93 protein-coding genes, 5 tRNA genes and 1 pseudogene (1 of these 99 only partly in view) are annotated in these 99,051 nt (G+C 72.2%); 31 read left to right on the forward strand and 68 right to left on the reverse strand.

What is annotated here, in order from left to right; all coding sequences use genetic code 11:
* A protein-coding gene (locus tag NX794_RS23925; RefSeq protein ID WP_258780884.1) for a gamma-aminobutyraldehyde dehydrogenase crosses the window boundary here: on the reverse strand, window positions 1-809 show its 5' portion. Its footprint begins 628 nt before the window's first position; 809 of the gene's 1,437 nt are visible here — the first part of the coding sequence; the start codon lies at window positions 807-809; its stop codon lies off the left edge, out of view.
* 204 nt (window positions 810-1,013) lie between these two features.
* On the opposite strand from NX794_RS23925, the gene NX794_RS23930 reads away from it, so the two are divergent.
* The 7 genes from NX794_RS23930 to NX794_RS23960 all read left to right on the forward strand — a co-directional run bounded on the left by NX794_RS23930 (window position 1,014) and on the right by NX794_RS23960 (window position 7,542).
* Entirely contained in the window at window positions 1,014-1,535 is a 522-nt protein-coding gene (locus tag NX794_RS23930; protein ID WP_258780885.1) for an Lrp/AsnC family transcriptional regulator, read from the forward strand.
* A complete protein-coding gene (locus NX794_RS23935) occupies window positions 1,520-2,902 on the forward strand; it encodes an aspartate aminotransferase family protein (protein ID WP_258780886.1) in 1,383 nt (460 codons plus the stop codon). The genes NX794_RS23930 and NX794_RS23935 overlap by 16 nt, the downstream gene beginning before the upstream one ends.
* A gap of 190 nt (window positions 2,903-3,092) precedes the next feature.
* Complete coding sequence (locus tag NX794_RS23940; RefSeq protein WP_258780887.1) at window positions 3,093-3,833, forward strand: ABC transporter ATP-binding protein; 741 nt, start codon at window positions 3,093-3,095, stop codon at window positions 3,831-3,833.
* Window positions 3,815-5,029 carry a hypothetical protein gene (locus NX794_RS23945; protein ID WP_258780888.1) on the forward strand — a complete coding sequence of 405 codons (1,215 nt, stop codon included), beginning with the start codon at window positions 3,815-3,817 and terminating at the stop codon, window positions 5,027-5,029. The genes NX794_RS23940 and NX794_RS23945 overlap by 19 nt, the downstream gene beginning before the upstream one ends.
* Window positions 5,030-5,113: 84 nt before the next feature.
* Window positions 5,114-5,521 (forward strand): VOC family protein, encoded by a 408-nt coding sequence (locus tag NX794_RS23950; protein ID WP_258780889.1) that lies wholly within the window; start codon window positions 5,114-5,116, stop codon window positions 5,519-5,521.
* Between the two features lie 36 nt (window positions 5,522-5,557).
* Window positions 5,558-6,685: an LOG family protein gene (locus NX794_RS23955; protein WP_258780891.1), complete on the forward strand. Its 1,128-nt coding sequence runs from the start codon at window positions 5,558-5,560 to the stop codon at window positions 6,683-6,685.
* A gap of 164 nt (window positions 6,686-6,849) precedes the next feature.
* The gene (locus NX794_RS23960) at window positions 6,850-7,542 is read left to right on the forward strand and encodes an LAETG motif-containing sortase-dependent surface protein (protein ID WP_258780892.1); all 693 of its coding nucleotides are present in this window, start codon (window positions 6,850-6,852) and stop codon (window positions 7,540-7,542) included.
* Between the two features lie 81 nt (window positions 7,543-7,623).
* Here the strand turns inward: NX794_RS23960 and NX794_RS23965 are convergent, their stop codons facing one another.
* From NX794_RS23965 to rpsB, 11 genes are all read right to left on the reverse strand, one after another.
* Window positions 7,624-8,643 (reverse strand): ABC transporter ATP-binding protein, encoded by a 1,020-nt coding sequence (locus NX794_RS23965; protein WP_258780893.1) that lies wholly within the window; start codon window positions 8,641-8,643, stop codon window positions 7,624-7,626.
* Complete coding sequence (locus tag NX794_RS23970; protein WP_258781005.1) at window positions 8,643-10,244, reverse strand: ABC transporter permease; 1,602 nt, start codon at window positions 10,242-10,244, stop codon at window positions 8,643-8,645. The genes NX794_RS23965 and NX794_RS23970 overlap by 1 nt, the downstream gene beginning before the upstream one ends.
* 41 nt (window positions 10,245-10,285) lie before the next feature.
* Window positions 10,286-11,368 (reverse strand): thiamine ABC transporter substrate-binding protein, encoded by a 1,083-nt coding sequence (locus NX794_RS23975; RefSeq protein ID WP_258780894.1) that lies wholly within the window; start codon window positions 11,366-11,368, stop codon window positions 10,286-10,288.
* A gap of 214 nt (window positions 11,369-11,582) precedes the next feature.
* Window positions 11,583-12,689 (reverse strand): dual-specificity RNA methyltransferase RlmN, encoded by a 1,107-nt coding sequence (gene rlmN / locus NX794_RS23980; protein ID WP_258780895.1) that lies wholly within the window; start codon window positions 12,687-12,689, stop codon window positions 11,583-11,585.
* 107 nt (window positions 12,690-12,796) lie between these two features.
* Entirely contained in the window at window positions 12,797-12,988 is a 192-nt protein-coding gene (locus tag NX794_RS23985; RefSeq protein WP_258780896.1) for a hypothetical protein, read from the reverse strand.
* A gap of 56 nt (window positions 12,989-13,044) precedes the next feature.
* Window positions 13,045-14,289 (reverse strand): cytochrome P450, encoded by a 1,245-nt coding sequence (locus NX794_RS23990; RefSeq protein WP_258780897.1) that lies wholly within the window; start codon window positions 14,287-14,289, stop codon window positions 13,045-13,047.
* A 170-nt stretch (window positions 14,290-14,459) separates the two neighbouring features.
* Window positions 14,460-15,602 carry a phosphatidate cytidylyltransferase gene (locus NX794_RS23995; RefSeq protein WP_258780899.1) on the reverse strand — a complete coding sequence of 381 codons (1,143 nt, stop codon included), beginning with the start codon at window positions 15,600-15,602 and terminating at the stop codon, window positions 14,460-14,462.
* The gene (gene frr / locus NX794_RS24000) at window positions 15,602-16,159 is read right to left on the reverse strand and encodes a ribosome recycling factor (protein WP_258780901.1); all 558 of its coding nucleotides are present in this window, start codon (window positions 16,157-16,159) and stop codon (window positions 15,602-15,604) included. The genes NX794_RS23995 and frr overlap by 1 nt, the downstream gene beginning before the upstream one ends.
* Window positions 16,160-16,337: 178 nt before the next feature.
* Window positions 16,338-17,096 carry a UMP kinase gene (gene pyrH, locus NX794_RS24005; RefSeq protein ID WP_258780903.1) on the reverse strand — a complete coding sequence of 253 codons (759 nt, stop codon included), beginning with the start codon at window positions 17,094-17,096 and terminating at the stop codon, window positions 16,338-16,340.
* 204 nt (window positions 17,097-17,300) lie between these two features.
* On the reverse strand, window positions 17,301-18,137 hold the full coding sequence (gene tsf / locus NX794_RS24010; RefSeq protein WP_258780904.1) for a translation elongation factor Ts: 837 nt from the start codon (window positions 18,135-18,137) through the stop codon (window positions 17,301-17,303).
* Between the two features lie 122 nt (window positions 18,138-18,259).
* Complete coding sequence (rpsB, locus tag NX794_RS24015) at window positions 18,260-19,195, reverse strand: 30S ribosomal protein S2 (RefSeq protein WP_258780905.1); 936 nt, start codon at window positions 19,193-19,195, stop codon at window positions 18,260-18,262.
* Between the two features lie 296 nt (window positions 19,196-19,491).
* On the opposite strand from rpsB, the gene NX794_RS24020 reads away from it, so the two are divergent.
* Window positions 19,492-20,040, forward strand: a complete 549-nt coding sequence (locus NX794_RS24020) for a M23 family metallopeptidase (RefSeq protein WP_258780906.1) — start codon at window positions 19,492-19,494, stop codon at window positions 20,038-20,040.
* A 252-nt stretch (window positions 20,041-20,292) separates the two neighbouring features.
* Here the strand turns inward: NX794_RS24020 and NX794_RS24025 are convergent, their stop codons facing one another.
* The 17 genes from NX794_RS24025 to NX794_RS24105 all read right to left on the reverse strand — a co-directional run bounded on the left by NX794_RS24025 (window position 20,293) and on the right by NX794_RS24105 (window position 33,346).
* Window positions 20,293-20,850, reverse strand: coding sequence for a TetR/AcrR family transcriptional regulator (locus NX794_RS24025; RefSeq protein WP_258780907.1), 558 nt, complete (start codon window positions 20,848-20,850; stop codon window positions 20,293-20,295).
* 63 nt (window positions 20,851-20,913) lie between these two features.
* Window positions 20,914-21,756 carry an RNA polymerase sigma factor WhiG gene (gene whiG, locus NX794_RS24030; protein WP_258780908.1) on the reverse strand — a complete coding sequence of 281 codons (843 nt, stop codon included), beginning with the start codon at window positions 21,754-21,756 and terminating at the stop codon, window positions 20,914-20,916.
* A gap of 322 nt (window positions 21,757-22,078) precedes the next feature.
* Window positions 22,079-23,239, reverse strand: a complete 1,161-nt coding sequence (dprA, locus tag NX794_RS24035; protein ID WP_258780909.1) for a DNA-processing protein DprA — start codon at window positions 23,237-23,239, stop codon at window positions 22,079-22,081.
* Window positions 23,236-24,861 (reverse strand): YifB family Mg chelatase-like AAA ATPase, encoded by a 1,626-nt coding sequence (locus NX794_RS24040; protein WP_258780911.1) that lies wholly within the window; start codon window positions 24,859-24,861, stop codon window positions 23,236-23,238. Before NX794_RS24040 ends, dprA begins: the two co-directional genes overlap by 4 nt.
* A complete protein-coding gene (locus NX794_RS24045) occupies window positions 24,862-25,227 on the reverse strand; it encodes a YraN family protein (protein ID WP_258780912.1) in 366 nt (121 codons plus the stop codon).
* Window positions 25,228-25,345: 118 nt separating this feature from the next.
* Complete coding sequence (locus NX794_RS24050) at window positions 25,346-25,654, reverse strand: DUF2469 domain-containing protein (RefSeq protein ID WP_003965949.1); 309 nt, start codon at window positions 25,652-25,654, stop codon at window positions 25,346-25,348.
* A 56-nt stretch (window positions 25,655-25,710) separates the two neighbouring features.
* Window positions 25,711-26,223 (reverse strand): NUDIX hydrolase, encoded by a 513-nt coding sequence (locus NX794_RS24055; protein ID WP_258780915.1) that lies wholly within the window; start codon window positions 26,221-26,223, stop codon window positions 25,711-25,713.
* Complete coding sequence (gene lepB / locus NX794_RS24060; RefSeq protein ID WP_258780916.1) at window positions 26,213-26,995, reverse strand: signal peptidase I; 783 nt, start codon at window positions 26,993-26,995, stop codon at window positions 26,213-26,215. The genes NX794_RS24055 and lepB (NX794_RS24060) overlap by 11 nt, the downstream gene beginning before the upstream one ends.
* A 76-nt stretch (window positions 26,996-27,071) precedes the next feature.
* Window positions 27,072-28,070, reverse strand: a complete 999-nt coding sequence (gene lepB, locus NX794_RS24065) for a signal peptidase I (RefSeq protein ID WP_258780917.1) — start codon at window positions 28,068-28,070, stop codon at window positions 27,072-27,074.
* On the reverse strand, window positions 27,958-29,049 hold the full coding sequence (gene lepB, locus NX794_RS24070) for a signal peptidase I (protein ID WP_258780918.1): 1,092 nt from the start codon (window positions 29,047-29,049) through the stop codon (window positions 27,958-27,960). The genes lepB (NX794_RS24065) and lepB (NX794_RS24070) overlap by 113 nt, the downstream gene beginning before the upstream one ends.
* Entirely contained in the window at window positions 29,042-29,743 is a 702-nt protein-coding gene (lepB, locus tag NX794_RS24075) for a signal peptidase I (RefSeq protein ID WP_258780920.1), read from the reverse strand. Before lepB (NX794_RS24075) ends, lepB (NX794_RS24070) begins: the two co-directional genes overlap by 8 nt.
* A 45-nt stretch (window positions 29,744-29,788) precedes the next feature.
* Window positions 29,789-30,139 (reverse strand): 50S ribosomal protein L19, encoded by a 351-nt coding sequence (gene rplS, locus NX794_RS24080; protein ID WP_258780921.1) that lies wholly within the window; start codon window positions 30,137-30,139, stop codon window positions 29,789-29,791.
* A 134-nt stretch (window positions 30,140-30,273) separates the two neighbouring features.
* Window positions 30,274-31,107 (reverse strand): tRNA (guanosine(37)-N1)-methyltransferase TrmD, encoded by an 834-nt coding sequence (trmD, locus tag NX794_RS24085; RefSeq protein WP_258780923.1) that lies wholly within the window; start codon window positions 31,105-31,107, stop codon window positions 30,274-30,276.
* Window positions 31,107-31,688, reverse strand: a complete 582-nt coding sequence (gene rimM / locus NX794_RS24090; protein ID WP_258780924.1) for a ribosome maturation factor RimM — start codon at window positions 31,686-31,688, stop codon at window positions 31,107-31,109. Before rimM ends, trmD begins: the two co-directional genes overlap by 1 nt.
* Window positions 31,689-31,770: 82 nt before the next feature.
* Window positions 31,771-32,010: an RNA-binding protein gene (locus tag NX794_RS24095; RefSeq protein ID WP_005479813.1), complete on the reverse strand. Its 240-nt coding sequence runs from the start codon at window positions 32,008-32,010 to the stop codon at window positions 31,771-31,773.
* Between the two features lie 5 nt (window positions 32,011-32,015).
* Window positions 32,016-32,435, reverse strand: coding sequence for a 30S ribosomal protein S16 (gene rpsP, locus NX794_RS24100; protein WP_258780929.1), 420 nt, complete (start codon window positions 32,433-32,435; stop codon window positions 32,016-32,018).
* A 314-nt stretch (window positions 32,436-32,749) separates the two neighbouring features.
* On the reverse strand, window positions 32,750-33,346 hold the full coding sequence (locus NX794_RS24105) for a hypothetical protein (RefSeq protein ID WP_258780931.1): 597 nt from the start codon (window positions 33,344-33,346) through the stop codon (window positions 32,750-32,752).
* 524 nt (window positions 33,347-33,870) lie between these two features.
* Between NX794_RS24105 and NX794_RS24110 the strand changes: the two genes are divergently transcribed.
* A complete protein-coding gene (locus NX794_RS24110) occupies window positions 33,871-34,746 on the forward strand; it encodes a class I SAM-dependent methyltransferase (RefSeq protein ID WP_258780933.1) in 876 nt (291 codons plus the stop codon).
* A gap of 76 nt (window positions 34,747-34,822) precedes the next feature.
* On the opposite strand, the gene ffh is transcribed toward NX794_RS24110, so the two are convergent.
* The 5 genes from ffh to nsdA form a co-directional block, all read right to left on the reverse strand.
* Window positions 34,823-36,373, reverse strand: coding sequence for a signal recognition particle protein (ffh, locus tag NX794_RS24115; RefSeq protein WP_258780934.1), 1,551 nt, complete (start codon window positions 36,371-36,373; stop codon window positions 34,823-34,825).
* A gap of 83 nt (window positions 36,374-36,456) precedes the next feature.
* Complete coding sequence (locus NX794_RS24120; protein ID WP_258780935.1) at window positions 36,457-38,910, reverse strand: [protein-PII] uridylyltransferase; 2,454 nt, start codon at window positions 38,908-38,910, stop codon at window positions 36,457-36,459.
* Between the two features lie 29 nt (window positions 38,911-38,939).
* Entirely contained in the window at window positions 38,940-39,278 is a 339-nt protein-coding gene (locus tag NX794_RS24125; protein WP_258780936.1) for a P-II family nitrogen regulator, read from the reverse strand.
* A complete protein-coding gene (locus NX794_RS24130; RefSeq protein WP_258780938.1) occupies window positions 39,275-40,621 on the reverse strand; it encodes an ammonium transporter in 1,347 nt (448 codons plus the stop codon). The genes NX794_RS24125 and NX794_RS24130 overlap by 4 nt, the downstream gene beginning before the upstream one ends.
* A gap of 338 nt (window positions 40,622-40,959) precedes the next feature.
* Window positions 40,960-42,438 (reverse strand): transcriptional repressor NsdA, encoded by a 1,479-nt coding sequence (gene nsdA, locus NX794_RS24135; RefSeq protein ID WP_258780939.1) that lies wholly within the window; start codon window positions 42,436-42,438, stop codon window positions 40,960-40,962.
* 456 nt (window positions 42,439-42,894) lie between these two features.
* On the opposite strand from nsdA, the gene NX794_RS24140 reads away from it, so the two are divergent.
* Complete coding sequence (locus tag NX794_RS24140) at window positions 42,895-43,572, forward strand: bifunctional DNA primase/polymerase (RefSeq protein ID WP_258780941.1); 678 nt, start codon at window positions 42,895-42,897, stop codon at window positions 43,570-43,572.
* A gap of 150 nt (window positions 43,573-43,722) precedes the next feature.
* On the opposite strand, the gene ftsY is transcribed toward NX794_RS24140, so the two are convergent.
* Window positions 43,723-44,925, reverse strand: coding sequence for a signal recognition particle-docking protein FtsY (gene ftsY, locus NX794_RS24145; protein ID WP_258780942.1), 1,203 nt, complete (start codon window positions 44,923-44,925; stop codon window positions 43,723-43,725).
* Between the two features lie 173 nt (window positions 44,926-45,098).
* Here ftsY and NX794_RS24150 point away from each other — a divergent pair, with 173 nt between their 5' ends.
* A complete protein-coding gene (locus NX794_RS24150; protein WP_258780943.1) occupies window positions 45,099-46,550 on the forward strand; it encodes a cytosine permease in 1,452 nt (483 codons plus the stop codon).
* 1,232 nt (window positions 46,551-47,782) lie between these two features.
* On the opposite strand, the gene NX794_RS24155 is transcribed toward NX794_RS24150, so the two are convergent.
* The 4 genes from NX794_RS24155 to NX794_RS24170 all read right to left on the reverse strand — a co-directional run bounded on the left by NX794_RS24155 (window position 47,783) and on the right by NX794_RS24170 (window position 54,163).
* A complete protein-coding gene (locus NX794_RS24155; RefSeq protein WP_258780944.1) occupies window positions 47,783-49,201 on the reverse strand; it encodes a sugar porter family MFS transporter in 1,419 nt (472 codons plus the stop codon).
* A gap of 226 nt (window positions 49,202-49,427) precedes the next feature.
* Window positions 49,428-53,015 carry a chromosome segregation protein SMC gene (gene smc, locus NX794_RS24160; protein WP_258780945.1) on the reverse strand — a complete coding sequence of 1,196 codons (3,588 nt, stop codon included), beginning with the start codon at window positions 53,013-53,015 and terminating at the stop codon, window positions 49,428-49,430.
* A 281-nt stretch (window positions 53,016-53,296) separates the two neighbouring features.
* Entirely contained in the window at window positions 53,297-53,500 is a 204-nt protein-coding gene (locus tag NX794_RS24165) for a hypothetical protein (protein WP_258780946.1), read from the reverse strand.
* 381 nt (window positions 53,501-53,881) lie between these two features.
* Complete coding sequence (locus NX794_RS24170) at window positions 53,882-54,163, reverse strand: acylphosphatase (RefSeq protein ID WP_258780948.1); 282 nt, start codon at window positions 54,161-54,163, stop codon at window positions 53,882-53,884.
* Window positions 54,164-54,341: 178 nt separating this feature from the next.
* Here NX794_RS24170 and NX794_RS24175 point away from each other — a divergent pair, with 178 nt between their 5' ends.
* A complete protein-coding gene (locus tag NX794_RS24175; RefSeq protein ID WP_258780949.1) occupies window positions 54,342-55,403 on the forward strand; it encodes a CAP domain-containing protein in 1,062 nt (353 codons plus the stop codon).
* Window positions 55,404-55,468: 65 nt separating this feature from the next.
* Window positions 55,469-55,870, forward strand: coding sequence for a winged helix-turn-helix transcriptional regulator (locus NX794_RS24180; protein ID WP_258780950.1), 402 nt, complete (start codon window positions 55,469-55,471; stop codon window positions 55,868-55,870).
* Here NX794_RS24180 and mutM read toward each other — a convergent pair.
* The 8 genes from mutM to recG form a co-directional block, all read right to left on the reverse strand.
* Window positions 55,843-56,703 carry a bifunctional DNA-formamidopyrimidine glycosylase/DNA-(apurinic or apyrimidinic site) lyase gene (mutM, locus tag NX794_RS24185; protein WP_258780951.1) on the reverse strand — a complete coding sequence of 287 codons (861 nt, stop codon included), beginning with the start codon at window positions 56,701-56,703 and terminating at the stop codon, window positions 55,843-55,845. The two genes, NX794_RS24180 and mutM, sit on opposite strands and share 28 nt — an antisense overlap.
* Before the next feature lie 85 nt (window positions 56,704-56,788).
* On the reverse strand, window positions 56,789-57,622 hold the full coding sequence (rnc, locus tag NX794_RS24190; RefSeq protein WP_258780953.1) for a ribonuclease III: 834 nt from the start codon (window positions 57,620-57,622) through the stop codon (window positions 56,789-56,791).
* 8 nt (window positions 57,623-57,630) lie between these two features.
* A complete protein-coding gene (gene rpmF / locus NX794_RS24195; protein ID WP_003951102.1) occupies window positions 57,631-57,804 on the reverse strand; it encodes a 50S ribosomal protein L32 in 174 nt (57 codons plus the stop codon).
* A gap of 2 nt (window positions 57,805-57,806) precedes the next feature.
* Window positions 57,807-58,460 (reverse strand): YceD family protein, encoded by a 654-nt coding sequence (locus tag NX794_RS24200; protein ID WP_258780955.1) that lies wholly within the window; start codon window positions 58,458-58,460, stop codon window positions 57,807-57,809.
* Between the two features lie 141 nt (window positions 58,461-58,601).
* The gene (locus tag NX794_RS24205; protein WP_258780956.1) at window positions 58,602-59,693 is read right to left on the reverse strand and encodes a DivIVA domain-containing protein; all 1,092 of its coding nucleotides are present in this window, start codon (window positions 59,691-59,693) and stop codon (window positions 58,602-58,604) included.
* A 57-nt stretch (window positions 59,694-59,750) separates the two neighbouring features.
* Window positions 59,751-60,230, reverse strand: coding sequence for a pantetheine-phosphate adenylyltransferase (gene coaD, locus NX794_RS24210; RefSeq protein ID WP_258781006.1), 480 nt, complete (start codon window positions 60,228-60,230; stop codon window positions 59,751-59,753).
* A gap of 26 nt (window positions 60,231-60,256) precedes the next feature.
* The gene (gene rsmD, locus NX794_RS24215; protein WP_258780957.1) at window positions 60,257-60,844 is read right to left on the reverse strand and encodes a 16S rRNA (guanine(966)-N(2))-methyltransferase RsmD; all 588 of its coding nucleotides are present in this window, start codon (window positions 60,842-60,844) and stop codon (window positions 60,257-60,259) included.
* A gap of 88 nt (window positions 60,845-60,932) precedes the next feature.
* Window positions 60,933-63,161 carry an ATP-dependent DNA helicase RecG gene (recG, locus tag NX794_RS24220; RefSeq protein ID WP_258780959.1) on the reverse strand — a complete coding sequence of 743 codons (2,229 nt, stop codon included), beginning with the start codon at window positions 63,159-63,161 and terminating at the stop codon, window positions 60,933-60,935.
* Between the two features lie 199 nt (window positions 63,162-63,360).
* Between recG and NX794_RS24225 the strand changes: the two are divergent.
* Both NX794_RS24225 and NX794_RS24230 read left to right on the forward strand, forming a co-directional pair.
* A pseudogene (locus tag NX794_RS24225) lies at window positions 63,361-65,185 on the forward strand (HSP90 family protein).
* Window positions 65,185-68,145 (forward strand): tetratricopeptide repeat protein, encoded by a 2,961-nt coding sequence (locus tag NX794_RS24230; RefSeq protein ID WP_258780961.1) that lies wholly within the window; start codon window positions 65,185-65,187, stop codon window positions 68,143-68,145. Before NX794_RS24225 ends, NX794_RS24230 begins: the two are co-directional and overlap by 1 nt.
* 13 nt (window positions 68,146-68,158) lie before the next feature.
* On the opposite strand, the gene NX794_RS24235 is transcribed toward NX794_RS24230, so the two are convergent.
* On the reverse strand, window positions 68,159-69,841 hold the full coding sequence (locus NX794_RS24235) for a DAK2 domain-containing protein (protein ID WP_258780962.1): 1,683 nt from the start codon (window positions 69,839-69,841) through the stop codon (window positions 68,159-68,161).
* A 250-nt stretch (window positions 69,842-70,091) separates the two neighbouring features.
* On the opposite strand from NX794_RS24235, the gene rpmB reads away from it, so the two are divergent.
* Window positions 70,092-70,277, forward strand: a complete 186-nt coding sequence (gene rpmB / locus NX794_RS24240) for a 50S ribosomal protein L28 (protein WP_009190838.1) — start codon at window positions 70,092-70,094, stop codon at window positions 70,275-70,277.
* 93 nt (window positions 70,278-70,370) lie between these two features.
* On the opposite strand, the gene thiD is transcribed toward rpmB, so the two are convergent.
* Window positions 70,371-71,168, reverse strand: coding sequence for a bifunctional hydroxymethylpyrimidine kinase/phosphomethylpyrimidine kinase (thiD, locus tag NX794_RS24245; protein ID WP_258780963.1), 798 nt, complete (start codon window positions 71,166-71,168; stop codon window positions 70,371-70,373).
* Complete coding sequence (locus NX794_RS24250; RefSeq protein WP_258780965.1) at window positions 71,165-72,130, reverse strand: thiamine-phosphate kinase; 966 nt, start codon at window positions 72,128-72,130, stop codon at window positions 71,165-71,167. Before NX794_RS24250 ends, thiD begins: the two co-directional genes overlap by 4 nt.
* Here NX794_RS24250 and NX794_RS24255 point away from each other — a divergent pair.
* Genes NX794_RS24255 through NX794_RS24265 form a run of 3 tightly spaced genes read left to right on the forward strand, consistent with a single transcriptional unit; the run spans window position 72,129 to window position 73,193 of the window.
* Window positions 72,129-72,395, forward strand: coding sequence for a hypothetical protein (locus tag NX794_RS24255; RefSeq protein ID WP_258780967.1), 267 nt, complete (start codon window positions 72,129-72,131; stop codon window positions 72,393-72,395). The genes NX794_RS24250 and NX794_RS24255 overlap by 2 nt on opposite strands.
* Before the next feature lie 25 nt (window positions 72,396-72,420).
* Complete coding sequence (locus NX794_RS24260) at window positions 72,421-72,654, forward strand: Lrp/AsnC family transcriptional regulator (protein ID WP_019328745.1); 234 nt, start codon at window positions 72,421-72,423, stop codon at window positions 72,652-72,654.
* Window positions 72,655-72,674: 20 nt separating this feature from the next.
* The gene (locus NX794_RS24265; protein WP_258780969.1) at window positions 72,675-73,193 is read left to right on the forward strand and encodes a DUF3515 domain-containing protein; all 519 of its coding nucleotides are present in this window, start codon (window positions 72,675-72,677) and stop codon (window positions 73,191-73,193) included.
* A 16-nt stretch (window positions 73,194-73,209) separates the two neighbouring features.
* On the opposite strand, the gene NX794_RS24270 is transcribed toward NX794_RS24265, so the two are convergent.
* From NX794_RS24270 to NX794_RS24280, 3 genes are read right to left on the reverse strand one after another with little or no spacing between them, the layout of a single operon-like run.
* A complete protein-coding gene (locus NX794_RS24270) occupies window positions 73,210-74,367 on the reverse strand; it encodes a D-alanine--D-alanine ligase family protein (protein WP_258780971.1) in 1,158 nt (385 codons plus the stop codon).
* A gap of 59 nt (window positions 74,368-74,426) precedes the next feature.
* Window positions 74,427-75,437, reverse strand: a complete 1,011-nt coding sequence (locus NX794_RS24275) for an NAD(P)H-dependent glycerol-3-phosphate dehydrogenase (protein ID WP_258780972.1) — start codon at window positions 75,435-75,437, stop codon at window positions 74,427-74,429.
* Window positions 75,434-76,198 (reverse strand): lysophospholipid acyltransferase family protein, encoded by a 765-nt coding sequence (locus tag NX794_RS24280; RefSeq protein WP_258780973.1) that lies wholly within the window; start codon window positions 76,196-76,198, stop codon window positions 75,434-75,436. Before NX794_RS24280 ends, NX794_RS24275 begins: the two co-directional genes overlap by 4 nt.
* Before the next feature lie 155 nt (window positions 76,199-76,353).
* Here NX794_RS24280 and cofC point away from each other — a divergent pair, with 155 nt between their 5' ends.
* Together cofC and NX794_RS24290 are read left to right on the forward strand one after the other, a co-directional pair.
* Complete coding sequence (cofC, locus tag NX794_RS24285; protein ID WP_258780975.1) at window positions 76,354-76,992, forward strand: 2-phospho-L-lactate guanylyltransferase; 639 nt, start codon at window positions 76,354-76,356, stop codon at window positions 76,990-76,992.
* 50 nt (window positions 76,993-77,042) lie between these two features.
* Complete coding sequence (locus tag NX794_RS24290) at window positions 77,043-77,246, forward strand: hypothetical protein (protein ID WP_258780976.1); 204 nt, start codon at window positions 77,043-77,045, stop codon at window positions 77,244-77,246.
* 104 nt (window positions 77,247-77,350) lie between these two features.
* On the opposite strand, the gene NX794_RS24295 is transcribed toward NX794_RS24290, so the two are convergent.
* From NX794_RS24295 to leuC, 4 genes are all read right to left on the reverse strand, one after another.
* On the reverse strand, window positions 77,351-77,998 hold the full coding sequence (locus NX794_RS24295) for an HU family DNA-binding protein (protein WP_258780978.1): 648 nt from the start codon (window positions 77,996-77,998) through the stop codon (window positions 77,351-77,353).
* Window positions 77,999-78,134: 136 nt separating this feature from the next.
* The gene (locus NX794_RS24300) at window positions 78,135-78,365 is read right to left on the reverse strand and encodes an SCO5555 family protein (protein ID WP_258780980.1); all 231 of its coding nucleotides are present in this window, start codon (window positions 78,363-78,365) and stop codon (window positions 78,135-78,137) included.
* 275 nt (window positions 78,366-78,640) lie between these two features.
* Complete coding sequence (gene leuD, locus NX794_RS24305; protein WP_258780982.1) at window positions 78,641-79,234, reverse strand: 3-isopropylmalate dehydratase small subunit; 594 nt, start codon at window positions 79,232-79,234, stop codon at window positions 78,641-78,643.
* A gap of 6 nt (window positions 79,235-79,240) precedes the next feature.
* Window positions 79,241-80,671, reverse strand: coding sequence for a 3-isopropylmalate dehydratase large subunit (leuC, locus tag NX794_RS24310; protein WP_258780983.1), 1,431 nt, complete (start codon window positions 80,669-80,671; stop codon window positions 79,241-79,243).
* 203 nt (window positions 80,672-80,874) lie between these two features.
* Between leuC and ndgR the strand changes: the two genes are divergently transcribed.
* A complete protein-coding gene (ndgR, locus tag NX794_RS24315; RefSeq protein WP_258780985.1) occupies window positions 80,875-81,591 on the forward strand; it encodes an IclR family transcriptional regulator NdgR in 717 nt (238 codons plus the stop codon).
* A 173-nt stretch (window positions 81,592-81,764) separates the two neighbouring features.
* On the opposite strand, the gene NX794_RS24320 is transcribed toward ndgR, so the two are convergent.
* Entirely contained in the window at window positions 81,765-82,250 is a 486-nt protein-coding gene (locus NX794_RS24320) for a DUF4188 domain-containing protein (RefSeq protein WP_258780986.1), read from the reverse strand.
* 112 nt (window positions 82,251-82,362) lie between these two features.
* Here NX794_RS24320 and NX794_RS24325 point away from each other — a divergent pair, with 112 nt between their 5' ends.
* Window positions 82,363-83,010, forward strand: coding sequence for a MerR family transcriptional regulator (locus tag NX794_RS24325; RefSeq protein WP_258780987.1), 648 nt, complete (start codon window positions 82,363-82,365; stop codon window positions 83,008-83,010).
* A gap of 61 nt (window positions 83,011-83,071) precedes the next feature.
* On the opposite strand, the gene NX794_RS24330 is transcribed toward NX794_RS24325, so the two are convergent.
* The 8 genes from NX794_RS24330 to NX794_RS24365 all read right to left on the reverse strand — a co-directional run bounded on the left by NX794_RS24330 (window position 83,072) and on the right by NX794_RS24365 (window position 86,408).
* Window positions 83,072-83,144, reverse strand: a tRNA-Glu gene (locus NX794_RS24330).
* A 28-nt stretch (window positions 83,145-83,172) separates the two neighbouring features.
* Window positions 83,173-83,244 (reverse strand) — tRNA-Gln (locus NX794_RS24335).
* 20 nt (window positions 83,245-83,264) lie between these two features.
* A tRNA-Glu gene (locus NX794_RS24340) sits at window positions 83,265-83,337 on the reverse strand.
* Between the two features lie 29 nt (window positions 83,338-83,366).
* Window positions 83,367-83,439: transfer RNA gene (locus NX794_RS24345), tRNA-Glu, on the reverse strand.
* Window positions 83,440-83,460: 21 nt separating this feature from the next.
* Window positions 83,461-83,532, reverse strand: a tRNA-Gln gene (locus NX794_RS24350).
* Window positions 83,533-83,752: 220 nt separating this feature from the next.
* Complete coding sequence (gene gltX, locus NX794_RS24355) at window positions 83,753-85,237, reverse strand: glutamate--tRNA ligase (protein ID WP_258780988.1); 1,485 nt, start codon at window positions 85,235-85,237, stop codon at window positions 83,753-83,755.
* The gene (locus NX794_RS24360; RefSeq protein WP_258780989.1) at window positions 85,230-86,015 is read right to left on the reverse strand and encodes a fumarylacetoacetate hydrolase family protein; all 786 of its coding nucleotides are present in this window, start codon (window positions 86,013-86,015) and stop codon (window positions 85,230-85,232) included. The genes gltX and NX794_RS24360 overlap by 8 nt, the downstream gene beginning before the upstream one ends.
* A gap of 198 nt (window positions 86,016-86,213) precedes the next feature.
* Window positions 86,214-86,408, reverse strand: coding sequence for a hypothetical protein (locus tag NX794_RS24365; RefSeq protein ID WP_258780990.1), 195 nt, complete (start codon window positions 86,406-86,408; stop codon window positions 86,214-86,216).
* A gap of 569 nt (window positions 86,409-86,977) precedes the next feature.
* Here NX794_RS24365 and NX794_RS24370 point away from each other — a divergent pair.
* From NX794_RS24370 to NX794_RS24405, 8 genes are all read left to right on the forward strand, one after another.
* A complete protein-coding gene (locus NX794_RS24370) occupies window positions 86,978-90,856 on the forward strand; it encodes a sensor histidine kinase (protein ID WP_258780992.1) in 3,879 nt (1,292 codons plus the stop codon).
* A gap of 9 nt (window positions 90,857-90,865) precedes the next feature.
* Complete coding sequence (locus NX794_RS24375) at window positions 90,866-91,279, forward strand: roadblock/LC7 domain-containing protein (RefSeq protein ID WP_190018698.1); 414 nt, start codon at window positions 90,866-90,868, stop codon at window positions 91,277-91,279.
* Between the two features lie 111 nt (window positions 91,280-91,390).
* Window positions 91,391-91,789 (forward strand): DUF742 domain-containing protein, encoded by a 399-nt coding sequence (locus NX794_RS24380; protein WP_009190816.1) that lies wholly within the window; start codon window positions 91,391-91,393, stop codon window positions 91,787-91,789.
* Entirely contained in the window at window positions 91,770-92,348 is a 579-nt protein-coding gene (locus NX794_RS24385) for a GTP-binding protein (RefSeq protein WP_258780996.1), read from the forward strand. Before NX794_RS24380 ends, NX794_RS24385 begins: the two co-directional genes overlap by 20 nt.
* 400 nt (window positions 92,349-92,748) lie before the next feature.
* Complete coding sequence (locus NX794_RS24390) at window positions 92,749-95,991, forward strand: nitrate- and nitrite sensing domain-containing protein (RefSeq protein ID WP_258780998.1); 3,243 nt, start codon at window positions 92,749-92,751, stop codon at window positions 95,989-95,991.
* A gap of 10 nt (window positions 95,992-96,001) precedes the next feature.
* Window positions 96,002-96,415, forward strand: a complete 414-nt coding sequence (locus tag NX794_RS24395; RefSeq protein WP_030948713.1) for a roadblock/LC7 domain-containing protein — start codon at window positions 96,002-96,004, stop codon at window positions 96,413-96,415.
* Window positions 96,416-96,509: 94 nt separating this feature from the next.
* A complete protein-coding gene (locus NX794_RS24400; protein ID WP_258781000.1) occupies window positions 96,510-97,076 on the forward strand; it encodes a DUF742 domain-containing protein in 567 nt (188 codons plus the stop codon).
* Entirely contained in the window at window positions 97,057-97,638 is a 582-nt protein-coding gene (locus NX794_RS24405) for a GTP-binding protein (RefSeq protein ID WP_029183992.1), read from the forward strand. The genes NX794_RS24400 and NX794_RS24405 overlap by 20 nt, the downstream gene beginning before the upstream one ends.
* A 155-nt stretch (window positions 97,639-97,793) precedes the next feature.
* Here NX794_RS24405 and NX794_RS24410 read toward each other — a convergent pair whose 3' ends face one another.
* On the reverse strand, window positions 97,794-97,982 hold the full coding sequence (locus tag NX794_RS24410) for an acyl-CoA carboxylase subunit epsilon (RefSeq protein WP_258781002.1): 189 nt from the start codon (window positions 97,980-97,982) through the stop codon (window positions 97,794-97,796).
* Between the two features lie 57 nt (window positions 97,983-98,039).
* On the reverse strand, window positions 98,040-99,051 hold a 1,012-nt coding region (locus NX794_RS24415), incomplete at its 5' end, for an acyl-CoA carboxylase subunit beta (RefSeq protein ID WP_309506019.1).

The raw sequence follows: 99,051 nt of genomic DNA on the forward strand, positions 1-99,051 counted from the left end.
ACGGCCTTGTCGATGTCGGTGTCGTCGAAGACGACGACCGGCGCCTTGCCGCCCAGCTCCAGGTGGACGCGCTTGACGTCCTTGGAGGCGGACTCGGCGACCGAGATGCCCGCGCGCACGGAGCCGGTGATGGAGGCCATCGCCGGGGTCGGGTGCTCGACCATCGCGCGGCCGGTGTCGCGGTCGCCGCAGACGACGTTGAAGACGCCCTTGGGCAGGATCGAGCCGAGGATCTCGGCGATCAGCACCGTGGAGGCGGGGGTGGTGTCGGACGGCTTGAGCACGACCGTGTTGCCGGCGGCGATCGCCGGGGCGAACTTCCACACGGCCATCATCATCGGGTAGTTCCAGGGGGCGACCTGGGCGCAGACGCCGACCGGCTCCCGGCGGATGATCGAGGTGAGCCCGTCCATGTACTCGCCGGCCGAGCGGCCCTCCAGCAGCCGCGCCGCGCCCGCGAAGAAGCGGATCTGGTCGACCATCGGCGGGATCTCCTCGGAGCGGGTGAGCCCGACGGGCTTGCCCGTGTTCTCCACCTCGGCCGCGATCAGGTCCTCGGCGCGCTCCTCGAACGCGTCGGCGATCTTCAGGAGGGCCTTCTGCCGCTCGGCCGGGGTGGTGTCGCGCCAGGCCGGGAAGGCGCGCGCGGCGGCCTCCATGGCGGCGTCGACGTCCGCCTGTCCGGACAGTGGCGCGGTCGCGTACGCCTCACCCGTCGCGGGGTTGACCACCTCGGTGGTCCGTCCGTCGGCGGCGTCCCGGAACTCACCGTCGATGTAGTTGCGCAGACGACGCAGCTCGGTGCTCACTGCCGGCCTCCTGATCTGGTTCGAGGGTTCGTGCTGTGCGGCCCGCCCAGCCGTTCGGCTGTCCGCGGGCTGAGACACCCCACCCTAGTCGGCGCGCCCACGTTTTCAACACCCCCGGCCCGGCCACTTCTGCGAAATCCGCAAGGTTTCGACTCCCAGACAACGAATTTCATCGATCGGGCCTTGCGAAACTGTCGAGACGTCGTGCACAGTGTCGTCGTGGCCAGTCGAAGCGCAGACCAGAGGGACTCGTCCCGCGAGCCCAGGAACGGCAACAGCCCCCAGCTGGACGCCGTCTCCCTCGCCATCATCCAGCAGCTCCAGGAGGACGGCCGCCGGCCGTACGCCGCGATCGGCAAGGCCGTCGGTCTGTCCGAGGCGGCCGTGCGCCAGCGCGTCCAGAAGCTGCTGGACCAGGGCGTGATGCAGATCGTCGCCGTCACGGACCCGCTCACCGTGGGCTTCCGCCGGCAGGCGATGGTCGGGATCAACGTCGAGGGCGACGTCGAGTCCATCGCGGACGCGCTGACTGACATGTCGGAAGTCGAGTACGTGGTGATGGCCGCGGGCTCGTTCGACATCCTCGCCGAGATCGTCTGCGAGGACGACGACCACCTGCTGGGCGTCATCAACAAACGCATCCGGGCGCTGCCCGGCGTGCGCTCCACCGAGAGCTTCGTCTATCTGAAGCTCAAGAAGCAGACCTACATGTGGGGAACCCGATAACCGTGAGTTCAAAGGACCTCAGCAAGACCGCGTACGACCACCTGTGGATGCACTTCACCCGCATGTCCTCGTACGAGCACTCCCCCGTCCCGACCATCGTCCGGGGCGAGGGCACCTACATCTACGACGACAAGGGCAAGCGCTACCTCGACGGTCTCGCGGGCCTGTTCGTGGTCCAGGCCGGTCACGGCCGCACCGAACTCGCCGAGACCGCCTTCAAGCAGGCCCAGGAGCTGGCCTTCTTCCCGGTGTGGTCCTACGCCCACCCCAAGGCCGTCGAGCTGGCCGAGCGCCTGGCCGACCACGCCCCCGGCGACCTCAACAAGGTCTTCTTCACCACCGGCGGCGGCGAGGCCGTCGAGACCGCCTGGAAGCTCGCCAAGCAGTACTTCAAGCTGCAGGGCAAGCCGACCAAGTACAAGGTCATCTCCCGCGCGGTCGCCTACCACGGCACCCCCCAGGGCGCCCTGTCCATCACCGGCCTGCCGAGCCTGAAGGCCCCCTTCGAGCCGCTGGTGCCGGGCGCGCACAAGGTGCCGAACACCAACATCTACCGCGCCCCGCTCTTCGGCGACGACCCGGAGGCCTTCGGCCGCTGGGCCGCCGACCAGATCGAGCAGCAGATCCTCTTCGAGGGCCCGGACACCGTCGCCGCCGTCTTCCTGGAGCCGGTGCAGAACGCCGGCGGCTGCTTCCCGCCGCCGCCCGGCTACTTCCAGCGGGTGCGCGAGATCTGCGACCAGTACGACGTGCTGCTCGTGTCGGACGAGGTCATCTGCGCCTTCGGCCGCCTCGGCACAATGTTCGCCTGCGACAAGTTCGGCTACGTCCCGGACATGATCACCTGCGCCAAGGGCATGACCTCGGGCTACTCCCCGATCGGCGCCTGCATCGTCTCCGACCGCCTGGCCGAGCCGTTCTACAAGGGCGACAACACCTTCCTGCACGGCTACACCTTCGGCGGCCACCCGGTCTCCGCGGCCGTCGGCCTCGCCAACCTCGACCTGTTCGAGCGCGAGAACCTCAACCAGCACGTGCTGGACAACGAGGGCGCCTTCCTCCAGACGCTGCAGAAGCTGCACGACCTGCCGATCGTCGGCGACGTCCGCGGCAACGGCTTCTTCTACGGCATCGAGCTGGTGAAGGACAAGCACACCAAGGAGTCCTTCAACGACGAGGAGACCGAGCGCGTCCTGTACGGCTTCCTCTCCAAGGCGCTTTTCGACAACGGCCTGTACTGCCGTGCCGACGACCGCGGCGACCCGGTCATCCAGCTCGCCCCGCCGCTGATCTCCAACCAGGAGACGTTCGACGAGATCGAGCAGATCCTGCGCGCCACGCTCACGGAGGCGTGGACCAAGCTGTGATCAGCTGACGGTGTGACCGACACCGGCCCCGGTGCCGTCCGTTCGAGTGAGAACGGCGGCCCGGGGCCGTGTGCTGTCCGGGCTCCCGGCGGCGGCTGCCTAGCGTGCCAGTGACCGATCGGCCCTGCCTTCGTTCGCCCATACGGGGGACGAGGCACGGGAAAACGGATCAGAACCGAGGTGTACGCCCATGGAGGCCCCGCCGGACAACGACGTGCTCTGGGCACGCTCCCTGCACTTCACCCACCCCGACGGCTCCCCCGGGCTCGCCGGGGTCTCCCTCGGGGTGCGCCAGGGCGAGATCCTCGCCGTCGCCGGCCCGCGCGGCAGCGGCAAAACGACTCTGCTGCGCTGTCTGTCCGGGCAGGTGCCGCTGCGCGAGGGCGAGGTGTGGTTCAACAGCGCGCCCGTGCACACCCTGGGTCCGATGGCCCGCGAGCGGCTGCGCCGGGACCGCTTCGGCTGGATCGACCCCGAGCCGGTCCTGATCCCCGAGCTGAACGTCTGGGAGAACGCCGCGCTGCCCCTGATGCTGCGCGGCACCGGCCGCCGCCGGGCCAAGGCCGCCGCGCGGGAGTGGCTGGACCGCCTGGACGTCGGCGACCTGGCCCGGCGCCGCCCGCGCGCGCTGCGGCACGCCGAACGCCAGCGGGTCGCCGTCGCGCGCGCCCTGGCCCCCGCGCCCACGGTCCTGTTCGCCGACGAGCCGACGGCCCCGCTGCACCGGTCCGACCGCTCCCAGGTGCTGCGCATGCTCACCGCGGCGGCCCGCTCGCACGGCATCACCGTGGTCCTCGCCACCCACGACCCGGACACCGCCGCCCTCGCCGACCGCACGGTGCACCTGCTGGACGGCCGGCGCGTGCACACCCTCCAACTGCCGGAGGTCCCGGACACGGAAGGCCGGGCCGCGTGCTCGCTCTCCGCCTGACCCGCGCCGGCCGGCCCGCCGTCCAGCTGCGCCGCCTGCTGGTGGCGGCGGCCTCGGCGGGCACCGGGTTCCTGCTGCTGGCCTGCCTCGGCTACGCCCTGCACCACCCCGAGGCGGCCGACGCCGCCGCGCTGCGGCTGGCCTGGTGCGCGGTGCCGCTGGCCGCCAGCGTCTACCTCGCGCTCGCCGTCGCCCGCACCGACCCGGGCACCCGGCCGCCGACGGGGCTGTCCGCCCTCGGCCTCGGTCCCGGGCGCCTGATGGCGGTCTCGGCGCTGACCACGGCCCTGTCCTGCACGCTCGGCTCGGCGCTGGCGCTGCTGGTCTTCCTGCACCTGCGCGGCGACCTCAGCGGCATGCCCTTCGACGGCGCCGCCGCCGACTTCCTCGCCGCCGACCAGCCGCTCCCGGTCCCGGCGGCCCTCACCCTGCTCGCCCTGCTCCCGGTCATCGCCTCCACGGCGGTGGCCCTCGCCCTGCGCCCGAGGGACCCGCGGCCGGCTCCGCAGGGCACCGAGCCAGTGGGCGAGACCGCCGCGCCGGCACCGGACGAGGCGCCCGAGACCGAGCCCCAGCCTCCCGGCGCCGACCCGATCGACCGGCCGCCGAGCAGCCTCCCCTGGGGTGTCACCCTGCTGGCCGTCGGCCTGACCGCGCAGACGTACGCCGCCCGTTCCGGCCCGACCCCCACCCTGACCACGCTGCCCGGCGCGGCCATCACGGTGCTGGCCGGCTGGCTGCTCACCACCGCCGGACTCGTCATCGCCGCCCCCGGCCTCACCGACCTGTGCGGACGCCTGTTGCAGTCGGGCCGCCCCGGCGCGCTGCGGCTGCTGGCCGGCCGGATCCTGATGACGGAGGCGCACCGGATCGGCCGCCCGCTGGGCGTGCTGTGCGCGGTGGCCGCCGCCGGCTGCGCGACGACCGCCTCGTACGACGGCACCGCGCGCGGCTTCGGTCCGCTCACCGCCCTCGGCGCGCTCCTCGTCCTCGGCTGCGCGCTCGCCACCCTGCTCACCGCGGCCGTCGAGGTCCGCCAGGTCCGCGCCGACACCAGGGCCGCCCTGCTCCGCCTCGGCGCACCGGCCACGATGCTGCGCGGTGCCGCGGCCCTGCGCGCCGCCGCCCTGCTCGCCCTGTTCGGGCCGCTCACCCTCGCGGTCGCCGCGCTGACGGCCCTGCCGCCGGCCCGCTGAACGTACGGATCCCCGGGCGACCGATGAGTTCCGCGCGGGCCCCCGGTCTACCCCTCGACCGCGACACCGACGGGAGAGGCCCCCATGTACCAGCAGATGATCTTCGTGAACCTGCCCGTGACCGACCTCGACGCCTCGAAGAAGTTCTTCACGGAGCTGGGCTACTCGATCAACCCGCAGTTCAGCGACGACAAGGCGGCCTCGGTCGTGATCAGCGAGACCATCGTGGCGATGCTGCTCACCAAGCCGTTCTACGCGACCTTCACCGACAAGGAGATCGCGGACGCCACGAAGACCAGCGAAGTGCTGGTCTGCCTGAGCGCCGAGAGCCGCGCGCAGGTGGACGAGCTGGTGGAGAAGGCGCTCGCGGCCGGCGGCACGCCGAGCGGTCACACCCAGGACCACGGGTTCATGTACGGCCGCGCCTTCGACGACCTGGACGGCCACACCTGGGAGGTCGTCTGGATGGACCCGGCCGCGGTCGAGGGCTGACGCCTCCGGGCCCGGCGTCCGTGCCAGCATGGGCGGGTGCATCCTCCGATACCCGCCCAGCCGAACCGGGCCGCCCACGACCAAGAGATCGAGTCCCTCGCCGAGTTCGACGAGGTGACCGCCGCGCACGGCTCGCTCGCCCGCTACCGCGTCCAGGCCGTCGACCTGACCGGCCGCACCGAAGCCCTGCTCGAACTCGACATCGCGGGCGCCGTGTTCCTCGGCTGCCCGATGAGCCCCGAGGCCGCCGCCCACGTCCGCTCGTCCGGCGCCCTGGTCTTCCCGCCGGTCCCCGGCCTCCCCTTCGACCCGTACCGCGGCTTCGTCTACACCCCCGACGAGCTGTTCGCGTCGCTGGCCGAGGGGTACGAGGCGACACCGGACGCCCGCGCCTACGCCTGGGCGCGCGACACCGCGGCGGACGGTGACATCTTCGCCTCGATGCTCCGCGCGGTCCACGACGACGCGGTCTCCGACGCCCTGGACGAACTCCTCACCGGCGCCCGGGTGGTGGGCGTCATGGGCGGCCACGCCATGGCCCGCGGGACCGAGGAGTACGCCGGTGCCGCCCGGCTCGGCCGGGAGCTGGCCCGCGCCGGGTACACGGTCGCCACCGGCGGCGGCCCCGGCGCGATGGAGGCGGCGAACCTCGGCGCGTACGCGGCGCCGTTCGCCGACGGCATGCTGGAGGAGGCGCTGGCGCTGCTGGCGAAGGCACCCTCGTTCCGGCCGTCGGTCACGGACTGGGCGCGCGCCGCCTTCGAGGTGCGCGAGCGCTGGCCGGACGGCGGGGCGTCGGTGGGCATCCCCACCTGGTTCTACGGCCACGAGCCGCCGAACGCCTTCGCCGCGCACATCGCCAAGTACTTCGCCAACGCCACCCGCGAGGACGGCCTGCTGGCCCGCTCCACCGCCGGCGTGGTCTTCCTGCCGGGCGCCGCCGGGACCGTACAGGAGATCTTCGACAACGCGACGCCGAACTACTACGAGTCACGCGGTGAGCCGACTCCGATGGTGCTCGTGGACGAGACGCACTGGACGCGGGACCTGCCCGCCTGGCCGTTGTTGCGGGCGTTGGCCCGGGGCCGGGCGATGGAGTCCCGTATCGCCCTCGTTGACCGGATCGAGCAGGCTCCGGACGCGATCAAACGTCTCGGCGGTTAATAACCGGGTAAAGCCGACGGCGGGCGGGGGCATACGCATTGACAGGCCGACGGGGCGCTTATAGACCTGTGAGCCTCTTGGGGGTGCTGGGGCCTCACCTCAGCTCCGGCCCCAACTCCCCCGCATCCCCCCGCAGTTATGCACAGTAAAGGACAAACGTGTCCATGACTCGCCGTAGCGCACGCCGTTCCGTGCGCATCGTGGGTGTCGCCTCCGCCTCGGCGGCGATCGTGCTGGGCCTGTCCGGCTCGGCTCTCGCGTGCGACATCCGTGACTTCAAGGCCGAAGCCGAGTGCGACGGTGACAAGGGCGTCATCGTCGTCACCGACACCGACGCCTCCGGCACCCCGGCCACCGTCACCGTCTTCCTGGCGGACAAGAGCGGCGTCGAGACGAAGGTGGGCGAGCGGACGGTCAAGGGCTCCAAGGAGGGGGCCTCGGTCACCGTCCCGGAGGACTGGAAGCCGAACGCGACCTACCGCGTCCACATCACGGCCGAGCGCAAGATCGTCGACGAGGACATCGCGCCCGACCTGGTGACCCCGTCCGTCGCCTGCACGACGGAGGAGAGCAAGTCCCCCACGCCGACCGGCTCGACGGCCCCGAAGCCGACCCCGGCCAAGTCCACCCCGGCCGAGCCGGCGACCCCGGCCCCCTCGGACTCGGCGTCCCAGGTGGCCCCGGCGACCCCCTCGGACAACGCGCCGTCCCCGGCGGCCGGGGACTCCAACCTGGCCCAGACCGGAGCCAGTTCGAACACCGGTCTGACCGCCGGCCTGGCGGCGGCCCTGGTCGTCGTCGGCGGCGGCGCGGTCTTCTTCGGCATGCGCCGACGCGGCACGCGCGGCAACGGCTGACACCCGCGCCCCGTACCGAGGCCCGCCTCCCCGGCGCCGGGGAGGCGGGCCTCGGCCGTAGGGGGCCCGGGCGGCGGTTGCTCAGTCCAGTACGACGACTTCCGCCGCGTCGAACTCCACACCGACCGCCTCCCCGACCTCCGGCGCGTCCCGCAGCGCGCAGGCCGCCTCCAGCCGGGGGCCGTCGCCGGGCCTGAGGTGGACGGCCACATGGGTGCCCCGGAAGGTGCGGGCGGTCACCGTGCAGGGCAGGCCCTCGTCGGGCGGCAGCAGCCGTACCCCGGCGGGCCGCACCAGCAGGGTCCTGGCGCCTTGCGCGCAGCCGTCGGGCACCGGCAGCTTGCCCCAGGGGCTGTCGGCGACCGTGCCGGCGACGGTCGCCGGCGCCACGTTGTCGAAGCCGAGGAAGCGGGCCACGAACGCGTCGGCGGGCCGCTGCCACACCTCAAGAGGCGTGCCGGACTGGGCGATCCGGCCGTCCCGCATCACCACCACCCGGTCGGCCAGCGCGAACGCCTCACCCTGGTCATGCGTGACGGCGAGCACGGTCGTCCCCAACCGGCCGAACAGCTCCCGCAGTTCGACCACCAGGCGTTCGCGCAGCGAACGGTCGAGCTGGCCGAGCGGCTCGTCCAGCATCAGCAGCCGGGGCCGGAGCGCGAGCGCCCGGGCGAGGGCGACGCGCTGCTGTTCGCCGCCGGACAGCGAGGCCACCGCCCGGCGGGCGGCGCCGGGCAGCCCGACGAGGTCCAGCAACCGGCCGACCTCGGCGTCCCGTTCGGCCCGCCCGGCGCCGTGCATACGCGGCCCGAAGGCCACGTTGGCGCCGACGTCGCGCTGCGGGAAGAGCTGGTGGTCCTGGAACATCAGCCCGACGCCCCGCTTGTGCGCGGGTACGCCCGCCTGGTCCCGGCCGTCGAGCAGCACCCGCCCGGCGGACAGCGGCTGAAGCCCGGCGACGGCCCGCAGCAGGGTCGACTTGCCGCTGCCGCTGGGCCCGAGCACGCACACCACCTCGTGCTCGGCGACATCAAGGCCGACCGCGTCGAGCACCGGCCGCCCGCCGAGACGGACGGTCGCGGCGTCGAGACTCAGCAGCATCAGAACTCCCCGGTCCGGTCGGTGCGCAGCCGCTCCAGGATCAGCAGCGCGGCGGCGCACACCACCATCAGAATCGTCGAAAGGGCCATCGCCTGGCCGTAGTTGAGGTCGCCGGGACGGCTGAGCAGCCGGGCCACGGCGACCGGGAGCGTCGGGTTGTCGGGCCGGGCGATGAACACGGTCGCCCCGAACTCGCCGAGCGAGACGGCGAACGCGAACCCGGCCGCGACCAGCAGCGCCCGCCGCACCAGCGGCAGGTCCACCTCACGCCACACCCGCCAGGGCGAGGCCCCGAGCACGGCGGCGGCCTCCCGCAGCCGGGAGTCCACCGCGCGCAGCACGGGCAGCATGGTCCGTACGACGAAGGGGGCGCCCACCAGCGCCTGCGCGAGCGGCACCAGGATCCAGGACTGGCGCAGATCCAGCGGCGGCTTGTCCAGGGCGATCAGGAAGCCGAAGCCGACGGTCACGGCGGACACCCCGAGGGGCAGCATGAGCAGCGCGTCGAAGCCCCGCACCAGCCGGCCGGCGTCCCGGCGGGCCAGCGCGGCGGCGGCGAGGGCGCCGATCAGCACGGCGATGGCGGTGGCCGCGAACGCGTACTCCAGCGAGGTCCACACCGCGTGCACGGGCGCCACCAGGAATGTACCGCTGTCGGAGGTGGTCAGGGCCCGGTAGTAGCCGAGGCCGGGCGCGTCCAGGGAGCGGCGCACCAGCACGGCGAGGGGCAGCACCAGGAGCAGCGCGACGGTGGCGAGGACCCCGGCGAGCAGCGCCCACTGTCCGGCGCCGCGTGGCCGGCGGGCGGTCGTGCCCGGGTCGACCAGGCGCAGGGCGCTCTCCCGCCGCCGTACGGTCCAGGCGTGCACGGCGAGGATCGCGCCGACGGCGGCGAACTGGACCAGGGTGAGGACGGCGGCCGTGGACAGGTCGAAGATCTCGGAGGTCTGCCGGTAGATCTCCACCTCCAGGGTGGAGAAGGTGGGCCCGCCGAGGATCTGGACGACGCCGAAGGAGGTGAAGGTGAACAGGAACACCATCAGCGCGGCGGCGGCCACGGCGGGGGCGAGCGCCGGCAGGGTGACCCGGCGCCAGGCGCCGAACGGCGAGGCGCCCAGCATCCGCGCGGCCTCCTCCTGCCGTGGGTCGAGCTGTGCCCACAGCCCGCCCACCGTCCGCACGACCACGGCGTAGTTGAAGAAGACGTGGGCCAGCAGGATCGCCCACACCGTGGTGTCGAGCCGTACCCCCCACAGCTCGTCCAGCAGCCCGTTGTGCCCGACCAGCGCCAGGAAGGCGCTGCCCGCGACGACGGTCGGCAGCACGAACGGCACGGTGACGACGGCCCGCAGCACCTGCTTGCCGGGGAAGTCCAGGCGGGCGAAGACGTGGGCGGCGGGCAGGGCGAGCAGCAGGGTGAGGGCGGTGGAGGCGAGCGCCTGCCAGGTGGTGAACCACAGCACGTGCCGGATGTCCGGCTGCGCGAGGACGTCCGCGATCCGTCCGAGGTGCCAGGCGCCGTCGCTCTTCAGGCCGCGCCGGACGATCGCCGCCACCGGCCAGGCGAAGAACAGCGCGAAGAACGCGACGGGCAGGGCCATCAGCCCCAGCCGCGCCGCGCTCCCGCGCGCTCGGCGCCGGGTCACTTCAGTACGAGTGACGTCCACGACTTGACCCACTGGTCGCGGTGCGCGGCGATCCGGTCCGGTGCCATGGTCTCGGGGGACTTGGCCTGCGGGCCGTACGCGGTGAAGTCCGCCGGCACCTTCGCGCCCTCGCGCACCGGGTACACGAACATGTTCATCGGCATGTCCTCCTGGAACTCCTTGGTGAGCAGGAAGTCCAGGAACGCCTTGCCGCCCTTGGTGTTGCCGGCGTTGGCGAGCAGTCCCGCGTACTCGGTCTGCCGGAAGCAGGTGCCCTCGGCGACGCCGGTCGGGGCGCTGCTCGGCCGCTTCTTGGCGTAGATGACCTCGGCGGGCGGCGAGGAGGCGTACGACACGACGAGCGGCCGGTCGCCGCCGGCCTTCTTCCCCTGGGAGGAGCCGGAGAACTCGGTGTAGTAGGCCTGGTCCCAGCCGTCGACCACCTTGACGCCGTTGGCCTTGAGCTTCTTCCAGTAGTCCGGCCAGCCGTCGTCACCGAACTTCGCGGCGCTGCCGAGCAGGAAGCCGAGGCCGGGCGAGGAGGTGGCGGCGTTCTCGGTGACGAGCAGGTTCTTGTACGCCGGCTTGGCGAGGTCGGCGAAGGAGGCGGGCGGGGTCAGCTGGTGGGCGCTGAACCAGGCCTTGTCGTAGTTGACGCAGATGTCGCCGGTGTCGATCGGCGTGACCCGGTGCCTGTCCTGGTCGACGCGGTACGCGGGCTTGACCTGGTCGGCGCCCTTGGCCCGGTACGGCTGGAAGAGGCCGTTGTCGAGGGCGCGGGAGAGCAGGGTGTTGTCGACGCCGAAGAAGACGTCGCCCTGCGGGTTGTCCTTGGTGAGGATGGCCTTGTTGACGGCCTGCCCGGCGTCGCCGTCCTTGAGGACCCTGACCCGGTACCCGGACCGCTTCTCGAAGTCCTTGAGCACGTTCTTGGACACGGCCCACGAGCTGTGGCTGACCAGGGTCACGGTCCTGGAGTCCGCTGACCCGTTGCCGCCGCCCGATCCGCAGCCGGTCAGCACGGGCAGGGCGAGGAGGCCGAGCCCCGCCGCCACGGCCGCGAAGGTCTTGTTGTGCACTGGTGGTCCTCCTGGTGTCGGCCAGGAAGAGACGCGGCCCCGCCCGGGCTCCGCGAGGAGGACCCGGGCAGGGCGCAACAGCTTGAGTGAAGACCGAACTTCCTACCCAGAATGACCTGGGCGAGGTTCAGAGGGTCTGCGGCCCGGTGCCGCACTCTCAGCGCTGTGGCGCTCCCCTGTCGGAATATGAAGATGTGATCAGGACATGGCCAGATTACCGCTCGGTGGCGGCGAGCTGGCCACAGGCTCCGTCGATCTCCTGGCCCCGGGTGTCCCGGACGGTGACGGGCACACCGTGCGCCGCGATCGCCGCCACGAACGCCTTCTCGTCCTCGGGCCGCGAGGCGGTCCACTTGGACCCGGGCGTCGGGTTCAGCGGGATGAGGTTGACGTGCACGGGCTTGCCCCGCAGCAGCCGGCCGAGCCGGTCACCGCGCCAGGCCTGGTCGTTGATGTCCCGGATGAGCGCGTACTCGATGGACAGCCGGCGCCCGGACTTCTCGGTGTACTCGAACCCGGCGTCCAGCACCTCGCGCACCTTCCACCGCGTGTTCACGGGGACCAGGGTGTCGCGCAGCTCGTCGTCGGGGGCGTGCAGGGAGATCGCGAGCCGGCACTTGAAGCCCTCGTCGGCGAACCGGTGGATGGCCGGCACCAGCCCGACGGTGGACACGGTGATCCCGCGCTGCGAGAGCCCCAGCCCGTCCGGCGCGGGGTCGGTGAGCGCCCGGACGGCACCGGTCACCCGCTTGTAGTTGGCGAGCGGCTCCCCCATGCCCATGAACACGATGTTGGACAGCCGGGCCGGCCCGCCGGGCACCTCGCCGTCGCGCAGCGCCCGCATGCCGTCCACGATCTGGTGCACGATCTCGGCGGTCGACAGGTTCCGGTCAAGGCCGGCCTGCCCGGTCGCGCAGAACGGGCAGTTCATCCCGCAGCCGGCCTGCGAGCTGATGCACATGGTGACCCGGTCCGGGTACCGCATCAGCACGGACTCGACCAGCGTCCCGTCGAACAGCCGCCACAGCGTCTTGCGGGTGGTCCCCTGGTCCGTCGACAGATGCCGCACCACGGTCATCAGCTCCGGAAGCAGCGCCTCCTGGAGCCTGCCGCGCGCGGCGGCCGGGATATCGGTCCACTCCGCCGGGTCGTGCGCGTACCGCGCGAAGTAGTGCTGCGCCAGCTGCTTGGCACGAAACGGCTTCTCACCGATCTCGGCCACGGCGTCCTTGCGCTCGGCAGGCGTGAGATCGGCAAGATGCCGCGGCGGCTTCTTGGCTCCGCGCGGCGCGACAAAGGTGAGTTCTCCGGGCTTGGGCATGGTGCATCCAGTGTCGCAGATCGACTTGGGTGCCCCGGTGCCGCACGGGTCAGCCCCAGGACCGGCGGGATGAGGCCGCCACCGGTCCTCGTCGCAGATCCTCTGTCCTAGCCGTCCCCGCTGGAGCCGCGGCTCTGCCTCCGGCGGTCGTGACGGGCGGACGCGCGGGCCAGTTCGCCCGCGCTGAGGGTGACCGCCGCCACCGCGCGGGTCCAGCGGGGGCCGCCGCGGGCCGCCCAGACCACGCAGGCGCAGCCGCCGACGGTCAGCGCCAGGACGCCGAGCAGAAGAAAGATCATGTGTGCCGCCTCTCCGGTCATCCCGGCAGACGCCACCGGCGGGGGAAAGGTTGCCGCTACCAGGTCACCGGCAGCGTGCGCGGCCCCCGGATCAGGCCCTGGCGCTGGAACTCGACCTCCTCGGGGGGTACGGCCAGGCGGAGGGCGGGGTAGCGGGTGAGGAGGGCGCTGATGATGACCTCCGCCTCCATGCGGGCCATGATCGCGGCCAGGCAGTGGTGGGGGCCGTGGCCGAAGGCCAGGTGGGGGCCGTCCTTGCGGTCGAAGTCGAGGGCGTCGGGGTCGTGGAAGACCTCGGGGTCGCGGTTGGCGGCGACGTAGGCGTTGTAGACGACCTCGCCGGCCCGGATCAGCCGGCCGCCGACCCGCACGTCCTCGGTGGCGACCCGGGGGATGCCGACGCCGTTGCGGTGCGGGACGTAGCGGAACAGCTCGTCCACGGCCTTCGGCAGCAGTTCCGGCTCGCGGCGCAGCCGTGCCAGGTGCCGCGGGTGCGTGAGCAGCGCGTACACCATCGAGCCGCTGTTGTTGCGGACCGCGTGGCCGCCGCTGACCTGGACGGCGATGGCCAGCGAGACCGCCTCGTCGTCGGTGATCTCGCCCTCGGCCGCGGCCTGGGCCAGCACTCCGGCGAGGTCGTCGCGGGGCTCCTCGCGGCGGTGCCGGAGCAGTTCGACGATCCGTTCCCGGGTGGCGCGGGCGGCCTGCGCGGCGCGCTCCTTGGACTCGGCACCGGCGGACAGCAGCGCCTCGCCGGTCGCCGCCCAGCGGTGCCAGTCCTTCTCGTCCACGCCGAGGAAGTCGCGGATCACGGCGATCGGGAACGGGCCGTGCAGATGCTCCATGAGGTCGGCCGGGGCGCCGGCCCGCTCCATGCCGTCGAGCAGTTCGGCGGCCCTGCGCTCGGCGAGCGGTCGCAGCCGCTGCATGCTCTTTCCGGTGAACGCGCGGGCCACGACCCGGCGCAGCCGGTTGTGCCGGGGCGGGTCGATGTACTGCAGGCCCGCCGTCTGCGAGGCCACCGGCTCCGGGCGCATGGACGTCACGTCGCGCCCGACGACCTCCTCCCGGGAGAAGCGCGGGTCGGAGGTGACGAAGCGGACGTCCTCGTACCGGGTGACCAGCCAGGCCTCCCCCTCGCCGTGCGGCAGCCTGATCCGGGTGACCGGCTCCTCGCGCAGCATCTCGTCCAGGAACGGGTCGGGGTCGAGCGCGGGCAGGTCGTCCACGGCCCAGAACCGGACCGGCTCAGGCGGCTGGGCGGGGGCGGAGGCGGGGCCGGGGGTCGGGTCGAGAGGCATGGGCACACTCCCTGCTGCGTCACCGGGCGGCGGAAAACGCCGTCCTCTGTGGGAGTCTGCGTCCGGTCGGCACCGCCGGGCGATTTCTGCTGCGGCATCCGGGTACGGCGGCGGGCCCCCGTCCACGGAGAGGACGGGGGCCCGTCAGGCCGTACGACGTGCGGTTCGGCTCACGCCGAGCCGACGAACAGCACCATCAGCAGCCAGACCACCGGCGCCGTCGGCAGCAGCGAGTCAAGACGGTCCATGATGCCGCCGTGCCCGGGGAGCAGGGTGCCCATGTCCTTGATGCCCAGGTCCCGCTTGATCATGGACTCGCCCAGGTCGCCCAGCGTGGCACTGACCGCGACCGCGAGGCCCAGCAGCAGCCCCTGCCACCAGGCGCCGCCGTCGATCAGGAACCGCATGCACAGCGCGCCCGCGACCATGGCGAACAGCACGGCGCCGAACAGGCCCTCGCGGGTCTTGCCGGGGCTGATGCGCGGGGCGAGCTTGTTCTTGCCGAAGCGCCAGCCGACCGCGTACGCGCCGGTGTCGCTGACGACCGTCAGCAGCAGGAAGGTGAGCACCCGCCAGGGACCGTCGTCGGCGGTGAGCATCATCGCGACGAACGTGGCCAGGAACGGCACGTAGAACGCGGCGAAGACACCGGCGGTGACGTCCCGGAGATACCCCTCCGGCGGTTCGGTCATGCGCCAGACGAGCACGGCGAGGGCGGTGAGGGCCATCGCGACCCACGCGCCCTCGGCGCCGCGCACATAACCGGCGACGACCATCGCCGCACCGCCGACCGCGAGCGGCACCAGCGGCGCCTTGATCGCCTTGCGCTCGGCGAGCCGGCTGGTCAGCTCCCACAGGCCGACGACGACGGCGACGGCGACCACACCGACGAACACGGCCTTGACGACGAACAGCGAGGCGATGATGACGACGCCGAGTCCGACGCCCACGCCTATGGCCGCGCTCAGATCGCGGCCGGCGCTCTTCTTCTGCGGCGCCGGCGGCGGCTGCGGGGCGTCGGGCATGGGCTCCGGATTCTGGGTCACGGCCGGAAGGGGCCGGTCCTGGAAGGTCTCGTCTCGGAACAGGGGGCCGCCCGGCCGAGCGGCCCCCCGGTCGTCGTCCTGATCACCGCCGTACGCGGGTACGTCGGGCACGATGGGCATGGGGCGAGTCTGAGGCGCCTCAGGCGCATCGTACGCGGGACCCGCCGGTGCGGCCCCCTGGGCGGGCTGCGTGCTCCCGCCGCCGGTGGACCCCCAGTACCCGGCCTGACCCGCCGCTGGCGGCGCCCCCCAGGAAGAGTCGCTCATCAGACTTCGAGCAGCTCCGCTTCCTTGTGCTTGAGCAGCTCGTCCACCTGGGCGACGTACTTCGCCGTCAGGTCGTCGAGCTCCTTCTCCGCGCGGCGGCCCTCGTCCTCGCCGATCTCGCCGTCCTTGATCAGCTTGTCGATGGCGTCCTTGGCCTTGCGGCGCACGGAACGGATGGACACCTTGGCGTCCTCGCCCTTGCCCTTGGCGACCTTGATGTACTCGCGGCGGCGCTCCTCGGTCAGCTCCGGGAACACCACGCGGATGATGTTGCCGTCGTTGCTCGGGTTGACGCCCAGGTCCGAGTCGCGGATCGCCTGCTCGATGTTGCGCAGCGCGCTCTTGTCGAACGGCGTGACGACCGCCATCCGCGGCTCCGGCACGGAGAACGAGGCCAGCTGGTTGATCGGCGTCGGGGCACCGTAGTAGTCGGCCACGATCTTGTTGAACATCGCCGGGTGCGCACGGCCGGTGCGGATCGCGGCGAAGTCCTCCTTGGCGACCACGACGGCCTTCTCCATCTTCTCCTCGGCTTCGAGGAGGGTCTCTTCGATCACCACTTGCTCCTGCGTGTCTTGAGTAAGGCCCGGCCCCGGTTCCGGGTCGGTCGGCGGCCGGCTGCGTCGCGTCTTCTTCCTGCACGGTTCCCGACCGGCAGGACATTGTCCATCCCCCGGCCAGGGGGCGTCCCGTCCGTCCCCCGGACAGGCGCCTAACCCGGGTGGCGGGGTGCCGTCAGTCCCGGCTGCCCTGGTCCCCCACGAGCGTGCCGATCTTCTCACCCTTGACGGCGCGGGCGATATTGCCTTCCGCGAGAAGCTCGAAGACGAGGATCGGGAGCTTGTTGTCGCGGCACAGCGTGATCGCGGTGGCGTCGGCGACCTTCAGCTCCCGGGTGATGACCTCGCCGTAGCCGAGGGCGTCGAACTTGACGGCGTCGGGGTTGGCCTTGGGGTCGGAGTCGTAGACCCCGTCCACGCCGTTCTTGCCCATGAGCAGCGCCTCGGCGTCGATCTCCAGGGCGCGCTGGGCGGCGGTGGTGTCGGTGGAGAAGTACGGCATGCCCATACCGGCGCCGAAGATGACCACGCGGCCCTTCTCCAGGTGGCGCACGGCACGCAGCGGGATGTACGGCTCGGCGACCTGGCCCATGGTGATGGCGGTCTGCACCCGGCTGTCGATGCCCTCCTTCTCCAGGAAGTCCTGGAGGGCGAGGCAGTTCATCACGGTGCCGAGCATGCCCATGTAGTCCGAGCGGGCCCGGTCCATGCCGCGCTGCTGGAGCTCGGCGCCCCGGAAGAAGTTGCCGCCGCCGATGACGACGGCGATCTCCGCGCCGTCGCGGACGACGGCCGCGATCTCACGGGCGATCTTGTGCACCACGTCCGGGTCGACGCCCAGGCCCCCGCCACCGGAGAAGGCCTCTCCGGACAGCTTCAGCAGAAACCGGCCGCGTACTTTGCCGTCGTCGCTCTTCTGGGCCTTGTCGGTCATGGGAGATCCCGCCTCTTTCACGTGTTGCACATACGAAGAAGGCCATTGCCGGTGGGGTCGCTTTTCGCTCCCATACGCGGCAATGGCCTCCTCGTCAGTTCTGCTGCCGCCCGCCCCACACCCGGGTGGGGCGGGGTGCGCGGACGACTGCTGTCGACCCTATCGGGATTTCTCCGCGGGTCGCGCGTCGATCGCGGTACGGACTCAGATGCCGACCTTGATGCGCGAGAAGCGCTTCAGGGTGACACCGGCCTCGTCCAGCACCTTCTGGACCGACTTCTTGTTGTCCAGCGCGTACGGCTGGCCGAGCAGGGTGGCGTCCTTGAAGAAGCCGTTGACGCGACCCTCGACGATCTTGGCGATCGCGGCCTCGGGCTTGCCCTCGGCGCGGGTGGTCTCCTCGGCGATACGACGCTCGGACTCGACGACGTCGGCCGGCACGTCCTCCTTGGCGAGGTACTTCGGCGCGAAGGCGGCGATGTGCTGGGCGACGCCCTTGGCGACCTCGGCGTTCGGCTTGTCCAGCTCGACCAGGACACCGATCTGCGGGGGCAGGTCGGGCATGGTGCGGTGCATGTAGGCCGTGACGTAGCCGTCGGCGTACTGCGCGAAGCGGTCCAGGACGATCTTCTCGCCGAGGTTGGCGTTGGCCTCGTCGACGTACGCCTGGACGGTCTTGCCGGGCTCGATCTCGGACGCGAGCAGGGCGTCGAGGTCCGCCGGGGAGGTCTTGGCGACGTGCTCGGCGATCGCCTGGGCGGCGGCCTGGAACTTCTCGCCCTTGGCGACGAAGTCCGTCTCGCACTTCAGCTCGACCAGGACACCGGAGGAGTTGTCGTCGGCGATGATGGAGACCACGGCGCCGTTCTCGGCGGAGCGGCCCTCGCGCTTGGCGACGCCCTTCTGGCCCTTGATGCGCAGCGCCTCGACGGCCTTGTCGACGTTGCCCTCGGCCTCGTCCAGCGCCTTCTTGCAGTCCATCATGCCGGCGCCGGTGAGCTCACGGAGCTGCTTGACGTCGGCGGCGGTGTAGTTCGCCATGAGTCTGTGAGTCTTTCTCGAAGTCTGGGAGATCTGGGTGAACGGCGGGGGCGGACCTCACCGCGCCGGGGGCGCGGTGGGAAGCGGTGCCGCCCCCGCCGTCGAACGCTGACGGTTCGGCGTCAGGCCTGCTCGCCCTCGGCGGCCTTCTCGGCCTCGGCGGGAGCCTCGGCCGGAGCGGCCTCGGCAGCCTCGGTGGCCTCGGCGGCCGGAGCCTCAGCCGGGGCGGCCTCAGCGGCCGGGGCCTCGGCGGGGGCGGCCTCGGCAGCCGGAGCCTCGTCCTTCTTCTCACCCTCGAGCAGGTCGCGCTCCCACTCGGCGAGCGGCTCGCCGGCGGCCTTCTCGCCCTTGTCACCGGTGGCGACGCGCGAGCGGGAGATGAGGCCCTCGGCGACGGCGTCGGCGATGACGCGGGTGAGCAGGGTGACGGAGCGGATCGCGTCGTCGTTGCCCGGGATCTTGTAGTCGACCTCGTCGGGGTCGCAGTTGGTGTCGAGGATCGCGACGACCGGGATGTTCAGCTTCCGGGCCTCACCGACGGCGATGTGCTCCTTCTTGGTGTCCACGATCCAGACGGCGCTGGGAACCTTGGACATCTCGCGGATACCACCGAGGGTCTTCTCCAGCTTGGCCTTCTCGCGCGAGAGCACGAGAAGCTCCTTCTTGGTCAGACCGGACGCGGCGACGTCCTCGAAGTCGATCTGCTCAAGCTCCTTGAGGCGCTGCAGACGCTTGTAGACGGTCGAGAAGTTGGTGAGCATGCCGCCCAGCCAGCGCTGGTTGACGTAGGGCATGCCGACGCGGGTGGCCTGCTCGGCGATGGCCTCCTGCGCCTGCTTCTTGGTGCCGACGAACATGACCGTGCCGCCGTGGGCGACGGTCTCCTTGACGAACTCGTAGGCGCGGTCGATGTACGACAGCGACTGGAGCAGGTCGATGATGTAGATGCCGTTGCGCTCGGTGAAGATGAAGCGCTTCATCTTCGGGTTCCAGCGACGGGTCTGGTGACCGAAGTGGACGCCGCTCTCCAGCAGCTCCCGCATCGTGACGACGGCCATGGCCATCTCCTTGTGTTTCTCGGTTGTGCCGCGCCCGCCGGACGGCGGGCGCGCCTGACGCCCGCGTGCGCCGTGCCGCGAAGGACCGAGAGGCGCTTGGTACGAACCGTTGCGGGTCCCGTACCGGGGCGTGCGAAGTCGACCCGGTGACCCGGATCGCCAGAAGAAGTGTACGGGACCGCCGGGGTACCGGGTGACGCCGCTGTCCACAACCGGGGAGTAGTCCACAGACGCCGGCCGTGACCGGCCGGGCCCGGCACGCTGCTCGCATGCGAGGTACGAGGCGATGTGCACGAATGTTCCCGGTCCTGCTGCTCGCGCTTGCGGCGCTGCTGTCTCCCGCGTTCGCCCGGGCGGACACCGGCACGGCTCCCCCGGCCCCGGCGCCGGCACCGGCGCCTCCGGTCCCGGCCGTGGGCCGCGTCTGGCCCGTCGGCGTCCGCCCTCCGGTGCTGCGCGGCTGGGAGCCGCCGGCCACGGTCTACGGCCCCGGCCACCGCGGTGTCGATCTGTCGGCCGCGCCCGGTTCGCCGGTGCGGGCGGTGGCCGCGGGCCGGGTGTCCTTCGCGGGCCGGGTGGCGGGCAGAGGCGTGCTGGCGGTGGCCCTGACCGGCACGGACCTGCGGACGACGTACGAGCCGGTGACCGCGTCGGTGCGGAAGGGCGACGAGGTGGCGGCGGGCGAGGTGGTGGGGGTGGCGGAGCGGGCGGACTCCCACTGCGAGACGGCCCCGTGCGTGCACTGGGGCCTGCTCAGCGGGGAGACCTATCTGGACCCGCTCAGCCTGCTCCCGCCCTGGCTGCTGTCGCGGGGGCCGTCCCGGCTGCTGCCGGTGCACGGGTGAGCGGGTGAGCGGGCGGGCCGGGTCCTGTCGTCAAACTCCCGCTGTCCGCCCGAAGGGGGGCTTCGCGGCGTCAGGTGCGTGCTCTGGGGGTCCCCCCGGCCGGAGGCTGGGGGAGTGCCGGGCCCTGATCCTCGTACTGGACGTACTCGGGTCAGGGCCCGGTGTGGCGAGAGTGCGTGCGTCGCAATGCTGGGGGGGCACCCCCGGCTGGAGGCTGGGGAAGGGAGTTTGACGACAGGGCCCAGGGCGGCGTCAGCCCGTGACGCCCCGCAGGGCCATCGTCACCGCCGCGTCCGTGACCGTGTCCGGGTGCTCGGCCGCGCCCAGTTCGATCCGCCGCACCGCCGCGTCCACGACACCCTGGACCAGCATCGCCGCGAGCCGGGGCTGGGCGTGTCCCAGCTCCGCCAGCGCCTCGACGATCATGGCGACCAGCCCCCCGTGCGCGGCCCGGATCTTCTCCCGGGCGCCGGCGTCCAGCTCGCTCGCCGAGATCGCGACGACCGCCCGGTGCCGCCGGTCCCCGACCAGCGCGAGCTGCCGCCGCACATACGCCTCGACCTTGCCCTGCGGGGAGCCGGCGCGCTCCATCGCGGCCTCGACCTCGGCGGCCCACACCGGGAAGTCGACCTCGCACAGCTCCTCGACCACGGCCGCGCGGGAGCGGAAGTACTCGTAGACGGACGAGCGCGCCAGGCCCGTCCGCTCCGCCAGCGCGGGGAACGTCAGCGCTTCCGTCCCGCCCTCGGACAGCAGGGACCGAGCCGCGTCCAGCAGGGCGGCTCGCTGCATCGACCGGTGCTCGGCCACAGAGGCCGCTCGAATCCTTGGCACACGTCCACTTTACGGACGTCCCTCCACGGGCGGGAGGCGTCAGCGTCCGAAGCTCGCCAGCTTGGCCCGCAGCTGGAGCACCGACTTGGTGTGGATCTGGCTGACCCGGCTCTCGGTGACACCGAGCACGTTGCCGATCTCGGCGAGGGTCAGGCCCTCGTAGTAGTACAGCGTGACCACGGTCTTCTCCCGCTCCGGGAGGGTGTTGATGGCCCGCGCCAGGAACCGCCGCAGCTCCCGGTCCTCGGCGACCTCCACCGGGTTGTCGGCGGCGGTGTCCTCCAGCGTGTCCATCAGGCTGAGCCGGTCCCCGCCCTCGCCGCCGACGTGCAGCAGCTCCTCCAGGGCGACCACGTTGGCCAGCGACAGCTGGCTGAACACGGCGTGCAGGTCGTCGACCTCCATGCCCAGCTCGCCGGCGACCTCGCCCTCGGTCGGGGTGCGCCGCAGCCGCGCCTCCAGGGTGGCGTAGGCCCGCTCGACGTTGCGCGCCTTCTGCCGGACCGAGCGCGGGATCCAGTCCAGCGCCCGCAGTTCGTCGATCATCGCCCCGCGGATCCGGGTGATGGCGTACGTCTCGAACTTGATCTCCCGGTCGATGTCGAACTTCTCGATCGCGTCGATCAGCCCGAAGACCCCGGAGGAGACGAAGTCGGCCTGCTCCACGTTGGGCGGCAGGCCCACGCTCACCCGGCCCGCCACGTATTTGACCAGCGGCGAGTAGTGCAGGATCAGCTGCTCCCGCAGCCGGTCGTCGCCCGTCGCCTTGTACGACCGCCACAGCTCGTCGAGCGTCGAGGGAGCGGGCGGCCGCACGCTGCCACCGTCGCGGGCGGCTGGGGGGACCGCCGCCCGGTCGGACCCGGAGGTGTGCTGGGGCATTCGTCGCCTTGTGCCGTTCTGCCGTGAAGTGCCGTGAAGTGCCGTGAAGTGGGATCGGGTGGGGCTCGCGGGTGGAAGTGGGCTGCCTGGGTGAGCTGTCGGACTGATGTCGAGTTGACGCGTTCTGCGCCGACCCTTTCGTGAGCGTAGCGTGACTGAGGTGTCGCGGTGTGCGAACAATCACGCTCCACCCCCGCGTGGGGCGCCCGGCGCAGTTCGGTGACGGCACCTCCGCTCTCGCTCTGCGTGATCGGCCGAAGGGGTCAACTCCGGGAAACCTCAAGGGCGTCGGGCGTTCCCCCGGACGGCCGAACCCCTTCGGTCAGCACGGTCGGTGACCGCTTCGGACCGAGATCACCGCCTGGCGTGTCAACTTCCAGCCGTCGCCGTGTCGTTCGACGTAACCAAGTGCCCGGAGTTCGTACAGTCTCGCGATCGCCTCGTCCCGGGTGGTCCCGGCGCCGAGCGCGATCTCCCGGGCGGGGGCCGCGCGGGCGCCGGGCAGCGCGGCCAGGACGGTGCGGGCGGCCGGTTCCAGCAGGTCGCGCGGGAGGACGGGCCCTCGTCCGGCAGGCGCCAGCTCCCCCATGTCGCCGACGAGTTCGACGGCCTCGGCGGCGTCGGTGACGAGGGTGGCCTCACCGCGCAGCAGTTCGTGCACACCGGCCGACAGGGCGCTGGTGGCCGGTCCGGGCACGCCCATGGTGAACCGGCCGAGGCGCTGTGCGGCCCGCGCGGTGGACAGGGAGCCGCTGCGGCAGGCGGCCTCCACGACGACGGTGCCCCGGGTGAGGGCGGCGATGACGCGGTTGCGGAGGATGAACCGGCTGGGGGTGGGGTGGTCGCCCGGCGGCAGCTCGCCCACCACCAGCCCCTGGTCCGCGATCCTGTCGATCAGCGCGGTGTGGCCGCGCGGGTAGGGGCGGTCGACGCCACAGGCGAGGACGGCGACGGTGGCTCCACGGGCGGCGAGGGCGCCCCGGTGGGCGGCGCCGTCGATGCCGTACGCACCGCCGGAGACGACGACCCAGCCGCGCTCGGTGAGGCCGGCGGCGAGGGTGGCGGCCATGTGGGTGCCGTACTCGGTGCAGGCGCGGGCGCCGACGACGGCGACGGAGCGCAGCGCCCACATCCGCAGGTTGGCCGGCCCTCGCACCCACAGCCCCAGCGGCCGGGCGTCCCCGAGGTCGTCGAGCTGCCCGGGCCACTCGGTGTCGCCGGGGCGCAGGAACCGGGCCCCGGCGGCGTCGGCCACCGCCAGGTCCCGCTCCGGCTCGGCCTGCCGCGCGCGGGCGACGAGCCCCGCCCACCGGGTCCCGCTCACCCCGGGCAGGGCCTCGCCGCCGCCCCGCAGCCGCGCGACCACCTTCCCCACCCCGGTCTCCCGCACCCACCGCCCGCCGACCTCGTCCCCGGGCTCGATCACCCGGGTCAGGAGGACACGGCCGAGCAGATCGGCGTCGGATTCGGTGCCGGCGGTCATGTCAGTGCCCCGATGGCCATCGGCACCCCTCGGGGTACTCCGGTGCGCAGTTGGAGGGCCAGGGCGACGTCGGTGGCGTCCGGGCGGTCGTGTCCCACGAGGTCGGCCACCGTCCAGGCGACGCGCAGGACCCGGTCGATGCCCCGGGCGGTGAGCACGCCCCGCTCCAGGCTGCGCTCGGCCTCGTCCATCGCGCCGGTGACGGCCTGGTACCGGCTGCGCAGCTCCCGGCCCGGCACCTCGCTGTTGGTGCGCCAAGGGGTGCCGGCGAGCCGGGCCGCCGCCCGCTCCCGTGCCTGCCGGACCCGCCCGGCCACCGTCGCCGTGGACTCGCCCCGGGCGCCGGGCTCGGTGAGCTGGGCCCGGCTGACGGGGTCGACCTCGACGCGCAGGTCCACCCGGTCGAGCAGCGGGCCGGACAGCCGGGCCTGGTAGCGGCGGATCGCCGACGGCGGGCACTCGCAGAGGGTGTCGCGGCCCGAGAAGCGCCCGCAGGGACAGGGATTGGCCGCCAGCACCATCAGGAACCGCGCCGGAAACCGGACGACACCGGCGCTGCGGGCGATCACCACATGGCCGGATTCCAGCGGCTGGCGCAGGGCGTCCAGGGTCTGGGTGTGGAACTCGGGCGCCTCGTCGAGGAAGAGCACGCCCCGGTGGGCGAGCGAGACGGCACCGGGGCGGGCGATGCCGGGGCCGCCGCCGACGAGGGACTGCATCGTCGCGGAGTGGTGCGGGGCGCAGTAGGGGGCGACGTCGATGAGCGGCTTGCCCGGCGGGAGCAGGCCGGCCACCGAGTGCACCGCCGTGACCTCCAGCGACTCCTCCCGGACGAGCCGGGGGAGCACGGCGGGCAGGCGCTCGGCCAGCATGGTCTTGCCCGCGCCCGGCGGACCCTCCAGGAACAGGTGGTGACCGCCGGCGGCGGCCACCTCCACGGCGGTGCGGGCCGAGGTCTGGCCGACGACGTCCGCGAGGTCGTGGTCCTGCTCGTGCTGGACGGCGCCGATGCTGTGCATCCCGGTGGCGGCTCCCGTGCCCGGCACCCGGAGTCCCGCCAGCAGGGGGTCCGGGCGGCCCTGGTCGTCCGGCGGCTCGTCGGGGACCGGTTCGTCGGCGAGGACGGCGATCAGCTGGCGCAGGCTGCGGACGCCGAGCACCGAGACTCCCGGGACCAGGGAGGCCTCGGCGGCGGCGCACTCGGGCACGACCACCTGTTCATAGCCCGCGTCGGCCGCGGCGAGCACCGCGGGCAGGATGCCGCGCACCGGGCGCACCCGGCCGTCCAGGCCCAGCTCGCCGATCATCACGATGTCGGCGAGGACCCGGGGATCGATCCGCTCGGCGGCACCCAGCACCGCGCAGGCCACGGCGAGGTCGAAGCCGGAGCCGGCCTTGGGCACGGACGCGGGGCTGAGTCCGACGGTGAGCTTCTTCTGCGGCCACGCGGCGCCCGAGTTCACCACCGCCGCCCGGACCCGGTCGCGGCTCTCCGTCAGGCTCTTGTCCGGGAGGCCGACCAGGGTGAAGGCCGCCACGCCCGGTTCGAGGTCGGCCTGGACCTCGACCACCACGCCCTCCACGCCGACCAGGGCCACCGCACACGTACGGGCGAACGCCATTCAGGCCACCCCCCGGACATGCTCGACCGCCGGGGCGCCGCGGCGGGGCAGCAGGACCCCGACCAGGTCGATACGGACGCCGCCCGGCGGTGCTCCGCCGTGAGCGTGGATCCAGTGTGCGGCCAGGTCGCGCAGCCGGGCCGCCTTCTCCGGGGTGATCGCGGCCATCGGATGCTCGTAGTCACCGCCCCGCCGGGTCTTCACCTCGCAGACGACCAGCGCGTCCCCGTCCCGCGCCACGATGTCGATCTCGCCGGACCGTCCACAGCGCCAGTTGCGCTCCAGGACCGCCATCCCGGCCTCGGCCAGCCGCCGCGCGGCCAGCTCCTCGCCGTACCTGCCGAGTGCACTGCGTGCCTTGTCCATGTCGGCACCACCTCCGGCGCCAACGTTCACGCATCCCGGCCACCGCTGTTGATCTTGGTGGACGGATCAGAGGGTGTGGAAAACTCCGTCACCCGATCGAGGGGCCGAGAGACCGGCGTCAGCCGCCCGGCAGCTCCAGGTCGCTCTTGTTCAGCTCCTCGATGTTCACGTCCTTGAACGTCAACACCCGGACCTGCTTGACGAACCGAGCCGGCCGGTACATGTCCCAGACCCAGGCGTCGGCCATGGACACCTCGAAGAACACCTCACCCTGGACCGAGTGCACCTGCATCTCGTAGTCGTTGGTGAGGTAGAAACGCCGCTCGGTCTCGATCACGTATTTGAACAGACCGACGACATCTCGGTACTCCCGGTAGAGCTTCAGCTCCATCTCGGTCTCGTACTTCTCGAGGTCCTCGGCGCTCATGGCATGTTCCCCTTCAGCCGTGCGATCCCCCCATTGTGCGCCAGTCCCGGTGGCCCTCAGACGATTTCCGTGTCGAGGGTCACGGGCCGGGCCGGGGGACCTTCGTCGAGCAGCCGTCGCAGCAGCTCGGCGAGTCTGGTCGGATACACCGTCTCATGCGCCCGGGCCAGTTCCCGGCACGTCCACCAACGCGCTCCGGCGACACTGCGCCGCTCCAGCTCCGTCAGGGCCGTCACCCCGGTCGCCGTCCGCGTCGTACGGGCCAGGTAGTACCACTCGTCCTGGTCCCAGCGGCGGCCCGCGAACGGGAAGGAGCACCTGCGCCGCCACAGCACGGGGCCGAGGTCGACCTCGGTGATGCCGGTCTCCTCGGCGAGTTCCCGCAGCACGGCCTGCTCACGGGTCTCCGCGCCCTCCAGACCGCCGCCCGGGGTGAACCACCAGTCGTCGGCCGGGTCGTCCGGCTCGTGGCCGTGCAGCAGCAGGACGCGGTCGTCGGGGTCGAGGAGGACCACCCGGGCCACCTTGCGCGGGCCGCCCTCGGCCTCCCCCGCCGGCTCAGCGGGCACCGGCGGGCTCCGGTCCCGCGGTGCGGGCGCGGGTGCGGCCCAGGCGCTTGGCGACCGGGCCGTACGCGCCGCCGCCGAGGACCAGGATCGCGCCGGCCACGATCATCAGCTCGATGGTGCGCAGCGGGCCGGGCTCGGAGAGGGCGCCGAGCGGTGCGAAGCCGGTGGGCTTCCGGAGCGTGCCCCGGTAGGGCCAGACGACGGCGTCCACGCGGGCGGAGACCGCGTCCCGGGAGACCGTGCCCCGTGCCGCGTCCGTGAGGTGGGCGGTGGAGTCCAGCGAGCCCGCGCGTTCGTCGCCGAGGAGGAAGAGCCGGCCCTTGGGGACGGTCACCTTCGGGATGCTGCCCGCCTCGGCCGGGCTGCCCTTGGGCAGGTACGGCTCGTCGATCTGCTTGCCGTTGACGGTCAGCTTGCCGTTCGTGCAGCAGGAGACGGTGTCCCCGCCGACCGCGACGACCCGCTTGACCACCTTGGCGTTGCTGACCCAGGACTTGTCCTCGAAGACCACCACGTCACCCCGGCGCACCTCGTCGCCGTCCACCCGCTGGGCGAGCACCCGGTCGCCGACGTCGATGGTCGGGGTCATGGAACTGGTCGGCACGGTGTACGGCCGGTAGCTCACCGCCGCCCAGGCGAAGCCGCCGAGGAACAGCACCAGGCCCAGCGCCACGGCGATCCCGGACAGCCGTTGCCCGAGCCGTCCGCCGCCCTGTCCCGTGCCGGTGCCGCCGCTGCGCGGGGCCGTACGCGTCGTGCTCTCGCCACCCATGGATCCGCACCCTACCCGGCGGTACCCGGCGGGCCCAGCCCCCGAGGCGACGGCTCCGGAGCGAGGTCCACCGGGTTCAGCGCCCCTGGGCCGCCGGCACCTGCTCGGTGGTGGTGCGGAGCCGGTCGGCGCGCCTGCGGCGCCACACAACCACCGGGAGCACCGCCGCGACGGCCATGCCCTGCGGGGCCACCGTCAGGGACGCCGCCGCCGAGGACTGCCGGTCGAGGCCGGGCTGGTCGAAGGTGTCCGGAACGGGCAGGGTGCCCCAGCGGTTGATCGGCCAGGCCTTGACGATGGCGCGGCCGACGACCTGGTCGACGGGGACCATGCCGTGGTTCTTGTCGGACTGGTTGTAGCGGGAGTCGCGGGAGTTCTGGCGGTGGTCGCCCATCACCCAGAGGAAGCCCTTGGGGACCTTCACCTTGAACTGGCCGCCCAGGTCGTCCTGGGTGCAGGGGGTGTTGCCCGGGTAGACATACGGCTCGTTGAGCGCCTTGCCGTTGACCTTCAGCGGGCCCGTGCCGCTGCACTCGACCGTGTCGCCGCCGACGCCGATGACCCGCTTGATCAGGTCCTTCTCCTCGGCGGACGGCATCAGGCCGATCCAGCTGAGCACCTTCTGCACGGCGTTGGGGTTGGGCGCGGGCTCGCCGGCCAGCCAGTTGTCCGGGTCGTGGAAGACGACGACCTCGCCGCGCTCGGGCTCGGAGCCGAACCACGGGGTGAGCTTGTCCACCAGGACGCGGTCACCCTGCTGGAGGGTGTTCTGCATCGAGTCGGACGGGATCGAGAACGCCTGCACCAGGAAGGTCTTGATCAGCAGGGCCAGGACCAGCGCGATCACGACCAGGATCGGCAGCTCCTTCCAGAAGGAGCGCGGCTTGCGGGGCGCCGACGCGTCTCCGCCGCCCGCGGCCCCCCGCCCGTCCTCCGGCGGCCCGCCGGCACCCGGCGCCGCGTCATTCCCGGGGGTCATGGCACCGTCCGGACCAGGGGCGTTCGCGTCCGCGGACTGTCCGCGGTGCTCCTCGCCGTCGTGTCCCGAACGTGCGCCAACCGCCACATCCCCCACGCCAACTCCTCACTCCGTGCCGCCGCCTGCCCCGGATCCGGTGCAGGCCCACCACTCCCATAACGACCGGGAGTTCCGCAGGGGTCGGTGGCTGGGTCGATCCGTTCCGATTCTCCGGGGCAACCCTATGCGACGGCCGGGAAGCGGCGGACGTACCGGGCCCGGAGTGGGCAACGCTTGCGAAGGTTTTAGGTTCTTCCAGGCGTGTCCAGTGACCGATCGGCCAACCGATGGCCATGGCCCGGCCCACGACGGACTTCTCCGAGACCGTGCCGCCGTAGGACGTGTTCTGGTGGGCGCGTGAGTCCGCGGAGTTGCCCCGGTGGTCGCCCATCACCCACAGCCGGCCCTGCGGGACGGTGATGTCGAAGGGGGTGGCGGAGGGCTGGTCGCCGGGGTAGATGTAGCCGCCCTCGGTGAGCGGGGTGCCGTTGACGGTGACGCGGCCCTGCGCGTCACAGCACTTGACGTGGTCGCCGCCGACGCCGATGACCCGCTTGATCAGGTCCTTCTCGTTGTCGGAGGGCAGCAGGCCGATGAAGGTCAGGCCCTCCTTGACCTGTTTGACGACGACCGGGTCGTTCTTCTTGGCGGTCGGCTCGTCGGCGAGCCAGCCACCGGGGTCGTGGAAGACGACGACGTCCCCGCGCTCGGGCTTGGCGCCGAACCAGGGGGTGAACTTGTCGACCAGGACGCGGTCGCCGATCCGGATGGTCTGCTCCATCGAGCCGGACGGGATCACGAACGCCTGGAGGAGGAAGGTCTTCAGGACGAGCGCGATGAGGACGGCGACACCCACCAGAAGGGGGATCTCCCGGACGGCTGAACGCCGGCGCTTCCGCTTGACCTTGCGCTGGAGTTTGCGGCGCTCCGCGCGCGTGCGGCCGCCGCCGGGCACCGAGGTGCGGCGGGAGCCGGTGGGCAGCAGGTCCTCGGCGGGCGTGCTGGGCGCCCCGCGCGGTCTGCCGCGGCTACCCATGGGCCCCCTCCGCCGGGGCGTCGGGCACGCGCGCGTAGGCGCGCGGCCGGCTCAGGTGCGTCCAGTGGCCGTACGGCCACACGATCCAGTCGGCCCGGCCGATGACGTCGCCGGTGGGGATCATGCCGCCGCCCGGTGAGCCGAGGTGGTCGCGGGAGTCGCTGGAGTGGCTGCGGTGGTCGCCGAGGACGAAGAGGCGGCCCGCGGGCACGACGATGTCGAAGGGCACGCCGGACGCGCTGTCCCCGGGATACAGGAACGACGTCTCGTCCACCGGCCGGCCGTTCACCTCGATCCTGTCCTCCTTGTCGCAGCAGACCACATGGTCCCCGCCCACCCCGACCACGCGCTTGACGTAGTCCGCGTCCCCGAAATACCCGGTGCCGTCGAAGACAATCACGTCGCCACGGCGCGGCTGGGCTCCGAAACGGTATGCCAACTTGTTTACGAGAACGCGGTCCCCGATCCTCAATCCCCGCTCCATGGATCCGCTCGGGATCTCGAAGGGCTGTGCCACGAAGGTGTTCGCGAGCAGCAGGAACGCCAGGCAGAGGAAGAGCGTGAGGGTGATCCGGCCGCCGGGCAGCCACTCGGCGGCCCGCGTCACCAACGCGAAACGCGACCGTTCCTCCGGCCCCGGGGATCCGGGGTGGGAGGAGCGGTCGCGTTCCGTCGGCTGTGCTTCGGTGTCCATCGGGGCCAGATGTTATCCGGCCCCGCTGTGACGCCGGGGCAGCGCTCAGTTGTCGCGCTTCTCCTTGATCTTCGCGGCCTTGCCGCGCAGCTCACGGAGGTAGTACAGCTTGGCGCGGCGCACGTCACCACGGGTGACCAGCTCGATCTTCTCGACGATCGGGGTGTGCACCGGGAAGGTGCGCTCGACGCCGACGGAGAACGAGACCTTGCGGACCGTGAAGGTCTCCCGGACGCCGGAACCCTGGCGACGGATGACAACGCCCTTGAACTGCTGCACACGGGAGCGGTTGCCCTCGATGACGCGGACGTGGACGTTGACGGTGTCACCCGGGCGGAAGGCCGGGATGTCGCTGCGCAGCGACGAGGCGTCGACGGTGTCGAGCAGGTGAGACATTTCGTCTGCTTTCTTCGCTGATGCCACAGGTCATCAACGGGAACTAGGTGTTCACAGGACTGCCGTGCGGGTCGGGACGGGCGTCGTCTCCCCCTGTGGCAGGGGCGACCGCCGGACGGACGCACAACAGCGGGCTATTCTTCCACGCCCTCGGCCCGGCGCCAAAATCGGCCGTGGCGCTCGCCCTCCGGGTCGGGTTCCCAGCCCAGGATGGAGAGCATCTCGCGGTCCTTCTTGTCGAAGGCCTTGGGGTCGCAGTGCCGGATCAGGTCGGGGCGGTGCGCCGTCGTCCGCCGCAGGGCCTCGTCGCGGCGCCAGCGGGCGATCCGGCCGTGGTGGCCGCTGAGCAGCACGTCGGGGATGTCCCGGTCGCGCCACCGGGGCGGCTTGGTGTAGACGGGGCCCTCCAGCAGGGAGGCCATGGCGCCGGGGGCGAAGGAGTCGTCGCGGTGGGACTCGGCGTTGCCGAGCACGCCGGGCAGCAGCCGGGCGACGGCCTCGGTGATGACCAGGACGGGCGCCTCGCCGCCGGCCAGCACGTAGTCGCCGATGGAGACCTCCTGGACGGGCACGCGGGTGGCGTACTCGTCCATGACCCGGCGGTCGATGCCCTCGTAGCGGGCCGGGGTGAAGATGAGCCAGGGGCGCTCGGACAGCTCGACGGCCAGTTCCTGGGTGAAGGGACGGCCGCTCGGGGTGGGGACGATGAGGGTGGGCGCGTGGGCGCCGCTCTCGTAGCCGTCGGCGAGGACCGTGTCCAGGGCGTCCCCCCAGGGCTCGGTCTTCATCACCATGCCGGGGCCGCCGCCGTACGGCGTGTCGTCCACCGTGTTGTGCCGGTCGTAGGTGAAGTCCCGCAGGTCGTGGATGTGCACGTCGAGCTGTCCGCGCGCGCGTGCCTTGCCGACCAGGGAGACGTTCAGCGGTTCGAGGTACTCGGGGAAGATCGTGACGATGTCGAGGCGCATTACGAGGCGTCCTCACCGGAGCCGTCGGCATCGTCGGAGCCTTCGGCGTCCCGGGCGGAGGCGATCTCGGCGCGGTCGTCGATCAGGCCGGGCGGCGGTGTGATGACGGCGCGCTGCTCCTCCAGGTCGATCTCGGCGACGATCTCCGCCACGAACGGGATCATCACCTCGCTGCCGTCCGGGCGCTCCACGATGAACAGGTCCTGCGAGGGCAGGTGCGAGATCTCGGTGATCCGGCCGACCTCGGTGCCGTCCGCGGTGACCACGTCCAGGTCCATGAGCTGGTGGTCGTAGAACTCGTCCTCGTCCTCGGGCAGTTCCTCGGGGTCCACCTCGGCGATCAGCAGGGTGTTGCGCAGGGCCTCGGCACCGGTGCGGTCGGTGACGCCCTCGAAGCGCAGGAGCAGACGGCCGCTGTGGACGCGGCCGGTGGCGATGGTGAGCGGTCCCGTGGCGGCGGGATCGGTGGCGAGGCGGGCGCCGGGCGCGAGCCGGAGCTCCGGTTCGTCGGTGCGCACCTCGACGGTGACCTCGCCCTTGATGCCGTGGGCGCGGCCGATGCGTGCGACTACCAGCTGCACTGTGCTTGCTCTCCTGTCATACGACTGCGGGCCGGGGACGGCCCAGTGGCCCTCCCCGGCCCGAGCCGGTTGCGATGAAGCGTCAGCGGACGTGGTCCACGTCGACGAGGTCGACACGGACACCGCGGCCGCCGATGGCGCCCACGACGGTACGCAGGGCACGCGCGGTACGGCCGTTGCGGCCGATCACCTTGCCGAGGTCGTCGGGGTGCACCCGGACCTCCAGCACGCGCCCGCGGCGCAGGTCACGCGAGGCGACCTGCACATCGTCAGGGTTGTCGACGATGCCCTTCACGAGGTGCTCAAGCGCCTCTTCGAGCATGCTGCTCAGGCCTCGGTCGACTCGGACTCAGCCGCGGCCTCGTCCTTCTTCTCAGCCTTCTTCTTCTGGGTGATCGCCTCACCCTTGCCCTCGTCGTCACCGCCGAGAGCCTCGAACGACGGACGACCGGCCTTGGGCTCGGCGACGAGCAGCGGCGCCGGGGCGGGCTCGCCCTTGAACTTCTGCCAGTCGCCGGTCTTCTTCAGGATGGCGAGCACGGGCTCGGTCGGCTGGGCGCCGACACCGAGCCAGTACGCCACGCGGTCGGCGTCGACCTCCATGACCGACGGGTTGTACGTCGGGTGGTACTTGCCGATCTCCTCGATGGCCCGGCCGTCACGGCGGGTACGGGAGTCGGCGACGACGATGCGGTAGTGAGGCGAACGGATCTTGCCCAGACGCTTCAGCTTGATCTTGACTGCCACGGGAGTGGGTTCTCCTGGTTTTGACGTGGGTGGGCACGGCGAGTTGCCGCGTGGGGTTGCGGTACCCGAGTGCCCGATGGACGCGTCAGCCGGAGGAGAGAGGGGTCCTGTGTCGACTGTCGAGTACAGCTTGCCATTGTGCCACACCCCGCGGGCCGCTCCTGGCCAGGGGTGTGAGCGCACCCGGGCAGACCGACGGGGCATCCGGCGTGCCGGTGAGGTCACGCCGGATGCCCTGCCGGCCGGCGGCGGGCGGCCGACGCCGGGCGCCTCGCGTCCCGGCACCCACGAGATGCCGGTGTTCGCGGCCCCGGTCACGCCGCGCCCAGGACCTCCGGGATGCGGAAGGGCTTGCCGCAGCCGCCGCAGACGATCGGCGCCTGGGCGAGGACGGAGGGGACCACGCGGACGTTGCGGCCGCAGTCGCAGACCGCCTTGACCCGGACGCCGCCACCGGAGGACCCGTGCCGGGCGGCCGGGCCCCGGAAGGTGCGGGAGGTGTCGGAGGAGGTGGCCGCCGTGTGGGCCTTCAGGGCGCGCTGGAGCCGCTCGATGGTCGTGCGGTAGCGCCGCTTCGCCTCGGGGTTGAGCGTGACCAGGGAGAAACCGCTGCTCGGGTGCGGCTCCTCGGGGTGGTCGAGGCCCAGCTCCTCGGCGATCGCGAGGAAACGTCGGTTGTGGTAGCGGCCGGCGCGGGAGGTGTCGCGGACCCCGCGGGCGGCGGCGATGCCGTGGACTGCCTCATGGAGCAGCCGTTCGAAGGAGAGTTCGTGTCCGCACGCGGACGACGACTCTCCGATCAGGGACTCTGGCGCGGCAAGGTCGGGCAGCTCGGGGTGGTTCCGCTGAATGTCGGCCCACGCCTGTGCCAGCTCTGCGGCGAGAACAGGTGGTGTCTGTGTCGTGCTCACGTAATGACAACGAGCGGGGGTGCCCCTGTGTTCCTATTCCGGGGCATCCCAAATAATTTGCACGTACCCGTCAGTTGCCACTGATGCGTCCTGACGAGGGCGGGTGCGTTGATCTGCGGAGAAGCCGCACAGCTCGTACCAAGCTGGTGCGTAGGCCGCGCTACGACCGGCACCCGGTGTCCGCCCGCGACAGCCGCCGGGATTGCGCAAGAGGCGTTTCGGTCGCCCTGAGGCGCGCGGCATCACCTTGGTCGGCGTCCGTGACGACCGTGACGTTACCGCGTGCGCCCGTACCCCCCGGCACCGGCCCGTCCCTCGGAGCGGACACCGTACGGCCCCGCAGATTGCCGGGACGTGAAATCTCGCCACACTCGCGACCAGACCCCAAGCGGCGCCCCACGACCCCTGGACGGCACCGCGAGCCGGGAGTTACCTGGCATACGTGGAAAGTGCGCGGGCACGGCACGGGGGCCACGCAATCGGGCAACAAGCGACGAACCGTCGGCGGATTGGGGCGCTCATCCATGACACCTACGCTCGTGCGGCGGCATCGGTCCTCGGCGGCTCCCGCACCCCGCGTGGACCGGTGCGCACGCGCGCGTGACTGGTCGGAGATCCAGGAGCGGATGCTGGTCCCGCTCCACGAAGCGGTGTACGAACGGCTCGACGTGGGCCCCGGCACCCGGCTGCTGGGCCTGCGCTGCGGCACCGGGCTGGCGCTGCTGACGGCGGCGGCCCGGGGCGCCGAGGTGACCGGCGTCGACTCCTCGCCGGAACGGCTCGCCCTCGCGCGCCGGCGCCTGCTGCCGGACGGCCCGCGCGCCGGCTACGCCGGCCGGGGCGGGCGGGCGCGTACGGCGCCGAGACTGCTGGCGGACCCACCCGGGGGCGCGGCCGGCGCGGAGACGGCCGGATACACCCTCGTGAGCGTGTTCGAACCGGTCGGCTGCCTCGCGGGCGACGCCGAGGGCCTGGGCGAGCTGCTGGCCGCCGCGCTGCCGGGTGCCGCGCGCGGGGCCGCCGTGGTGCTGGTGGGCTGGGGTCCGCCCGAACGGTGCGCCACCTCCTCGGTACTGCGGGTGGCCGCGAAACTGGCCGATCCGCTGTGCGGCGCGCGCGGCTGGCGGCCGGCGCTGCGGGACGACCTGGAGGAGGTCGCCGAGCGGGCCGGGCTGCGGCCGGACGGCTCGGGCCGGGTGTCCTGCCCGTTCGGGTACGCCGACCTGGACAGCGCCGTACGCGGGCTGCTGTCGACCGGCCTGTTCGACGCGGCGATCGCGGCGACCGACGCCAGGCAGGTCGACAAGGAGCTGACGGAGGCCCTGCATCCGTACCGGCGCGCGGACGGCACCGTGTGGATGCCCAACGTCTTCCGCTACCTCGTCGCCCGGGTGCCCTGAGCCGGTTCCCGGCAGCACACGCACAGAGGCGCCCCTTGAAGCGAAGGGGCGCCTCTGGCGTGATGTGGTGGCTCGCTCAGCCCATGAACTTCTTGAACTCGTCCGGCAGCTCGAAGTCCTCGCCAGCCTGCTGGGGCAGCCCGAGGGCACCTCCGCCCTGCGCGGCGGCCTCGCGGCGCTGGGCCTCCTCCAGCTCCTGCTGCTTGCGCTTCATCGGGTTGCCGGAGCGCTGCTTGCCCTTGGCCTTCTTCTGCTGCTTCTTCTGCCGGCCGGGGCCGCCGCCCATGCCCGGGATTCCCGGCATGCCCGGCATCCCGCCGCCCTGCGCCATGCGGGACATCATCTTGCGGGCCTCGAAGAACCGCTCGACCAGGTTCTTCACCGCGCTGACCTCGACACCGGAGCCCTTGGCGATACGGGCGCGGCGCGAGCCGTTGATGAGGGTCGGCTCCTGGCGCTCGGCCGGGGTCATCGACTTGATGATCGCGGCGGTGCGGTCGACGTCGCGCTCGTCGATGTTCTGGATCTGGTCCTTGATCTGGCCCATGCCCGGGAGCATGCCGAGCAGCTTGGAGATGGAGCCCATCTTCCTGACCTGCTCCATCTGGGCCAGGAAGTCGTCCAGGGTGAAGTCCTGGCCCTTCTTGGACGCCAGCTTCGAGGCCATCTTGGCGGCCTCTTCCTGGCTGAAGGTCTTCTCCGCCTGCTCGATCAGGGTGAGCAGGTCACCCATGTCGAGGATGCGGGAGGCCATCCGGTCCGGGTGGAAGGCGTCGAACTCGTCCAGCTTCTCGCCGTTCGACGCGAACATGATCGGCTTGCCGGTGATCTGCCGGATGGACAGCGCGGCACCGCCGCGGGCGTCGCCGTCCAGCTTGGAGAGGACCACGCCGTCGAAGCCGACGCCGTCGCGGAAGGCCTCGGCGGTGTTGACCGCGTCCTGGCCGATCATCGCGTCGACGACGAAGAGGATCTCGTCCGGGGAGACGGCGTCGCGGATGTCCGCGGCCTGCCGCATCATCTCGGCGTCGATGCCGAGCCGGCCGGCGGTGTCCACGATCACGATGTCGTGGACCTTGGACTTCGCGTGCTCGATGGAGTCCTTGGCGACCTTGACCGGATCGCCCACGCCGTTGCCCGGCTCGGGCGCGTACACGGCGACACCGGCGCGCTCGGCGACGACGCTGAGCTGGTTGACGGCGTTGGGCCGCTGGAGGTCACAGGCGACCAGCAGCGGGGAGTGGCCCTGCTCCTTCAGCCAGCGGCCGAGCTTGCCCGCGAGGGTGGTCTTACCGGCACCCTGGAGACCGGCGAGCATGATCACGGTGGGCGGCTGCTTGGCGAACCGCAGCCGCCGGGTCTCGCCGCCCAGGATCGTGACCAGCTCGTCGTTGACGATCTTCAGGACCTGCTGCGCCGGGTTCAGGGCCCTGGAGACCTCGGCACCGAGGGCGCGCTCCTTGACGTTCTTGATGAACGTCCGCACGACCGGGAGCGCGACGTCGGCTTCGAGCAGCGCGATACGGATCTCGCGCGCCGTGGCGTCGATGTCCGCCTCGGAGAGCCGTCCCTTGCCGCGCAGGTTCTTGAAAGTCGCTGACAGGCGATCGGAGAGAGTGTCGAACACGGCGCTCGCGGTCCTCGGGGTCGGTGACGTCTTCTGGGAATCGCCCTCCAGGGTATCCCGGCGCCGAAGTCACCGGGGCAGGGTCATCCGCGCAGGGTCTCCTCCAGTACTCCCGCGAGTGACCCGGCGTCCGCCACCGGCAGCGGCGCCCCGGTGCCGGTGGTGACGTAGAAGGCGTCGACCGCGTTGGCGCCGAGCGTGCTGACGTGCATGCTGCGCACGCGGACGGCGGCCTTCTCCAGGGCCATGCCGATCCGGTACAGCAGGCCCGGCGCGTCCTGGGCGCGGACCTCGATCACGGTGGCGTGGTGGGAGGCGGCCGGGGCGACCGTGACGCGCGGCGGCGGAGCGGTCCAGCCGCGGCGGCGCGGGTAGGCAGCGTCCCGTTCGGCGAGGCGCCCGGCGATGTCCAGGGAGCCGTCCAGGGCGCGGACCAGGTCGGCGCGGAGCCGGGCCGCCTGGGGCAGCGAGCCGTACTCGGCGGCCACCCGCCAGTCGAGCAGCAGGACGGCGCCGTCGTCGACATCCGCCGGGAGGGTGAGCGCCCGCAGTTCGGCGGTGCGGACGGTGAGCCGGTGCACGGCGAGCACGCCGGCGACCGCGGGCAGCACCCCGGGCTGGTCGGGTACGGCGATGAGCAGCTCGACGCCGAGCGGTTCGGGCGCGCCGGCCGGTTCCTCCTCCCCCGTGACCGGCTCCGCCCGGGCGCGCAGGGCGAGGACCGGGCCGCGGGTGCGGTGGGCCTCGACGGCGAGGCGTTCCTGTTCGGCGGTGGGCGCGGCGGGCTCGGGTTCGTCGGGGGTGCCGCCCGCGAGCAGGGCGGCGACGCGTCGTACCAGGTCGGTGACGAGGGAGCCGCGCCAGGAGGACCAGGCGGCGGGGCCGGTGGCGAGCGCGTCGGCCTCGGTCAGGGCGTGCAGCAGTTCCAGGGTGCCCGGGGTGCCGACGGCATCGGCGACGGAGCGGACGGTGGCGGGGTCGTCCAGGTCGCGCCGGGTCGCGGTCTCCACCAGCAGCAGGTGGTGGCGTACGAGGGTGGCGATGACGGTGACGTCGGCGCGGTCGAAGCCGATGCGGGCGGCCACGTCCTTGGCGATGATCTCGCCGGCCACGGAGTGGTCGCCGGGCCAGCCCTTGCCGATGTCGTGCAGCAGAGCGGCGACGAGCAGCAGGTCGGGGCGGCCGACCCGGCGGGTGAGTTCGGCGGCGCGGGCGGCGGTCTCGATCAGGTGCCGGTCGACGGTCCACAGGTGGACGGCGTTGCGCTGCGGGCGGCAGCGGACCCGCTCCCAGTCCGGCAGCAGGCGGCTGATCAGGCCCTCCGCCTCCAGGGCCTCCCAGACCTCGATGGTGGGGCGGCCGGAGCCGAGCAGGGTGACGAGCTGTTCGCGGGCCTCGGCGGGCCAGGGCGTGGGCAGGGGGCGCGCGGCCTGGGCCATGCGCCGTACGGCGTGCAGGGAGAGCGGGAGTCCGGCCTGCGCGGCGGCGGCCGCGGCGCGCAGCGGGAGCACGGGGTCGCGCTCGGGGCGCGCGGCACGGGCGAGCACCACCTCGCCCTCCTGTTCCACCACACCCTCGGCGAGCGGGGAGCGCTCGGCGACGGGTTTGCCGCCGCCCAGCATGGCGCGCAGCCGGGGACGCACGGCGCGCGAGCGCAGCACGCGCGCCACCTCACGCCAGGTGACATCGCTGGCGTAGGAGATGACGCGGGCGGCCTCGTAGACCTGGCGGAGCAGGGTGTCGGCGTCCAGGAGCCCGAGTCCGGCGGCGACCTGGTCCTGTTCCTGGAGGGCGAGCCGGTCGGTGGCGCGGCCGGTGGCCAGGTGCAGTGCGTCGCGGACGTCGAGCAGGCGCCGGCGGGCATCGGCGAGGCCTTCGCGGGGGGCGTCGGCGAGCCAGGAGGCGGCCACGGCGCGCAGGGCCGTGGCGTCGCGCAGGCCGCCGCGGGCCTCCTTCAGGTCGGGTTCCAGCAGGTACTGGAGTTCGCCCTGGCGAGCGGCGCGGTCGGCGCAGAGCTGCTGGAGTTCGGGCAGGCGCTTGGGTGCCTGGTTGCGCCAGTCGGCGAGGACGGCGGTGCGCAGCCCGGCGGTGAGGCCGAGGTCGCCGACCAGGTGGCGGGCGTCGAGCAGGCCGAGCTGGACCTTGAGGTCCTCGGCGGCGGCCTTGCGGGCCTCGGCCGGGGTGCGCACCGAGTGGTCGAGGTCCAGGCCGAGGTCCCACACCGGGTACCAGAGGCGGTCGGCGAGGGCGGCGACGGCGCCGGGGTCGGAGCCGTCGTGCAGCAGCAGGAGGTCGAGGTCGCTGCGCGGGGACAGCTCGCCGCGGCCGTAGCCGCCGACGGCGACGAGCGAGGCGCCGCGCAGGGTGCCGGCCGCGGCGGTGAACAGCCCGGCGAGCCAGTCGTCGGTCAGCCCGGACAGGGCCGCACGGCGCGGCGGCCCGGACCGCGCCCCCTCCGTGAGGAGGCGCAGCCGGGCCGCTGCGTAGCCGCCGGGTCCCGGGTCGTTCGTCTCGTTGCCTGCATCCGTACCCGTCACCCAGCGACTCCTGTTCCGTTGCCCTGCTGTCAGAGCGCGTCCGGGCCGCGCTCGCCGGTGCGGACCCGTACGGCCGTCTCGACCGGGAGGGACCAGACCTTGCCGTCGCCGATCTTGCCGGTGCGAGCCGCCTTCACGACGATCTCGATCAGCTGCTCGGCGTCGTCGTCCTCGGCCAGCACCTCGATGCGGATCTTGGGGACCAGGTCGACGGTGTACTCGGCGCCGCGGTAGACCTCGGTGTGGCCCCGCTGCCGACCGTAACCGCTGGCCTCGGTGACCGTCAGTCCGTGGACGCCGAACGCCTGAAGGGCCTCCTTGATCTCGTCCAGCCGGTGCGGCTTGACGACGGCGGTGATGAGCTTCATGCGTCCACCTTCTTGTTGTGCGAGCCGGCCGGGGCCTGGGCGTGGGCGACGGAGGAACCGAGGACACCGCCGCCGGCGCCGCTGAAGTCGTACGCCGTCTCGGCGTGCTCGGCCTGGTCGATGCCGGAGATCTCCTCGTCCTGGGATACCCGCATGCCGATCGTCCTGTCGAGCAGGAAGGCGAGGACGGCGGACGCGATCAGGGAGTAGGCGAGGACCGCGCCGACCCCGGCGAACTGCTTCCAGAGCTGGGTGAAGGTGTGGTCGCCGTAGAAGACGCCGGTCGCGGTGGACTGGCCCTTGCCGGTGGCGAAGAAGCCGATGAGCAGGGAGCCGATGATGCCGCCGACCATGTGGACGCCGACGACGTCGAGGGAGTCGTCGTAGCCGAACTTGAACTTCAGGCCGACGGCCGCGGCGCAGGCGACGCCGGCGATGGCGCCGACGGCGATCGCGCCGAGCGGGGAGACCGCGCCGCCGGACGGGGTGATCGCGACGAGGCCGGCGACCGCGCCGGAGGCGGCGCCCAGCGTGGTGAACGCGCCGTGCCGGATCTTCTCGTAGGCGAGCCAGGCGAGCATGGCGGCGGCGGTGGCGACCTGGGTGTTGACGAACATCAGCGCGCCCACGCCGTCGTCGTTGCCGAGCCAGGAGCCGGCGTTGAAGCCGAACCAGCCGAACCACAGCAGACCGGCGCCGAGCATGACCAGCGGCAGGCTGTGCGGGCGCATCGGGTCCTTCTTGAAGCCGACGCGCTTGCCGATGACGAGGATGACGCCGAGGGCGCCGGCACCGGCGTTGATGTGGACCGCCGTACCGCCCGCGAAGTCGATCACCCCGAGCTTGAAGGCCCAGCCGTCGGCGCCCCAGACCCAGTGGGCGACCGGGATGTAGACGACCGTGAGCCACAGCGCGACGAACAGCGACCAGGCCGAGAACTTCACACGGTCGGCCAGGGCACCGCTTATCAGCGCGGGCGTGATGATCGCGAACATCAGCTGGAAGACCATGAAGACGAAGATCGGGATGGTGTAGCCGTCCCACAGCTCCGTCAGCCCGATGTTGCTCAGTCCCAGCCAGTCGGCGTTCCAGCCGATGAGGGCGGAGCCGCTGCCGAAGGCGAGGGAGAAGCCGTAGAGCACCCAGAGGATGGTGACGATCCCCAGGCTGATGAAGCTCATCATCAGCATGTTGAGCGTGCTCTTGACGCGGACCATGCCTCCGTAGAAGAAGGCCAGGCCCGGGGTCATGAGCAGCACCAGGGCGGAACAGATGAGCATGAAGCCTGTGTTCGCGGCAGACAGCTTGGGTGCCTCCGCGGCAAGCGTGATGGCTGATGCCATCGGCGTCTCCTCGTCGGTTGGTACGGCCCCGTGCGGGCGGTGCCTGAGCGGTCCGGATCAGGTGGGGGGGTGGCCGGTTATGCGCCAGAGATTGGCGCAGCGCGGTTTCGACGGAGGCCCCTGGTTGTTTCGCCGGGGTGACGAAGACGCCCTGTGTGTTACGCGTCGATGAAGTGCGGGATGTCCGGCCGCGCGATCGTTATCGTGGCGCAACCTCCCCCGGCGGCTGGTGCCGGGAGACAGACCGGCCGCGGGCGGCCTCTCGATGACCTGGCATGGGGGAGCCGAGTCGGGCAGTTCGGGAGGACCGGCCGCGGCCGGGGCTTTCGGTGGTGCGATCAGACCGCCTCGGCGCTCTCGGGCAGGTCGACGGCGAGCTGGTCGGCGAGGTCGACGACGACCGCGAGGTCGCCGTGGTCGCGTACGGCCGTGTCGACGGTCTTTCGGATACGGGTGTTCACGCGCTCGGAGCGGACCTTCTTGGCGATGCCCATGGCCTGCGAGGCGAACTCCGTGCTGCGCTCGGGCTCGCGCTGGAGCAGGTGCACGGTGGCCATGCCGATCAGGTTGAGCGCGTAGGACCGCTGGTGCTCGCCGTCCTTGGCGAACAGGTCCACCGCGCGCCGCATGAGCGGCTCGGCGAGGGAGGCGTAGGTGGGGCTGCGGCCGGCGACGTAGGCGAGGTCGCGGAAGGAGTGGGAGTTCTCGCCGTACAGCTCGGCCTCGGAGAAGAAGCGGATCCAGTCGGGGTCCGGCTCGTCCCACTCGTCGGACTCGGCGAAGGTGTCCTCGGCCATCCGGACCGCGCGCTTGGTCTTGCCGGGCTGGCCCATGTTGGCGTACGCGCGGGCCTCCATCGCATACAGCATGGACTGGGTGCGCGGGCTCGCGCAGTCCCGGCTGCCGTACTGCGCGAGGTGGATCAGTTCAAGAGCGTCGTCGGGCCGGCCGAGGTGGATCATCTGGCGGCTCATGCTGGACAGGACGTACGAACCGAGCGGCTTGTCGCCGGCCTCCTTGGCCGCGTGCAGGGCGAGCACGAAGTACTTCTGCGCGGTGGGCTGGAGACCGACGTCGTACGACATCCAGCCCGCCAGCTCGGCGAGTTCGGCGGCGACCTTGAAGAGGGTGCGGGTGGTGGCCTCGGGCTGCGGCTCCTGGAGCAGGTCGGTGACCTCGTGGAGCTGGCCGACGACCGCCTTGCGGCGCAGGCCGCCGCCGCACTGCGCGTCCCACTGGCGGAACATCCGCGTGGTGGACTCCAGCAGGTCCAGCTCGGGCTTGGACAGCCGGCCCGGGCGGCGGGAGTCGAAAGCGGACTCGGGCTCGGGCGGCGCGGCCGCGGCGGGGCCGGGCACCAGCCAGCGCTGCATGGGCTCGATGAGGGAGGGCCCGGCGGACAGCGCGAGCGAGGTGCCGAGGAAGCCGCGCCGGGCGAGCATCAGGTCGCTGCGGGAGAACTCACCGAGCAGGGCGACCGTCTGGGGGCCGGTCCAGGGCAGGTCGACGCCGGACGCGGCGGGCGTCTGGCGGGCGGCGCGCAGACCGAGGTCCTCGATGGAGACCACGCAGCCGAAGCGCTCGGAGAACAGGTCGGAGAGGATGCGCGGGATCGGCTCGCGCGGGTTCTCGCCGTCCAGCCAGCGCCGGACGCGCGAGGTGTCGGTGGAGATGTGATTGGCGCCCAACTGGCGTGCCCGGCGGTTGACTTGGCGGGCCAGCTCACCCTTGGACCAGCCGCTGCGCACGAACCACGAGCCGAGCAGTTCGTTCGGGCGCTTGTCAGCGCTCGCCCCGCCACCGCTGTTGCCGCTCACTGGAACGCCCCCATTCCTGAGACCACTTGCCGCCTGGTGCGCCAAGCCCTATCAGAATGCCGGTAAATACGGCTTCCCGTCCGGCGGTTCTCACCCTTCGAACGGGGTGGCGGCTTGCCTCCGGCATACCCGCGAGTGGATGCGCCCCAGAGCCCGCACACTCACAGTAATCCCCCGATCACCGCTCCAGCCACGGCGATCCCAGAAACGCCACCATTCGCCACCCCTTCGAATGAACTCCCGGTTGCCGTCTCACGATTCACTTGACATGGGCCGCCCGGAAGCGGGCGGAGGGGTGCACACCGGAGCGCGTGCCGTCCGACACACCACCCGACGTGCTTCGATGCGCCGCCTTCACGGTGCGGCACCCAGGGCAGGCGGAGCCGTAGCGTTACGTTCCGCTTCCATCTCATTCCGTGGCGTAACCACCGGTGCGCAGGACCCGTTGGAGGGGGCATGGGCTTCACGATCGGCGGCATGCGCGAGATCCGCTCCGGCACCCGCCGGCGCGGTCGTTCGTCGGACTGCACCGCCGTCGCCGAGTTCACGGGGCTGTGGGGCTGGGACGTGGTGCCGGGCGCGCGGGCCGCGGCCGGCGCCTGCTCGTGCGGGCACGCCGACTGCCCGGCGCCGGGCGCGCATCCGCTGGACTTCGCGCCCGAGGTGCCGGCCGGGGCCACGCTGGACGAGGTGACGAAGGCCTGGTCGGAGTTCCCGGGGGCCGCGGCGCTGCTGCCGGTCGGCCGGGCGTTCGACGTCATCGAGGTCTCCGAGGCCGCCGGCCGGCGGGCCCTGGTACGCCTGGAGCGCATGGGCCTGCCGCTCGGCCCGGTGACCGCGACCCCGGACGGCCGCGCCCAGTTCTTCGTCGCGCCCGGCGCCGCCGCCGAACTCCCCCGACTGCTCTACCGCACCGGCTGGGACGACCCCCGCGCCCTGGACCTGCGCGGCCTCGGCCCGGGTGAGCACATCACCGCACCGCCCTGTGACCGGGGCGGCCTCGGCCCGGCGCGCTGGCTGCGCCCACCCGCGCTGGACTCCGCGACCCGCCCCCCGGCGGCCCGGCTGCTGCTCGGCACGCTGGCGTACGTGGCACACCGCTCGCGGGGCCGCGGGTGGGCCGACCGGGCCTGACGGCTCTCGCACGGCGACCCGACAGGGCTGCGGCCCCTCAAGGCGAAGCGCCCGTCCCCGACTGCACCTCGGGGGCGGGCGCTTCTCGTACGCGCCTGGAGCGGGTGTCCGCGTGGTCAGTCACCACGGGAGTCCGCGCGGTCGGTCACCTCAGTCACCGATGAGGGCGTCCACGAACGCCTCGGGCTCGAACGGCGCCAGGTCGTCCGGGCCTTCGCCGAGTCCGATCAGCTTCACCGGCACGCCCAGCTCGCGCTGGACCGCGATGACGATGCCGCCCTTGGCCGTGCCGTCCAGCTTGGTCAGCACGATGCCGGTGATGTCCACGACCTCGGCGAACACCCGGGCCTGCACCAGGCCGTTCTGTCCGGTGGTGGCATCCAGCACGAGCAGCACCTCGTCCAGCGGGGCGTGCTTCTCCACGACCCGCTTGACCTTGCCCAGCTCGTCCATGAGGCCGGTCTTGGTGTGCAGGCGGCCGGCGGTGTCGATGAGGACCACGTCGACCCCCATCTCCTTGCCCTCCTTCACCGAGTCGAAGGCGACGGAGGCGGGGTCGCCGCCCTCGGGCCCGCGCACGGTGTAGGCGCCGACGCGCTCGCCCCAGGTCTGGAGCTGGTCGGCGGCGGCGGCGCGGAAGGTGTCGGCGGCGCCGAGCACGACGGTGCGGCCGTCGGCCACCAGGACGCGCGCGAGCTTGCCGGTGGTGGTGGTCTTGCCGGTGCCGTTGACGCCGACGACCATCACGATGCCGGGCTTGCGGCCCTCCGGCTCGGTCCGTACGGCGCGGTCGGCGTCGGTGCCGACCAGCTTGACCAGCTCCTCGCGCAGCAGGTCGCGCAGCTCGGCGGGGGTGCGGGTGCCGAGCACCTTGACGCGCTCGCGCAACCGTTCGACCAGCTCCTGGGTGGGCTGGACGCCGACGTCGGCGGTGAGCAGCGTGTCCTCGATCTCCTCCCAGGTGTCGTCGTCGAGGTGCTCGCGGGAGAGCAGCGTGAGCAGGCCCTGACCCAGGGCGTTCTGCGAGCGGGACAGGCGGGCGCGCAGCCGGACCAGCCGGCCTGCGGTGGGCTCCGGGATCTCGATCCCGGGAGCCTCGACGGCGGGCGGCTCCTCCACGACGACCGGTGCGGGGCCGCCGGGGAGATCCACCTCCTCGATCGTCCGGCGCGGTTCGTCGCGCGGCGTCTCGGCCTCGTCGCCGACGCGCGGCTCGGCCGGGGGCGCGGTGATGTCGGGCGTCTTCGGGGGCGGTGGGGGCAGCGGCTTCCGGCGCCGGCTGCCGACGATGAGCCCGCCGAGCGCGCCGAGCACGACCACGGCGATGACTACAGCAAGGATGATGGTTTCCATAACGCGTCCAGTATCGGCCATGGGCCAGGACGGAACGGTGTTTGTCACTTCCTCCGAGAGACAAAGGCCACGTATGGCCAGGAGTGGGAGCAAAGTACGATGGTGACGGCTCTGTTGACGCGCGTAGAGTCCTGTCGTCCCCCTGTCCCCCCCCCATGACTGGCACCTCTTCCATGAGCAAAACCGTCGAGACCGAAGGCGCTCTCGAAACCCGTGGCATCGAGCAGGTCCCGGACCACGAGCGCACCGCGAAGACCCGCGAGCTGTTCCCCACCTGGGTCGGTGCGAACATCAGCGTGCTGCTGCTGACGATGGGCGCGAGCCTGGTCGTGGCGTACCACCTGAACATCTGGCAGGCGCTCGTCGTGGCGGTGGCCGCGCCGGTCGTGTCGTACGGGCTGGTCGGGCTGATCGGTATCGCGGGCAAGCGGGGTGGCGCGCCGGGCATGGCGCTGTCGCGCGCGGTCTTCGGGCAGCGGGGCAACCTGCTGCCCGGTTCGCTGATCTGGGTGGCCCGCTGGGGCTGGGAGACGATCAACGCGGTGACCGGCGCGTACGCGCTCCTCACCATCCTGGACATCCTGTTCGGCATCCACGCGAACAGCGTGCTGGACATGGTGACGCTGCTGGCGTTCGTGGTGGCGACCTTCGCGATCTCCGGGCTCGGCATCAACGCCGTGCAGAAGTGCAACAAGTACGCCACCTACGTCTTCGGCGTCTTCTCGGTACTGGTCCTCGGCTACCTGGTCGCGAACACCGACTGGTCCAAGGTGATGGACCACGGCGCCGGCTCCACGGCCTCGGTGATCACCGGCGTCGGCATGATCGCGGCGGGCGGCGTGAGCTGGATCCCGTCGGCGCCGGACTTCACGCGTTATCTGCCGCGTACGGCGTCCTCGAAGGCGATCGTGGGCACGGCGGTCGGCGGTGCCGGTGTCGTCGTGCTGCCGATGGTGCTGATGGGCGCGGTGATGGCGGTCTCCACGCCGGACCTGGCCTCGGCGGCCGACCCGGTGTCCTTCCTCGGCGAGATCCTGCCGACCTGGCTCGCGGTGCCGTACCTGCTCGTCGCGCTGATCGGCATGCTGCTGATCAACTCGATGTCCATGTACTCGGCGGGCTTCACCGCGCAGACCCTCGGTTTCAAGGTGCCGCGGCACTGGGCGGTCTCGGTGAACGCCGTGATCTCGCTGGCCTTCGGCGGGGTGCTGATGCTGGTGGCGACGAGCTTCATGGGCTCCTTCATCGCCTTCCTGTCCCTGCTGGCGGTCGCCTTCTCGGCCTGGGTCGGCGTGTTCGGCGCGGACATGCTGCGCCGCACGGAGTACGACGGCCGGGCGATGGCCGACACCACCCGCACCAGCGCCTACTGGTACAAGGGCGGCTTCTCCCCCGCCGCCGTCGCCTCCTGGGCGATCGGCCTGGTCGGCGGTCTGATGTTCACCACGTCCGACTGGTTCACCGGCCCGCTCGCGACGAACAACGTCATCGGCGAGTACGGCCTCGGCTGGGTCGCCACGATCGTGATCTCGGGCCTGCTGTACCTGGCCCTGCCGAAGCCGGCGGTCACCACCACGCAGCAGCCGGCCGAGCCGGCGACGGAGCCCGCCACGGCGACGGTCTGACCTGGCCCAGGCGCCCAGGAAGCCCGACATCGCAGGGCCCTGACAGTGAATCGGCCACAGTCCCCCTTCCGCACCGGGAGGGGGACTTTTCCGTTCCGGTGCGGTGGTCCGTCCCGACGGGGGCGAACCGGCCGCGCCGACTCTGCCGCCGCGACTTGCCGGGGAGGCGCCCGCGCGGGTCGGCCGGGAGCCGGCTCCGCGGCAAGCCACGGCGTACGCAGCGCCGGCACCGGCCGGGCACACCGGAAGCGGCACGGCCGACTCCGTGGCGAGCTGCCGGGAACTTCCCTGGCAGCGTGGTCCGGAGCCACTCTGGTCACCGGCCGGGTACGGCTGACGCCCCGGCCGTACCCCCCACCGCATCCGCCGCCGCCCGGGGCGCGCCAAACGCCGCCGCCCGCCAAGCCGTCAGGGCTCCGCTGCCGCAGCTCACCACGGAATCCCACGCGCGGCCCGGGCACACCGGGCCGACAGGAGCGGCACAGCAGACTGGCCAGCTGCCGGCGGTACGGTCCGGAGCCACTCCGGTCACCGGCCAGGTACGGCTGACGCCCCGGCCGTACCCCCCACCGCACCCACCACCCGTCGGCGCGTTGAAAGGCCGCCACCCGCCAGGCCACCAGGACCTCGGTACCGCAGCTCGCCGAGGAGCCGTCGGCGCGCCGGGGGCACCCGGGAGCAGCAGGGCGGGCTTCACGGCCAGCCGCCGGGGACCCTGTCGGCGGGCGCGCGGTCCGAAGCCACTTCGGCCACCGGCCGGGTACGGCTGACGCCCCAGCCGTACACCCCACCGCACCTGCCACCCGCCGGGGCGTTGAAAGGCCGCCAGGCCGCCAGGACCCCCGTACCGCAGCTCGCTGAGGGCCGTCGGCACTGCGGGATGCGCGCCGGGGGCACCCGGGAGCGGCAGGGTGGGCTTCATGGCCAGTCGCCGGGGGCCCTGCCGACGGCACGGTCCGAAAGCGGCTTCGGCCACCGGCCGGGAACAGCTGGCCCCCGGCCGTACACTCCACCGCATCCGCCGCCGGGCGAGGGCGCATGGAAACCGCCGCCCGCCAAGCCACCAGGCCCCCGCCGCCGCGACTCGTCAAGGAGGCACCCGCGCGGACCAGGCACGTGCGGATACGGCACCGCCGCCCCTGGTCCGGGCAGTGGCCGGGACAGGGGCGGCGGAGGTACGGGGAGAGGGGCAGCGGGGGGTTTGGCCCTTCTCCCCGAGTTCGAGGGGCCGGTCAGCCCATTTCCTCCAGGGTCTTGCCCTTCGTCTCCTTGACGAACTTCAGGACGAACGGGATGGAGAGGGCGGCGAAGATCGTGTAGATCACGTAGGTGCCGGAGAGGTTCCAGTCGGCCAGCGACGGGAAGCTCGCGGTGATGGCCCAGTTGGCGATCCACTGAGCGGAGGCGGCCACGCCGAGGGCGGCGGCGCGGATCCGGTTCGGGAACATCTCGCCGAGGAAGACCCAGACCACCACGCCCCAGGAGAGGGCGAAGAAGAGGACGAACAGGTGGGCGGCGACCAGGGCGACCCAGCCCTGGGTGGCGGGGAGCTTGCCGTCCACGAGGTCGTAGGAGAACGCCCAGGCCTCCAGCGCCAGGCCGACGACCATGCCGACCGAGCCGATCAGGGCGAGCGGCTTGCGGCCGATGCGGTCCACGAAGATCATCGCGATCACGGTGCCGACGATGTTGATGATCGACGTCGTGAAGGAGTAGAGGAACGAGTCCGTCGGGTCGACGCCGACCGACTGCCACAGCGTCGAGGAGTAGTAGAACGCGACGTTGATGCCGACGAACTGCTGGAAGACCGACAGGCCGATACCGATCCAGACGATCGGCTTGAAGAAGAAGGAGCCGCCGAGCAGGTCCTTGAAGGTGGACTTGTGCTCGCGCTTCATGGCGCGCTCGATCTCGTCGATCCGGGCGTCCAGGTCGATCTTGTCGCCCTCGACCTCCTTGAGCACCTCGCGGGCCCGCGCCGTGCGGCCGACCTCGATCAGGAAGCGCGGCGACTCGGGGATCGCGAAGGAGAGCAGGCCGTACAGCACCGCCGGGATCACCATGACGCCGAGCATGACCTGCCAGGCCTCCAGGCCCAGCAGCTTGCCGCGCTGGTCGCCGCCGGCGGCGTTCAGGATGGCCCAGTTGACGAGCTGGGAGACGGCGATGCCGACCACGATCGCGGCCTGCTGGAAGGAGCCGAGCCGGCCGCGGTAGGCCGGCGGGGCGACCTCGGCGATGTAGGCGGGGCCGATGACCGAGGCCATGCCGATGGCGAAGCCGCCGATGATGCGCCAGAAGGCGAGGTCCCACAGGGCGAACGGCAGCGCGGAGCCGACGGCGCTGATGGTGAAGAGGACCGCGGCGATCTGCATGCAGCGGATACGGCCGATCCGGTCGGCTATCCGGCCGGCGGTCGCGGCACCGATGGCACAGCCGATCAGGGCGATCGCGATGACCTGCGCGAGGGCCGCGGAGCCGATGTCGTACCGACTGCGGATGGCCTCGACGGCGCCGTTGATCACAGAGCTGTCGTAACCGAACAGGAAGCCACCCATCGCCGCCGCCGCCGCGATGAAGATGACGTGCCCGAGATGTTCGGGATGAGCCGTACTGGCTCCTGGCTGAGGTGCCTGCGCAGTGCTGGTCACGAAAAAACTCCTCGGGCCGCGGCAACGCTGCCGGGTGGGGTGATCCCTTCCTGGTATCCAGTGGCGCACAGGTTCACACCACTCACACCTGAAGGTAAAGACAACGTTGCAGAGACTATGCCTTCAAGTTTCGAAGTCAATAGGTGAACGACTGTGAGCTTTTAGATAGTGGGGGACGCTTCGCGTTCAAGAAGTGAATATAGATCGAGTTGATCTTGATGAGGGGTCAGCGGAGGCGCTGCGAGATGACCTTCGACACCCCGTCGCCTTGCATGGACACGCCGTAGAGCGCGTCGGCGACCTCCATCGTGCGCTTCTGGTGCGTGATCACGATCAGCTGGGAGGCCTCCTGCAGCTCCTGCATGATCCGGATCAGCCGCTGGAGGTTGGTGTCGTCCAGCGCCGCCTCGACCTCGTCCATCACGTAGAACGGGCTCGGCCGGGCCTTGAAGATGGAGACCAGCAGCGCCACGGCGGTCAGCGAGCGCTCGCCGCCGGAGAGCAGGGACAGCCGCTTCACCTTCTTGCCCGGTGGGCGCGCCTCGACGTCCACGCCCGTCGCGAGCATGTTGCCGGGGTCGGTGAGCACCAGCCGCCCCTCGCCGCCCGGGAACAGGCGGCTGAAGACGCCCTCGAACTCGCGGGCCGTGTCCCGGTAGGCCTCGGTGAAGACCTGCTCGACCCGCTCGTCGACCTCCTTCACCACTTGAAGAAGGTCCACGCGGGTCTTCTTCAGGTCCTCCAGCTGCTCGCTCAGGAACTTGTGCCGCTCCTCCAGCGCCGCGAACTCCTCCAGCGCAAGCGGGTTGACCTTGCCGAGCTGCTGGTACGCCCGCTCGGCCGCCCTGAGCCGCTTCTCCTGCTCGGCACGGACAAAGGGACGCGGCTGGTCGCGGGGGTCCTCCGGGTCCTCCGGCACCCGCTCGCCGTCGGCGGGGAGGGAGGGCGGTACCGGCTGGCGCGGCCCGTACTCCGCCACGAGGCCCGCCGGTTCGACGCCCAGCTCCTCCAGCGCCCTGGTCTCCAGCTGCTCGATCCGCAGCCGTTTCTCGGCGCCGAGCACCTCGCCGCGGTGCACCGAGTCCGTCAGCTTGTCCAGCTCGGCCTTCAGGTCGCGGCCGGCCGCGCGGGCGGCGGTCAACTCCTGCTCCCGGCGGGCCTTGGCGGCCTCGGCGGCGGTGCGCTCGCGGTCGGCGCGGGTCAGGGAGACCTCGACGTGCGCCAGCAGTTGCCGGGCACCGGAGGCGACCGCCTCGGCGACGGCGGCCTCGTGGCGCAGCCGGGCCCGGCGCTGCTCGGCACGCGCGCGTGCCTCGCGTTCGGCGCGGGCGGCCCGGTCCAGGGAGTCCGCGCGGCCGGCGAGGCCCTTGACCCGCTCCTCGTGCGTACGGACCTGGAGGCGGGCCTCCATCTCGGTCTGCCGGGCGTTGGCGCCGTCGGCGGCCAGCCGGTCCCGTACGGAGGTGTCCGGCTCCTCCGCCACCGGGGTCTCCTCGGCCACGGCCAGCCGCTCGGCCAGTTCCTCGGCCTCCGCCACGGCCCGCTCCAGCGCCTCCTGGGCGCGGGCGGCGGCGGCGGCCGACCGCTCGGCCTCGCCGGCCGCGCCGCGCGCCTGTCCGGCGAGGCGGCCGAGCTGCTGGGCCACGGCCGACTTCTCCCGGTCGGCGCTGCGGCGCCGCTCGCCGGCCTGCTCCACGAGGGCGGCGGCCTCGGTACGCCGCTCGGCCGCCGCGCGCTGCCGTCCGGCCAGTTCCTCGCAGCGCACCGCCAGGTCCTCCAGCTCGGCGGCGGCCTCGTCCACGGAGGCCCGCACCTCCAGCAGGCTGGGGGCACCTGCGGACCCGCCGTGCGCGAAGTGGGCGCTCAGGAGGTCGCCCTCGGCGGTGACGGCGGTCAGGTCCGGGCGGGCGTGGACCAGCTCCTCGGCGTCCTCCAGGGTGGCGACGACGACGATGCCGCGCAGGAGGCGGCGGACGGCGGGCATGAGTTCCGGGGGGCCGGTGACGAGGTGCGCGGCGGGGCGGGCGGGGACGGGGGTGTCGCCGGGGGCACGAGTGTCGTGGCCGGCCGCGCCCGTCGCGGGCGCTTCTTCCGGGGCCTGCGTCAGCAGCAGGGACGCTCGGCCTCCGTCCTGTTTGCGCAGGAGGCGGAGGGATTCCGCCGCCGAGGACGGGGTGGTCACGGCGACGGCGTCGGCGGCGGCGCCGAAGGCCGCCGCGAGGGCCGCCTCGTGGCCCGGGGCCACGGTCAGCAGCTCGGCGGCGGGGCCGAGGACTCCGCTGAGCCGGTCCCGGGCGCCCAGCAGGATGCCGGTGCCGTCCTTGCGGCGCAGGCCGAGGGCGAGGGCGTCGCGGCGGGCCTGGGTGGCGGCGCGGGAGCGCTCGGCGGCGGTGAGGGCCTCGCGGGCGGCGCTCAGTGCGGTGTCGGCCTCGGCGAGCTGTCGTCTGGCCGTCTCGTGCCGCTCGGCCAGGTCCGCGTCGTCGGCGTCGAGGCCGTCGACCTCGGCCCGCAGCGTCTCGTACTCCTCCTGGGCGCGGACGGCGCGGTCCTGGGCCTCGTCGCGGGCCGCGGCCAGCCGGTCGATCTCGGCCTGTGCGGAGGCGGCGCGCGAGCGGGCCGCGTTGACCTGGCCGTTCAGGCGGGCCAGGCCCTCGCGGCGGTCGGCGATGGCACGGGCAACGTCCTTCAGCCGGCGTTCTTCAGCGGCGAGTTCTCTTTCCAGGTCGGCGCGGTGGGCGACCGTGTCGTCCAGGGCGTGCTGGGCGGCCTCCAGGGCGGCTTCCAGCTCGGCTTCCTGCTCGCGGACGCGGGCGGCCTCGCGCTCCAGGTCCTCCGGGTCACGGCCACGCCGCTCCTCGGCGGGCGCGGAGGTGGCGCTCCTGACCCGGGCGTCGGCCAGCGAGATCGTGCCGCGCACCCGCTCGGCCAGCTGGGACAGCTCGTACCAGGTCTGCTGGGCGCGCTGGAGGCGGGGCGTGAGCTGCCGTACCTCGGCCTCCAGTTGAGCCTCGCGGTTCAGAGTCGTCTTGAGTTCCCGCTCGGCGGCCTCCCTGCGTTCCTTCAGGGCCGCCTCGTCGGCGATCTCGGCCGAGAGCGCCTCGCGCAGCCGTACCAGGTCGTCGGCGAGCAGGCGCAGCCGGGCGTCGCGCAGGTCGGCCTGGATGACGGCGGCCCGGCGCGCCACCGCCGCCTGCCGGCCGAGCGGCTTGAGCTGGCGGCGCAGTTCGTCGGTGAGGTCCTGCACGCGCGCGAGGTTGGCCTGCATCGCGTCGAGCTTGCGCAGCGCCTTCTCTTTGCGCTTGCGGTGCTTGAGGACGCCCGCGGCCTCCTCGATGAAAGCGCGGCGGCCCATCGGGTCGGCGTGCAGGACGGAGTCGAGCTGGCCCTGGCCGACGATGACGTGCATCTCGCGGCCGATGCCGGAGTCGGAGAGGAGTTCCTGGATGTCGAGCAGCCGGCAGGTGTCGCCGTTGATCTGGTACTCGCTGCCGCCGTTGCGGAACATGATCCGCGTGATGGTGACCTCGGCGTACTCGATGGGCAGCGCCCCGTCGGAGTTGTCGATGGTCAGCGACACCTCGGCCCGGCCGAGTGGCGGGCGGCCGGTGGTGCCGGCGAAGATGACGTCTTCCATCTTGCCGCCGCGCAGCGACTTGGCGCCCTGTTCGCCCATGACCCAGCTGAGCGCGTCCACGACGTTGGACTTGCCCGAGCCGTTCGGGCCGACCACACAGGTGATCCCCGGCTCGAACCGGAGCGTGGTCGCGGAGGCGAACGACTTGAACCCCCGGAGGGTCAGGGCCTTGAGGTGCACGCCGCCGGACTCTACCCGCCCCCGCTATCTCACTCCCGCTATCTCACTCCACGGACACTCGCAACCGCACGGTTTCGCCGATGAACGGGAGGGGCACATCAGACGTTGAAGAGGGTGAAAGGATGCGCGGGGGAAAGATAAGAAAGAAGGGACGCCGAAGCGTCCCTTGCAACTCTGACGGCTGGATCACAGCCGCCGGATCAACTGAGCGGTTGGATCGACTGAGCGGTTGATTCGGGCAGCCCGAACATTGCTACCGCTGTCGTGGAGCGTTGCGGTGATCAGGTGAGCGCAGGCTCCGCCTGGTGTGCGTCGATGCTCTCCATGATCCTGTCCTGAGAGGCGGCAGCCGTCAGCGCGTCGTTCTCATGCTGGATCCGGACCAGCTCGGACTCCAGGTCCTGCACGCGCTGCTGCAGCCGTCGCATCTCGGCGAGGAGTCGAGGGTCGGAGCCGCCGACGTAACCGAGAAGCGCCTTTGCCATGATGGATGGTCCTCCACACTGAGTGACCGACCGATGCGGTGTAGGTCGTGAGGGATTCGCACCCGCGTGCTTGGCACATCCGGGTGTTGCTCTGCTGTTGCCACATGCCAAACAGCTAAGGTGCGCGGGGCTTTCAGCGTCTCACCAAAAAGTTTGACGGTCAACACGATCACACCCCGTATTGGCGGGCGGACCGGGGCGCGCGGCCGGAAAGCGGCGGCGCTGCGACGGGAACCGGTGCCCTCGGGGCGTGGCGATCAGCTGTACCTGCGGAGCCTGCCACGCCCCGTCGTTCTTGGCAACCACCAGGCCGTTTCCGCCTCCGCGGGTGCCGTCGGCGGCTCCGCGCGGCGCGGCCCGCGGGTCGGTGCGGGAGCGGGGTCAGCGGATGGCGAAGCCGTCGTAGCCGCCGCGGGGTGTGTCCCAGATCTCGGTGACACCGTCCACATGTCCGGGCGTGTCGTCGCCCTGGAGCCAGTCGAGCAGCCCCTCGCAGTGCTTACGCGGTCCCTCCGCGACCACCTGGACCCGGCCGTCGGCCAGATTGAGAGCAAAACCACTCAGGCCGCCGATCTCCAGCGCCCTGGCCCGCGTGAACCAGCGGAAACCCACGCCCTGCACGCGTCCTCGCACCCAGGCGACCAGTCGAACATCCTCGCTCATGCCAGCAACCTAACCGGCCGGTGTCGCTCGGGGCACATCGCGTACCGGTGGCATGGGGTAGCGTCCGCTCCCACACATCTCAGAGGAAACTCACTCAATCGAGTGAGCCGGTCTGGCCAGGGGGAGGCACGCGCCGGTCGTTCGCGCGCAAGGAAGGCGCAGGGAAGAGGGCAGGGACATGGGACGCCACCGACGCTCCGCCGGTTCGGGCGAGGACCCCCCGCACCTGCCCCCGCGTGACCGGGCGCCGATGGGCATCGCGCCGTATCTCAACCCGGAGGCGTACGCCGAGGCCAACGCGCGGGCGCACGCCTACCTCTTCGCCGACGACAGCCATCTCTTCGCCGATGACAGCGCGACGCCCCCGGCCGCGGGCACCGGCGCCCCTCTGGGCCACGACACCGCCCACCGGCACCGGAAGAGGGGCGGGCGCCGGGTGCGCGCGGGCCTGCTCGGGGTGTCGGCCGCCGTAGCGCTCGGCACGGTCGCGGTGGCCACGGGCGTGGTGCCGGGCCTGGAGCACTACCGGCTGGGCGGCGGCAGCAGCACCACCGGGGGCGGCCAGGCCCGGTCGGCCGCCTCCCCCGGCAACACCAGCAGCGAGCAGGGCGGGACCTCGGGCAGCGCGGACACGACGACCGCACCCGCGCCGACGGCCCCGAGCACCGGGCACTCCCCCACCGCCCCCGCGGAACCGGCGTCCCCCTCCGCCGCCAGGACGCCCGCGACGAAGGCGCCCTCCCCGTCCAGAACGGCCGCACCGAAGGCGACCCCGCCCGCGCCGAAGGCGACCCCCTCCGCCCCCTCCCACACGGCGGCCAACCCACCGTCGGCGACCGCCGCGCCGACGCAGGTGTCGAAGGAGACGGTCGCCGCGGCGGAGGTGCTCCGGCTCGTCAACGTGGAGCGGGCGAAGGCCGGCCGCGCCCCGCTCGCGGCCAACTCCTCGCTGAGCGGGTTGGCGGAGGCGTTCAGCGACGACATGGCCGCGCGGGACTTCTTCGACCACACCGACCCGGACGGCGCCACCCCCTGGGACCGGGCCGCGAAGGCAGGCGTCACCGACCTCGGCGGCGAGAACATAGCCCGCGGCCAGGCCGCCGCGGCGGACGTCGTGGCGGCCTGGATGGACAGCCCCGGTCACCGCGCCAACATCCTGAACCCCGACTTCAAGACCCTCGGCGTCGGCGTCCACCTCGGCCCGGGCGGCCCCTGGTGGACCCAGGACTTCGGCTACTGACCTACCTGCTAACCACGAGTTAGTGCACGCTAGAGGGTAGCGCTGCGTGCGCGTACTCTGATGCCATGACCGCCAGCACGGACCTCGACGACCTCGACGACCTCGCCTACGACGTCTTCGCCAAGGCCTGCCCCTCGCGCGGCACCCTGGAGCACGTCACCGGCCGCTGGGGCGGGCTCACGCTCGGCGCGCTGTACGAGGGGTCGCTGCGCTTCAACGAGCTGCGCCGCCGGGTCGACGGCGTGAGCGAGAAGATGCTGTCCCAGACCCTGCACGCGCTGGAGCGCGACGGCCTGGTGCACCGCGAGGCCCAGCCGACCAACCCGCCCCGCGTGGACTACGAACTGACGCCCCTTGGCCGGCGGGTCGCCGAGCGGCTGCTCGCGCTCATCCACTGCGTGGAGGGCGCGATGGACGACGTACTCGCCGCCCGCGAGCGTTACGACGCGACGCGCGGCGCCCGCTGACACTTCGGGCAGAAGTAGCTGGAGCGGTTCATCCACGGCCGGCGCCGCATGGGGGTGCCACACCGGCGGCAGGGCTCGCCCTCCCGGCCGTAGGCGTCCAGGGACCGGTCGAAGTAGCCCGATTCGCCGTTGACGTTGACGTACAGGCTGTCGAAGCTGGTGCCGCCCACGGACAGGGCCGCGTTCATCACGTCCCGCACATGGCCGAGGAGTTCCGCGGTGACGGGACGGGTGAAGCCGGCCGTGGGGCGCTCGTAGTGGAGGCGGGCGCGCCACAGCGCCTCGTCGGCGTAGATGTTGCCGACCCCGCTGATCAGCGACTGGTCCAGCAGGGCCCGTTTGATGGTGCTGCGCTTGCGGCGCAGCGCCTGGTGGAAGGCCTCGTCGTCGAAGAGCGGGTCGAGGGGGTCGCGGGCGATGTGCGCGATGACGTCGGGCAGTCCCTCAGGGGTGTTGTCGTGCAACGACAGCCCGCCGAAGGTGCGTTGGTCCACGAAACGCAGCTCGGTGCCGAGGGAGTCGGCGAACCGCATCCGGATCCGCAGGTGCTTCTCGTCCGGCGCCTCGTGCGGCTGCACCAGCAGTTGGCCGCTCATCCCGAGGTGGGCGAGGACGGACTGGTTCGTCTCCTCCAGCGGCAGCCACAGGTACTTGCCGCGCCGGCTGGGCGTGCCGATGTGGTGGCCCCTCAGCCGGTGCGCGAAGTCGTCGGGGCCCGCGAGGTGCCGGCGGACGGCGCGCGGGTGGCGCACCTCGACCTCGGCGACCGTGCGCTGCGCGACCCAGCGCGCCAGACCGCGCCGGACGACCTCGACCTCGGGCAACTCGGGCATCAGGACCCCCGTGGGAACCAGTGGATGAACCGAGCGCCCGCCCCTCGGCGACGACGGGGCGGGCGCTCGGTACTGCTTGCTCCGGTCAGGCGGCGCCGGACGACGGGTCGCCGTCCGCGACGGCCGGCTCCTCGGCCGCCGTCCTGGCACGCTCGTCCGCAGCGGCCTTGATGGCACGCCACGCGGACTCCGCTGCCTGCTGTTCCGCCTCCTTCTTGCTGCGGCCGGTGCCGGTGCCGTACGAGACGCCTCCGACGCGGGCGGCAGCAGTGAAGGTCTTCTCGTGGTCGGGGCCGGTCTCCGTGACCAGGTACTCGGGCACGCCGAGCCCCTCGATCGCGGTCAGTTCCTGGAGACTGGTCTTCCAGTCCAGGCCAGCTCCGAGGTTGGAGGACTTCTCGATCAGCGGGTCGAAGAGCCGGTGGACCAGCTCGGACGCCGCGTCGAGGCCCCGGTCGAGATAGACCGCGCCGATCACCGCTTCGAGGGTGTCGGCGAGGATGGACGCCTTGTCCCGGCCGCCCGTGCCCTCTTCACCGCGGCCGAGCCGGATGAAGGAGCCCAGGTCGAGGCCACGGCCGACCTCCGCCAGCGCACGCGAGTTGACCACCGCGGCCCGCAACTTGGCCAGTTGGCCTTCGGGCAGGTCGGGGTGGGTGCGGTACAGCGTGTCCGTGACGACGAGGCCGAGCACGGAGTCCCCGAGGAACTCCAGCCGCTCGTTCGTCGGCAGACCGCCGTTCTCGTACGCGTAGGAACGGTGGGTCAGCGCGCGCACCAGAAGGGCGGACTCGACGTGATAGCCGAGCCGCCCTTCCAGAAGCGTGTGGGACGAGGCCTGGTGGTCCAATTTCTTCTTGGCGGGAAGATCCGCCTGGGCGTCTTCCGCCTTCTTGGGACTGGACACAGTGCCTCTCACCAGCCCGCTCAGACTTCGAGGACCTGGCGCTTGTTGTAGGTGCCGCAAGACGGGCACGCGATGTGCTGCTGCTTGGGCTCGTGGCAGCGCTCGCACGCAACCAGGGTGGGGACCGCAGCCTTCCACTGCGACCGGCGGTGGCGCGTGTTGCTGCGCGACATCTTCCGCTTCGGAACAGCCACGGCTACTTCTCCTGCTTCTCGTCGGCGCGTGCTGACTGAGGCGCGCCGCCGCTCATCTCGTCCTTCTCGCCGTCTTCGAGTGAACCGGCGAGTCCCTGCAAAGCCGCCCAACGGATGTCGGTGGCGTCGTGTTGGTGGTCCGGGTCGTCCGCGAGCCGCGCTCCGCACTCGGAGCACAGGCCCGGACAGTCTTCCTGGCACACCGGCTGCATCGGCAGTGCGAGCACCACCGCATCGCGCAGCAGAGGTTCGAGGTCGAAAAGTCCGTCCTCTAGGAAGAACCTGTCCTCGTCGTCCTCGGCGTCGTCGCCCGGTTCCGCGATCACACGGCCCCGGTCGTCGGCGTCAGGGTACGTGAACAGTTCCTGGAAGTCCGCTTCGAGCTCCAGCCCGACCGGCTCCAGACACCTTACGCACTCCCCCTCGGCCTGTGCACGGGCGGTGCCTGTGACGAGCACACCTTCCATGACCGACTCAAGACGGAGTTCGAGCTCCACCGGGGCGCCCAGCGGCACTCCGATGACCCCCTGGATGCCGAGATCGGCGGGGGCGTCGATCGTGCGGGTCAGGCGCTGGAGCGCGCCTGGCCGCCGACCCAGCTCGTGTGTGTCGAACACGAGGGGGTTGCGGTGGTCGAGGCGCGCGTTGGAGGCCATTCCTGCTTTCGATCTTCGAGCTCTGGGGACGCCGCCCTTCGGTGTTCCGGGCAGCGGTGATCGCGGGCATACGCGCGACCGAAGAGCCAGGATACTGGACCTTTCGCTCTCGGCCCAATCCGGTACGGCTCCGGCGGCCGGCTACAGCCCCCGGCCCTGTTCGTACGCCCTGAGCTGCTCGGCGCTGATCATGCCGGTGTCGAAGAGGCTGGTCTCGTCCAGGGCGTAGCCCTGCTGGGTCTGCTGCGCCTGCTGGGCCTGGTTCTGCTGCGCCTGCTGCGCCTGCTGGACGTCGTAGGCGGCCTGCTGGGCGTCGTAGGCCTGGTAGGCGTACCGGTCGGCCTGCTGGTAGCCGTACGGCTCCTGCTGCGCCGCGTAGTCGGTCTGCTGCGGGAAGGCCGCGTACGGGTCCGGCTGCTGCTGGTAGCCGTAGGCGGGCTGCGGTTCGTACGACGGCTGCGCCGGGGGCTCCGCGGGCAGCCGGGGCTGGGCGGCGGGGCGTTCGGCCGGGGTGTCGGCGAGGGCCGCGAGGTCGGCCAGGTAGTCGGCGTCGCTGGAGTGCTGGAAGGTCGTGGTGTCGTCGGCGAGGGCGCCGAGGTCGTCGGTGGCGATCCGGCCGTGCAGCTTCTGCCGGCCCCGGCCGACGGCCTCCAGGGTCTTGGCGAGGACCGCCTCGAAGGCGCCGAGCTTGACGTCCACGTACTGGTCGGCGTCGCGCCGCAGGGTCTCCGGGTCGTGGCTGCGCTCGGGGGCGTCCTCGTCCTCGTAGCCGTTCTCGTCGAGGCCGGGGCCGGTGCCGAGCAGCTTCTCCCGGCCGCGGCCGACCGAGCCGAGGGTCTTGGTGAGGACGACCTCGAAGTTGGCGAGCTTGGAGTCGACGTAGTCGTCGGCCTCGGCGCGGACCTCCTCGGCCTCCTGGCGGGCCTCGGCGAGGATCCGGTCGGCCTCGCTCTGGGAGCGGCGGGCGACCTCGGTGCCGGAGACCAGCGAGCCGCGTTCGGCGTGCGCGGTCTCGATGATCCGCTCGGCCTCCTGGCGGGCCTGCTCGACCAGCTGCTCCCGGCCGCCGATCAGCTCCTGGGCCTGCGCGAGGGAGCCGGGCAGGGCCTGGCGCACCTCCTCAAGCAACGCGAGCAGCTCGGCGCGGTTGATCACGCAGGACGCCGACATGGGCATGGCCCGGGCGCCGGTGACCGTGGAGACGATCTCGTCGAGCTTCTTCTGCACGTCCACCTGTGCTCGCCACTCTCTACAGCCGGGTTGGAGACGGACGGGACGACTGTAGCCCCATCAGTCCTTGCGCAGGCGCTTGTTCAGGGCCGTCAGCACCGGGGCCGGCACCAGGTGGGAGATGTCGCCGCCCCAGGCCGCGACCTCCTTGACCAGGGAGGAGGAGAGGAAGCTGTAGGTGGGGTTGGTGGGCACGAAGAGCGTCTCGACCCCGGTGAGGCCGATGTTCATCTGGGCCATCTGCAGTTCGTAGTCGAAGTCGCTGACGGCGCGCAGGCCCTTGACGATGGCGGGGATGTCGCGCTGCTTGCAGAAGTCGACGAGGAGACCGTGGAAGGACTCGACGCGGACGTTGCCGTACTCGGAGGTGACGTCGCGGATCAGCTCGATCCGCTCGTCGATCTCGAACAGGCCCTTCTTGGACTGGTTGATCATCACCGCGACCCAGACCTCGTCGTACAGGCGGGAGGCTCGGGCGATGATGTCGAGATGTCCGTTGGTGATCGGGTCGAACGACCCGGGACAGACGGCGCGGCGCACTTGTGATCCCTCGCTCTCCGGTCCGGTCATCGTGCGTCTTCGCACGTAGCGGCGGCGCGACCGTACCAAAACGTTCCCTCGCCGTAACGACGGGACCGGAGCGGCTCGAAGCCGTCCGGCCAGGGGAATTGGCCGCCTCTGGTGCTGCGCTCCACGGTGACGAGGGCGTCCTCGGCGAGCCAGCCCTGCGTGCGGAGTGTGAGCAGGATCTCCCGGAGATCGTCGTCCGTGACGGCGTACGGGGGGTCGAGGAAGACGAGGTCGTACGGCTCGGCGGGGGGCGCGGTGCGGATGACTTGTTCCGCTTTGCCCGCTCTGACCTCGGCGCCGGGGAGGCCGAGGCCCCGGACGTTGTCCCGCACGGTCCTGGCCGCGCGGGCGTCCGCCTCGACCAGGAGGGTGTGGCCGGCACCCCGGGAGAGGGCCTCCAGGCCGACGGCGCCCGAGCCGGCGTAGAGGTCGAGGACGCGTTCGCCGTCCAGGGGGCCGCCCAGCAGGGACTGCCAGGTGGAGAAGAGTCCCTCGCGCGCGCGGTCCGAGGTGGGCCGGGTGCCGGTGCCTGGCGGGACGGCCAGCCGGCGTCCACCGGCCACGCCGGCGATCACGCGGGTCATCTTGGGTCCTTCGTCATGGGTTCTTCTCGGGATCTTCGTGCGGCTCTACGGAGCCAGTCTGGCAGGCGGCGGTACGGGGCGCCCGGTGTCAGCCCTTCTCCAGGTACTGCTCGCGCTCGTCGTCCAGCAGGGCGTCCAGGGCCGTGCGCAGGGCGGGGAGGGCGGTGAGGTCGGGGTCGGCCGCGACGACGGCCGTCGCCTCCTGTCTCGCCTCGGCGATGACCTCCTCGTCCTCGATGACGACGAGCACGCGCAGGCTGGAGCGGGCGCCGGACTGGGCCTGGCCCAGCACGTCGCCCTCGCGGCGCTGTTCGAGGTCGATACGGGACAGCTCGAAGCCGTCGAGGGTGGCGGCGACGGCGTTCAGGCGCTGGCGGGCGGCACTGGCCTCGGGCATCTCGGTGACCAGGAGGCAGAGGCCGGCGGCCGAGCCGCGGCCGACCCGGCCGCGCAGCTGGTGGAGCTGGGAGACGCCGAAGCGGTCGGCGTCCATGATGACCATCGCGGTGGCGTTGGGGACGTTGACGCCGACCTCGATGACCGTGGTGGCGACCAGGACGTCGGCCTCGCCGGCGGCGAAGCGGCGCATGACCGCGTCCTTGTCGTCGGGGTGCATACGGCCGTGCAGCACCTCGACCCGCAGGCCCTTCAGGGGGCCCTTGGCGAGGTGGTCGGCGACGTCGAGGACGGCGAGCGGGGGCCGCTTCTCCGCCTCGTCCTCGGCGGACTTCTTCGCGCTGGGCTTGCCGGGCTTCCCGGAGCCGTCCTCCTCGTCGCCGATGCGGGGGCAGACGACGTACGCCTGGTGGCCGTTGCCGACCTCCTCGCGGACGCGTTCCCAGGCGCGGGCCAGGAAGTGGGGCTTGTCGGCGGCGGGGACGACATGGCTGGCGATCGGGGAGCGGCCGGCCGGGAGCTGGTCGAGGACGGAGGTCTCCAGGTCGCCGAAGACGGTCATGGCGACGGTGCGCGGGATGGGGGTGGCCGTCATGACGAGCAGGTGCGGGGGCTGTTTGCCCTTGCCGCGCAGGGCGTCGCGCTGTTCGACGCCGAAGCGGTGCTGTTCGTCCACGACGACCAGGCCGAGGTCGTGGAACCGCACCTTGTCCTCGATCAGCGCGTGCGTGCCGATCACGATCCCGGCCTCGCCGGTGACCAGGTCGAGCAGGGCCTGGCGGCGGGCGGCGGCGCCCATCGAGCCGGTGAGCAGCACCACCTTGGTGGCGTGCGGGGCGCCGCCCAGCATGCCGCCCTCGGCCAGCTCGCCCATCATCTCGGTGACCGACCGGTGGTGCTGCTGGGCCAGCACCTCGGTGGGGGCGAGCATCGCGGCCTGTCCCCCGGCGTCGACGACGGCGAGCATGGCGCGCAGGGCGACCATCGTCTTGCCGGAGCCGACCTCGCCCTGGAGCAGGCGGTGCATGGGGTGCTCGGTGGCCAGGTCGTCGAAGATCTCCCGGGAGACCTTCCGCTGGCCGTCGGTGAGGGTGAAGGGGAGCCGGTCGTCGAAGGCCGCGAGGAGGCCGTCGGGGCAGGGGCGGCGGGGGACGGCCGGGAGCTGGGCGTCGGCGTGGCGGCGGCGGGCCAGGGCGACCTGGAGGACGAAGGCCTCGTCCCACTTGAGGCGGTCGCGGGCGGCGGCGATGTCGGCCTTGGTGTGCGGGCGGTGGATGCCGTGCAGGGCCTCGGGGAGCGGGAGCAGGCCGCGGCCCTCGCACAGGGCGGGCGGCAGCGGGTCCAGGGCCTCCTGGGCGCTGGGCAGGACGGTCTGGACCGCCTTGCCGATCTTCCAGGACTCCAGTTTGGCGGTGGCCGGGTAGATCGGGATCAGGCTGCCGGCCCAGGTCTCGACGCTCTCCTCGCCGTCTCCGCGCAGCAACTCGTATGCCGGATGGGCGAGTTGGAGGCGGCGGTTGAACAGGGAGACCTTGCCGGCGAACATCGCGCGGGTGCCCGGCAGCAGGTCCTTGTGCGGTTTGTGCACGCCGCTGCCGAAGAAGACCAGCTGGAGCCGCCCGCTGCCGTCGGTGATCGTGACCTCCAGCCGCTGCCCCTTGCCCCGGGGGGCCTTGGCGGAGGCGAAGCTGTGCAGACGGGCGTCGGCGACCTGGGCGACCACCGTGACGTGCTCGTCCAGGGGGAGGTCGGCGAGGTGGGTGAGCTGGCCGCGCTCCTCGTATCTGCGCGGGTAGTGGTGCAGGAGGTCGCCGACGGTGTGCAGGCCGAGGTGCTCGGCCATCACCTTCGCGGTGGCGGGGCCGAGCACTGACTTCAGGGGCTGCTTCAGGGGTTCTTCCAGTGCGGGCACGAGATCCATTGCACACCACCGCACTGACAATGCCGCAGACGCGGCCCCGCGGTTTCGCCGCCGTCTCCCGACGGGATCCCCGAATCCCCTGGTCAGGCGAGCTGTTGCGGCCTAGGATGACGCGTTCCGGCCATCCCTTCGCGGTCACCGCCCGATCCGGGACCGCCCGACCCCGCGCCGCGACCCCTCCCCCGTCGGCGCAGTGACGATGGACTCCCAGATCTCACAGCCGCCCCAGCCGTCCCAGCCACCTCACAGCTTCCAGGTCGACCTGCGCGGACTGGTCGACCTGCTCTCCCATCACCTCTACTCCAGTCCCCGGGTCTACCTGCGCGAACTGCTCCAGAACGCCGTGGACGCCGTCACCGCCCGGCGGGCCCTGCACCCCGACGCGCCCGCGCGGGTGCGCCTGCACGCGGCGGACGGCGCCCTGCGCGTCGAGGACACCGGCATCGGTCTGACCGAGTCGGACGTGCACGACCTGCTGGCGACCATCGGCCGCAGCTCCAAGCGGGCCGAGGGGCTCCAGGAGGCCCGCTCCGGGTTCCTCGGGCAGTTCGGCATCGGACTGCTGGCCTGCTTCGTGGTCGCCGAGCGGATCCGGGTGGTCAGCCGCAGCGCCCGGACGCCCGACGCGCCGCCCGTGGAGTGGACGGCCCGGGACGACGGGTCGTACACCGTGCGCGCCCTGCCCGCCGCCGAGCGGCCCGAGCCCGGTACGACCGTGTACCTGACCGCCCGGTCCGGGGCGGCCGAGTGGCTGGCACCGGAGCGGGTGCGCGCCCTCGCCCGGGACTTCGGCTCGCTGCTGCCGTACGACGTCCGGGTGGACGGCGAACCGGTCACCGACCTGCCCGCGCCCTGGGACCGGCCGTACCCGGGCCCCGCGGCCCGGCGGGTGGCGCTGGCCCGGCACTGCCACGAGCTGTTCGGGTTCACGCCGCTGGACGCGATCGGCCTGGACCTGCCGGTGGCCGGCATCCGCGGGGTGGCGTACGTGCTGCCGTCCGCGGTGAGCCCCGCCCAGCGGGCCACGCACCGGGTGCACCTGAAGGGCATGCTGCTCACCGAGCGGGCCGAACAGCTCCTGCCGGACTGGGCGTTCTTCGTGCGCTGCGTGCTGGACACCGACAGCCTGCGGCCGACCGCGTCGCGCGAGTCGCTGTACGAGGACGAGACCCTGGCCGCCGTCCGGGAGGCGCTCGGCGAGCGGATCAGGTCCTGGCTGACCGGGCTGGCCGCCGGCGACCCGGAGCGGCTCGGCGCCTTCCTCGCGGTGCACCACCTCGGGGTGAAGTCCCTCGCCCGGCACGACAGCGGCATGCTGCGCACGATGCTGCCGTGGCTGCCGTTCGAGACGACCGACGGGCAGCTCTCCCTGGAGGAGTTCGCGCGGCGGCACCCGGTGGTGCACTTCACCCGCACCGTCGAGGAGTACCGGCAGGTCGCGCCGATCGCCTCGGCGCAGGGCGTCGGGGTCGTCAACGGCGGCTACACCTACGACACCGAGCTGATCGAGGCGCTGCCCCGGGTGCGCCCCGGCACGGTCGTCGCCGAGCTGGACGCGGACACCGTGACCGCGCACCTGGACGCGGTGGAGGCGGCCGAGGAACTGGCGCTGTCGGGCTTCCTCGCGGCGGCGCGGGCCCGGCTGGACCCGCTCGGCTGCGATGTCGTGCTGCGCGCCTTCCACCCGCTGTCCGTGCCCGCGCTGCACCTGGACGACCGGGCCGCGCGGCACGAGCAGGCGCGGGCCGACGCCGAGGAGCGGGCCGACGACCTGTGGGCGGGCATCCTCGGCTCGCTGCGCGGCAGCGCCCCGCGCGCGGCTGGTGCTCAACCACCTGAACCCGCTGGTCCGGCGGATCGGGGCACTGCGGGACCCGGAGCTGATCGGCACCGCCACGGAGTCGCTGTACGGGCAGGCGCTGCTGATGGCGCAGCGTCCGCTGCGGCCGGCCGACTCGGCGCTGCTGAACCGGGCGTTCATCGGCCTGCTGGAGTGGGCCACGCATGGGGAGAACGGTCGCTGATGGGTGAGATCACGGACGTCGACGCGCTGCGCCGGGCCCTGGCGGAGAACGCCGGGCAGCCGGAGGGCCCGGCCCGCAACGCGCGCGCGGAGCAGCTGTTGGCCGAGGCCGAACTGCTGGCGGTCCCGCTCGCCGTGGTCGAGGCGCTCGGGCACCAGCTGAAGGTCTACAACTACAGCTCGGAGAAGGACAGGATGTTCGTCCCGTTCGCACGGCTGCTGCGCCTGTGGGACGAACGGCCCGAGGACTTCGACGCGTACGAGACGCACTCGCTGCACTGGGTCTTCAAGTGGATGTCGGCGGGCATGCTGGACCAGCCGCACGTCCCGCTGGCCTCGGTCGAGAAGTGGCTCGGTGAGATGGAGCACCGCTACCGGCTCGCCGGGCACTCCGAACGGGCGGTGCGCGCCGCCGAGTTCAGTGTCGCCTCGCACGTCGGCGACCGGGCGCGGGCCGAGCGGGCGTACACCGCGTGGCTGGCCGCCGACCGGGACGCGATGGCCGACTGCCACGCGTGCGAGCTGCGGGCGCAGGGCGCCTGGCAGGCCGAGTGCGGGCGGGACGCCAAGGCGCTGGAGCTGTGGGCGCCGGTGCTGGAGGGCGCGTACACCTGCGCGCACGAGCCGCACACCGTGCTGGCCTCCTCGCTGGCCCCGCTGCTGCGCCTGGGCCGCGCGGAGGAGGCCCGCGCCCACCATCTGCGGGGCTTCCGGCTGGTGCGGCCGATGGAGAGCATGCGGGGCGCCTACGCGGACCACGTGGAGTTCTGCGCGCTGACCGGCAACGAGGCCCGGGGGCTCGAACTGCTCGCGGAACGCCCGGCGTACTTCACGGACACCGGGCAGCCGCGCAGCCGGCTGGAGTTCCTGGCCGCCGTCACCCTCCTGACGGACCGGCTGTGCGCCCTGGGCCTCGGCGGGCAGCCGGTGCCGGGGCCCGCCGGGCGGACATGGACGGCGCGCGAACTGGCCGACCACGCGCGCGGGGAGGCCACGGAGCTGGCGGGGCGCTTCGACCGCCGCAACGGCACCTCGCACCTCGGGGACCGGACCCGCGCGCGGGTGGCGCAGCGCCCGCTGGTGGAGCGCCTGCCGCTGGGCGTGCGCTCGGTGCGCCCGGCGCCCCCGCCGCCCGCGCCCTCGGTGCCGGAGACGTCCGAGGCGCCCGGTCTCGCCGCGCTGCTCGCGGAGGCCCGGCGGCAGTCGGACACGCTGCGCCCGAACGCCCTGGAGGCCTGGGCGGCCGTCGCGCGGGCCGCGCGGGACACCGAACTGGAGCCCCGCGACCGCGCGGAGATCGCCGACCACGAGGCGATGGCCCGCGGCCCCGAGGGCGTCGCGCTGTTCGAGCGGGCGGCCGTGCTGTACGCGGCGGCGGGCGACCCCGGCGAGGCGCTGGCGGCCCGAGCGCGCGGCGCGTACGTGCGCGCGCTCGGTGGCGAGGTGGACGCGGCCCTGGCCGCGATCGGCGGCCTGTACGACGAGGTGCTCGCGCTGTACGCCGACGAGGCCACCGGCGTACGGCAGACCGCGTCCGTGGTGATCAGCCGGGCCCGGATCCTGATGCGGCGGGTCCACCAGGACACCGCGGGCCCGGCCGCGCGGGCGGCGCTCGCGGCGGCGGAGCGTGCCGTGCGCGAGGTGCTGGCGCTGGTCGAGGGGCGGACCGGGGACGAGATCCGGCTGGCGGCGCGGGCCGCCGAGGCGCACGGGATGCTCGCCGAGCTGGCCGGGCTCGCGGGGGACACCGCGCGGGCCGCGGAACTGTTCGAGCGCTCCGCGCGCGCGTACGTCGCCGCCGGGCTGCCGTGGTTCGCGGTCGAGTACGAGGTCCAGGTCGCGGCCCTGGCCCACCAGGCCGGGGACGCGGCCGGCGCCGAGCGGGCGCTGCGGGCCGCTCTGGAGCACGGCGGGCCGTACGTGGAGCCGGTCGGGCGGGCGCAGCTGCACCTCCAGCTCGCCGAGGTGATCGGCGCCCGGGGCGAGGCCGGGGAGGCGGCCCGGCACGCGCTGGAGGCCGCGCACTGGGCCGACGAGGCCGGCGAGGGCCCCACCCTGGGCGCCTGGGCCCGGCAGCAGCTCGGCGGCCTCCTGCTGCGCCAGGGGCGGTACGCGGAGGGCGCCGAGGTGCTGGAGTCGGCGCTGGCCGACCTGAGCGCCGGGACGCACGGCGACGGCGCCGTCGTCCAGGCCCGCTGGTGGCTCGGGGACTGTCTGGACGAGCTGGGCGAGCACCGGGAGGCCGCCGAGCAGCGGCTGCGGGCCGCCGACCTCGCCCGGCACTGGCCCGAGCAGCAGGACCACGCCACGCTCGCGCACCTGGCCGCCGAATCGCTCGGCCGGGCGGGGCTGACCGAGGAGGCTGACCGGGCCTACGCGCGCGCGGGCGAGCTGTGGCGGGCGCTCGGCAACCAGCGGTTCCTCGTCCGCGCCCTGCGCGCGCGGGCCTGGCTGGCGCTGGACGGCGAGTCGGGGGCGGACGCCGCGCGGCACCTGATGTCGGACGCGGTGCACGCGTGCGAGGAGGCGCGGCGGGACGCTGCGGACCGGGTGACCCGGGAGGAGCTGACGGCGGAACTGGCCCACACCCACCGCCAGTTCGGCGACCTGCTGATCCGCTCAGCGACGGAGGCTCCCGAGAGCGAACCGGACCGGGACGCGGCGGAGGTGTCCGAGGCCGGACCGGACCGGGACGCGTCCGAGGCGGCCCTCACCCAGCTGGACCGCGCGGCGGAGCTGTTCGCCGCGCTCGGCGCCGAAGGGCTGCACGACCGTACCGGCGCCGAACTCGCCGCCGGCCGCCTGGCAGCCGACCTCGGCCGCCCCACCGAGGCGGCGGCACGCGCGCGTGCCGTGCTCGCGGCCTACGACGCCGCCGGGGACGGCGAGGAACCGGCCGGAGCCAGAAGGGCCGAGGCCACGCGACTGCTGCGGGCGGCGGAGACGGGCGAGCCGGGCTGAGGCTCGACCCGCGTCACTCCACGCCGATGAGCAGCGGCACCCCCTGCCGGCCGCCCTGGTACACCACCGTGTCCACGGCGAGGTAGGACTCCCGTACCCGGGCCTCCAGGTGCCCGGCGACGGTCCCGGGTGCCTCGTCGCCGACGACCAGGGTGACCAGCTCGCCGCCGGCCCGGAGCATGCGGTCGAGCAGCCGCTCGGCGGTGGCGGTGAGGTCGGGGCCGATCACCGCCACGTCCCCGTCGATCAGGCCCAGCACGTCCCCGGCCTGGCAGATGCCGGCCGACGTCCAGGACTGGCGTTCGGCGACGACGACCTCGGCGTACCGGGTGGCGCCCGCCGCCGAGGTCATCTGGACCACGTCCTCGTCGAACCGGCGCTCCGGCTCGTGCACGGCCAGCGCGGCGATGCCCTGGACCGCCGAGCGGGTCGGGATCAGCGCCACCCGGATGCCCTCGGTCCTGGCCTGCTCGGCGGCGGCGGCGGCCGTGTGCCGCAGCTCGGCGTCGTTGGGCAGCAGCACGACCTCGCGCGCGTGGGCCCGCCGTACCGCCTCCACCAGCTCCCCGCTGGCGGGCGGCTCCCCCGGGCGCGCGAGGACGGTGGTCGCGCCGGCCTCGCCGTACAGACCGGCCAGGCCCTCGCCGGGTACGACGGCGACGACGGCCCGCTGGACGCGCTCGCGCGGGGGCCGGCCGCCGGTGTGGACGTCGCCGAGCCCGAAGTGCGTGATCCTGATCCGGTACGGCCGCCCGGCCTCCACGCCCGCCTCCACGGCGGCGCCCGCGTCGTCCACGTGCACATGGACGTTCCACAGTCCGTCGCCGCCGACCACCACCAGGGAGTCGCCGAGCGCGTCGAGGCGGGTGCGCAGCCGGGTCACGGCCGCGTCCTCGGCCTCCAGGAGGTAGATCACCTCGAACGCGGGCCCCTCGGCCGCGCTGCCGTCGGCGCACGGGGCGGGCTCGGCGCCGGCCACGCGCGCGTGCGGTCCGGAACCGGAGGGGGCACCGGAGACGGCGGCCGGCGTCTCCCCCGTGCACGCCTCCACCAGGGCTCCCAGCACCGCCACCAGGCCCCGCCCGCCCGCGTCGACCACCCCGGCGCGCGCCAGCGCGGCCAGCTGCCCCGGAGTGGCGGCGAGAGCGGCGCACGCCCCCTCGTACGCCGCCCGCGCCACGGTCCCGCAGTCGCCCTCGGCCCCCTCGGCGGCGTCCGCCGCGGCGGCGGCCACCGTCAGCACCGTGCCCTCGACGGGGTGGGCCACGGCCCCCCGGGCGGAGTCGGCGGCCCTGCGCAGCGCCCGCCGCAGCGTCGTACCGTCGATGCCGGGCGCGGCACGGCCGGTGTCGTCGGCGTCGTCGGCGAGCACCTGGGCCATGCCCCGCAGCAGCTGCGCCAGGATCGTCCCGGAGTTGCCCCGGGCCCCGATCAGCGCCCCGTGGGCCATGGCGCGCACGGTGTCCGCGAGGGACGGCTCGTCCGTCCCCGTGCCGTACCCGGCGAAGACCGCCTCCACGGCCGTCACCGCCGACTCCAGCGTCAGATAGAGGTTCGTCCCGGTGTCGCCGTCGGCCACCGGATAGACGTTGATCGCGTCGATCTCCTCGCGGGCGCCCCCCAGTGCCCGCAGCGCGAGACCGCACCAGGTGCGCACCGCGAGAGCATCGAGGAATGTCTGCGGCACCTGCGCCACCTGCGCCTCCCTGGACCGGCTGGACGTGGGACGCAGCGTAGACCCCGGTCCGGCGCACACCGGACGAGGGACGGGAACGGGGTCCTGAGCTGCCATGGTAGTTTCGCTGTACGGGAGCAGTCGTTGTATGCTGCTCCGGTTGCCCGATCCGATCGGGCCATTCCCCTGGCAACGCCACTCAGATCCTCGGATCATGATCCCGGCATGCCGGGATCAACCGTAAGTGCATCTGAAGTCTTTGGAGTGACCCGTGGCTGCCAACTGCGACGTCTGCGGCAAGGGGCCGGGCTTCGGCAACAACATCTCGTTTTCGCACCGCCGTACGTCCCGCCGCTGGAACCCGAACATCCAGCGTGTGCGTACCGTGGTCGGCGGGACGCCGAAGCGCGTGAACGCTTGCACCTCGTGCATCAAGGCCGGCAAGGTCTCGCGCTGACGCACAGCTAAGCGCGCGGCCACTGCTGGTTCGCTGCACGGAGCCGGTCCACCCTCGGGTGGGCCGGCTTCTTGCCATGTCCGTCCCCTGGTCTCACTCCCGGATCTCCCGGAAGCGCCACCCGTGATCCACCGGGCCGATCCCGCCGCCGAGCGCGAACCCGGCCGCGATGGCCCCGGTGACGTACTCCTTGGCCGCGATGACGGCCTCCGGCACGGACCGCCCCTTCGCCAGTCCCGAGGCGATCGCGGAGGCGAGGGTGCAGCCGGTGCCGTGGGTGTGCCGGTTGTCGTGGCGCGGGGCACGCAGCCAGTGCTCGGCGGAGCCGTCCGTGAGCAGGTCCACGGCCTCCCCGGGCAGATGGCCGCCCTTGATCAGCACCCAGCGCGGCCCGTAGGCCAGCACGGCCGCGGCGGCCCGGCGCAGATCGTCCTCGGCGCCGACCCGGACCCCGGTGAGCTGGACCACCTCGTCCAGGTTCGGGGTGGCCACGGTCGCCGCCGGCAGCAGCCTGGTGCGGACCGAGTCCAGCGCGGACGCGGCGAGCAGCGGGTCCCCGTGCTTGGAAACACCCACCGGGTCGACCACGGCGGGCGCGTCCGTGCCGGAGATCAACTCGGCGACCGCCTCGACCAGTTCGGCCGAGGCCAGCATGCCGGTCTTCACGGCCTGCACACCGATGTCGTCCACCACGCTGCGGTACTGGGCGCGCACCGCCGCCACGGGCAGCTCCCAGGCGCCCTGCACGCCCAGCGAGTTCTGCGCGGTCACGGCCGTGATCACGCTCATGCCGTGCACGCCGAGCGCCAGCATGGTCTTCAGGTCGGCCTGGATCCCGGCGCCGCCGCCGGAGTCGGAGCCGGCCACGGTCAGTACGCGCGGGGGAATCATGACTCGATGTCTCCGAAGTGGTCCCAGCCGCCCTTGCTGGTCCAGGGCGCGCCGTCGACGGTCACCTGGGGCAGCGCCGAGGGGTTGAGCACCTCGCCGATCACCTTCCAGCGGGCGGGCAGCTTGGTGTCCGGCGGGAAGGTCGCCACGATCGCGTGGTCCTCTCCCCCGCTGAGCACCCATTGCAGCGGGTCGACGCCGACGGCCTGCCCGATGTCGTTCATTTGGGTCGGGATGTCGATGGTGCCGGACCGGATGTCGATGCGGACCTTGCTGGACTCGGCGATGTGCCCGAGGTCGGCGATCAGTCCGTCGCTCACGTCGCACATCGCGGTCGCGCCGAGCGCCGCCGCGGCCGGGCCGGCGTGGTACGGCGGTTCGGGGCGGCGGTGGGCCTCCACGAAGGCGCGCGGCGAGCGGAAGCCCCGGGAGAGCACCGCGAATCCGGCCGCGGACCAGCCCAGCCAGCCGGTGACGGCCACCAGGTCGCCGGGCTGGGCGCCGGCCCGGGTCACCGGCTCCTGGTTGCGCAGGTCGCCGAGCGCGGTGATCGACACCGTGATGGTGTCGCCGCGTACGACGTCCCCGCCGACCACGGAGGCGCCGGCGACCTGGCACTCGTCGCGCAGGCCGTCCATCAGCTCGCTCGGCCAGGTGACCGGCAGTTCGGCCGGGACGACCAGGCCGAGCAGCAGCGCGGTCGGCACGGCGCCCATGGCGGCGATGTCGGCGAGGTTCTGGGCCGCCGCCTTGCGGCCCACGTCGTAGGCCGTGGACCAGTCGCGGCGGAAGTGCCGGCCCTCCAGCAGGATGTCGGTGCTCGCCACCACCCGGCGGTCGGGCGCGGCCACCACGGCGGCGTCGTCGCCGGGGCCGACCCGGACCGCCGGAGTGGTGGTGAGACGGGAGGTGAGCTCCCTGATGAGCCCGAACTCCCCGAGCTCACCAACAGTGCCCTTCATGTCCCTGGACTCCCCTTCTCTGCCTTGCCCTGCCCGGTCGCGCGTCATCAGTGTCCCCGATACGGTCGAGGGGACGGTCGTCGCGGTCGGGATGGCCGTCATCGTGATCGAGGTGGCCGTCGTGACGGCCGAGGTGGCCGTCGTCATGGCCGAGGTGGCCGTCAACTTCCGTCGTGCCCGCACCCTGGCGCGCAAGCCCGGTTCCCGCAGGTCTCCCCGCGGGGAGCGGCGACGCGATACCGTGGCGTTCCTTTTCCCCACATGATCCTCGTGGCCGCCCTGGAGGTTCCGTGGTACAGGCGTACATCCTGATCCAGACGGAGGTCGGCAAGGCGTCGACCGTCGCCGAGACCATCAGCAAGATTCCTGGAGTGATCCAGGCCGAGGACGTGACGGGACCCTACGACGTCATCGTCCGCGCCCAGTCCGACACGGTCGACGAACTCGGCCGCATGGTGGTCGCCAAGGTCCAGCAGGTGGACGGCATCACCCGCACCCTGACCTGTCCGGTCGTGCACCTGTAGCCCCCGTCTACGCTTGGCCGGTGAACTTCTCCCGCCACCGGCTGCTCGTCCTGCTCGCGCCCCCGCTGCTCGTCGCGGTCGCGGGCTGCGCCTCGACGAGTGACAGCGCCTCGGTGGCGGTCCCCAGCCCCGACGCGAAGACGGCGAAGGAGTGCCGGGACCTGCACCGGGTGCTGCCGCGCACGCTCGACGGACACGGCCGCGACGACCCCGAACCCCGGTCCGCCTACACGGCGGGCTGGGGAAACCCGGCGATCATACTGCGCTGCGGTGTCAGCCGGCCCCCGAAGATGATCGACCCGAAGGTGGCCGAGGGGAGCGACCCGGACGCGGTCGCGGGCGGGGTGAACGGCGTCGACTGGCTGATGGAGAAGCAGGGCGACGGAACCTGGCGGTTCACCACCGCGAACCGTGAGGCGTACGTCGAGGTCAGCCTGCCGAAGGGCAGGTCGGCGCAGGAGGAGGGCACCGGGGTGCTCACCGGGCTGGCGCCGGCCGTGAAGAAGGCGATCCCCGAGGGGATCGCCTCCATGCGGTGACCGCGGGACGCCGAGGTCAGCGCAGCCCCGTGGAGCGGCGCAGCGCGGCCCGCACCAGCCGGTCGATCAGCTCCGGGTAGGCGACGCCGGTGGCCGCCCACATCTGCGGGTACATCGAGATCGGCGTGAAGCCGGGCATGGTGTTGATCTCGTTGATGACGAACTCGCCGTCCTCGGTGAGGAAGAAGTCCGCGCGGACCAGGCCCTCGCAGGAGGCCGCGTCGAACGCCTCGACCGCGAGCCGCCGCACCTCGGCGGTCTCCTCGTCGGTGAGCGGCGCCGGCACGATGCCGGGCGTGGAGTCGATGTACTTGGCCTCGAAGTCGTAGTAGGCGTGCGCGTCCGGCGGCGGGATCTCGGCCGGGACGGAGGCGCGCGGGCCGTCCTCGAACTCCAGGACGCCGCACTCGATCTCCCGGCCGCGGATGGCCGCCTCGATCAGGATCTTCGGGTCGTGCGCCCGCGCCTCGGCGATCGCGTCGTCCAGGGCGGACAGGTCGTCGATCTTGGTGATGCCGATGGAGGAACCCGCGCGCGCGGGCTTCACGAACAGCGGCCAGCCGTGCTCCCCGGCGAAGTCCACGATCCGCTTGCGGGCGGCGGACTCGTCCTGCTCCCACTCGCGGGGCCGGATCACCAGGTAGGGGCCGACCTTGAGGCCGAAGGAGGTGAAGACCCGCTTCATGTACTCCTTGTCCTGGCCCACGGCCGAGGCGAGCACACCCGAGCCCACGTACGGCACCCCGGACAGCTCCAGCAGGCCCTGCAGGGTGCCGTCCTCGCCGTACGGCCCGTGCAGCACCGGGAAGACCACGTCGACCTCGCCGAGCGCCTTGGGCACCGAGCCGGGCTCGCTGTAGACGACCTCGCGGTTGCCCGGGTCGACGGGGAGCACCACGCCGCCCTCGGTGGACTCGGCCAGGTCCGCGACCTCGGGGGTACGGCGGTCGGCGATGGCCATCCGCTCCGGTTCGTCGGCCGTCAGCACCCAGCGGCCTTCCCGGGTGATGCCGATCGGCAGCACGTCGTACGTGGTCCGGTCGATCGCGTTCAGGACGGCGCCGGCCGTCACCGCGGAGATGCCGTGCTCGGAGCTGCGGCCGCCGAACACGACGGCCACGCGCGGCTTGCGGGCCTGCTGCTCGGGGCTCTGGGGGAGGTTCTCGGTGCTCATATCGCGATGAGCGTACCCGGAGGTAGTGCCGTGAGTAAGCGTTGGACCAGTGGCGTCGCTCAGCGTCGTTCGGGCTTCGCGCTGCGCGACATCAGTTCCTTGAGGGCGACCACCGGCGGCTTGCCCTCGTGCACGATGTCGACGACCGTCTCGGTGATCGGCATCTCCACGCCGTGCCGGCGGGCCAGATCCGCCACCGACTCGCAGGACTTGACGCCCTCGGCGGTCTGCCGGGTGACCGCGATGGTCTCCTCCAGGGTCATGCCCTTGCCGAGGTTGGTGCCGAAGGTGTGGTTGCGCGACAGCGGCGAGGAGCAGGTGGCCACCAGGTCGCCGAGCCCGGCGAGTCCCGAGAAGGTTAGCGGGTCGGCGCCGAGCACCACGCCGAGCCGGGCGGTCTCGGCGAGACCCCGGGTGATGAGCGAGCCCTTGGCGTTGTCGCCGAGCCCCATGCCGTCCGCGATGCCGACGGCCAGCCCGATGACGTTCTTGACGGCACCGCCCAGCTCGCAGCCGACCACGTCGGTCTCGGTGTACGGCCGGAAGTACGGCGTGTGGCAGGCGGTCTGGAGGCGCTGGGCGACGGTTTCGTCGGCGCAGGCCACCACGGCGGCGGCCGGCATCCGCGCGGCGATCTCGCGGGCCAGGTTGGGCCCGGTGACCACGGCGATCCGCTCGGCGCCGACCTTGGCGACGTCCTCGACGACCTCGCTCATCCGCATGGCGGAGCCGAGTTCGACGCCCTTCATCAGGGAGACCAGCACCGTGTCCGGCGCGAGCAGCGGCAGCCACTCGGCGAGGTTGGCGCGCAGGGTCTGGGAGGGGACGGCGAGCACGGTGAAGTCGGCGTCCGCGAGCGCCTCGGCGGCGTCCGCGGTGGCCCGCAGGTTGCGCGGGAGTTCGACGCCGGGGAGGTAGTCGGGGTTGGTGCGGGTGGAGTTGACCGCCTCGACCGGCTCCGGCCGGCGGGCCCACAGGGTCACCTCGCAGCCCGCGTCGGCCAGGACCATGCCGAAGGCGGTGCCCCATGAGCCGGTGCCCATGACGGCCGCCCGGACAGGCTTGCTCACGTGCCGGTCTCCTGTTCCTTGCCGGTCTGCGCCTGGGTGCGGCGGCGCTGTTCGATGCGCTCGCGGCGCGGGTCGTAGGCCCTCGCGGGCGCCTTCTCGCCGCGGACGAGCTCCAGCTGGCGGGTGATGGCCGCCATGATGACCTCGGTGGCCTCCCTGAGCACGTCCGGGGTCATCTCCTTGCCGTAGAAGCGGGAGAGGTCCACCGGCGGTCCCGCGAGGACACGGTGCGTCTTGCGCGGGAAGAGGTCGGGCTTCCTGGCGTACGGCGGCAGCAGTTCGTTGGCGCCCCACTGGGCGACCGGGATGACCGGGCACCTGGTCTGGAGGGCCACGCGGGCGGCACCGGTCTTGCCGGTCATGGGCCAGCCGTCCGGGTCCCGGGTCAGGGTGCCCTCGGGGTAGAACGCGACGCACTCGCCGCGCTCCACGGCGTCGATGGCGGCGCGGAAGGCGCTCAGCGCGTCGGTGCTCTCGCGGTAGACCGGGATCTGTCCGGTGCCCCGCATGGCGGCGCCGACGAATCCCTTCTTGAAAAGGCCGCTCTTGGCCAGGAATCGCGGAACACGGCCGGTGTTGTACTGATAGTGCGCGTACGCGAAGGGGTCCACATGTGAATTGTGGTTCACCACGGTGATAAATCCACCCTCGGCCGGAATGTGCTCCATTCCACGCCAGTCCCGCTTGATCAGAACCACCAGTGGCGGTTTGCAGATCACCGCGGCGAAGCGGTACCAGAAGCCGATTCTGCGGCGGGGCACAAGGACACCTTCCTTCGGGACTGCCACCCGGGCGGGGGCCGCACAAGTGTGGCTCCGGACCGCCGGTCTGTCGAGAACACCGTACGCCCGCCCGTCACCTGGTCGCCGGACGCCCCGGGTGACAATGACCGTGACGAGAGAGGGACGGTACGCCGGTGCAGTGGACCTTGGTCATCCCCCTGAAGCCCCTGGCACGGGCCAAGAGCAGGCTCGCGGACACCGCGGCGGACGGAGTGCGCCCGGCACTGGCCCTGGCGTTCGCGCAGGACACGGTGGCGGCGGCGCTGACCTGTACGGGAGTGGCGGATGTGGTGGTCGTCACGGACGACGCGACGGCGCGGCGGGAACTCGCGGCGCTGGGCGCGCGGATCGTCCCGGACCCGCCGGGGGGCGGCCTGAACGCGGCGCTGGAGCACGGCACGACGGCCGCGCGGGAACGGCGCCCGGACGCTCCGGTGGCGGCGCTCAACGCCGATCTCCCGGCCCTTCGCCCGGCCGAACTCGCGCGCGTGCTGGCGGCGGCGAGCGCCTTTCCGCGGGCTTTTCTCGCGGACGCGGCAAGCCTCGGCACGACACTGCTCGCGGCCGGCCCCGAGCGGGAATTGCGTCCGGCTTTCGGCCTCGATTCCCGGGCCCGGCACCAGGCCTCGGGCGCGGTCGAACTCCGGCTCGCCGGGGTGGAATCCGTGCGCCAGGACGTGGACACGGGCGAGGATCTGCGGGCGGCCCTGTCACTCGGCGTCGGGCCGTATACGACCGCCGCGGCCCGGGGCCTGCTGATCCCGGGCGCCTGACGCGGCTCGCGGCGACCGCGGGTACCGTGAAAGACATTACGCTGGCCGGCATGCAGGCCACCGCATACACCTACGACGAGGCGACCCGCAGCGGGCAGGTGCTCCTCGACGACGGAACTCCCGTGCCCTTCGACGCCGCCGCGTTCGACGCCGGCGGGCTGCGACTGCTGCGCCCCGGGCAGCGGGTGCGGATCGAGACCGAGGGCGCCGGCGAGGGCCGGCGGATCACCCTGGTCACCTTGGGGACCCTGTGACACGGACCCTTTGACGCAGACCCGGTAACCGCCCGCGCACACGCCGCGGGCCGGGCTCCCGAGGGAGTCCGGCCCGGCGCGTGAGTGCCCTGTACCCGGCGGCGTTACGACGCCTTGCGGGCGGTGGCCTTCTTCGCGGTGGTCTTGCGGGCCGTCGACTTCTTGGCCGGCGCCTTCTTGGCGGTGGCCTTCTTCGCCGGGGCCTTCTTCGCCGTCGCCTTGGTGGCGGTGGTCTTCTTCGCTGCGGTGGTCTTGGCGGTCGCCGTGGTCTTCTTGGCGGGCGCCTTCTTGGCCGCGGCCTTCTTGGCGGTGGCCGTGGTCTTCTTCGCCGGGGTGGCCTTCTTCGCCGTGGTCTTCTTGGCGGCGGCCTTGGTGGTCTTCTTCGCGGCGGCCTTCTTGACCGTCGCGGAAGCGCCGCCGGTCAGGCTGCCCTTGGGCGCCTTCTTCACCGACACCTCGCCACCGCGGGGGAGCTTCTTCGAGCCGCTGACCAGGTCCTTGAAGCCCTGACCGGCGCGGAAGCGCGGCACGGAGGTCTTCTTGACCCGAACCCGCTCGCCCGTCTGGGGGTTGCGGGCGTAGCGGGCGGGGCGGTCCACCTTCTCGAAGGAACCGAAGCCGGTGACCGAGACCCGGTCGCCCGCGACGACGGCGCGGACGATGGCGTCCAGGACCGCGTCGACGGCGTCGGCGGCCTGCTGGCGGCCGCCCATCTTGTCGGCAATCGTTTCTACGAGCTGCGCCTTGTTCACGTCTTCCCCTTCGGAGACATCGCCAGAACGAATCTGTTCAAGCGTTTTCGCACGTTAGGCAGATATATACCGCAAATCAAACACGAAACGGGCTTATCACCCTTGTGCCGCAACGGATTCGGTGGTCTCGGGCTCTTCAGCGGTCCTCTTCGGGGATCCGACCCTCGTCGAGGTCCGCGGTGAATCGCGCGAGCCGCCGTGCCGCACCGGCGAGATCGTGCTTGGCCGCGGCCGTAATGACCAGCAGCTTCCGGGTCAGCGCCATCCGTACGCCCTCCGGGACTTGCAGTGCGCGCACCCTTGTGTGCGCTTCCTTGAGCTGGTTCGCGACCGCCGTGTACAGCTGGAGTTGGCCGTCGTGTCCCATGCACAGATTGTGCCATCTGGGGCGAGTTGTCGCCTGCGCAGGGGGCAACTACCGCCTCGAATGGCCTTCCAGGCCCTTGCGGAGGGGCCCAACACCGTACTCATGTACCCGGACAACAGCCCTGCCAACAGGCCGAGTTGAGCGTGAGGGGAGGGTGTCGCAGGGCCGTTCGGGTGCAGACACGGCCGTACCCCCGATCGGGGCGATCGGGGGTACGGAGAGGGTGTCGGGGTGGCCGAAACCCGACCCACCGGGGGTCGGGGGCGGCCGGTGGCTCAGGTCTGGAGGGTGCGCGGCTTGTGGGACGGCCGCCGCGCCTCGTAGGCGGCGATGTCGTCCTCGTTCCGGAGCGTGAGGGAGATGTCGTCCAGGCCGTTCAGCAGCCGCCAGCGGGAGTTCTCGTCCAGCTCGAAGGCGGCGGTGACGCCCGCGGCGCGTACCTCGCGCGCTTCGAGGTCCACCGTGACCTCGGCCGTGGGGTCGGCCTCGGTCAGCTCCCACAGCGCGTCCACGGTCTTCTGCTCCAGGACCACCGTGAGCAGGCCGTTCTTCAGCGAGTTGCCCCGGAAGATGTCCGCGAAGCGGGAGGAGATCACGGTCTTGAAGCCGTAGTTCTGGAGCGCCCAGACGGCGTGCTCGCGGGAGGAGCCGGTGCCGAAGTCGGGGCCGGCCACCAGGACCGTGGCGCCCTGCCGCTCGGGGCGGTTGAGCACGAACTCCGGGTCCTTGCGCCAGGCCTCGAAAAGCCCGTCCTCGAAGCCGTCCCGGGTGACCTTCTTGAGCCAGTGAGCAGGGATGATCTGGTCGGTGTCGACGTTGCTGCGGCGCAGCGGGACGGCCCGGCCGGTGTGCGTGGTGAAGGCTTCCATGGCTGATCAGACTCCAGCGGGCGTGCGGGTGGCGGCGTCGGACAGGTCGGCCGGGGAGGCCAGGTGGCCCAGGACGGCGGTGGCCGCCGCGACCTGCGGTGACACCAGGTGCGTACGGCCGCCCTTGCCCTGCCGCCCCTCGAAGTTGCGGTTGGAGGTGGAGGCGGAGCGCTCGCCCGGGGCCAGCTGGTCGGGGTTCATGCCGAGACACATCGAACAGCCCGCGTGCCGCCACTCGGCGCCGGCGTCCTTGAAGACCACGTCCAGGCCCTCGGAGACGGCCTGGAGACCGACCCGCGCGGAGCCGGGGACGACCAGCATCCGTACGCCGTCGGCGACTTTGCGGCCCCGGACGACGTCCGCCGCGGCGCGCAGGTCCTCGATGCGGCCGTTGGTGCAGGAGCCTACGAAGACGGTGTCCACGGTGATGGCGCGCAGCGGCTGGCCGGCCTCCAACCCCATGTACTCCAGGGCCTTTTCGGCGGCGAAGCGCTCCGAAGCGTCTTCGTACGAAGCCGGGTCGGGGACGGACGCCGAAAGCGGCGCGCCCTGGCCGGGGTTGGTGCCCCAGGTGACGAACGGGGACAGCGCGGCGGCGTCGATGACGACCTCGGCGTCGAAGACCGCGTCGTCGTCGGTGCGCAGGGTGCGCCAGTACGCGACCGCCGCGTCCCAGTCGGCGCCCTCGGGGGCGTGCGGGCGGCCCTTGAGGTAGGCGAAGGTGGTCTCGTCGGGGGCGATCATGCCCGCGCGGGCACCGGCCTCGATGGACATGTTGCAGATGGTCATCCGCGCCTCCATCGAGAGCTTCTCGATGGCGGGGCCGCGGTACTCCAGGACGTAGCCCTGGCCGCCGCCGGTGCCGATCTTCGCGATGATGGCCAGGATCAGGTCCTTGGCGGTGACGCCGTCGGGCAGCTCGCCGTCCACGGTGATCGCCATGGTCTTCGGGCGGGCCATCGGCAGCGTCTGGGTGGCCAGCACGTGCTCGACCTGGGAGGTGCCGATGCCGAACGCGAGCGCGCCGAACGCGCCGTGCGTGGAGGTGTGGGAGTCGCCGCAGACCACGGTGGTGCCGGGCTGGGTCAGGCCGAGCTGGGGGCCGACGACGTGCACGACGCCCTGCTCGACGTCGCCCAGCGGGTGCAGGCGCACGCCGAACTCGGCGCAGTTCTTGCGCAGCGTCTCCAGCTGGGCGCGGGAGACCGGGTCGGCGATGGGCTTGTCGATGTCGAGGGTCGGGGTGTTGTGGTCCTCGGTCGCGATGGTGAGGTCGAGGCGGCGCACCCGGCGGCCGTCCTTGCGCAGCCCGTCGAAGGCCTGCGGGCTGGTCACCTCGTGCAGCAGGTGCAGATCGATGAAGAGGAGATCGGGCTCGCCCTGGGCGCGCCGGACGACATGGTCGTCCCAGACCTTCTCCGCGAGTGTCCTACCCATCGCTTTCCCTCCGGCCGGCAGACGTGCACCGGCCCAACTAGAGATCTTGAGGAAGCGGCGTTCCCTTACAGGGCCCTTGGAGTGGTGATTCCGGGCGTCCACCGCCGGGCCCGTTGGTCGCGGGCCGCTGTCTGCTTCCAGGGTGGCGCGTTCCACGGAAAATTGAACTTGCGTTTCACAGAGTGAGACGCAAGTATCGTTGCATGGACAACAGTAGCGGCGTCGGCGTTCTGGACAAGGCGGCCCTCGTCCTGAGCGCTCTGGAGTCGGGTCCGGCCACCCTCGCGGGTCTGGTCGGGGCCACCGGACTGGCAAGACCCACGGCCCACCGCCTGGCCGTGGCCCTGGAACACCACCGCATGGTGGCGCGCGACATGCAGGGCCGGTTCATCCTCGGCCCGCGCCTTTCGGAACTCGCGGCGGCCGCCGGCGAGGACCGCCTGCTGGCCACGGCGGGCCCCGTGCTCACCCACCTCCGTGATGTCACCGGCGAGAGCGCGCAGCTCTACCGCCGGCAGGGCGACATGCGGATCTGTGTGGCCGCGGCGGAGCGCCTGTCCGGACTGCGGGACACCGTCCCGGTCGGCTCCACGCTCACCATGAAGGCCGGCTCCTCGGCGCAGATCCTCATGGCCTGGGAGGAGCCCGAGCGGCTGCACCGGGGCCTGCAGGGCGCCCGCTTCACGGCGACGGCCCTGTCGGGCGTACGGCGGCGCGGCTGGGCCCAGTCCATCGGCGAGCGCGAGCCGGGCGTCGCGTCCGTCTCGGCACCCGTCCGGGGCCCCTCCAACCGCGTCGTGGCCGCCGTCTCGGTCTCCGGCCCCATCGAGCGCCTGACCCGCCACCCGGGCCGCATGCACGCCCAGGCGGTCATCGACGCCGCCGGCCGCCTCTCGGAGGCCCTGCGCCGCACCGGCTGACCCCCGCCCACCCTTCAAAGAGGCCCCACGGGAACCAGGGGCGCGGGGAACCGCGCGAGAAACCACGACGCACCCGCACCCGACACCGAACCACCGGCACCCGAGCCCCACCCCGGCCGGCCCCCAGGCGGCAGCCCGGGACCCGGGCCCGCCCCCAAGGGACCTCCGGCGCGTCAGACGGCCCGCAGCCGCTCGCCGGCACGCTCGCCGCGGCGGGCCACCGGGATCACGCCGGTGGCGGCGCCCAGGCCGTACTCGGGCATGTTCACGTAGATGGACTCGTGCGCACCGGCCGGTACGGCGTACGTCTCGTGCCAGATGCCCACTCGGCCCCTCCCCTGCCGCAGCCGCCGGTTGAACGCGGCCCAGGCCGGGCGGTGGTGGCGCCCGGGGTCGGAGGTGTAGGCGAGGAGTTTCTCCTTCGACTCCCAGTACTGGACGACGTACACCTCGCGTATCCCGCAGCGCAGCGTCTTGTACCCGAGCAGCCCGCTGTCCGCGTCCCGGGTCAGCTCCGCGAGCATCGGTCGCATCGCCCGCGCGACCGGCACCCAACTGCGCACCGCCGCGTAGCTGTTGATCCGCATGCCGATCAGGAACACGACCATGTCCCCCTCGTGCGCGTCGGTCACGCGTCCTTCCCTCAGCCTGGTACCCATCGACTCCCCCAGTCCTCCGGTAGCTCCGACTCATCGGATAGCGGCGCTATCCATGATTGGATAGTTGCACTCTCCAAAGCGGGGCGCAAGAGGGAAGGGACCGGGAGACCGGATGCGACTGGCGGAACTGAGTGAGCGCAGCGGGGTCTCCGCGGCCACGATCAAGTACTACCTGCGGGAGGGGCTGCTGCCCCCGGGCCGGCGGATCACGGCCACGCAGGCCGAGTACGACGAGGAGCACCTGCGGCGCCTGCGTCTGGTGCGGGCGCTGATCCAGGTGGGGCGGGTCCCGGTCAGCTCGGCCAAGGAGGTGCTCACCGCCCTGCGGGACGAGGAGCTGGGCTGGAGCGAGCGCCTCGGCACGGCGGTGTGGTCCCTGCCGCACGGCCCCGCGCCCGACGACGCCGACCCCGTCACCGCGTCCGCCCGCCGCACCGCCGACGAGCTGCTCGAACACCTCGGCTGGAGCCACCGAGGCGGCGACGGGGTCGCCCCCGTGGCGCCCCCGTACGAGATGCTCGTGACCGCGATCACCACGCTCGCGCGGCTCGGATACCCCTGCTCGGCGGCCGACTTGGAGCCGTACGCCCGCGGCATGGAGCGGCTCGCCGTCGACGACCTGGACCTGGTGGAGCGGTACGCGCCCGAGGAGCAGGTGGAGGCGGCCGTGGCGCTGACCGTGCTGTACGAGCCGGTGCTGCTCGGGCTACGGCGGCTCGCGCAGGGCGAGGAGGCGCGCCGGCGGTTCGCGGGGCAGTGACCCCGGTCCAGAGGCCGGACACGCGAAAGGGCCCTCCGCGAGGAGGGCCCTTTCGATCGAGTACCCCCGACCGGATTCGAACCGGCGCTACCGCCTTGAGAGGGCGGCGTGCTAGGCCGCTACACAACGGGGGCGTGGACACTGCGTTTCCGCAGGTCCGAGCTGGTCTACCTGGACTCGAACCAAGACTAACTGAACCAGAATCAGTCGTGCTGCCAATTACACCATAGACCAATGATGGTTTAGACCAGTCGTACCCCCGACCGGATTCGAACCGGCGCTACCGCCTTGAGAGGGCGGCGTGCTAGGCCGCTACACAACGGGGGCCCTAGCGATCCCGACATGATCAGGATCAGTACCCCCGACCGGATTCGAACCGGCGCTACTGCCTTGAGAGGGCAGCGTGCTAGGCCGCTACACAACGGGGGCTTTGCAGATAAGCTCTGCGAGCTGGCCTACCTGGACTCGAACCAAGACTAACTGAACCAGAATCAGTCGTGCTGCCAATTACACCATAGGCCACTGGAACTCAAGCCCCTGCGGGGTTCTCGTTCTAGTTCGCTCCTCCGGGTTCCGGCCTTTCGGCCCGCTCCCCTCGGCGCAGGAAGAACATTACCCGAAGGTGGACGGGGCTCCAAAACGGGTATGCGCGCGGCCGGTCGGCGGGCCGCGCGAGGGGGCCGTACGGCGAGGGGGCGGCACCCGGAGATCCGGACACCGCCCCCTCGGTGGGACAGATGGGTCAGGCGGCGAGCCTGGCCAGGGCCGCGTCGATCCGCGCGAGCGTCTTCTCGCGGCCCAGGATCTCCAGGGACTCGAAGAGCGGCAGACCGACCGTGCGGCCGGTGACGGCCACCCGGACCGGGGCCTGGGCCTTGCCGAGCTTGAGGCCGTGCGCCTCGCCGGCGGCCAGGACGGCCTCCTTGAGGGACTCGGCCGAGGTCCAGTCCGCGGCCTCCAGCTTCTCGCGGGCCGTGCGCAGCAGGGCGTCGCTGCCCTCCTTCATCGCCTTCGTCCAGCTCGCCTCGTCGAAGACCGGCTCCGCGAGGAACAGGAAGTCGACGTTGTCGGTGATCTCGGAGAGCACCTTCAGGCGGGTCTGGGCGTGCGGGGCGACGGCCTCCCATTTGGCCTCGTCGAAGTCCTCCGGCGCCCAGGGCGCGAACGGGGCCCTCAGCCACGGCCGGCAGCGCTCGGTGAAGTCCTTCACGTCGAGCATCCGGATGTGGTCGGCGTTGATCGCCTCGCACTTCTTCAGGTCGAAGCGGGCCGGGTTGGGGTTCACGTCGGCGATGTCGAAGGCCGCGACCATCTCCTCGACCGAGAAGATGTCCTGGTCGGCCGAGAGCGACCAGCCGAGCAGGGACAGGTAGTTGAGCAGGCCCTCGGGCAGGAAGCCGCGCTCGCGGTAGAGGTTCAGCGAGGACTGCGGGTCGCGCTTGGAGAGCTTCTTGTTGCCCTCGCCCATCACGTAGGGCAGGTGGCCGAAGGCCGGGGTCGCCTTGGCGATGCCCAGCTCGGTCAGCGCCTTGTAGAGGGCGATCTGCCGCGGGGTGGAGGAGAGCAGGTCCTCGCCGCGCAGCACGTGCGTGATCTCCATCAGCGCGTCGTCCACCGGGTTGACCAGCGTGTACAGCGGGGCGCCGTTCGCGCGGACGATGCCGTAGTCCGGCACGTTCTCCGGGGTGAAGGTCAGCTCGCCGCGGACCAGATCGGTGAAGGTGATCGTCTCGTCCGGCATCCGGAAGCGGACGATCGGGGCGCGGCCCTCGGCCTGGTACCGCTCGACCTGCTCGGCGCTCAGCTCGCGGCAGTGGCCGTCGTAGCCGGAGGGCTTGCCGGCGGCCCGGGCGGCCTCGCGGCGGGTGTCCAGCTCGTCCTGGGAGCAGTAGCAGTGGTACGCGTACCCGCCGTCGAGGAGCTTGGCGGCGACGTCGGCGTAGAGGTCCATGCGCTGGGACTGCCGGTACGGCGCGTGCGGGCCGCCGATCTCGGGGCCCTCGTCCCAGTCGAAGCCGAGCCAGCGCATCGCGTCGAGGAGCTGCTGGTAGGACTCCTCGGAGTCGCGGGCCGCGTCGGTGTCCTCGATACGGAAGACCAGCGTGCCCTGGTGGTGCCGGGCGAACGCCCAGTTGAACAGGGCGGTGCGGACCAGGCCGACGTGCGGGTTACCGGTGGGCGAGGGACAGAAACGGACGCGTACGGGAGTGCCGGGTGCGCTAGCCACGCTTGACAACCTTGTTGGTGAGAGTGCCGATGCCTTCGATGGTGACGGCGACCTCGTCGCCGACGTGCAGGGGGCCGACCCCCGCGGGGGTGCCGGTGAGGATGACGTCGCCGGGCAGCAGGGTCATGGCCTCGGAGATGTTGACGATCAGGTCCTCGATGGGGTGGATCATCTCGCTGGTGCGGCCGAGCTGCCGCTGCTCGCCGTTGACGGTGAGCTGGACGGTCAGGTCGTTCGCGCGGGCGAGGTCGAGGTCGGTCTCCACCCAGGGGCCGAGCGGGCAGGAGCTGTCGAAGCCCTTGGCGCGGGCCCACTGCTTCTCGCGCCGCTGCACGTCACGCGCGGTGACGTCGTTGGCGCAGGTGTAGCCGAAGATCACGTCCTTGACCCGCTCGCGCGGCACCTCGCGGCACATGCGGCCGATCACGACGGCCAGCTCGGCCTCGTGGTGCAGGTCCTGCGAGAACGGCGGGTACTGGATCTCGTCACCCGGGCCGACCACGGAGGTGGAGGGCTTGAAGAAGGCGAAGGGGGCGTCCGGGACCTCGTTGCCCAGCTCGCGGGCATGGTCGGCGTAGTTGCGGCCGAACGCCACGACCTTGTTGGGCAGGACCGGCGGGAGCAGCCTGACCTTGGACAGCGGGACCTTCGTACCGGAGAGTTCGTGGTCCGCGAAGGGGATGCCCTTGATGATGTCGAGGACGAGTTCGTCCTGCTTGTCGCCCTCGACCGCGCCGAAGGCGACGTTCCCGTCGATGGAGAACCTGGCGATGCGCACGGGATGCTCGCGCCCCTCATGAGAACCGGCGTACTGACGCCTCAGGTTAACCGGTCGGGTGGCGCGGGGCCCGTATGTCCTGGTCAGCGAGGGGGCGACTACCGCGGCGGCGCCCGGGTACGCGTACGGCCGGGAAGGTCACCGCCGAGGGCGGCCTTCCCGGCCGTACGCTCCGGGGCGCGTGCCCCGCCGGGGCGGTTACTCGCCGGCCGGGGCCGCGGCGCCGACCGGGATCTCCATGAGGACGGTGCGCCGGGGGTTGGCGGTCTGCGCGGGGAGGTCGACGGACTGCTCCGGCAGCTCCGGCGTCTGCAGTTCGCCGGCGTCGTCGAGGTGCGCCAGGGTCGTGCGTCGCGGGTTGGCGATATTGCGGAACATCATCGTCGTCTTCACCGTTGTCGTCCTGTGGCCTTCGGTCGGGGTGTGCGGGGTCGTCCCTCTTGTAAAGCGTCAGGCTAGACATCCTGTTCCCCGCCGAAGTCGCCGACCGTTCACGCCAACCATGTGAGTTTGCTCACGACGTCACGGACAAACCGGTCAATCCCGGCCCGCAAACCGCCCCAGCGAAACGGACATTGAGCACCTGAAGCCATCATTCCGCTCCTGATCATGGCGACTGGGACACCTGTCACCGGCCGACGGATCACGCACATGTGCCCGTTTCCTCCCGACTCGCCCTCCACGACAGGTAGTTCGCTCCTCACAGCCCGTCACGGAGGTCACAGCTCGGGGTGCGGGCCTTGTTGGAGATCCGGCACTGTGCTGGAATTCCACGGACCGCCGCGGGATCTAACCGGCGCACAGGGGGCGCGACGCAGCGCCGAAGTCGCGGCGGACAGGGGGGATCCAGCGCCGGTCACTCAAGACCACCGGATGGCGTGTTCAGGACGCCTTCCAGAACGCCGACACCGTGTCCCCACCGCTCGTGCGGAGGGACGCCTGGTCCAGAGGTTGCGACGCTAGTGCAGGGACGTTTCAAGAGGGATGGCAGCGCTTCGGCGGAGCCGGAGCCGCACGACGGGACTGGCCCCATGAAAGGCAGCTCCTCGCCCCAGCACGCCCAGAACCCGGGCCCGGCCCCGTCCGGGGACGGCGGCGAGCGCACCGGCCGCCCCGGCCCGGCGGCCCCGTCGTCCGGCGGCAGGACGGCGAACCCCGGCGCCCCCACGCCGGCGGCCAAGCCGGCCCAGGGCACCCCCGGCCCGGGCTCCCGCATGCTGCTGCGCAACTGGCGCATCTCCACGCGTCTGGTGTCCCTGCTCGCGCTGCCCGTGGTCGCGGCCACCTCGCTGGGCGCCCTGCGCATCAGCGACTCCATGAACGACATCCAGCAGCTCGACAACATGAAGCTGCTGACGGACATGACCAAGCAGGCCACCGAGCTGGCCGCCGCCCTCCAGGAGGAGCGGGACCAGTCCGCCGGTCCGCTGTCGCACGGTCTGAAGGCCACCGACTACACGGTCAAGGGCTACCAGCAGAAGACCGACCGGGCGCGCGAGAACTTCCTCGACGCCTCCGAGCAGATCGACGCGGCCAGCAAGGACGGCAACCTCCAGGGCGTGCGTGACGCGCTCGTCGGTCTCGCCAACCAGCTCGACGACCTGGCCAAGATCCGCCGGTCCGCGTACCAGTCGAAGGACAACGCGACGCAGACCGTCGAGTCGTACCACCGGCTGATCACCCAGCTCATCAGCCTGTCCCAGGACATGGCCGAGGCGTCCAGCAATCCGGAGATGATCTCGCGCACCCGCGCCCTGGCGGCCTTCTCCACCGCCAAGGAGTACGCGTCCGTACAGCGCGCCATGATCGCCGCCGCGCTGCCCTCGACCACCACGACCAAGGGTCACCTGGCCGAGAACGACCGCCTCTACGGCGAGTCCGCGTACGAGAGCGAGGGCTCCGAACTCGCGATCTTCCGGAAGATCTACTCGGACCACAACGCCGAGGAACTGCTCAAGCCGATCGACGAGGGCAACCCGACGATCGAGACCGCGGACACCTACGCCAAGCGCGCCTTCGAGTCGCGCAACGGCATCGAGGGGCTGCCCGCCCGCTCGTACCGCGACTGGGTGGACACCAGCTCGACCAAGATCGAGCAGATGAAGAAGATCGAGCACACGCTCCTGGAGGACATGGAGCAGAAGGCCCGCGAGCTGCGCTCCGCCTCCGAGCGCGAGGCGATCATCTCCGGTGCCCTGATCCTGCTCGTGCTCGGTGTGTCGCTGGTCGGCGCATTCGTCGTGGCCCGGTCCATGATCCGCTCGCTGCGCCGGCTCCAGGAGACCGCCACCAAGGTCGCCCAGGACCGCCTGCCCGAGCTGGTCAAGCAGCTCTCCGAGTCCGACCCGCAGGACGTCGACACCTCCGTGGAGTCGGTCGGTGTGCACTCCCGGGACGAGATCGGCCAGGTGGCCGCGGCCTTCGACGACGTGCACCGCGAGGCGGTCCGCCTCGCCGCCGAGCAGGCCCTGCTGCGGGGCAACGTCAACGCGATGTTCACCAACCTCTCGCGCCGCTCCCAGGGCCTCATCCAGCGTCAGCTCTCGCTCATCTCCGAACTGGAGTCCCGCGAGGCCGACCCGGACCAGCTCTCCTCGCTCTTCAAGCTCGACCACCTCGCCACCCGTATGCGCCGTAACGGTGAGAACCTCCTCGTCCTCGCGGGCGAGGAGCCCGGCCGCCGCTGGACCCGCCCGGTCCCGCTGGTCGACGTGCTCCGCGCCGCCGCGTCCGAGGTGGAGCAGTACGAGCGCATCGAGCTGGCCTCGGTGCCGACCACCGAGGTCGCCGGCCGCGTGGTCAACGACCTCGTGCACCTGCTCGCCGAGCTGCTGGAGAACGCGACCTCCTTCTCCTCCCCGCAGACCAAGGTCAAGGTCACCGGTCACGCGCTGCCCGACGGCCGGGTGCTGATCGAGATCCACGACACCGGTATCGGCCTCTCCCCCGAGGACCTCGCCGCGATCAACGAGCGGCTCGCCTCGCCGCCCACCGTGGACGTCTCCGTCTCCCGCCGCATGGGTCTGTTCGTGGTCGGCCGGCTGTCCCAGCGGCACGGCATCCGCATACAGCTGCGCCCCTCCGACTCCGGTGGCACGACCGCGCTGGTCATGCTGCCCGTGGACGTCGCCCAGGGCGGCAAGCAGCCCGCTCCGGGCAAGCCGGGCGGCCCCGGCTCGACCGGTGGTCCGGCCGCCGCGCAGGCCGCGGCCGGCGCCGCGGCGGCGCGCCGCCAGGTGGCCGGCGGCCAGGGCGCCGGCCAGGGCGGCGGCGGTCTGCTGGGTGCCGGTTCGGGTCAGGGCGGCGGCGGTCTCCTCGGTGCCGGCGCGGGTCCGCGCGGCCAGGTCGGCGCCGGTCAGGGCCCCCGGGCCGCGCTGCCCGGCACGGGCCAGGGCGGCCGTCCGGGCGGGCCCGGTGGAGCGCGTGGTCCGCAGGGCGGTCCCGGCGGCCGGCAGGGCCGGCCGGTGCCGGCCGGTGCGGGTGGCTTCGGCGGTCAGACGCCGGGCGGCGCCCAGAACGGCCAGGGCGGCCAGGCGAACGCCGGCGGCCCGCGCCAGGACCTCTTCGGCGGCCGGGGCGGGTCCCGGCCCGGTGCCCCCGCCGACCAGAACCGTCAGCCGCAGCTGCCGGCGCGCGGCGGCCCCCGGGCCGAACTGCCCGGCGGCGACCAGACCCCCCGCACCCCCGACTGGGCGGACTCCGGGGCCCCGCTGTCGCGGGCCTCGATGGACGCCCCGCGCGGCCACGACGAGCAGGACCGGTCGGGTACGCCCCGCGTGCCGGGAGCCGACGACCGGCAGGGTCCGGGCGCGACCGCCGAGATGCCCCGCATCGACGCGCAGGGTCCGGCCGCCACGGGCGAGTTCCCGCGCGCCGAGCTGAACGGCCTGGGCGCTCCCCAGGGCACGGGCCAGTTCGGCCGCCCCGAGAACCCGCAGCAGGACCTGTACGCGCGTCCGGAGAACCCGCAGCAGACCGGACAGTTCGCCCGTCCCGAGGTCCCGCAGCAGGACCCGTACGGCCAGCCCGGCCGGCAGGACAGCGGTTCCTTCGTCCGCCCCGACGTCTTCGGCACCGGCACGCCGGACCAGCAGGGCAATGGCCGACAGAACAACGGCGGGCAGGGCAACGGCGGCCGGCAGTCGGGTCAGTACCCGGCCCCGCAGGGCTTCGAGGGCGGTTACGACGGCGGCTCCACCGGGCAGCACGCCCTGCCCGAGCGCCAGAACCCCGCGTCCACCGGGCAGTTCGAGCGTCCGCAGCCGGCCGGCCGGAACGACTTCGGCGCCCCGCAGCAGCAGCGTCCGGCCCGTCAGGCTCCGGAGGCCCTGCCGCCGGCCAGCGGTCCGGTCGACGGCCGTACCCCGCTGTACGACACGCTGGAGACCAACTGGTTCCACGGTCAGCAGCAGGGCGGCGGCCCCGCGGCCCCTCAACAGGGACAGCAGCAGGCGCAGCCGCAGACACCCCAGCAGCCGCAGCAGCAGTCCCAGCCGCAGGCGCCCCAGCCCGCGGCCCCGGCGCCGCGCCGCTCCATGAGCGACACCGGCTCCTGGCGTACCTCGCCGAACGACGAACTCGTCCGGCAGGCCGAACGGGTGCGGCAGCCGGCCGCGGGTGGGGTCACCACCTCCGGCCTGCCGCGCCGGGTGCCCCGGGCGAACCTCGTCCCCGGCACCGCCCAGCAGCAACAGCACCAAGCCGGTCCGCAGGTCTCGCGTGCGCCTGACGACGTACGCGGACGGCTGACCAATCTCCGTCGGGGCATCGCTCAGGGCCGTCAGGCCGGCAGCGGCCAGACCGGCAGCTTCCCGAGCCCCACTCACCAGCAGGAGCGTTAGTTGAGTCCGATGAGCCAGGCGGCACAGAACCTGAACTGGTTGATCACCAACTTCGTGGACAACACCCCCGGGGTGTCCCACACGGTGGTGGTCTCCGCCGACGGCCTTCTGCTGGCGATGTCCGAAGGCTTCCCGCGTGACCGCGCCGACCAGCTCGCGGCCGTCGCCTCCGGGCTGACCTCCCTGACGGCCGGGGCGTCCCGGATCTTCGAGGGCGGCAGCGTGGCGCAGACGGTCGTCGAGATGGAGCGCGGCTTCCTCTTCCTCATGTCCATCTCGGACGGCTCGTCCCTCGCGGTGCTGGCCCATCCCGAGGCGGACATCGGTCTCGTCGGCTACGAGATGGCACTGCTCGTCGACCGCGCGGGTGCGGTTCTCACCCCGGATCTGCGCGCCGAACTCCAGGGAAGTCTGCTTCACTGACCTCCCCCGGCACCACCCGCCTCACGAAAACACCGTCCGGCCGCCACAATCCCCCCACCGGCCCCGTCAGACGGCTTGCCCGACCGACTTGCTGTCCCGCCCGGAGGATTCATGACCCCGCCCACCGCCCATCATGATCCGTACGCGGAGCCGTACGGGGACGAGGGCGACCAGCCGCTGGTCCGCCCGTACGCGATGACCGGCGGCCGGACCCGGCCCCGCTACCAGCTCGCCATCGAGGCGCTGATCAGCACCACGGCCGACCCGGCAGCGCTCATGGGGCTGCTCCCGGAGCACCAGCGCATCTGCCACCTGTGCCGGGAGGTCAAGTCGGTCGCGGAGGTCTCCGCGCTGCTGGCCATGCCGCTCGGTGTGGCCCGGATCCTGGTCGCCGACCTCGCCGAGGCCGGCCTGGTCGCCATCCACCAGCCGGGTGGCGACGAGAACAACGGCGGCGCACCGGACGTGACGCTGCTCGAAAGGGTGCTCAGTGGACTTCGCAAGCTCTGACGCGGGCGGCCGGGCCACCACCTCGGCGAAGATCGTGGTGGCGGGCGGCTTCGGCGTGGGCAAGACCACGTTCGTCGGCGCCGTCTCGGAGATCAACCCGCTGCGCACGGAGGCCGTCATGACGTCCGCCTCGGCGGGCATCGACGACCTGACCCACACCGGGGACAAGACCACCACCACGGTGGCCATGGACTTCGGCCGCATCACCCTGGACCAGGACCTGATCCTGTACCTGTTCGGCACGCCCGGCCAGGACCGGTTCTGGTTCATGTGGGACGACCTGGTGCGCGGCGCGATCGGCGCGGTGGTGCTCGTGGACACCCGGCGGCTCGCGGACTGCTTCCCGGCGGTGGACTACTTCGAGAACAGCGGCCTGCCGTTCGTCATCGCCCTCAACGGCTTCGACGGCCAGCAGCCCTACACCCCCGACGAGGTGCGGGAGGCGTTGCAGATCGGGCCGGACGCCCCGATCATCACGACCGACGCCCGGCACCGCGCCGATGCCAAGAGTGCGCTGATCACGCTGGTCGAGCACGCCCTGATGGCGCGGCTGCGGTAGTACCCGAAGACGAGGACCGATACGGCGGTTGCCGTAAGGGCGGCGGAGCCGGCTGTGGCATGTGACACGGTCGGCTCCGGTGTTCATAACGGTTCGGGAGAGGAATCCCCCGGCGTCGCCACGCGACGCGGTCACCCGGTGCCGCTGTGCGCACGAACGCCCCGCCTTTTGGCGGGGCTCGCTCTTTATGACCGTTTTATCTGCGGCTTACCTCACGCGCTCCCAAATGTTTCCACTGTTTGGAACTGCGCTGGTCCACGTGCTGGAATGCCTGAACTGCCCAATGGTCAAAGACGTACTCGACGGCGTACTCCGTAACGTCTCGCAGGTCGATGACGAACCGGGCTCTGAGAGACTGCGGCACGACGTAGGTGCCGACCGCCGAGAGGTTGTTGGTCGAGTGAGGCGAAGCAAGAACGGTCCCGAGCCGTCGGCGCGGGGCAACTTCACCCCGCCGCCGCGCGCTGCGGCGCCCACCCCTGTGACCGGCACCGAGACGGCGGCGACCGACGCGCCGAGCGGCGGCCGTCTCTCCCCGCGCAACTGGCGGGTGCCGACCCGGCTGAACGCCATCCTCCTCATACCCGTGGTGGTCGGCCTCGTCATGGGCGGCTTCCAGGTGAAGAGCTCCATCGACACCTGGCAGCAGGCCGAGGACGCGCAGCACACCGCCGAGCTGGTGCGCGCGGCCCTCACCTACGCGGATGCCCTCGAAAACGAACGTGATGTCACCGCGGCCCCGCTGCTGCGCAAGGCCACGGACGCCAAGAGCAAGGCGACCGTCGACCAGGCCCGCAAGGCCACCGACCAGGCCGCCGACGCCTTCGACCAGGCCACCGGGAACATGCCGCACACGGCGGGCCTCGAACGCCGGCTGAAGCTGTTCCACCAGGTCGAGCCCACGCTCGCCAAGGTGCGCCAGGTCGCCTACACCTCCAAGGCCCACGGCGTGGAGTCCGAGGAAAGCTACGTCACCATCGCCCACCCCCTGATGGAGTTCGCCAACGAACTCGGTCTGGGCACCGGCAACATCACCTCCTACGGCCGTACCGTCTACGCCATCTCGCTGACCAAGGCCGCCCTGTCGCTGGAGCGGTCGATCGGCACGCATCTGCTGGTCAACCCCGGTCCGGACGCCGGCAACCTGGCGACCCAGCGGGTCTCGCTGTCGTCGTACGCCTACCTGGAGCGCATCGCCCGCGAGGAGTACATCGGCGGCGGCACCGAGGCCGACGCGCAGAAGCTGGACGACGCCGAGGCGAAGGTCAAGAAGGACGCCGCCGCCCAGGCCGAGCAGGCCAAGGGTGAGAATCCGAACTACGTGGCCCCGCCGTCCGACCCGACCAAGATGGTCTCGGCGCTGGCCACCATGAAGGACACCGGCGAGCTGACCCGCGAGGGCCTGGCCGCCAACGGCATCACCGCGCAGAACTGGTACGCGGTCAACACGCTCAAGTACAAGGCCTACCGCCAGATCGAGGCGGACCTGGCCGACAAGGCCGTGACCGAGGCCTCCCAGATCGCCGCCGACGCCAAGACGTCCGCGCTGATCACCGGTGCCGTCGTCGTGGTCGCCCTGCTGCTCGCCTTCATCCTGGCCGGCGCGGTGGCCCGCCAGATGAGCCGCTCGATGCGCCAGCTGCGTAACGCGGCCTTCGGCATCGCCGAGCAGCGGCTGCCGATGCTGGTCGACCAGCTCTCCCGTACCGACCCCGGCCGGGTCGACACCCGGGTCTCCCCGATCCCGATCCACACCAAGGACGAGATCGGCGAGGTCGCCCGCGCCTTCGACCAGGTCCACCGCGAGGCGGTCCGGCTCGCCGCCGAGCAGGCCCTGCTGCGGGGCAACATCAATGCGATCTTCACCAACCTCTCGCGCCGCAACCAGTCCCTGATCGAGGGCCAGCTGACCCTGATCACCGACCTGGAGAACAACGAGGCCGACCCGGACCAGCTGGAGAACCTCTTCAAGCTGGACCACCTGGCCACCCGTATGCGCCGCAACGGCGAGAACCTGCTGGTGCTCGCGGGCGAGGAGCCCGGCCGCCGCTGGGACCAGCCCGTGCCGCTGGTCGACGTGCTGCGCGCCGCCTCCTCCGAGGTGGAGCAGTACGAGCGCATCGAGCTGTCCGGCGTCCCGGAGGCCGAGATCCACGGCCGCGCGGTCACCGACCTCGTGCACCTGCTGGCCGAGCTGCTGGAGAACGCCACCACGTTCTCCTCACCGCAGACCAAGGTCCGGGTCACCGCGACCCGGCTGCCCGACGGCCGCGTCATGATCGAGATCCACGACAAGGGCATCGGCCTGACCGCCGAGGACTTCGCGGACATCAACCACAAGCTGGCCAACCCGCCGACCGTGGACGCCGCGATCTCGCAGCGCATGGGCCTGTTCGTGGTCGGCCGGCTGTCCGACCGGCACGGCATCCGGGTCCAGCTGCGCCCCTCGGGCGAGCAGGCCGGCACCACCTCGCTGGTCATGCTGCCGGACGCGATCACGCACGGCGGTGGCGGCGAGGCCCCGCTGGACCGCGACGAGTTCACCGTCTCGCAGATCATCCCGGAGCAGCAGTTCCAGGGCGAGGACTTCGCCCAGGTGCAGCAGGCCCGCACCGCCGCCGAACTCGGCTTCGACGACAGCCGGTACGTGGAGGTCCCCGACGACCTCCGCGGCCTGGACCCGGTCGGCCGCTCCCGCAACCGCGAGGAGCGCCGGGCGGCCCTGGACACCCCGTCCGAGGGCGAGCGGTCCGGGGAGTACGGGCAGCCCGAGCAGCCGTACCAGGAGCAGCAGCACCAGGAGCAGCAGCACGCCGGGTACCAGGAGTCGTACGACGAGCGGTACTACGCGCCGAACGGCGGCCTGCCGCAGGACCAGGGCCTGCCGCAGGACAACGGCTACCCCGCGCAGGGCGGTTACGGCGACCAGGGGTACGCCGAGCCGGCCGCGCCGCAGGAGCAGCGGCCCGCGCACGCCCAGGCGGCCGACGGCTTCGAGGGCTTCGGCGGGTACGACGCCCCGTCGTACCCGGAGACCCCGTCGTACCCGGACGACTCGGCGTACCAGGACGACTGGCCCCAGCAGGACGGCTACCAGAACGGCTATCCGGCCCCGTACCCCGCGCAGGCGGAGTCCCCGGCCGCCGCCGACACCGGTGAGCGCGACCACGTAGGCTTCGACCGTCCGGGACCGGCCGCTCCGGCCGCCCCCTCGCTGACCGACGCGGGGCTGCCCCGCCGCGGCGGCGCCGCGAACGGCTCGCACGGCGCGGCCGCCTCGAACGGCACGCCGCGGGCGCGCCAGGAGGAGCCGGCCCCGGCGGCCGAGGGCGAGAGCAGCTGGCGTTCCGCGAACGACGCGCGGTGGCAGCAGGCCGCCTCGCTCCGCAAGCCCAAGGCCGGCGGGGTCACCGCGTCCGGTCTGCCGCGGCGGGTGCCCAAGGCCAACCTGGTCGAGGGCGCCGCGGAGACCACCCCCCAGGGAGGCCCCCAGGTCTCCCGCGCCCCGGAGGACGTCCGGGGCAGGCTGAGCAACCTGCGCCGGGGCGTCCAGCGTGGACGCAGCGCAGGCACGGAAACGAACGGCCAGGCCACTACTCCTCACCACAGTGGTCCTGACAGCACCTACAACCAGGAGCGTTAGTGTGAGCCCGATGAGCCAGGCGGCACAGAACCTGAACTGGTTGATCACCAACTTCGTGGACAACACCCCGGGGGTGTCCCACACGGTGGTGGTCTCCGCCGACGGACTCCTTCTGGCGATGTCCGAAGGCTTCCCCCGCGACCGCGCCGACCAGCTCGCGGCCGTCGCCTCCGGTCTGACCTCGCTGACCGCCGGTGCCTCGCGCATCTTCGAGGGCGGCAGCGTGAACCAGACGGTTGTGGAGATGGAGCGGGGATTCCTGTTCCTCATGTCCATCTCCGACGGGTCGTCCCTCGCGGTGCTGGCCCACCCGGAGGCGGACATCGGTCTCATCGGGTACGAGATGGCCCTTCTGGTGGACCGCGCGGGCACGGTCCTGACCCCGGATCTCCGTGCGGAGCTCCAGGGAAGCCTTCTCAACTAGTCATCGGACGGTGCGTATACGTGTCCCGGGGCCGTAAGGTTTCGGGACGCGGCTCCACAGGTTTGGGCGCCCGGCGCAGTCGGAGGAGGAGAAAGTGGCAACACCCCCAGGCGGTTCGTCTTCGGGCAACTGGTCGTACGGTCCCGCGCAGGGCCGCAACGACGGCTCGGCGAACCGGTACAACTTCCCCTCCGCGCCCAGCCACCGGCAGCCGTACGCCCCGCAGGGCCCGGGTCCGTCGCCGTACGACCAGCCCCCGACGCCCCGCATCCAGCCGGTACAGCCGCAGCGCCGTCCCGAGCCGGCGCCGGCCGCGAACAACAACCCCCTGGTGCGTCCGTACGCCATGACCGGCGGCCGGACCCGCCCGCGCTACCAGCTCGCCATCGAGGCGCTGGTGCACACCACCGCCGCTCCGCACCAGATGCAGGGTCAACTGCCCGAGCATCAGCGGATCTGCAACCTGTGCCGGGAGATCAAGTCGGTGGCCGAGGTCTCGGCCCTGCTGACGATTCCCCTCGGCGTGGCCAGGATCCTCGTCGCCGACTTGGCGGAGGCGGGCCTGGTCGCCATCCATCAGCCCGGCGGCGACGAGAACGCCGGCGGCCAGCCAGACGTGACACTGCTCGAAAGGGTGCTCAGTGGACTTCGCAAGCTCTAGCGGCGGTCCTTCCCGCTCCACCACCTCAGCGAAGATCGTGGTGGCGGGCGGCTTCGGCGTGGGCAAGACCACGTTCGTCGGCGCCGTCTCGGAGATCAACCCGCTGCGCACAGAGGCCGTCATGACGTCCGCTTCGGCCGGCATCGACGACCTCACCCACACCGGGGACAAGACGACGACCACCGTCGCCATGGACTTCGGCCGCATCACCCTGGACCAGGACCTGATCCTGTACCTGTTCGGCACGCCCGGCCAGGACCGGTTCTGGTTCATGTGGGACGACCTGGTGCGCGGCGCGATCGGCGCGATCGTCCTGGTGGACACCCGGCGGCTCGCGGACTGCTTCCCGGCGGTGGACTACTTCGAGAACAGCGGCCTGCCGTTCGTCATCGCCCTCAACGGCTTCGACGGCAACCAGCCCTACTCGCCGGACGAGGTCCGCGAGGCCCTCCAGATCGGCCCCGACACCCCGATCATCACGACCGACGCCCGCCACCGCGCGGACGCCAAGTCGGCCCTGATCACGCTGGTCGAGCACGCTCTGATGGCCCGCCTGCGCTAGCCATCGGCTCAGCAGAGGGGCCCCTTCCCGCCGGAGGGGGCCCCTTTGCCGTACCTCGCCGTTACTCCGATCGGGTGAGGCGCACCCCGCTGAACGCACCGCGGCCCCGCCCTCCCGGAGGAGTGGCGGGGCCGCGGTGCGCGTGCGCGGGAAGCTCAGCGCCAGCTGTGCGGGGCGCGGAAGCCGCCCTCGCGCTCCAGGCGGCGCCAGGCGGCCTTGGGGCGGGCGCGGTGGATGACGGGAGCGGGCTGGGCGGCGGCGCGGGCCAGGAGGACGGCCGTGATGGCGGCGACTTCCTCCGGGTCCGCGTGGCCCTTCTCGACGCGGATGTCAGGAGTGCTCATGGGTGTCAGTCTCCGTGGATGAGGGGTCCGCGGGGTTGCCGCGGCGGGTCCGCTCGCTTACTGCGGCGGGTTGCCGTGCTTGCGGGACGGCAGGTCGGCGTGCTTGGACTGGAGCATCGCCAGGGACTTCACCAGGACCTCGCGGGTCTCGGCGGGGTCGATGACGTCGTCCACGAGGCCGCGCTCGGCCGCGTAGTACGGGTGCATCAGCTCGGCCTTGTACTCCTTGACCATCTTCTGCCGCATGGCCTCGGGGTCCTCGGCGTCGGCGATCTGCCGGCGGAAGATGACGTTGGCCGCGCCTTCCGCGCCCATCACCGCGATCTCGTTGGTCGGCCAGGCGTAGGTCAGGTCGGCGCCGATCGACTGGGAGTCCATGACGATGTAGGCACCTCCGTACGCCTTGCGCAGGATCAGCGAGATCCTCGGCACGGTCGCGTTGCAGTACGCGTACAGCAGCTTCGCGCCGTGCCGGATGATGCCGCCGTGCTCCTGGTCGACGCCGGGGAGGAAGCCCGGGACGTCGAGGAGGGTGACGATCGGAATATTGAAAGCGTCACACATCTGCACGAACCGTGCAGCCTTTTCACTCGCCTCGATGTCCAGGACGCCCGCGAGGACCTGGGGCTGGTTGGCGATGATGCCGACGACCTGGCCGTCGAGGCGGGCGAGGGCGCAGAGGATGTTGCGGGCCCAGCGCTCGTGGACCTCCAGGAACTCGCCGTCGTCGACGATCTCTTCGATGACCTTGGCCATGTCGTACGGCCGGTTGCCGTCCGCCGGGACGAGGTCGAGGAGGACGTCCGAGCGGCGGTCGACGGGGTCGCTCGACTCGGCGCGGGGCGGGTTCTCGCGGTTGTTCTGCGGGAGGAGCGAGAGGAGGTAGCGCACCTCGGCGATGCAGGTCTCCTCGTCGTCGTACGCGAAGTGGCAGACGCCGGAGGTCTCGGCGTGCACGTCGGCGCCGCCCAGGCCGTTCTGCGTGATCTCCTCGCCGGTGACCGCCTTGACCACGTCCGGGCCGGTGATGAACATCTGCGAGGTCTCGCGGACCATGAACACGAAGTCC

This window comes from Streptomyces pyxinicus, from assembly GCF_024753135.1.
Classification (GTDB): Bacteria; Actinomycetota; Actinomycetes; order Streptomycetales; family Streptomycetaceae; genus Streptomyces; species Streptomyces pyxinicus.

Coding starts and splice junctions, on each gene's coding strand:
- ftsY (WP_258780942.1), bottom strand. CDS start 44,925: ATGGAAACCATCATCCTTGCTGTAGTCATCGCCGTGGTCGTGCTCGGC.
- NX794_RS24325 (WP_258780987.1), top strand. CDS start 82,363: ATGCGACTGGCGGAACTGAGTGAGCGCAGCGGGGTCTCCGCGGCCACG.
- NX794_RS24200 (WP_258780955.1), bottom strand. CDS start 58,460: ATGGCCTCCAACGCGCGCCTCGACCACCGCAACCCCCTCGTGTTCGAC.
- NX794_RS24050 (WP_003965949.1), bottom strand. CDS start 25,654: ATGAGCGCCGAGGACCTCGAGAAGTACGAGACCGAGATGGAGCTGAAG.
- tsf (WP_258780904.1), bottom strand. CDS start 18,137: ATGGCGAACTACACCGCCGCCGACGTCAAGCAGCTCCGTGAGCTCACC.
- thiD (WP_258780963.1), bottom strand. CDS start 71,168: ATGATTCCCCCGCGCGTACTGACCGTGGCCGGCTCCGACTCCGGCGGC.
- NX794_RS24020 (WP_258780906.1), top strand. CDS start 19,492: ATGTTCCCGGTCCTGCTGCTCGCGCTTGCGGCGCTGCTGTCTCCCGCG.
- NX794_RS24180 (WP_258780950.1), top strand. CDS start 55,469: ATGACCGCCAGCACGGACCTCGACGACCTCGACGACCTCGCCTACGAC.
- NX794_RS24130 (WP_258780938.1), bottom strand. CDS start 40,621: ATGGCATCAGCCATCACGCTTGCCGCGGAGGCACCCAAGCTGTCTGCC.
- lepB (WP_258780916.1), bottom strand. CDS start 26,995: ATGGGTGGCGAGAGCACGACGCGTACGGCCCCGCGCAGCGGCGGCACC.
- NX794_RS24140 (WP_258780941.1), top strand. CDS start 42,895: ATGGGCTTCACGATCGGCGGCATGCGCGAGATCCGCTCCGGCACCCGC.
- NX794_RS23970 (WP_258781005.1), bottom strand. CDS start 10,244: ATGGCCCTGCCCGTCGCGTTCTTCGCGCTGTTCTTCGCCTGGCCGGTG.
- NX794_RS24125 (WP_258780936.1), bottom strand. CDS start 39,278: ATGAAGCTCATCACCGCCGTCGTCAAGCCGCACCGGCTGGACGAGATC.
- rpsB (WP_258780905.1), bottom strand. CDS start 19,195: ATGGCCGTCGTCACGATGCGGGAGCTGCTGGAGAGCGGCGTCCACTTC.
- NX794_RS24150 (WP_258780943.1), top strand. CDS start 45,099: ATGAGCAAAACCGTCGAGACCGAAGGCGCTCTCGAAACCCGTGGCATC.
- recG (WP_258780959.1), bottom strand. CDS start 63,161: ATGGATCTCGTGCCCGCACTGGAAGAACCCCTGAAGCAGCCCCTGAAG.
- NX794_RS23965 (WP_258780893.1), bottom strand. CDS start 8,643: ATGCTGCTGAGTCTCGACGCCGCGACCGTCCGTCTCGGCGGGCGGCCG.
- NX794_RS23985 (WP_258780896.1), bottom strand. CDS start 12,988: ATGATCTTTCTTCTGCTCGGCGTCCTGGCGCTGACCGTCGGCGGCTGC.
- lepB (WP_258780918.1), bottom strand. CDS start 29,049: ATGGGTAGCCGCGGCAGACCGCGCGGGGCGCCCAGCACGCCCGCCGAG.
- NX794_RS23960 (WP_258780892.1), top strand. CDS start 6,850: ATGACTCGCCGTAGCGCACGCCGTTCCGTGCGCATCGTGGGTGTCGCC.
- NX794_RS24380 (WP_009190816.1), top strand. CDS start 91,391: ATGACCCCGCCCACCGCCCATCATGATCCGTACGCGGAGCCGTACGGG.
- NX794_RS23950 (WP_258780889.1), top strand. CDS start 5,114: ATGTACCAGCAGATGATCTTCGTGAACCTGCCCGTGACCGACCTCGAC.
- NX794_RS24375 (WP_190018698.1), top strand. CDS start 90,866: ATGAGCCAGGCGGCACAGAACCTGAACTGGTTGATCACCAACTTCGTG.
- NX794_RS24175 (WP_258780949.1), top strand. CDS start 54,342: ATGGGACGCCACCGACGCTCCGCCGGTTCGGGCGAGGACCCCCCGCAC.
- NX794_RS24045 (WP_258780912.1), bottom strand. CDS start 25,227: ATGGACAAGGCACGCAGTGCACTCGGCAGGTACGGCGAGGAGCTGGCC.
- rlmN (WP_258780895.1), bottom strand. CDS start 12,689: ATGCCCAAGCCCGGAGAACTCACCTTTGTCGCGCCGCGCGGAGCCAAG.
- whiG (WP_258780908.1), bottom strand. CDS start 21,756: ATGCCCCAGCACACCTCCGGGTCCGACCGGGCGGCGGTCCCCCCAGCC.
- NX794_RS24165 (WP_258780946.1), bottom strand. CDS start 53,500: ATGGCAAAGGCGCTTCTCGGTTACGTCGGCGGCTCCGACCCTCGACTC.
- leuC (WP_258780983.1), bottom strand. CDS start 80,671: ATGGGTAGGACACTCGCGGAGAAGGTCTGGGACGACCATGTCGTCCGG.
- ndgR (WP_258780985.1), top strand. CDS start 80,875: ATGGACAACAGTAGCGGCGTCGGCGTTCTGGACAAGGCGGCCCTCGTC.
- rsmD (WP_258780957.1), bottom strand. CDS start 60,844: ATGACCCGCGTGATCGCCGGCGTGGCCGGTGGACGCCGGCTGGCCGTC.
- NX794_RS24270 (WP_258780971.1), bottom strand. CDS start 74,367: ATGAGCACCGAGAACCTCCCCCAGAGCCCCGAGCAGCAGGCCCGCAAG.
- rplS (WP_258780921.1), bottom strand. CDS start 30,139: ATGTCTCACCTGCTCGACACCGTCGACGCCTCGTCGCTGCGCAGCGAC.
- NX794_RS24095 (WP_005479813.1), bottom strand. CDS start 32,010: ATGCTCGAAGAGGCGCTTGAGCACCTCGTGAAGGGCATCGTCGACAAC.
- NX794_RS24395 (WP_030948713.1), top strand. CDS start 96,002: ATGAGCCAGGCGGCACAGAACCTGAACTGGTTGATCACCAACTTCGTG.
- NX794_RS23990 (WP_258780897.1), bottom strand. CDS start 14,289: ATGCCTCTCGACCCGACCCCCGGCCCCGCCTCCGCCCCCGCCCAGCCG.
- NX794_RS24250 (WP_258780965.1), bottom strand. CDS start 72,130: ATGAAGGGCACTGTTGGTGAGCTCGGGGAGTTCGGGCTCATCAGGGAG.
- pyrH (WP_258780903.1), bottom strand. CDS start 17,096: ATGACCGACAAGGCCCAGAAGAGCGACGACGGCAAAGTACGCGGCCGG.
- NX794_RS23940 (WP_258780887.1), top strand. CDS start 3,093: ATGGAGGCCCCGCCGGACAACGACGTGCTCTGGGCACGCTCCCTGCAC.
- NX794_RS24110 (WP_258780933.1), top strand. CDS start 33,871: ATGACACCTACGCTCGTGCGGCGGCATCGGTCCTCGGCGGCTCCCGCA.
- NX794_RS24230 (WP_258780961.1), top strand. CDS start 65,185: ATGGGTGAGATCACGGACGTCGACGCGCTGCGCCGGGCCCTGGCGGAG.
- lepB (WP_258780920.1), bottom strand. CDS start 29,743: ATGGACACCGAAGCACAGCCGACGGAACGCGACCGCTCCTCCCACCCC.
- NX794_RS24320 (WP_258780986.1), bottom strand. CDS start 82,250: ATGGGTACCAGGCTGAGGGAAGGACGCGTGACCGACGCGCACGAGGGG.
- mutM (WP_258780951.1), bottom strand. CDS start 56,703: ATGCCCGAGTTGCCCGAGGTCGAGGTCGTCCGGCGCGGTCTGGCGCGC.
- NX794_RS24410 (WP_258781002.1), bottom strand. CDS start 97,982: ATGAGCACTCCTGACATCCGCGTCGAGAAGGGCCACGCGGACCCGGAG.
- NX794_RS24300 (WP_258780980.1), bottom strand. CDS start 78,365: ATGGGACACGACGGCCAACTCCAGCTGTACACGGCGGTCGCGAACCAG.
- NX794_RS24040 (WP_258780911.1), bottom strand. CDS start 24,861: ATGGCGTTCGCCCGTACGTGTGCGGTGGCCCTGGTCGGCGTGGAGGGC.
- leuD (WP_258780982.1), bottom strand. CDS start 79,234: ATGGAAGCCTTCACCACGCACACCGGCCGGGCCGTCCCGCTGCGCCGC.
- NX794_RS24170 (WP_258780948.1), bottom strand. CDS start 54,163: ATGAGCGAGGATGTTCGACTGGTCGCCTGGGTGCGAGGACGCGTGCAG.
- dprA (WP_258780909.1), bottom strand. CDS start 23,239: ATGACCGCCGGCACCGAATCCGACGCCGATCTGCTCGGCCGTGTCCTC.
- trmD (WP_258780923.1), bottom strand. CDS start 31,107: ATGCGCCTCGACATCGTCACGATCTTCCCCGAGTACCTCGAACCGCTG.
- NX794_RS23995 (WP_258780899.1), bottom strand. CDS start 15,602: ATGAGCGACTCTTCCTGGGGGGCGCCGCCAGCGGCGGGTCAGGCCGGG.
- NX794_RS24255 (WP_258780967.1), top strand. CDS start 72,129: ATGTCCCTGGACTCCCCTTCTCTGCCTTGCCCTGCCCGGTCGCGCGTC.
- NX794_RS24290 (WP_258780976.1), top strand. CDS start 77,043: ATGCAGGCCACCGCATACACCTACGACGAGGCGACCCGCAGCGGGCAG.